We start from the raw sequence: 110,265 nt of genomic DNA, 5'->3' as shown, positions 1-110,265 counted from the left end.
AGTGGAAGACTCTCTTCTGAAATGGTCGCCAAAGCGGTCATGCATCAAATCCCCATTCTAGCTTCAAGAACGGCATCAACCTGTTTAGGTTTAATGATTGCAGAGAAATTTGGCTTAACACTGATTGGATTTGTGAGAGGCGATACGATGAATATTTACCGTCATCCTCAAAGAATTGTGGTGGAGGCGTAAGTATGTCTGAGATGGAAGTGTTGATTCAGCAGTATTTGAATGAAAAAGGCAAGCTTGATTGTGCGGATGCCTATAAGATTGCCTCAAAGTTAAAATGCCCTATCCGTGAAGTAGGCGATTGCGCTAAAGCGATGGACATACGCATTGATTCGTGTGACTTGGGTCAATTTGGTCGGGTTGAGGGTGGCTCGTTTGATGCGGAAGCACTGAGTCGTTTGAGTCCTTTTTTAGATGATAAAAATCGTATTACATGTAAAGATGCCAGAGCGCAAGCAGGAGGCATTGGACTTAAAAAAATCAGAGGGACACTCAAAGAAAAAAATATTGATGTGACTTATTGTAGTTTGGGGTGTTTTACTGAAAAAAAGCGTCCACGTTTGTATGTCAAAACGAAAACATGGATCGAAAATGCTGAGGGTGAACTGCTTTTTGGTAAAGGTAAAACCGAGATTTTAGAGCTCATTGAGCAAGAAGGTTCTATCTCTAAAGCCTCAGAAGTGATTGGGATGAATTATAAAAAAGCGTGGACGCACATTAAGATTTTGCAAAAAAATATTAACGATGTGATGGTTGAAACCAAGCAAGGTGGTGGTGAAGATGCGGGTACGAAACTGACACCTGTAGCACGTGAATACATGGAAAATTATCGAAAGCTTCAAGAAGATATTGAAAACTACGCCAATGAGCGTTTCAAAGAGTTGTTTTTAAAGCCCCGTAATAAAAAAGAGTTTAAAGAGTAGACTTTCTTCAAAACGTGTTTTGCAAGAAGTCAAAGCATCTAAGGTACGTTAACATTGTGACGAATAAAGTTCAGTGTTAACGTAGCCTTTATGTTGAGTTGCTATTTTGACGCTATTAAAATAGTGTACTATTTCTTTGTGAAACTAAACGGTGAATTTTATGAGGGTTTGAGTGTAAATATGCAAAAGTAACACATCTTATCAAAGGAGTTTGTATGAATAAAATTTTAGTATTGAGTGCGCTTGCGGCATCCTTGTTGTTAGCAAAAGAGCCTGTTGTAGTATTGCATGCGGGGAGCCTTTCGGTACCATTTGCGGAGATTGAAAAAGTATTTGAAACCAAATATCCGCAGTTTGATGTTCAACGAGAGCCAAGTGGCAGTGTGGCAGCAGCACGTAAAGTAACGGATTTAGGTCGTGCGGCAGATGTGATGGGAAGTGCGGATTATCAAGTGATTGATACGATGTTAATTCCTAATCATGCCAAATTCAATGCTCATTTTGCAACCAATGAGATGGTTTTAGCCTATACGGAAAAATCAAAATTTGCTAAAGAGATTAACAGCAATAACTGGGCTGATATTTTTTTACGTGAGGGCGTTACGGTGGGTCACTCCAATCCCAATTTAGATCCATGTGGGTATCGTTCTATGTTAGTTACCATGCTGGCAGAAAAGCACTATAAAAAAGAGGGGCTTTATGCGAAAATTTTTGGTTATGGTGACCATTATGAAATTGGCGAAGAAAATGCTAAAAAAGTGATTGTTCGCCCGAAAGAGACAGATTTATTAGGACTTTTAGAGTCTCATCAGTATGACTATCTTTATATTTACAAATCCGTAGCAGACCAACACAAACTCAAATATGTTTCATTGCCTGAAGAGATTAATCTCAAAAATGCAAAATTTGAAGATTTTTACAAATCAGTTTCGTTTAACATTGATGGTAAAAAACCAGGTGAAGTGGTCAAGCAAGTGGGTGCGCCAATGGTGTATGGTTTGAGTGTGTTTCAAAATGATAAATCCCCAGCTAACAAAGCAGGTGCGGTGGCGTTTGTCAACTTTGTGCTCTCCGCTGAAGGACAAGCGATTATGAAGAAAAATGGACAAGATGCGATGAACCCTCCTGTGATTACAGGCGATAGCTCTATTTTGGGAAGTAAATGAGTTTTCTCTCCCTTCAAGCCCTTACATGTGATGTAGGGGCTTTTCATCTTCATGATATTAGCTTTGATGTAGGCGAGGGTGAGTATTTTGTTATTTTAGGGCACTCTGGGGCGGGAAAGACGGTTATTTTAGAATCGATTGCAGGGTTACATGGTATCGGCGGGAAACTCCTGTTTAATGGAGTAGACATTACAAATATGGCTCCCGAAGAGCGCTTGGTTGGCTTTGTCTATCAAGATTTTGCACTTTTTCCAAATTTAAGCGTAAGAGAAAATATCCGTTTTGCAGGACGTTATAAGTTTATTGAAGATGCAGACTCTTTGTTTAACGATTTGGTGGATTTCTTAGGTTTAGAAAAATTGCTAGATAGACGTATTGATAATCTCTCAGGAGGTGAAAAGCAACGCATTGCGATTGCTCGTGCACTCTTTTCTCGTCCTAAAATTTTACTTTTAGATGAGCCTTTAAGTGCCATTGATCCTACTTTTCGGAATGCGATTATGAAATTTCTCAAAGAGATGCACAGACGTTATCATCTTACAACATTACATGTAACGCACAATTTTAGAGAAGCATCGTATTTAGCAGATCGCATTGCCATTGTGATGGATGGAAAGGTGCAACAAGTAGGATGCGCTAATGAGGTTCTCTCCCATCCAAGCTCTTTGAAAGTAGCGGAATTTTTAGGGTTTAAAAATATTTTTTCATCATTATTATTGGGTGAAGATTCTGCTCAGCTTTTTTCGATTGATCCCAATGCTATTTTAGTTTCTAAAGAAAGCAATCTAAAGTGTGATTATTGTTTTGAAGGAAAATTGGATGAATGTATGGGAATAGTCGATCATTTTAAACTCTTTGTTACGATAGGAAAAGAGCAATTTTTCGTCAAAGTGTTGAAACGTGAGCATGAAGGATGTTCCATCAATCGTGGTGAAATGATCTACATTGGATTTCATAAAAAGGATGTGTGCTATCTATGAAACGCTACTGGTTTACAACATTTTTAGTTTTTTTGGGCGCAATTATGTTGCTTTTTTTAACCCTTCCTTTATTTAAGATGATGATAGGCAATGATCCCGCTACGCTTCTTAAAACCCTCAAAGAAGCGGATGTCTCTTCTTCCATTTTGTTGACCATGAAAGTCTCTTTGTTTGCAACACTTTTTGCTTTGCTTACGGGGCTTCCTTTAGCTTATTTAATCGCAAGGCATGAATTTATAGGGCGCTCTTTTTTGGAAACTTTGGTTGATATTCCTATTATGATTCCTCATACGGCTGCAGGTATTGCGCTTTTAATTGCTTTTGGGCATGGCTCATTGGGGAGTTTTTTTGATCTGTTTGGCATCAAGTTTATTGGCACGGAAGCGGGCATTATGATAGCGATGATGTTCCTCTCTGCTACATTTTTGATAAATGGAGCGAAAGAGGGGTTTAAAAAAGTGGATGTCAAACTTGAAAAAGTAGCACGCACCCTAGGGGCTAGTCCTCTTAAAGTCTTTTTGGCTATCTCTTTACCCAATGCGAAAAAAGATATTGTCAATGGGTGTTTGATGATGTGGGGACGAGGTTTGGGTGAGTTTGGTGCGGTGGTGATTTTGGTCTATCATCCTATGACAGCGCCTGTGCTTATTTACGATAGATTTACCAGTTTTGGGCTTAGTTACTCCGCCCCTGTGGCAGCGGTGATGATTATTCTTTCTATTATGGTTTTTTTAACCGTGAGGTTTGTTAATAATAAATTGCGTTAATCATGTAGAAGAAGCTTTTACAAAAATCGTGCTAAAATAAAATCTTATTAAAGAAAAGGAGTTTTATATGTTTGTAAAATTAAATGATAGAGTGTATCTTAATGCTGAGCGTATTACACGTATTAAGATAGATGAGGTGCAAGATGGCATTCGTGTTCGTTTTTACGAAGGTCAAGTTCAAGTGGCGAAAAGTCATACCTTTGAGAGCGTTGATGCGGCTCAAAAGTGGATTGAAAAGACCATGAATCAAAAATAAGAGTGGTTTATATTCCACTCACTCGCGTTAAAAGGTCTAAGGCTTAGACAAACAGTATTTACTTACAAAAGGAAATTCATGAAAATTGATTGCAGTGGCTTGGCGTGTCCCGAGCCCGTATTACAAACCAAAAAAGCATTGGAAAGTTTACCCAATGATTCGATTTTAGAAGTCATCGTAGATAATATTGCCGCACGAGAAAATGTGGTACGTTTTGCCCAAAATGGCGGTTTTGAAACACGCTTAGAGGGTTTAGAAGAGGGTAAAACGCTTGTTTCTATCATCAAAGGTTTCGCATGTCAGATTGTTGCCACGAGTAAAGACGATGCCTTTTTAGATAAAACCTTGTTTTTGAAAAGTCATACCGTAGGTGAGGGTGAACTGGGTGAAAAGCTCGTCGTAGGCTTTTTAAAATCTGCACTTGAATTGCCTAAAATTCCTAAGCGTATTATTTGTGTGAACACCGCTGTGTATCTGACGTCTGCGGAAGAGAATTCGCCCATTATGGAGGTCTTAAAAGCGTTTGAGGCTAAAGGGGTTGAGATTTATTCTTGTGGGATTTGTTTAGAGTTTTACGGGGTGATGGATAAATTAAAGGTTGGAAAAATCGGCAATGCCTATGGCACCTTAGAGATGCTTTTGGGTGGAGAAGGAACGATATCATTATAAAACGCTTTCAAAGTAAAGCTTTTCAAACTATGATAAGTTTTCCCAAGCGGAAGGCTCACATGACTTCTTGAATATTTTATGTTTAAGAAGTTGAAATTAAGGTATACAATGAACAACGAAGCAAAATTGACCAAGTACGTCAAAGCTGCGGGTTGTGCTGCCAAGCTGGGTCCGGGAGACCTCACAGAAGCGATAGGTGGTTTAAACTGCACGCACGAGAAAGTATTGGTTGGAATGGATGAGAGTGATGATGCGAGTGTCTATTATTTGGATGAAGGAAGAGCCCTTGTTCAAACGGTAGATATTATTACCCCTGTGGTGGATGACCCTTTTGTTTACGGACAAATTGCGGCGGCCAATTCTTTAAGCGATGTCTTCGCCATGGGTGGGGAAGTGGCTACGGCGATGAACATCGTAGGATTTGATGGTTGCCACCAGCCACGAAGCGTGCTGAAAGAAATTCTTGCAGGCGGGCAGAGTAAGGTGAATGAGTGCGGTGGGGTGATTATTGGGGGGCATACGATAGAAGCACCTGAGATGACCTATGGCATGAGTGTCACGGGTTTTGTGCATCCTTTAAAAATTTACCGCAACAATACGCCTCGTGTGGGGGATGTGCTTATTTTAACGAAACCTTTAGGGATGGGTGTTTTAACTACGTCCATTAAAGCGGATATGCTTGAGAGTTCTGTGGTGGAAAAAGTAGCCTCTATTTTAGCCACACTCAATCATAAAGCTTCACGCATTATGCAAAAATACGATGTGAGTGCTTGTACGGACATTACAGGTTTTGGTCTGTTGGGACATGCGTATGAGATGAGTTTTCATCGAGTCAGCATTGGGTTTTGGCTTAAAGAGATTCCTATTCTTGAAGAGGCAAAGGCGATGGCAGACATGGGGATTATTCCAGCGGGTGCTTACAACAATAAAGCCTATGTGAGTATGTATGTGGATGCTAAAGTGCCCTATAAAGATGAAATTTTACTCTACGATGCGCAAACTTCAGGGGGACTTTTGATGGCAGTTTCACAAAAAGATGCGCCAAAACTGCTTCAAGAACTGCTTGATGAGGGGCTTAGTTACAGTGCGATTATTGCTGAGGTGTTTGAAAAAGAAGAGAAACCACTCTTTTACATGTAAGGATTTTTCCTTACATGTAAAGAGGGTTTTTAAAACGGTAAGAACTCTATTCTTGAATACAAACTTCACCTTTTTGCATGTGAATTAACGTTTGATAGAGTACCACTGCAATGACAGCGGTTGTGACACCTACCATTGTATACGAGAGATAGAGTAAGAAAAGATCTTTAGTATGAGCGTACATAACCATCGCACTAATTCCCATTGCTGCTAGAGGGAACACAAACGCCCACCATGAGATGAAAAATTTGATTTTGATAAAGTTTTTATACAAAAAGGCAATCAATAAGGTAAAAAAGAGTGCCAAATCAAACAATATATTAGCAAACAAATCAATTACCCCAAACATTTTCACATACGCTAAAAATCCTACCGCAGGAGGCGCAATCAAAATGAAAAGCGTTGGCATAAACTTATTCGCTAATTGATGGTGGAAAATGATACGGTTAAACAAAATTGCAAAAAGAATCACCCAGAAAAAAATTCCCACGCTAAAGAAGTAAAGCAATACGCCCTGTGGCGCAAAGCCAACACCACCAATAGGAACTAACACATTTCCAACAATGGGGATAAGCCATGCGGGATTGGAGTGAGCGAGTTCTTGATTGTTATTGATCCAATACGAAATGGTATGAAGGGTCAGATAAAAATGAAGCGCAACACCTGCATACCAAAAAAGGGCTGCGATACTCTCTTGTTGCTCTTTATAGACAATGGCTAACATAAGCATTGAAATAGAGACTGCGGCGAAAAAATTAATACGAACAGGATGCGTAAATTCCTTTTTGACCGCCTCTTTATAGGTAAAAAACTTCACCACATAAATAACACTAATCACCACAAAAACGATGGTGGAAAGTGCCATTAAACCTAAAGCAATCCACTCAGGAAAGCTAAGCGTACTAACCGCTTTTTGGTACATAATGGTCAAACCACTCAGTCCCATAACAATTGCATACATCATAATCGGGAAAAATTTAAGTCTATTTTTTTCGATCGTTTCGGATGCTTCCATAATAACTCCTTATTATAATTCTCATTTTTATTTATAATAATTAAAATGGAAGTTTATCTAAAAAGACTAAAATTTCTATTGATGGATAGATTCACGTTAAAAAGTTAAACACATTTTTATACTTTTCGTGTGAAAAGGAAAAAATGTGTTTAAAGTGACGTAAAAAGAGCTTTACATGTAAAGATTAGCAGGAGTGATGATTGAGGTGTTTAAAGAGGTAGCCTTGTACAAAATCAACGCCTAAATCACGGGCTAAAAGAAAGTCACCTTCCGTTTCTATTCCTTCTAGGATAGAGCGTTTTCCTTGTGCTTTGGCAAAAGCTAAAAAACCTTTTAGAATTTCTTGATAATCAGGACAATGTTTTATTTTTAAAAGCCATGTTTTGTCAAATTTTAAAAAGTCCGCTCGTCTGGTCAAATCAAAACAAAAGGGTTTATCATCGTTACCAATATCATCTTGCGCAATAGGAAAGCCCATCGTTTGAATTTCATTGAGGCAATGTGATAAAAAAGCCGTTTGCATATCGTCCGTATTTTCCGTAATCTCAATACAAATATCTTGAGCATTGCCGAAAAGTTGTTTCCAAAACGCAATGTGCTTGGGTTCACTAAAATTGTGCGGGTCGAGATTGAGAAAAAGCATGGCATTGTTGGGTCGGTGAAAGAGTTGCAAGGCTTTGAGTTCAGACTCTAGGTGAAAAAAAAGCTCAGGATTTTGATGCGCAACCATCAAGACAGGCATAGGTGGAATACGTCGTTCATTTAAAATAAAACGAGCCAACGCTTCATAGCCAAAAATAGTTCCTGAATGCATGGCGATAATGGGTTCATACTCCACCCAAAAGTGGCGCTCATGAATCATACGAACGACATCACATTCATTCAAAAGATTTTCATTGCAAAGCATAGGTGAAGACATTAGCGATAACCTTTACGTGTCCAAAAGGGTGTACAAACACCCTTGCTTAGACTATTTTTTATCAAGAATACATCCATGTGGATTGTACTTTTTGCACAGTTCACAAAAGACAGAACTCTCAGAGCGTTTTGCACAAATAAACTCAATCGCTTTACGCTTAGCTTCGTTTTTAAATTTATTCATGGCGTTATGATTCAAAAAATTGGTGAGCATAATCACCAACTGCACATCTTGAGGAATCTCTTTTTTAACCACAGAAGGGTTACGTGCATCCCAATGGGTCACTTTTTCAAAAGAGAAATCTTGTAAAACAGAGGTAATGGAATCTATCTTATCGCCACCGATAACGAGAACTGCTGACATTGTTTCTCCTTTTTGATAATTGTTATTGAAATAATACTCCAAGAAAGCTTAATTTTTATTAAATATGATATTTATTATCAAATTAAAAAAGGTGTCATAGGTTTTTACAAAAAGGAAGAAGATGGATCTTTAAATCATTAAGTTATTTTGTGCTTGCTGGTGTGTTGGAAATCGGAGGTGGTTATTTTATTTGGCTGTGTTTTAGAGAAGAAAAAGGATATGCGTGGTGTTGGGCGGAGCGATTGCGCTTGTGGGTGTAGGTATTATCATCTATGCTCCTCGTTAGGCGCAACTGAGTTGTATTTAGTATTCTTTTGATACAATGCTTGATATGACTACGAAAAAAGCATGCTAAATGGTACGGATTTTTTCACTTTTTTTTTATTGTGCTCTCAATCTTTATGCACATCCTCATACGTATATTGATGTTTATTTAAAGATTTCAGAAAATACATTAAAGATTCAGTGGTTGTTTGATGAAATGACATCACAAGGATTAATGAATGATTTTGATGTGAATCACGATGGCGTTTTTGATTCAAAAGAGACTTTACTTTTTAAAAAAGATGTTTTTAATCCTCTAAAAGAGTTCTCTTTTTTTACACATCTCTTAGTAGGAAAGAAAAAGATTATTCTTCATCCTAAAGAAATTCGCCTTTTTCGTCTTGAAAATACTTTTGTGATAGAATTCACTCTTGATTTACATCCCTATCAACATCAAAAAAAATCTATTGGTTTTTGGGATGAATCTTTTTTATGTGCTCTTTTCGTAGAACCTGAGCATATTCAATCATCATTACACTATACCTTAAAAGAAGTCGATAACGCTTATTATTCTGGGTACCTTTTGGAGTTGCCATGACCTTTTCTTCTGTTGCAATTTATTTTGCCGAAGCTAACCGCTATTTTAACGCTGAACTTTCCAACCATTTTCGAAGTATAGATGAGGGAAGTAGTAGCGCTGTTGCTCTTATTCTTGCGCTCTCTTTTGCGTATGGAGTGCTTCATGCCTTAGGACCAGGGCATGGCAAAGCTTTAGTTGCAGGGTATGTGTTGGCAAATCCTTCTAAAAAAATACATGTGTTTCAACTAGGCTTTTTGATTGCTATTGTGCATGCGCTGTCTGCGCTTTTGGTGACACTGGTGGCACATTATTTGATTCAGGTAAGTGCCATGAAGCTTTTTCGCAGTGTCAATCCTCCGCTGTTTCAAATTTCAGGGGCATTTATTGTTTTATTGAGCTTTTGGCTGTTGTATGAAGTGTGGCAATCACGAAAGATAAGCAAAGAGCGTGTTAAACCCCATAAAAGCCGTTTTGGCGTGGTGCTCTTAGCGGGTATTGTTCCGTGTCCTGGGGTGATTACGCTCTGCTTTTTTGCGATAACCTTAGGGCATATGGAAATAGGCATTATTGCGGCACTTTTTATGAGTCTTGGTATGGGGCTTAGCATCTCTTTGGCGGGGCTTTTGGTACACGCTTTTCAAAAATCACGTCTTGTTGTTACACAGCCTCGTTGGTTTTGGGTTTTACGTCTTTTAGGGGTGTTGTGTGTGATGGCCTTGGGTATTTTCTTTTTACTCAATCCCGTTTCATCACGGGCGTTTTAGTGCATGAAAAAGTTACTATTGTTGGGATGGTTTTGTGCTGTTTCGCTTTTTGCTCATCCGCATGTTTTTTTGGATACCTATGTGGATGTTTTGCCCGATAAAATTGATATTCGCTGGGTTTTTGATGAGATGAGCTCTTCCATGCTTATGGAGGATTATGATAAAAACAGAGATAAAAAACTCGATGCCAATGAAGTGGCATTTATGGAAAAAGACCATTTTAAAACATTGGAGCCTTACAGTTATTTTATGCATATTTTCAATGGAAAAGAGGAGTTGGATATTCATGTTGTTCATGACTTTAATGCGCTCTTTGAAAAGAAAAAACTGATTTATACCTTTAGTATTGAAAAACCTCATATGAAAAAATACGAACTGCGTTTTTATGACCCTGAGATGTTTGTCGCGTTAATTTTGAAGAAAAAATTTCTTACATGTAAAACGACAAAGTGTGCCGTGGAAGGGTATGATGCGGATTTTTACTATGCGTATAAAGTGGCGATTCAAGAGTAAAGATGAAAAGGCAGACGCCTTTTCATCGAGATTTTAGCACGTGCATTTACAAAAAAGCAGTCGCTCTTTTGCATTTTTGATTGCATCGCTTTGTTCAGGTTTTTTGACATCTTTTGACGTTTGACGCCCAGCAGTAGGGTTTGGCTTAGTGCAAACTATGTCACATGCACTCATGCGCTTGCTTTCAACTCAGTGTTTAATTGGGCGCACCATGAGGCGATACGCTCATCAGTGAGGTCACTTTGATTGTCCTCATCCAAAGCAAGTCCGACAAATTTTCCATCAATCACGGAAGCGGAGTGTTCATACGAGTAGCCTTGATCTTCCCACGCCCCAATCACGTTCGCTCCTTTTTCAAGGACCACATCATAAATCTGACGCATACCGCTCACATAATCACTTCCATAACTTTCTTGATCACCCATGCCAAAAAGGGCGATGGTTTTACCTTTTAAATCAGCTGATTTGAGGTGGCTCAAAAAACTATCCCAATCATCTTGCAAATCGCCATCGTACCATGTAGAGGTTCCTAAAATTAAAAAATCATACGCATTGAGTGCATCTGCGTTATTTAATTTACCCACATCATGACACTCGGCATTGAACGATTTTTGAATTTTTTGTGCCGCATCAGCGGTGTTTCCATTGGTACTTCCGTAAAAAATTCCTGTCTTCATAAATAAACTCCTTTTAAATTAGTAAATAACATACGGTACAAGTTTGAGTGTATATTCTAACCCCATCGCATCGAGTTTTGGGCTTCGAATCGGCACATGTCTTTTAAAATTGGCACTGCGAGGAAAGAGTAAATAGATATGCTTACACTCTCTAGAAGCCAACACCTCAATCGCACGCTCAATCTCCTGTGTTGCCTCAAAATCTACACGCTCTTCAATGCGTTTCCATGTGGGATAGAGATGTAAAGCATCTTCACATTCTTCACTTTGAATCACAATACGACACGACTCTTGTGTAATGGATTTGTCAGGATTTTGACGTTTGACCCGTGTAAAAACATGGTGGGTAAAAAGTTCATAACTGTTGATGGTAAAGCAAAGATCAGGATGGTGCGCAACCAATGCTAAATCTTCACGGTCAAATCGTCGGCTTATCTCTTGCAGGGTTGAATAGGACTCAGACATCGTTCACCTCTTTTAATTTATGAAATGATAACCATTTTCAAATAATAAGTCAAGATATTTTGTGTCGCTTTGGAGTAAAATAACATAATTTACAAAAAAGAGGTCGATGCAATGCCATTAGAATTATGGACATTTATGGTTGCTATTACGCTACTGACAATGAGTCCGGGGGCGGATACGATGATCGTGATTCGAAACACACTTCGAGGAGGTGCGAAAGATGGCTTGGTTTCAAGTTTAGGCATTTGTTCGGGGCTATTTGTACACGCAACGCTTTCAGCGGTGGGGATTTCAGCACTCCTTTTATACTCTGCAAACGCCTTTACAGCCCTGAAAATTGCAGGAGCGCTTTATCTTATCTGGCTAGGGATGGTTTCCCTTAAATCATTTTGGCATCATAGAAAAATGCAAGAAAGAGCTGTTGAAAAACGCTCCTTTTCCTTTTGGGTCTCTCTAAGAGAAGGGTTTTTATCGAATGTCTTAAATCCTAAAGCGGTTGTTTTTTACATGGCGTTTTTGCCACAATTTATCAACCATGAACACTCTGCCCTTGCGCAATCGCTCTTTTTGGCTTTACTTCATTTTATTGTGGGCAATCTTTGGCAGGCGATTTTGGTTTATACGATTGTCTCTGCCAATGGGTTTATCACCAAAAAAAGTGTGCGTCAAAGTCTCGATGCCCTCTCAGGTGTGGTGATGATAGCCTTGGGCATCCGACTTTTTTTGGAGAGACGCTAAGCGAGAATTTTACGAAGGGAGTTCTCCAAATCCCCATACGTAAATGTAAAACCTTTTTCAAGTAAGGCTTTGGGGTACGCCTCTTTGCTATCTAAAAGCACGGTTGCGCCTTCTCCAAAAAGTATTTTAATGATAAAAGAGGGCACAGGCAAAAAGGTGGGGCGACGCAACACTTTTCCGAGCATTTTGGTAAAGCGAAAATTGGTCAGTGGTTGAGGAGAGGTGGCGTTATAGACCCCCTCAAGTCCCTTCTCAAGCACAAAAGCGTAGATATTCACCAAATCATCAATGTCAATCCAGCTCATCACCATCGCCCCGTTGCCAATAATTCCGCCTAGACCTATTTTAAATGAGGGTAGCATCTTCTCGAGTGCACCACCGTCTCCCAAAACAACACCAAAACGTAAAATGGTCGTTTTTTGGGTGCATTTTCGAGCTTCACCTTCCCATGCAATCGCTAAATGCGCCAAAAAATCCTCGCCCAATTTTTCACTATTTTCATCGCAGGGGACACCACTTGGGTAAATACCCACGGCTGAAGTGGAGATAAAGTGTTTAACCTCACTTTGATTCATTGCCATAACGAGCTTTTTGGTGGTTTCAATGCGACTGCTCCAGAGCACTTTTTTATACGCCTCATCCCAACGTGCTGCAATGGGTGCACCTGCAAGATTAAACACCGCATCGACACTCTCTAGTTTTTGGGTGATGGCTTGTACATCGTCATTGCGCTCAATCACCACAACATCAGGAAATCTCTTTTTTAAGGCATTGGCAACAAATCCACTCGCACCGCTCATTGCTATTTTCATTCTCTATCCTTGTGGTATGCATTTTGAAAAATTGTACCACATTAATGGCTTCTAAGTCACCATGAAGTACAATCCTTCTTAACTTTACATGTAAGGATTTTTTCATGTCTTTGGATATTTGGCTCACCATGTTGGTTGCGTCTATCTTGATTAGTGTTTCCCCCGGAGCAGGAGCCGTGGTTTCGATGAATTATGGGTTGAAATATGGACTCAAGCGCTCTTATGCCGCTATTTTTGGTTTACAAGCGGGGCTTTTTGCGCAAACGTTTATTGTGGTTATTGGACTTGGCTCACTCATTATGAGCTCACTTTTACTTTTTAACATCATTAAGTGGATTGGCGTGGCGTATTTGGTTTTTTTAGGGGTAATGAAGTTTATTGAAAAGCCTCATTTGCCTGATGATGCGACGCAGATTAAAGCGTACAGTGCGTCAAAAGCGTTTATGCAAGCTACACTGGTTAATCTTACTAACATTAAAGCCACCGTGTTTTTAGTGGCGTTTATTCCCCAATTTCTCAATCCAAATGCCCCGCTCTTAGGGCAATTTGGCATTATTTGTGCGACACTTATCGCTGTGGATATTATTGTGATGACGGGGTATAGCTCACTCGCTTCCAAACTCAAACACGTCATTAAGTCCATTCGTGCCATTCGGATTCAAAACCAAATTACCGGAGCGTTTTTGCTTTTGGCTGCCTTTTTTATCTCAACCGCCAAACGTGCGTAAATAAAGCGCCTCGTCAAACCCGACCAAAAGCGTCTCATCTTCACACTCAATGATGGGACGCTTGAAGAGTAACTGCTCTTTTAAAAGCCACATTTTTTTCTCTTCATCGCTTATCTCTTTAGAGAGTCCTAGCGTTTTGAACTTCGTTCCTTTGGTGTTAAACAAAACCGACAGAGGTTGCTTTGCAAGCCACTCTTCCAGCTTCGCTTCGCTGATTTGCGTCGTTTTTAAATCAATAAATGTGTAAGGAATCACCTTAGCTTTTAAAAATGAGAGTGCCTTTTTCACACTGCCACAGGTAGTAATACCGTAAATTTTTACCATCAATCTTCCTTTTTTTGAGACTATTATAACACCTCTTGGTAAGGGTTACATGTAAGGTATAATACGAGAATGATTTGAAAAGAGGATGAAATGAAAATTTTAATTGTGGAAGATGATGAGGGCATTGCCTCTTTTTTAAAACAAGGCTTAGAAGAGGAGCTTTTTAGTGTTGAGCTGTGCGATAATGGAGAAGACGCCCTCTACCTTGCCCAAATGAATCCTTACGATATGATTATTTTGGACTTGATGATTAAAGGAGTGCAAGGTGACGTCGTGTGTCAAAAGCTTCGAGAACAAAAGCTTCATACGCCTATTATTGTGCTCAGTGCAAAAAGTACCATCAGCGATAAAGTGGGATTGCTCCATCTCGGTGCGGATGACTACCTTACCAAACCCTTTAGTTTTGAGGAGTTACTCGCACGCATTCATGTACAACTGCGCAAACAAAATGACAAAGAACCGCTTTTAAAAGTGGCTGATTTGGAGCTGAATCCTGTAACCAAAAGTGTGACACGCTCTAAAGAAGTCATAAGCCTTACTGCTAAAGAGTACATGCTTTTAGAGTATTTGATGCGCCATAAGGGAGCGATTATTGAAGAGAAGATGCTAGAAGAGCAACTTTTTTCCAGTGAGCAGAGCATTAATAGCAATATGGTGAGTGTTTACATGTACCGATTGCGCAGTAAAATCGATAAAAATTTTGAACTCAAACTGATTAAAACCCATCGAAATTTAGGATACACCCTCAATGAAAACGCTCTTTAAAAATTTAAAATTCCGCCTACTTCTAGCCCTTGGACTCATCTTGTTTGGTTTTTTTTATGCCTTTGGCTCAGGCGTTATTTATACCATGAAAAAATCGCAAGAGCGCTCCATTGAAGCCTCACTGACGGCGTATGCCAAAGATTTACAGCATGATTACATTGAAAGAAGGGAGAAGGGGCAAAAGATTGATTTTGAGGAGTTAAAAGAGGAGCTTGATGAAGTCAAAGAGGAGTTTGACATTCCTTTGCTCTACGCACAACTTTTAACCTATAAAATCGCCTCGCAAGAGCCAAATATTATTGCTAAGTCAGAAGATTTAAAAGGTGAGAGCTTAAAACTTAAGGATGATTTGATTCAAAAAATTTTAGAAGAGCCTGAGAAAATTTACTTTTCAGAAACGAAAAACTCACACCTCACTAAAAATAAAATTTACATCGGAACTCTCTTTCTAGGGACACATGAGAACCAAATGTTTCTGCTTCAATGTGCCATGCCTTATGATAAACGTACCCCTGAAATTGAAAAGATGAAAGAGGCGTTGTGGATTGGCTTATCTCTTCTGCTCTTCATTGTCCTTTTACTTGCCTCTTTTCTTATCTCTGTTTCACTAAGAAACGTTCAAAATGTCACCAATGCGGTTCGAAATATTAGCATTCAAGATAAACACATGAGCCTTCCCAAAAGTTATATTTCAAGAGAGATAGATGATTTGATTGAGACTTTTAACACGCTTTTATCAAACTTACAACACGCTTATACACAAGTGAAACAATTTGGGCAAAACGCCTCGCATGAGCTTAAAACGCCTTTGACCATTATGCAAGGGGAAATTGAGGTCGGACTTCGTAAAGAGCGAAGTGGGGAGGAGTATCAAGCGATTTTGAGAAAAATTAGCCATGAGCTCTCGCATTTGCATGAGGTGATTGAGAAAATTCTGTTTCTCTCTAGTAACACGAGAAATGAGCTGATGAAACATTTCTCAGATATCTATGTGGATGAGGTCTTAGTGGAGTGTGTCGAAGAGAAAAAAGCCTTTGCGCAAAAGCGAGGCATTACCCTCACGTTAGATGTGTTAGAGCCTTTTAGCCTTCAAAGCAATGCGGTGTTATTGAAGATGGTTTTTTCCAACCTCATTGACAATGCGATTAAGTATGCGTTTGAAAATTCTCATGTGCATATCGCTTTACATGTAAAGCGTTTTAGCATTGAAAATGAAGGTATAGAGATTGACACTAAAGAGTTAGCTCAGTTGTGTGAGCCTTTTTATAGGGGGCAAAAAAGTAAGGAGTATGCCAAAGGGAGTGGTCTTGGTTTGGCGATTGTGAAAAACATTTTAGACCTGCACCGTGCCACGCTTCATTTTTCAAAAGAGAACAAACGCACCATTGTAAGCGTTCAATTCTAATTCATTTCGCATTCATTTTCATCCTTTAGAATTCTTTTTATATCAATGATAAAAAGGATTCTACATTATGGGTGCCATACTTATTCACTTTAAAACCCAAAAAATTATTTTTTTATTAGCACTTGCGCTCAGTGCGCTTTTTAATATTACATTTTTTTCAAAGCTTTATGACTTTGCCCTTTTAGAGCAAAATTACATGATTGCTTTGAGTGCGCCTTTTGTGATGGTGCTTTTGTATATTTTTGCTTTAAATGTGCTCTTACTCCTAACCCACCGTATGAGCTTTCGTATAGGAGTAGCGCTTTTGGTGGTCATTAGCCTTTTAAGCAGTTATTTTATCGACTCATTTGGTACGGTCATTGATAAAGATATGCTTATCAATGTCCTTCAAACCGACACGGATGAAGCCTTAGGACTCGTAACGCCAAAGCTTTTACTCTATCTTGGATTAGCGCTTTTTTGTGCCTATTGGATGCTCTTTCGTGTGCGTATTCATTTTAGAGTCTATAAAGTGGAGTTTGTCCAAAAAGCGTTGGTTGCCTTGGTTAGTTTTGTGCTCATTGGTGGCGTTTATATGGCGGTGAGCAAATCGTACAGCTCTTTTTTTAGAAATCACAAAGAGCTCAAAATGTATCTTAATCCCTTTTTCCCGATTGCTTCCGCATCGAAATTGGCTTATGCAAGTTTAAAACCAAAACCCATCTTTCAAACCATCGCAGATGATGCAAAGAAACAGAGTGAGGCGAAAAAAAAGCTGGTTGTCTTTGTCGTGGGAGAGACGGCTCGGGCGAAAAACTTTTCATTGGGAGGCTATGAAAAACCAACCAACCCTTTGCTTGCGCAAAGAGAGGATGTGGTCTATCTCTCCAATATGAGCTCTTGTGGTACGGCAACGGCTATTTCACTGCCGTGCATGTTCTCAAAGTTTGAGCGCAAGGCGTGGGAGAGCGAGAAAGAGCAGTACGAAAACCTTGTGGATGTGTTGATGAAAACAGGGGTGAGGGTGATTTGGAGAGATAACAACTCAGGACAAGATAAAAATATCGCCAAACGTGTCAGTGATGCCCTCTACTATAAAGGGGTTCAATTTGATGAGGTTTTACTCAAAGATTTTCAAGAGAATGTGGATAAAACCTATGAAGATACCTTTATTGTCTTGCATCAAGAGGGAAGCCACGGACCTACCTACTTTCAGCGTTATCCAGAAGCGTTTAAAAAATTTACTCCAACCTGCGATACGCAAGATTTGGAAAAATGCACGCAAGAAGAGATTGTCAATACCTATGATAACACCATTTTATACACCGATTATGTGATTAACCAAGCGATTGCACTTTTAAAAAAGAATGAAGACAAATACGAAACAGCGCTGATTTACGCCTCAGATCACGGTGAATCGCTCGGCGAAAACGGCATTTATCTCCATGGGCTTCCTTACATGATAGCGCCCAGTGATCAAAAGCATGTCCCCGCTCTGTTTTATTTTAGCGACAAAAAGAAAGAAAAAGCGTTACATGTAAAAGCCAAAGAGGCGCTTTCGCATGACCATCTTTTTCACACCATTCTTGCTCTTTTTAAAATTCAAACGAGTGAGTATAAACCCAGCTTAGACCTGTTGCGTTAGCGTTACATGTAAAAAGAGTTAGGCATACGAGCGTGCTTCTTGCTCGACAAGACGCTCCATATGCACCGTTTGCCATATGCCGCCTTCATCAAGGGTGATGGCAAACCCCATAGCGCTCCAAAACAAAAAACCACCCGGCAAAAAGTAGTGAGTATGCAAGTAAAGCATCTCATACCCCCTCTCTTTGGCAAACGTTGTGGCAAGCTCAAAAAGGCGTACACCAATGCCACAGCGTCGATACGCTTCGTGAACGTAACAGCGACTCATCTCCGCCGTTTGCCTTGTGCGATAACGCCCTTGAATGCTCTCAATTCTATCGTCATAATCACTCAGCGCAATAACGCCTACGACCTCCTCTTTTTCATTGAGTGCGATAAAAATGGCACAGCACTCAGGACGACTCATCTCCACTTCAATGCGTTTTTTAAGCACTTCATAACGCTCTGGCATCATTTTATTACCATAATGAAACTCACACTGCTCCCAAATAAACGCATTGGCTTTGGCAAAAGTTTTTTGCGTCACTCTCTCATACGAAATGGTTTTTACATGTAACATGGATATTCCTGATTATGATATAGATATTTTTCTGTCATCTCGTGCGTCACGAATGCTATCTCCTAAAAAATTAAACGCTAAAACCACCACCAAAATTGCCACCCCTGAGGGGAGCATTTGCAAGGGGTAAACACTCATTACATTTTTGGCTTCACTGAGCATCATGCCCCATTCAGGCGTGGGCGCTTGCACGCCTAGTCCTAAAAAAGAGAGTGCGGAAATACTCATAATGACCCACCCCGCATCCAGCGTGGCTAACATCACGATGTCATCGAAAATGGAGGGTAAAATGTGCGTTTTTAAAATGCGAAGCGGAGCAACGCCTGTGGCTTTGGCAAAGGCAATGTAGTTTTGCTCACGATGCACCAACACAAACGAATAGACCATGCGGGTGTACCATGCCACTTTGGCGATGACATTGGCTAAGATAAGATTGCCCATGCCAGCTCCTAACATCCCTACAATCGCCAATATCATCAGCTCACTGGGAAAGGAGAGCATCACATCGCACCCACGAAGAATGGGCTCTTCGGCTTTGCGAAAAAATCCTGCCAAAATGCCTAAGATGACTCCCAAAATAAGTGTCATACTCATAGCAAACAGTGCTAAAAAAAGCGTGGTACGAATGCCAAAAAGAAGACGCGAGGCAATACACCGCCCCAAATGATCACTCCCCAGTGGAAATTCTCCACCCCATGGGGCAAATTTGAGAGCAAGGTTGGTTGCGATGGGATCATGCGGAGCAATCCATGGCGCAAAAATGCCTAAAAGAATCATCCCAACAATGACACCAAGTGAGGCAATCGCCAAAGGGTCACGCACCAATTTAGCATAAACTCCACTCACAACTCACCTCTTAAACGAGGGTCTATGAGCTTCACACTTACATCGGCGATGAGATTAAAGAGCAAAAACAAAAGCGCCATTAAAAAGACATAGCCTTGAATCATCGGATAATCACGGCTAAAAATCGCACTCACACACAGCCGTCCAACTCCTGGCAAAGCAAAAATAGTTTCAATAACCACCGTTCCTGCGATTAATTTTGGAATCGACATGCCAAGCGCAATTACAAAAGGGTGCAAGGCATTGATAATGCGATGTTTCATAATCTTCGCCTCACTCAGCCCCCTCACTCTTGCATAGAAGATGTAAGGGGCATGCTCATTTTGCAACATGCTACTTCGCATCAGTCGCATATAGGTCGCTACATAGCTTAAAAACAGAGTCAATGAGGGCAAAATAATGCCTGAGCGCTCCTCTAAGCCTGCGGTTGGGAAAAGATCTAAGGTGAGTGAAAAAAAGGCAATAAAGAGTAGTGCGAGCCAAAAGCTAGGAATGGCACCCGTAAAAAAAATGACGCTTCTGATGGCTCTATCTAAAAAACGATTGCGATATAAGGCGCACACTACACCCAAAAATGCACCCCAAACGAGTACCAAACCTAAGGTAATACCCGCTAAAAGAAGGGTGGTGGGAAGAGCGTGGGCTATTTCATGAAGTACGGGCGTTTTAGTAATGTAACTCACCCCAAAATCGCCCTTTAAAACACCTAAAAGCCATGAGAAATACCTTACATGTAAAGAAGCATTGAGTCCTAACTCTTCACGCATCTGCGCAATCGCTTCTGTGGTAGGGGTAATGTCATTGACCCGCAATGCCACCTCTGCTGGATCACTAGGACTGAGGGCGGAGAGGGTAAAACTCACCACCGAAATTCCTAAGAGCAAAGGAAGTATAAGCAAAAGGCGCTTGGCAATAAAACGACTCATCGCTTACTCGAAAAACATCTTTTCAAAAGGGATTTCATACTGAGAAGGATTAAAACTCACCCCTTTAAGTTTAGGTGTAAATACCGCTTTGGTGCGAGCATAACTCAGTGGCACATAGACGTTTGCATCGTGAATGTAAGTCAAAATCTCTGCGTACATTTTTGTGCGCTTTTCGTGTGATGGTTCAATCAAAATGGCTTGAATTTGCGCATCTAACCACGCTTTTTTCTCTAACCCTAACTGCGCTTGATAATCGCCATGCGCTGCCATACGCCATGAAGAGACGAACGATTGAGGATCGTAGGGTGTTCCCCATGAAAGAGCGTATTGTAAGTCAAAGTCACCGCTTTTTTGTCTGTCTAAAAAGGCTTGTTTCTCCTCTCCAATAATCTTAAGCTCCACGCCCACCTCTTTAAGATTGCTTTGAATGTACTCGCTAATGGCTTTTTCTTGTGCGTTGTTGGCATTAAAATAAAGACGCAAGGAGAGTATTTTTCCCTCTTTGCTTCGATATCCTAGCTTCTCATCCATCATCCAACCCGCTTCATCCAGCAAGGCTTTAGCTTTTTCAACATCGTAAAGTTTGCGAGAGAGCGGCACATCGCAATAGGGCGTTATTGGGGCAAAAAGCGTGTTGGCGCTATTTTCTGAGTGATTTAAAATGCCAGAGACGATCATCTCTTTATTGATAGCGTGTTGCAGAGCTTCTCTTAGCTTTGCTTCCCCCGTGATAGGCTGTTTGGTGTTGAGTAAAATGGCACGAGAGGCGGTGGGTTGGCTGAGCAAGGTCGTGTATTTTCCCTCTTTTTGAAGCACACTAAAGGCATTGAGGTCTATCATGTCGCCATCCGCTCCAAAAATAAGGTCGATTTCACCTTTTTGCAGTGCGAGTAACACACTTTGATGATCAGGCATCACTCGCCATTTAATCTGTTCCAGTTTTGCTTTTTCTCCCCAATAGTTTGGGTTTTTCTTAAAGAGTGCAAAAGCGTTTTTCTGATGCTCTGAAAGCACCCACGCACCTGTTCCTACATAACAACTTACCCCATTTTTGGTTGCACCCTCGATAAAGCACGATGGCGCAATGAAACGAAAGGGTCTTGTCATCGCAAGTTCGCTTAAAGTTGGATAGTAGGGATTTTTGAGGGTAAGTTTATAGGTAAAGTTATCGACGACTTCACTGCCTTCGATTTGATTGACCAACTCTAACCATGCGTGTCTTGCACGATTATCAATCACCGCATCGATGTTTTTCTTCACCACCGTCGCATCAAAAGGGCTACCATCACTAAATTTGACATCTTTGCGCAAATAAAAGGTGTAGCTTTTGCCATCACTACTGATCTCCCAACGTTCAGCCAACCACGGTTTAACCCCTTCAGGCGTGTTCATGACCAAAGATTCAAAGACCATGTTTTGAGCGGACATCTCTCCTCCGTACAAGTGCGGATTAATGTTACGAATATCTTTGGTACTGGCATATACCAACTCTGTTTTAGCCACCTTGACCTCTTTGGGTTTGCTTTCACATCCCGTCAAAAATGCCAAGATAAGGGCTGAGCATAGTAAGGCTCCTCTTTTTTTTCCTATCATCATTTACACTCCTTTGTCATAAAAGCCAATGTATTTTTATTACTAATAATTATTTAGTGTTACTTTAGCGGATAAATCTTTAAAAAGTGTTTTTATACATCATTGCCTCTTTATTAGACACGCTCTCATTGAAGGCTTGTGTATAATCATTTTATGATTTACAAAGGGGCATTGGATGGTAAAACAATTCATTGAAAAAGGTGTTATTACGATTGCTTTTCAGCCAATTATTTCGATTCGTAGCGCTAAAATGATGGGAGTAGAGGCACTCATGCGAGCAGTAGATGAAAATAATGAATCGCTCTCTCCTGTTTTTGTGTTTGAGCAGTCTCAAAAAGAGAATCTCTGCTTTATGCTTGATAAACATGTGCGTATGCAAGCGCTAAGAGCTTTCAAACCTCTTTTAGATGTCAATAAAGAGCTACTGCTTTTTTTAAACTTTGAATCTCATTTGCTTGATACGTCACTAAGCTTTCAAGATTTTGCTTTTTGCGCTCTTGCCAATGAAGTGGGTATTCCACCTTCTCGTGTTGTCATTGAGATTAAAGAGTATCAGATTGAAAATACCAAACGTCTCAAAGAGTTTTGTGACTTTTACAAGGAGAGAGGTTTTTTAATTGCGTTGGATGATTTTGGAGCTGGCAATGCCAATTTTGACCGTATTTCAACCGTACGCCCCCATATTGTCAAAATTGACCGTTCCCTTATTTTTAATGTGCATCAAAACTTTATTCATAAAGAGATTTTAAAATCCATCGCAAACATGTGTTTTAACATTGGGGCATTGGTTTTAGCGGAGGGCGTTGAAGAAGAAGAGGAAATTCTAACGGCGATGAAGTTGGACATAGACCTCTTTCAAGGGTTTTGGTTTTCAAGACCTAGCAGTGTAGTGTTTCGTAAAGAGGTATGCGATGAAAAGATAGCTTACATTGGAGAGAAACATACCCATAATGTCAAAGCATCTATGCAACATAAGAGCTTTTTAATACAAAGTGCTAAAGCCTATGCCCAGATGATTATTGATGCTTTAGTTCAAAATAGAGATTTAGATTTGCATGATTTTTTGAAAGAGTTTGACCCGATTGAGGCGATTTATTGTATTAATGCCGACTCAGGTATTCAAGAGGGCGCAACGTATATTAGTGCACATACTAACGACTTTTTTCAACCAGCACGGGATGGTGACAATCATGCTTTAAAAGAGTATTTTTACATTACCAAAGAATCAACGAGGGGTGATTATCTGAGTCAAAAGTACATCTCCCGCGCATCGGGTCGTATGTGTCGAACCTTTGCGCAGAAGTTTTTTATGGGAGATGAGGAGAAAATTTTGTGTTTAGACCTTAAAGTCTCCTCATTAACCTAAACGTTGGCTCAGTGTGTTTCGTGCTTATGGCACGGTGTGTGTTGATGCTCATGCCCCATAAGAGAATTTTCACCTTTGGTTTCGCAACATTTGAGTTTGGTTTTAAACAGAGGCTTTTTATCGTTATCAAGGGGCTCTTCTTCGTGATGGTGTCCTGTTGCCTCTTCGCCTAAAAGGTTCATGTAATTGCTGAGCGTTACTTCTAAAAGAGTGTTAGCTTTAAGATGCTTCATCGCCTCTTCAATGCTGATACGCTCCTCTCCTGCAAAGTAAATCTTAACACCTGCTTGTCTGAGGGCATGAAAAGGTTTTTCACCTAAATGGTTTGTAATCAGTGTTGTGACACCCATTTGTTCAAACCAGCGTGCCACTCTCATCCCACCTTCTTTACTATTGGCGTGAATGGTTACGGTACCAGCATCATCAATAAGAGCAAACCATTTTGCTTTACCAAAAAGAGGGGCTAGGATGCCATTTTGATTTTCTGTTTTAATCGGCATTGCGATCATTTTCTTCTCCTTAATTGGACATATGTTCAGAATTGTAGCACTTTAAATGAACATATGTCAATAATATTTAAAACCTTTTATGTTAGTATTGCTGCATTACATGTAAAAAAAGGATTGTTGTATGTCCCGTCAAAAATGCCATCGTGTCACCTCTTATCAGCCTTTAATCACCTGTTTTGACCCGAAGGGAACAAAACACGATGAGAGTATTTCTTTAATTCCTGAAGAGGTAGAAGCGCTTTATTTGATGGATTTATTGGATTTGTATCAAGAAGAGGCGGCGTTGAGGATGGAAGTTTCCCGTCCTACCTTTGCACGTATTATCAAATCCGCCCGTCAAAAAGTGGCACGAGCACTTTTAGGTGGATATGAGTTGCATTTGGGAACAAAACGAGAGCGTTATGTGGTGGCGTTTTGTAGCAATGAAACAACGCATTTTGAATCTCTGAATATCAAAGATACGTATGTATGTATCTTTAGCGTCGAAAATCATAGGATTGTTAAACGAGAAATTCTTCTAAATCCCGCACATGAAAAAGAGGCAAAACCCCCTCTAGTGTTAGCGCCACTTTTGCATGAGCATGGGGTAAACTTTTTTTTAACAAAAAGCCTCGGGCAAGGGCTCAAAAACGCTCTTAGTGCCAGAGGCATTCATGTGATTGAGAAAGATGTGATCAGTGAAGATGAGATACCAAAGCTTTTTTAAACATAAAGTAGAAGCGCTATGCCAAAAAGAATGCGATAAATGCCAAAGCTCACAAAGGTAAAGCGCTCTAAAAATTTTAAAAAGAGTTTAATCGTCGCATACGCCACTATAAATGAGACGACAAATCCCACCGCCAAAGCGGTAAAATTACCCTCCATAAGGAGTTCATTGTGGTGTTTGAGGATGTCATAGCCCGTGGTAGCGCACATCACAGGAAAGGCAAGTAAAAAGGAGAACTCAGCACTCGCTTTGCGTGTGAGTCCCACTAACATCGCTCCAATAATCGTCGAACCCGCTCTACTTGTTCCAGGAATCAGAGCAAAAATCTGAGCAATCCCAATCCAAAGGGCTTGCTTGTAACTCACCTTTTCCACATCATCCACAAAGTGCTCTTTGGGTTTGTAAAACTTTTCAACCGCTAAAAAGATGATGCCCCCAATGATAAACATCAGTGCTACGATTTCAACGCTAAACATTGCCTTGACTTGCTTGGCAAATAAAAATCCCACCGCACCTAGAGGTACAAACGCTACGGCAAGTTTCATCCAAAGATTGATTTTTTTAGGGGAAAATTTCTCTTTGTAGTTTAAAACCACAGCTAAAATCGCCGCAAACTGGATGATAATCTCATACGCTTTGATAAAATTATCTTGCTTTAGCCCCAACCAATCGCCCACAATAATCATATGCCCCGTCGAAGAAACAGGCAAAAACTCCGTAAACCCCTCAACAATTCCCATAATGACAGATTGAAAAATATCCACAAAACATCCTACATGTAAAAATAATGCGAGATTGTAACATAAGCGTCATGAGATTTTATATGAAACGCCTTTTATCTAAAAGTGTCTCTGCTTCTTTTACCAAAGGTAAGTGCACTTCAAAAACGGCACCTTCATCCTCATTAAAAGCACAAATTTCGCCCTCATTTTGAATTACAATTTGTTGAGCGATGTTGAGTCCAATCCCAATGCCAGAGCTCATTTTAGTACTTTCAAATGGCTCAAAAATATGAGGTAAAATTGCAGCATCAATGCCTCCACCATTATCACAAAAACGTACTATAACTTTTTCATGTTCTTGAAAAATTGTTACATGTAAAGAGCGTTTTTCAAAGGATTCAATCTTTATTAGTTCATCTAAAGCATTGTTTAAAATAATCACAAATACTTGCTCGATACGCTGTTTTTGAACGTTACATGTAACGTGGTATTCATCTTTTGAAAAGTTCAGATCAAAAATTTTTTCATTCAGATGAATGGTAACAATTTGCTTTGAACGATGGTAGCAAAGGGTAAGGGAAGCACAAAGAAGTTCGTACATATTTAGTATCTCTTTTTGCTCATGGCTTTTTTGTGATGCTTCTCTCATCGTTCCAATAATACTCTCAATACGTTCAATGCCCTCTTGAATCGATTGGCTATCTTTGAGCATGACATTTTTACGTGTACCATCAGGTACAATCGCCATAATATCATCGATGAGCATCTCAAAATTACCCTTGATATACGTCAAAGGCGTATTAATCTCATGGGTAATACCCGCTGCCATCCGTCCAATAGTACTAAATTTGGCATTACGTACCATCTCCTCTTGGTAGATGGCTTGGATTTTAAGGTTTTTATCCACCTCTTCTCGAATACGGTTTTGCAGATAAACTTCTTGTTTTTCCACCTCTGTGACATCAATGAAAACACCAACAAAGCCATCAAAGACAGCATTGCGCATCATACGTTTTTTTTGAATTTCTAATGTTACTTCTTGCTGAGTCAGTGGCGATATTGTATTTATTTTATAGGTTTGATGACTGACATTAAGCATCTCTTGATCTTTTTCATAGAGTCTGCTGGCAATTTCAAGAGGATAGAGATCAAAAACGGTTCTTCCAAGAATATCTTCTTTTTTCAAGCCAAAATAGGCACAAAAAGCACGACTGCATCCGATGTAACGTAAATAGCGATCTTTAATAAAGACAGGCACAGGAATAATATTTAAAATCGTTTCCATGTCACGTAACTGTTTTTGATATTTGAGATTGAGTTTTGCAATGGTATTACGAGACTTGATGCGTAAGGAGATATCGCGAACACTCCAAATGCTCAGCGCTTTTTCCTCATCCATAAATTTTTTACCAAAAAGTTCTGCCCAAAATGCCATGCCCTCTTTGGTGTACAAACGGTACTCTAAATTACTCACATGCTCAAAATCACCATCATTTAAATGTACGTGCCACCACTTTTCATATCGCTTTTGCGACGTAAAAAGGGTACTGATATGTAAACCTAAAACTTCTTCTTTGGTGTAACCAAAAAGGTGCGTAAACGTCTCATTGACATCGACAATGCATTGCTTTTCATCCAACACGATGTAGGCAAGATCAGAGTTATTAAAATAGAGTTGCGCTTTTTTGGCAAGGCGTTCTAGCGCTTTTTTTTCAGTAACAGCACACTCTAAAATACGCCTATTCTGGCTTTTAAGCAGTGTGATTTCTTGCTTAAGATCGTTAATTTTCGAGAGTAAATCTTTCATCCAAAAGACTACTGAACCAACGTATAAATCTTCTCTTCTAAGGCTTTCATCGAAGCAAATGGTTTCATAATGTAGTGGGTTGCCCCTTCTCGGTGCGATTTGAGTACTTTATCAAGCGTGGAGTATGCTGTCATCATAATGATTTTAAGTTTTGGTTCTTTTTCATGCAAACGCTTTAGCACATCCAAACCATTCATCTGTGGCATCATGATGTCTAAGAGTACCGCATCGTAGCTTTTATCAATGTGTGAGATGGCATTAAGAGGGTTACAAAACGTTGTCACCTCAAAACCAGTAGTACGGCTAAGATACTTTTCAATCATATCTAAAATCTCTTGCTCATCATCAATGATGGCTACTTTAATTCTCTTTTTCATCGCTTATGCCCTCACTTGATTGTCATAAAGATGCTCTTTGGCTTCAAGCATTAATAGTTTTGATTTCTCTTCAACCATTGCGTCTAGTGCTGCAGAAACATCGACACTAGCACTTTCAATCTCTCTTACCATTGCCTCTATCTCTGCTTTGGAGCAGATGGCTTTTTCGCCACCACACTCTTTGGCGAGACGATTTGCTACGTTATGTACGATGGCATGTGGATTTTCCAGTTTTCCAAATGAAGCCATTTTGCTAAACTCTTCTTTACCAATTCCCTGTTCGTACCAATGCCCCAAACGGCATTCATGATGCGTCACGGCTGTAAAGTCGGTGTGTTCGCCAAACAAAAGCGCATAAAGATCGTTTTTATAGATGACATGATCGACTTTTGCTAAGGATGCAAAAATTTTATCGCTTAGAAAGCTTACTTCATACATGGTTCTAGCGGCATTTTTCTCAAACGAGATGATTTTACCTTTAAGCACATCGGTTTGCTCTTTGGTATTTTTAGCAATAACGCTAACTTCTTCGGTGCTTTGCTCTGAATGAGAGGACTCTTGTTGCATCGTTTGAACCACCATGGCGATCTCTTTGGTCGCTTTTTGCGTGCGCTCAGCCAAGTTTCGCACCTCATCAGCAACGACTGCAAACCCACGTCCATGCTCTCCCGCACGCGCAGCTTCAATGGCAGCGTTGAGCGCTAAAAGATTAGTCTGATCGGCAATATCTTCGATGAGTTGTACCACCCCTGAAATCTCCTTGCTTCTGGCTAAAAGTGACTTTGAATTGCTCACGACATCAACCATAAGAAGGCTTAGTTTATCCATAGCCGTAGAAGCATTACTCACCAGTGTGAGTCCTTCACGTGACTCTTTAGAGGTTTGGGCTGATTCTGTTTTCATCATCTTAAGATCCCCCAAAATCTCCGAAAACGTTGTTTGAGAATCTTGAAGTGCGTCTGAAATAGACTTTTGATGCAAGCTTAAAATGTTACTGTCTTTGGCGTTACGTACATCAGTTTTGATAATGCTATAGGCAACAAGCTCAGGACTTAAGCGTTTTGAGCTTACAGAGCCTTGACACCCATCCATACTAATGGTCTCCATAGATTCCTTCAAAAGGGAAGCTAATTTAGCAGGCTCTTTAATCATTATTTTCGCAAGGTCGTTTTGCATGACAATTTTTTGAGCGCTATCCACCACCACAATCATCTCTTCTTGTGAAAATTGAGAGAGGTGAAGAAGACGCTCATTTTCTGCTTTCAATGTGACAACTTCATTGCGTAAAATGGCAAGCTCTTCGGGTTCTTTTTTACTAAAAAACATCAATACCCCTTTGTTAAAAAATTGTTTCTATTATAGGATAAAACACTAACGATAAGGTTACATTTTTTTGTTAAAAAAAATGGCATCTATGACACAAAGCGTGTCATAATTGTTTTTATAGGTAAAGGATTCATCATGCTTTTAGACTTCTAAAACTTAGAAGAAACCAGTATTTATAAACTTATCTCTAACACCATCACGCCTCGTCCCATCGCATGAGGTCGTGTGTAACCTAGCCTTGTTTAGCTATTTTATTCCCCTCTCATTCAAATCGCCACAGAACTTCCTTACACACACAGTGAGTTTAAAGCCTTTAAAATCGCATTGAAACGATGCTTACCAAAATACCCTCCCATGGTAGAATCAAGCCGATGTGCTCTTTTTTGCCGTTTCACTCAAACCATGCCTCTTGAAGGAAGCAAGCATACACCCTGATTATTGCGTGTTGAACATGATGAAGTCATTGATGAAGCGTTACATGTAACGCTTGACAATATAGGACGAGTAGGGAAAAAATTTTTGATAAACGGAGAAATTTCCTCCTAATTTGGTAAAAAACTTTTTACCTATTTTTAATCTTTACTAGTTTACAATACTCAAAATGCTGTTGGTCTAAGGCTTAGACATACATGAAGTAGCACTCTTCTTTTCTACTTAACTTCTTTACATGTAAACCTCACACAGCACATATTTTTCACAAAGGAAAACAATGGGCATAGAAGCACATAAAGATTTACTTTCGAGTATTGGTGTGGACGTAGAGCGTCACGCAAAGATGATGGGTATGGGTCTAGAAGCCTATAAGGCGCAGTTTTTAGGGCAACCTAATCGACCCAAAGCGATGGAGTATTTTGACTGGTTTATGAGTGAGATTCAAGGGCAGAGAATCGCTGAAATCAATCAACTTCGTGCGGAGAAAAAACCCGCTGTTGGAACGTTTTGTATCTTTGTACCTGAAGAGATTGTTGTGGGTGCTGGTGGGGCGTGTTATGGCTTATGCGGTGGCTCTAATGCGACCATTGCGGACGCTGAGACGGAACTGCCTCGTAACATTTGCCCGCTTATCAAATCCGCACACGGTTTTAAACTTCAACGCACCTGTGCTTACACCCAATCAAGTGACTTTATCTACGGTGAAACCACCTGTGAAGCGAAGAAAAAAGCGTGGGAAATCCTTGCCAAACACCATCCCGTGCATGTGATGAACATTCCACATATGAAGCGTGAGAAAGACCTTAAAATGTGGCAAGAAGAGATAGAAGAGTTTAAAGAGCATATTGAAGGGGTGATTGAGCAACCTTTAAGCCTTGAAGCGATGAAAGAGGGTGTGCGCAAAGTCAATGCTAAACGCTCCGCTCTTCAAAGATTGGACAAACTTCGTAGCTCAAACCCCGATATTATGCCGATTAGCGGGAAAGATTGTTTGTGGATTACGCAAGTGGGTTTTATGGACGACATCGAACGCTACACTGCAAAAATCAATGAACTCTGCGATGAGTTAGAAGAGCGTGTCAAAGAGGGTGTGAGTGTTTTTCCAAAAGATACGCCTCGTTTGATGGTTTTAGGCACGCCGTTTGCGCCACCAAACTGGAAACTTCACACGGCGGTGGAAAACACAGGAGGCTGTGTCATCAATGAAGAGAGCTGTATCGGACATCGTTACTTTAAAGACAATGTGGACATTGAGGGTGTGCAAAATGATGACGAACTTTATGCGCGTTTGATGGAGCGTTACTCGAAGATTGATTGTGCGTGTTTTACACCTAATACAGGACGTATTGATAAAATCGTACAGATGTACAAAGAAAGACAAGCCGATGGTGTCATCTACTACACGCTCTCTTTTTGTCACACGTATAATGTTGAATCCCACCTTGTTACCGAGGCGATGGCAAAAGAGGGAATTCCCTGTCTAGTCATTGAATCAGACTATTCACCTGAGGATGCAGGGCAGATTAAAACCCGTGTCGAGGCGTTTTTAGAGAGCATTAGCTTTAAGAAAAAAGCCCAAGCGTTTGCGAATAAATAATGTTTTGGGGTGTGGATATAGGCTCGACCTATACAAAAATCATCGGCATTGGCAGAGAACGGGAGATTGTGCATAGCGCAGTCATTCCAACGATTTTTAATCAAGATAAAATCGTGGGCGAATACTTAGAGGACAAAGAGGTCAAAATGCTCGTCGCCACGGGTTATGGGCGTTATATGTTAGAAGATTCGCACGGAGCGCCCGTGATAAGCGAAATCAAAGCCCACGCCAAAGGAGCTTACTTTTTTGAGCCCAGTGTCGCTACGGTGATTGATTTGGGTGGACAAGACAGTAAAGTCATCAAAATGGGAGAATTGGGTAGTTTTACCGACTTTCGCATGAACGACAAATGTGCGGCTGGGACAGGGAAATTCCTAGAAATCGCCGCCAATCGTTTGGGGCTAGAGATGGAAGTCTTTTCAAAAGCAGGGTTTGAGCACGATAAAGAACTCACAATATCGAGTATGTGCGCTGTGTTTGCGGAGTCTGAGGTTATCTCGCTTATCGCCAAAAAAGAGAGCCTAGCCAATATCTGCTATGGTGTACATGAATCCATCGCTTCACGTTTGGCTTCCATGGCTCGAAAATTTGTCATCAAAGAGAGTGAAACCATCGTTTTCACAGGTGGCGGTGCGCTCAATCCGTTTTTGCACTATATGTTAGAAAAAAAGCTAGAGCGAACCATTGTCATCCCCAAACACCCCCAACTCATGGGCGCAGTGGGTGCGGCACTTTCAGGGTTTGAAGTCTTTTAAGCGTGTGCTTAAAAGTACCAATAGACCTTTGCCCAAAGGGTATCTTGTACGAGTTTTGAGCCATACTCTGAAGTGCTTTTACCGCTGTTGTAACTGTAAGAGAGATCTAGGAGCATGTTGTTTTTAAAGCTATACGTTACCCCTAGGGTATTTTGCATGGAGCGGTCATCAAGATTGTACATATTTTTATAGTATACACTGCTGTATAAAATATCCAAAGGCTCTTTTTGAGAGAGTTGGTGCATCATGTAGCGATGGTCGTAAAAGGGCTCGGAGTGCTCTTGCTGTTCGCTTTGGTAAAAATACTCAGACGTAATGGTCAAATCAAACGTAGTGAGATATTTAAGTCCCAAAAGATAGGCATAGGAGTTCTCGCCTACGGTGGTGGCGAATTCCCCGTGAATTTCAAAATTGGTTTGAAGATTTTTTGAAAAATCAAATCCCATTTTATCGTTTTGGGTATCGCTGTGAAAATAGATAAGATCAATGTCGGTATCACAATATAAAAAATAGCTTTTAAGCCCTATGTTATTGGCTTCTTCATCGGAAAAATCTTCATTGATATGCGCATCATTTTTCATAAACAACAGATCAAAAGCGAGGTTTTTAAGATCACCCTCTAGGCTTTTGTTGTAACGATAATTTGCCATAACGTAGCCTTCACGTGAGTTTTCAGGCTCATTGGGGTCTTTTTTGCGATCAAAAAAAGCGATGGGATTGACAAAGTATCCCTTTCCCCATTTGGGGGCTTTTTTACCCACTTCCACACGATGGTTTTGATTAAAGGTGTATTGCATAAAAAGTTGTAAGAGCGTTGCTTCATCGCTCTTTTCTCCATCTACCCTAGAAGCATTGAGCATGGTCTCAGAGTCGAGTTTTACCGTATCGTTGAAGTAGGCAAATTTGATATTCCCCTCCCCAAAATAGGACTTCATGGAATCTTTATTTTTAGAAAAATACATCGGTGAGTCTTCATTGATGCCTTGAAATTTAGTGTCTCCCCTAAGATAGCCACTGAGCGTATAGGGTTTGACTTCAATGGCTTCCATATCAAAATCATAATCCCCCGCATAGCCTATCACACAGGCAAACATCATGACATGTAAGGCTTTCATTTACTCTCTTAATTCTTGAACTTTTCCAATGTTTTCTATCGTAAAGACTTCATTGGGGAATGTTCTTTCTTTCATTTTTCCATAGACCATGATGGATTTATACCCTTTATACAGAGGCGAGTCGGTTTCGATGACCGCAGGACGCACGATGCCTCCTCCAAAATCTTTCATATCCTTGTAGTAAAGTGTTTTAATCAACATATCGGTTGAGGTGTAGCAGATGATTTTGGTCGGTGTCAGCGTTTTTTGATCGACTTCCATCACCAGATGATCGTAAGCAACACTCTCATTTTTTGCTTTCAAGTCCAAAATAATCTGCCCATTTTCCTCTTTTTGCGCTTTGATATCATATTCCGCTGAAAAGTCCAGTTGCATGATGTCGCTGTTGTTAAAAACACCGCCTACCACGCTTTGCATCGAGGTAATACGAATGGGTTTTCCCACATCGGGGATAAAAAGCCACATATTATCATCCAAGCGCAACGTGCTTCTGCCTTTTTCGCTATCAGGTTGCAAAAAGAGTGATACCATTTTGTTCTTATCTTTTTTGATTTGATAGAGCAAAAACTCTTTTTTGCTTCCATCAGGCTCTATGTTGATAAGCTTTTTGTAGCTCTCCGCTGAATTTGGGGAGAGTTTTTTATCGACCTGCTCTAAAATACTCTGGGCACTCAAACAGGTCATACATGCGACGATAAAAAGGGCTATTTTTTTCATACGTTTCTCCTAATAGGTTCGTAAGGCTTCAACAGGATCAAGCCTTGAAGCTTTAATGGCAGGTGAGATTGAAGCGATGAGAGCGATGATGATGACAATAACACCGACACTAAGAATCTCTTGAATACCCAGCGTTGGGCTGAGGACTAAGCCACTTTGTTGTCCAAAACTGTACGTAATGGGAAAAAGTTTTAAAAGGGTTATGATGACATAGGAGATGATGCTCCCTAAAACGGCACCAAATAGACCCAACATCAAACCCTCACTTAAAAAGAGTTTGACAATGCTCAAAGGCGGTGTGCCAATGGCGGCAATCGTTCCAATCTCGCGAATCCGCTCAAACACACTCATAATCATGACGTTTAGTATGGAAATCAGCACGATGGAAATCAAAATAATCTGAATGGAAATATTCATAATATCAATCATCTTGATGATATTGTAAAAAGGAGAGAGTTGCTCCCACGTATGCACCTCAAAAAGAGGTTTTCCCTCTTTATTCTGTTTTGCCAAAATGGGTTGTAAGGATTTTTCCGCATCTTTGAGACCTTCAACATCTTTAAGACGTAAAACAATCTCACTCACCTCTGCTTCGTTCATACGCAGAGCTTTTTTGGCATCTTCGATATGAATGTAGCCGTCTCTGCCTCCTGGTCCCATGACTTGACCTAAAATGCCTGCGACTTTGAGATTGACTCCATTGACGGAGCCATTTTTATTATTCGCTACCAAAACGATGGTATCGCCTAGTTTGACATCCATTCCTTTAATCAGCAACTCAGGCACGATAATTTCACCTTGTTTTAATGCACCACTCAGGTCTGAGACTCTCTCTTTTAAGAGAGGAAGGGTTTTGAACTCTTTTTCAGGATAGATGGCATTGAGTCTGATGTTGGTGGTGGTGGTAAAATTGGAGAACATGGCACCAAATTTGATACGAAACGAATAACTCTCAATCAAAGGATTGTTTTTAATCTCCCCTTCAATCATCTCAACCATTTTGGCATTCATGTTTTTATCCAGTGGTAAGCTATCGACAGAGGCAACATACCCTTTTTTGTGAATCTGAATATGCCCCATCACCGAATCGGTAATTTGCCCGATGGTGTAGCTTTTAAAACTGCTTGAAAGTGCGGTGTAGATAAGAACAAAGACCACGCCTACGGTAATGAGTGAAGCCGTGAGCAGGGTTCGTCTAAAATTGCGCATGAGATTGCGGTAAGACATTTTGATAATATTGTTCATGGACGCATCCTTTTATCCTCTACGATTTCACCATCAATCAGCGTAATAAGTCTATCCACATTGGCGACAATTTTTTCATCATGGGTGGCGAACACAAAGGTAGTCTGGTATTTTCGTTGAATCTCTTTCATCAAATCAAGAATCATATGCGCAGTTTTACTGTCTAAATTAGCGGTAGGCTCATCGGCAAAGACCACTTTGGGTTGTCCCACTAAAGCTCTGGCAATGGCGACACGTTGCATCTGACCACCTGAGATTTTATCGGGGGTTTTATCTTTGTGCTCTACCATTCCCACCGCTTCAAGCAGGTGCATAATACGCTTTTGGCGTTCATGTTCAGGTAGATTTTGCACCATAATAAGCGGATACTCGATATTTTCATACACGCTTAGCACGGGAATAAGGTTAAAACTTTGAAAGATAAACCCAATGTTTTCTCCTCGAAAATGAGCTCTTTGGGTGCGACTCATCGTTGTGATAGCGGTGTCGTTAATCCAAATGTCTCCCTTTGTGGGCGTATCCAAACAGCCTAACATGTTCAGCACCGTACTTTTACCGCTTCCACTAGGTCCCACAAACGAGACAAACTCTCCACCTTTTATCTCCAAAGAGAGGTTTTTGATGACCTCTTGTGCCACCTCTCCTTGATGATAAACCTTTTGCAACCCAATCGCTTTTAGCATGGCATCCTCTTTTTACATGTAAAGATGGTAATTTTCATATTTTACTCTATTTTAGGCTTTTTAAAACCACATACGTTTGACGATGTTATTCTTCGTTTTAATGGCATACAAAATGACACCCGCAACGTGCATTACGATTAAGAAGAGAAATACTTTGGTTAAAAAACCATGCACAATGCCCACACCAAAATCTTTAAAACTACCGTAAAGTTCTTTTTAATGCCATGCAATCAAGTTCTATTTGGAGCAACAATGTGCTACCATTAGGCAATTTAAGACAGGTGCGAGTGAATGAAAAAGCGTGAAATTTCAAAAGAGAGCATCAGAAAAGTCGTTGCAATTTCCCAAAAAATAGAAGGCTACCGGCCAGCCCCAAAACCTCTGCAAGAAAAAGCTAAAGCGCTTATGGCAAAGTATCATGTCAAAATATCGGCTTGAAAGGAGCGTTTTTTATGTTTGATATGGCAATTATTTCTACTGCTGCAAGTAGCGTCAAAGGGGCAATGGAAATTGCAAAATTTTTGAAAGATAGTAGTGATTCTCTCGAAAAAGCAGAAGTCAAATTAAAACTTGCATACTTGATTGAATCGCTTGCTGATATAAAAACTAAAATGGCAGATATTAAAGAAGCCCTTCTTGAAAGTGAGCAAGAAAAGCAAGAACTTAAAAACGCATTAGAAATAAAAACGAAACTTCAATTTGAAATGCCTTATTATTGGGCAAACAAAGATGATGGAACAAAAGATGGTCCTTTTTGCCAGCTCTGCTACGATAAAGAAAAAAAACTTATTCGCCTACAAGATGAGAAGAATGGAGAATGGAGATGTTTATCTTGTAGAGTTTATTTTAGAGATAAAAATTATATTGAAACAATATTAGAAACAGAATACAATAGCGGATGGGATTAACCTTATACATGTAACCCAACTCCCTCAGCCAACTTTCCAAAAGTATCCTTTATAATACGCTAAATCGTACGATTAAGGATACGCTTATGATAGTTTCAGCCAACGACATTAAAACCAAAGGGGTCACACTCCTTGATAAACTCTTTGAAAAAGCCAGTGAAGTCATCATTAACGTGCGTGGAAAAAACAAATACGTTGTGATTGACATTGAGCGGTACAAAAATTTGCGTACGTTAGAACTTGACCGACTTTATGAAGAGACGATGCAAGAGATTAAGGAAGGGCGTTATAAAACACAAAGCGTGGAAGAGCATCTAAGCGAGCTACGCAATGCCTTATAACATTACCCGAACGGACGAATATTTTAAAAAATCGCTCAAATTTTTCAAAAAACACCCCGAAATGCACAGCAAATACGAAAAAACGCTGACACTTTTAAGTGCCAATCCACACCATCCCTTTTTGCGTTTGCATAAACTACAAGGCAATCTTAAAGCATTTTATTCCGTCTCTTTGGACTTACAGTACCGCATTATTTTAGATTTTATCATTGTTGAAAATGAAATTATTTTACTTGACATCGGTGCGCATGACGATGTCTACTAGAAACATTCACACCCTCATTCACACCGCACTAGTGGCGGAAGCAAAGCCGATTATTGGGCATTTTAAACTGAGATGTACAGCAAAGCAACCGTTCAATCTTTACGAAAACGAACACATCGCTCTCATCGTCTCAGGCATGGGAAGCCAAAATTCCAAAGAGGCGCTTTTGTATGCGCTGAGTCTCTATGAACCGCACGTTGCGATAAATATTGGCATTGCGGGGTGTGTCGATAGAAGCATTGCTAAAGGCACACTTTTTTGCACCACACAGGAGGGTTTGGGTATGCCTTTTGCGAGCTGTTCTTCACACCCAAAGGCGCTCGAAGATGCCTTACATGTAAAGACGACTTTGGTGGATATGGAAGCGGACATTTTCATCCAAACCCTTCCAAACCCTATCAAAACCTATGTGTTTAAAGTGGTCTCAGACCATTTGGAAGATACAATTCCTAGCAAAACAGACGTGGGAAATTGGGTCACTAAAAGCATTAAATTATGGGAGAAATATGTTAGATACGAACCTTGAACACTTTGAAAAAGCGTGCGAAAACACCCCCTTTCAAAGTTTACATGTAAATACACAAAGCTTTGTAAAAACCAAAGCCTTAGCGTATCATTTGAGCTTTTCGCAAATTCAGCAGTTCATCATCATGGCGGTTGATATGCAGATGTGGGATGAGAATATAGAAGCCTTTTGGGTGGATAAAGAGAGCAAAAAAGAGGCGTTTTTAGCCTTGCAACAAGCCTATGAGCGCTTAAAAAACACCCTCAAAACCTACCCCAAAACGCCCAACGATTTTAAAAAGGAGCGTTTTAACATCGAAGAGGTGGAAAAGGAGCATCTAGGGCTTGGCTCTTGTCCCGTGGCATCGCCTAAAACACGCTGTTGCAACCTGATGACTTTGGATGCTGTGGAGAGTTGTGGGTTTGACTGTTCGTACTGTTCCATTCAGAGTTTTTACAAAAACAACACCATCACATTTGATAAAAACTTTGCCCAAAAGTTGGAGCGTTTGGAGCTTGACCCTACTAAAACCTACCACATTGGCACGGGACAGTCATCGGATTCTTTAATGTGGGGGAATCGTGTGGGCGTTTTAGAAGCGCTTTTTAGCTTTGCACGAAAACATCCCAATGTCATTTTGGAGTTTAAAAGCAAGTCGGACAACATTAGCTATCTCTTAGAACATGAAGTGCCTAAAAATGTTCTTTGTACGTGGTCGCTTAACCCTCAGGTTATCATCGACAACGAGGAAAAACGCTCTTCAAGCCTAACAGAGCGTATCCAAAGTGCTAGAGCGCTGGCGGATAAAGGCGTATTGGTAGGCTTTCATTTTCATCCCATCGTCTTATTTGAAGGGTGGAAAGAGGCGTACACCGCCATTGTTAAAGAGCTACTTGAGCGCTTTACATGTAAAGAGGTTGCGCTTATCTCCATGGGCACGCTGACCTTCATTAAGCCTGTGTTGAAAAAGATACGACTGCGTGCGCAAAGCAGTAAAATTTTGCAAATGCCTTTAGTGGATGCGAGTGGCAAATACTCCTATCCCCTCAGCTTTAAAGAGGAGATGTTTAGCACACTTTACAAGGCTTTTGCACCGTGGCACACCGAGGTTTTTTTCTATCTTTGCATGGAAGATGAGAGTTTATGGCAAAAAGTCTTTGGGCATGAGTACGCCAACAACGAAGCCTTTGAAGAAGCGATGGCAAAGGCATATATGCAAAAAATTAGAGTTAAAATCAGAAAATGATACTATTAGCATTAAAATACAAAGGAATATCCACATGAAACCTCTAAAAGTTGTCTCATTTTTTTCAGGTTGTGGTGGACTTGATTTGGGCTTAGAGGGTGACTTTTGGGTTAAAGCGAAGAGTGTTAAAGACAAAACATGGATAAAAGAACGTCACAAAAATTTTGTTAAACTTGCACCAACAGCCTTTCAAACCGTTTTTGCTTGCGACATCAAACCCTCTGCAAAAAAAGCGTGGGAGTATTACTTTCAAAGGGATAATGTTTTTCATCTTGAAAGCATTGTTGAACTGGTAAAAAAGGCTAAAGAAGGTACGTTTACATTCCCTAACGCAGATGTGGTGACAGGAGGTTTTCCGTGTCAAGATTTTTCGGTTGCGGGGAAACGCAAGGGTTTTGACTCTCACAAAACACACAAAAACGCTTACCGTAACGCCATAGACACGCCTACCATCGAATCGCGTGGTATGCTTTACTTTTGGCTTAGAGAAGCCATCGCATTAATTAAACCTAAGATTTTTATCGCTGAGAACGTTAAAGGTTTAGTCAGCATGAAAGACGTTAAAGAGATTATGACGCAAGATTTTCGCACTATCGGCGAAGGCTACGTTGTTCTTGACCCAAACGTACTTCATGCGGGAAACTATGGCGTACCGCAAACAAGAGAGCGCATCATTTTTATAGGTGTGCGTAAAGATATTCTCTCAGAAGATTTACATGTAAAGCTTCAAAATGGCGAATTCAGTCTCTATCCTGAACCAACACACGACATCAAACATGACTTTGTAACCGTCAAAGACGCCCTATTTGATTTGTGTGAACCTGAGCAAAGTGAGGATTTAAGCCATCAAAAATACTCAAAAGCTAAATGGTTTGGTAAGCATTGCCAAGGGCAAACCGAAATCAATCCCAACAAACTAGCCCCAACCATTCGTGCGGAACATCATGGCAATATAGAGTTCAGGCGACTTTCAAAAGAGCATGGAGGTCTCATAGAAGAAGAGTACCATCTGCCTGAGCGTCGCTTATCGGTGCGTGAATGTGCCCGTCTGCAAACTTTTCCCGATGATTACGCTTTTGTGAGCGAAAAATTAGGGGCATCAGAGGCGTATAAACTTATCGGCAATGCTGTTCCTCCACTCTTAGCGTACCACATCGCTAAAAAATTAGAAGCATTTTTGGCATTGTGCGATGAGATGGAGACCAAAAAGAACACCAAAAAGGTTGCCTAATGGCAAGAGACCAAACGATATTTTCAGAACTTTCTGTAGCGTTAGCCCTAAATGAAGGCTCGTTAGAGGATATTATCAATGTAACTCCAAGTGCAAAAGAGCAATACCTTAAAGAGTATGAAAAACGAAGCCTTACCAAAATAGGTCAAACTCAAATTACAAATTTAGAGCATGTTGGAAAATCTATTCGAAAACATCTACTCTGCGATGGTGTTCATGCTTTGCGAATTGAATGGACAGGCAACGAAAAGACAAGTGCCATGTCCGCTGTTGCTAAAGATATTTATATCCAAAACCTTAACCTTAGACTCTCTATCAAAGAGAGTGCTGATGTATTTATTAACGCTTCCCCTGATAAAATATTTGAGCACATGCCCTTTGGAGAGTTTGCACACTCAAGCAGAGGCGTGGACTGGTTTTTATATGTTGCCCCCAAAGAGTTTAACGACTATTTTTTAGCATGTGGTGGCTTAGCGCAAACAGGATTTTCTCATGTTGAAGATTTTTACCAGCAAACAAAACGAAAAGAGAGAGATGCTTTTAGTGACCACGTCACGCTCTTACACAAAAAGAAAGATAAATCTGTTCTAAACACATACAAGCATTTATGCCAAAAAGTGAGCGTTGAGTCTTCTCGCATTTTCAATGAAAATCTAACACACTATTTGCAAAAAAACAAAAACAAATCCAACGCCCTGCAACCCATTTTTCACTATTTTTTTAGAATCAATGGTGTACGTTATATTCTCGCAGGAACCGATAAAAAGAAGCCTTTTGCTTTGTATATGAATCCCACAGACGTATGGAATAAATCGTATGAATTTATGGGCATTCATGCTATTGAACTTGATAAAGGGCAACCTGAGGTACTGCTTCTTTTTTCCTTTAAAAACAAGCACACCTTAGAGACATTTACGCTTGATTTAAAAGTAGAGATTCGCTGGTCGCATGGAAAATTTTGCGGTAACCCTGAGGGTAAAATCTACAAAAAATGGCAATACGCAACGCTACCATGGAGTGAAAATATTCCATTCGTTTGTGATAAGAATTAAAAGGTAAAATTTTTATGAAAACGGTTTTAATGAGTGGCGGAAGCAGTGGCATTGGCAAGGCGATAAAAAACATTCTTACATGTAACGAGTATGAAGTCTTTAATATCGGGCGAAACGAAGCGGAGATTGTGTGTGATTTGCGAGATACTGAAGCGCTTGAAAAAAAAGTCAAAGCGTGGCTAAAAAGTCATGAGGTCGATGTGCTTATTAACTGTGCGGGTGTGGGAGTGTTTGATCCGCACGAGACCATTAGCCCTTCCAAAATCAAAAACCTTATTGATATCAACCTCACTGCGCCTATTATTTTAAGTTCTTTGTGTTTGCGCTCCTTACAAAAACAAAGCGGTCATATCATCAACATTACTTCCATTGAAGCGACTCGTCACGCCAAATACTCAGCACTCTACACCGCCACCAAAAGCGGTCTTCGAGACTTTGGGCATTGTCTCTTTGAAGAGGTACGAAAAAGCGGTGTGAGAGTCACATCCATTAACCCAGATATGACCCAAACGCCTTTTTTTGACGCCCTTCATTTTAAACCCAGTGAGGATGAATCAACCCATCTGCTCCCTGAAACCATCGCTCAAAGCGTGTGGGATGTATTACATGTAAACGGGGTCATTACCGATTTAAGTATTCGCCCCCAAAAAGTGGGCATTGCCAAAAAATAAGTTTTACATGTAAAGATTATTTTGTACAAACTCCGCTTATAATAGAGCTATTCTATTTGCTCAAGGAGTCCAACCGTGTCAACTCGAATCGAACATGATTTAATCGGCGATAAAGAGATATCCAATGCGTGTTATTATGGTGTTCAAACCGCACGTGCGGCAGAGAATTTTCACATCACAGGGGTAACCATCTCCAAATTTCCCACTTTTATCGAGTCCATCGCTAAAGTTAAAAAAGCCGCCGCTTTGGCAAACTACGAGTTAGAGCTTCTTTCAGAAGCAAAGAAAAACGCCATTGTCGAGGCGTGCGACCAACTGATTGCAGGTAAATACCACGACCAATTCGTGGTCGATATGATTCAAGGAGGGGCTGGAACTTCGACCAACATGAACGCCAATGAAGTCATCGCCAACATTGGATTGGAGCTGATGGGACACCAAAAAGGTGAATACAAATACCTGCATCCCAACAACGATGTCAATCTTTCCCAATCAACCAATGACGCTTATCCCACCGCTCTTCGTGTCGCTTTGTATGAAAAACTAGGCGAACTGGGTGAGTCGATGAAAATCATTCAAAGCTCTTTTGCTCATAAATCAGCCCAGTTTAAAGACATCATCAAAATGGGCAGAACCCAACTGCAAGACGCGGTTCCGATGACCTTAGAGCAAGAGTTTCGAACCTACGCCGTGATGATTGGTGAGGACATTCAGCGTGTTCATGAGGCAAGGCAGTTGGTGCGAGAAATCAACATGGGAGCAACCGCCATTGGTACGGGCATTAACGCACATCCCAATTATGCCAAAACGGTGGAAGCCAAACTGCAAGAAGTAACCGGTCGTCCTTTTGTCACAGCGGGTGATTTGATTGAAGCGACCCAAGATACGGGTGCGTATGTACAAATTTCAGGTGTTTTAAAACGCGTGGCAACCAAAATGTCAAAGATTTGTAACGACTTAAGGCTTTTAAGCTCAGGCCCAAGAACGGGTTTTGGGGAGATTAATCTGCCTGCGATGCAACCAGGAAGCTCCATTATGCCCGGTAAAGTCAATCCTGTGATCCCTGAAGTGGTCAATCAAGTTTGCTTTCAAGTCATTGGAACTGACATTGCCGTAACCCTTGCGTGCGAGGGTGGACAGCTTCAACTTAATGTCTTTGAACCGCTCATTGCCTACAACCTTTTTAACTCCATCAATATGATGAAAAATGCTTTTGAGACCTTAGCGTACAGTTGCGTCGATGGCATTACTGCCAATCCTGAGCGATGTAAATCGCTGGTTTTAAACAGCATTGGCTTAGTGACCGCACTTAATCCTTTTATCGGCTATGAAAACTCTACGATAGTAGCCAAAGAAGCGCTAGAGAGTGGACGCTCGGTGTATGATATTGTCTTAGAAAAAGGCTTATTGGAAAAAGGCGAACTCGATGATATTATTCAACCCGAAAACATGATAAAACCACGCAATTTTGGGCTTTCTGAAAAGAGTAAATTTGTAAAGCTCTAAGCAAAGAGGGACTCTTCCCTCTTTACATGTAAAACATTTTTCCTTAAAATTTTATATATTTTAATTAATTCTCTTATTTCAAGCTTTTTTTAAAAAAAATTCCAAAAAGTCATTTTCAAATCCCTTTAGAGGTTTAAACTTCCACCACGTTTAACTTTTAAGGAGACAAAATGTCAACCAGAATGGAACATGATTTAATCGGTGATAAAGAGATATCAAATGAGTGTTATTATGGCGTTCAAACTGCACGTGCGGCTGAGAACTTTCATATTACAGGTATTAAACTTTCAAGCTTCCCAACATTTATTGTATCGTTAGCAAAAGTCAAAAAAGCAGCTGCTTTAGCAAACTATGATTTAGGTCTTCTTGCTGAAGCTAAAAAAAATGTGATTTGTGAAGCATGTGATGAAATCATTTCAGGCAAATACCATGACCAATTTGTTGTAGATATGTTTCAAGGTGGAGCAGGTACATCAACTAACATGAACGCAAACGAAGTTATCGCAAACATTGGTTTGGAAAAAATGGGTCACCAAAAAGGTGAATACAAATTTTTACACCCAAACAACGATGTTAACCTTTCTCAATCAACAAACGATGCTTACCCAACAGCGCTTCGTGTAGCACTTTATGAAAAATTAGGTGAACTAACTGAGTCTATGAAAATCATCAAAAGCTCATTTGCCAACAAAGCGGTTGAGTTTAAAGACATCATCAAAATGGGACGTACACAACTTCAAGATGCGGTTCCGATGACCCTAGAGCAAGAGTTTCGTACGTATGCGGTTATGATTGGTGAGGATATCCAACGTGTAACTGAAGCGCAACAGCTCGTTCGTGAGATGAACCTAGGTGCAACAGCGATTGGTACAGGTATCAACGCACATCCTAATTACTCAAAAACCGTTGAAGCAAAACTACAAGAAGTCACAGGTCGTCCGTTTGTCACCGCAGGTGATCTTGTTGAAGCAACACAAGATACAGGTGCTTATGTACAAATCTCTGGTGTTTTAAAAAGAGTCGCTACTAAAATGTCAAAAATTTGTAACGACCTTCGTCTATTAAGTTCAGGTCCTAGAACAGGTTTAGGCGAAATCAACCTTCCAGCAATGCAACCAGGTAGTTCAATTATGCCAGGTAAAGTCAATCCTGTTATCCCTGAGGTTGTGAACCAAGTATGTTTCCAAGTGATTGGTACAGACATCGCTGTGACATTGGCGTGCGAGGGTGGTCAGCTTCAACTTAACGTATTTGAACCCGTCATTGCCTATAACCTTTTTAGCTCTATCAACATGATGAAAAATGCGTTTGAGACCTTAGCGTACACATGTGTGGATGGCATTACGGCTAATCCTGAGCGTTGTAAAGCCATGGTACTTAATAGCATTGGACTTGTAACCGCTCTTAATCCATTTATTGGTTATGAGAACTCAACTTCAGTAGCTAAAGAAGCGTTAGAGACAGGCGGTTCTGTGTATGACATCGTTCTTGCTCGTGGTCTTTTGGCTAAAGATGAGCTTGATGACATCATCAAACCAGAAAATATGATTAAACCACGTACATACGATAAAAAATAAGTAGCCTTTTAGCCTTTTTCCGTGCCACAGAAGAAGCGGTTTTCTCACACCTCTTCCTTTTATCGCCCTTCTGTGGCACACCATAATTGCTCTAATGGCTTAAGGAGCTATTAGAGGAGTTTAAAACTTAGTATAAGGAGTTACCATGTTATGGTTAGAGGTCATTGTTGTTCTTGCTGCCATCTTTTTTGGAGCAAGACTCGGTAGCATTGCTATCGGTTATGCGGGAGGACTAGGTGTTTTAGTATTAGCACTTGGTATGGGTTTAAAGTTAGGTTCGATTCCTATTGATGTTATCTTGATTATTATGTCTGTTATCGCAGCGATTGCCGCAATGCAAGTGGCAGGTGGACTTGATTATATGGTCAGTATTGCTGAGAAAATTCTTCGCAAAAATCCTAAACAAATCACGTTTTTAGCCCCTGTTGTTACTTATGTTATGACATTTTTTGCTGGAACAGGTCATACAGCGTTTTCAACCCTGCCTGTTATTGCAGAAGTAGCAAAAGAGCAAGGTATTCGTCCATCACGTCCTTTAAGTATCGCGGTTGTTGCGTCTCAAATCGCCATCACTGCTTCTCCAATTTCAGCAGCGGTTGTCTTTTTAAGTGGTGCTTTAGAGAAACACGGTGTGGGTTATTTGGATTTACTTGCGGTATGTATTCCTTCATCTTTTCTTGCATGTATGTGTGCAGCGTTTGTTGCTAACTTTTTGGGCAAAGAGTTAAAAGATGATGAAATTTATCAAGAAAGATTGGCAAAAGGTTTGGTAAAAACCAGAGGCACTACACAACTTGAAGTAAAACCTGGTGCAAAACTTTCTGTTTTTATTTTCCTTTTAACTATTCTATCTGTTGTTATCTATGCAACCATGATTAGTGATAAAGTAGGTTTGATTAAAAACCCTGTGGTTGGTCGTGATGCTGCGATTATGCTTTTCATGTTGACAGGTGCAACGTTTATCACATTCTTTACAAAAATTGATTCTGCGCAAATTCTTAACTCTGGTACTTTTAAATCAGGTATGAGTGCATGTATCTGTGTTTTAGGTGTTGCGTGGTTAGGTGATACTTTTGTCGCAAATCACATTAGCGAAATCAAAGCGTTTGCGGGTGACTTGCTTAACGTTTATCCATGGATGTTAGCGGTCGTTCTTTTCTTTGCTAGTATGCTTCTTTACTCTCAAGCCGCAACCGCTAAAGCGTTGATGCCAAGTGCTTTATTGCTCGGTGTTTCACCTTTAACCATCGTTGCTTCGTTTGCAGCGGTCAGCGCATTGTTTGTTCTTCCAACGTATCCAACATTGATTGCAGCGGTAGAGATGGACGATACAGGCTCAACAAGAATTGGTAAATTTGTATTTAACCATCCATTCCTTATCCCTGGTGTTGTTGCCATTTCTCTTTCTGTCGCATTCGCATTTGTGATTGGTGGAATGATTTTATAACAATCATTAGGACATTTTTTATACAGCTTGAGAAAAAAACTTCTTGTAAAATTGCAAGAACATGATTTACGCCTTCTCATATCGGCTCTTTTTTAGAGCCGATGGCCTTTACATGTAAAACACATTTTCTAAAGGAGTCTTCGCATGAATTTACTACGTACATCTTTAATGGTCGCCCTTATTGGCGCTTCTTCGTTGATGGCAAAACCTACCATCGCTATTTTAGCCACAGGTGGTACTATCGCAGGAGCTGGAACGTCTGAACTTAAAAGTTCTTATTCTGCAGGTGCTGTGACAGTAGATAAATTACTCGCTGCTGTTCCTGCTATCAATGAGATGGCAACCGTTAAAGGTGAGCAGATTTCAAGCATTGGTTCACAAGAGATGACCAATCAAGTCTGGTTAAAACTCTCAAAAAGAGTCAATGAACTTTTAGCCAATCCAGATATTGATGGTGTCGTCATTACTCATGGTACGGATACCGTTGAGGAGACCTCTTACTTCCTTGATTTAACTGTAAAAAGTAAAAAACCTGTTGTTTTTGTTGCGGCTATGCGCTCAAGCACCTCTATGAGTGCGGATGGTCCGATGAACCTTTACAATGCGGTTAAAGTTGTCACAAACAAAGAGACAGCAGGAAAAGGTGTTGTGGTTGTGATGAACGATGAAATTCACAGTGCAAGAGAAGTGACCAAAGTGAACACCACTTCAGTCAATGCGTTTGCGTCACCTAACAGTGGTAAAATTGGTACGGTTTATTATGGTAATGTTGAATACTACATGCAACCAACCCGTAAACATACCCTTAACTCTGAATTTGATGTGAGTAAACTTGAAGATTTACCTCGTGTTGATATCGTGTATGGTCATCCAAATGACACCGATGTGATGGTAAAAGCAGCCGTGAGCGCAGGTGCTAAAGCGATTGTTCATGCAGGTATGGGTAATGGAAATCCTTTCCCTCTTACACAAGAAGCATTGGGTGAAGCCGTTAAAAAAGGTGTGGTTGTAGCTAGAAGTAGCCGTGTTGGTGGTGGTAGTACAACGCTTGAGGGCGAAGTAGACGATGCTAAATATGGCTTTATCGCAACCAATACTCTTAACCCACAAAAAGCACGTGTTCTTTTAATGTTAGGTTTAACCAAAACCAACGATAAAAAAGCACTACAAAAGATGTTTTTAGAGTATTAAAATGAAGTTCCATCGCTTTTGGCGGAGCGATGGAATCTTATTTTGATATGCTATAATTGGCGTTAAAAAAGGACAAAAAGAATGAAAAAGCTTCTCTTTTTTTTAACCCTTTTTGTTCTATGTTATGCTCATCCTCTGTGTGCAAAAGAGGATAAAAAAATCCTCATCATCAACTCCTATCATAAAGGCTTTCAGTGGAGTGATGACGTTTTAAAAGGGATGGAAGATGTTTTTTACGACCACCCTGAAATTACTATCAATATTTTATATATGGATTCAAAGCGGATTAACTCTAAGGAGTATTATGAAAAACTGCGAGAACTCTATAAACTTCAACTAAAAAATCAAAAACATGACCTGATTGTGGCTGTCGATAAATTTGCCTATGATTTTTTAATTGAGTATTATCATGAGCTTTTCACCGATGAGCCGATTTTATTTACAGGTTTAGAGCAATTTGATGTCAAGCAGATACATGCCAAAGGCTTAGATGACCGCATTTATGGAGTAATGGAAAAAAGAGCCATTGGCGAGACGATTCCTTTGATGGCGAAGATGATTCCTCATCTTAAAAAAATTACGATTATTAACGATGCCAGTGCCAATGGTGATGATAGTGAGCCCTTTATTCGTGAGGCGATGCAAGAGTTCCATGATCGGCTTGAAATCGAATACATCCGTGAATCGACTCTTGAAGAGCTTGAACATCGTTTTGCGACCCCTAAGAAAGAAGAAGCGATTTTTTACATTCGTTTTTACAATGACCGCTATGGCAATCTCTATAAAAATAATCAAATTGCAAATATGATTCACAAAAGCGCTTTGCCTGTTTTTATTACCGATACACTGTTTATTGGCAAAGGTGCATTTGGTGGTAAGTTAGTCCCTATTCAGCGTTTGGGTATGAAAACAGGAGAGATGATTGTAAATGTTTTAGAGAATAAAATTCACCCGTTACATGTAGAGACGTTTGATGAATATTGGTACCAGTTTGATCTTCAAAAAATTAAACAATTCGATATTTATCCTAATCCTACGGTGCCAGAGTTTGAGCTGATTAATGCGCCTGAAACTTTTTTTGATCGCCATCGTAAGCTCATCGATGCCGTTTTTCTTATCTCTCCGTTTCTGTTTTTTTTGATTTTAGGGCTTTTTCACAATATCTACATGCGTATTCGCTCTGAAAAAGAGTTGCGTGCGGTGGAACTTCAAAAAAACAAACACCAACAGTTTATCATTCAACAGTCTAAATTGGCGGAAATTGGGGAAGTTTTTTCTTCGATTGCCCATCAATGGAAAAATCCTTTAGTGGAGATTGCGACGATTGCACAAGATCACTTTTACAGTTGTCTGAATGAAAATGACGAAAAAAATAATCAATTTGTCCATGATATTATGGTTCAAGTACGCTACATGACAGATACGATTAATAGTTTTCAAGCGTTTATTATGCCCTCAACGACCAAAACGGTTTTTGATGTCAACGATGCTATTGAAACCATGCTAAAAATCATTAATCATACGATTAAGTACAATTATATTGATGTCAAGGTAGATATTAGTCATGCGACCAATCTTATGGTTTTAGGCTATAAAAACGAGTTTATGCAAACCCTTTTAAACATTGTCAATAACTCCAAAGATCAGATTATTCAGCAACGAGAAGAGAAGAAGATAAAACGAGGGATGATTGCTATTGTAGTGTATAATCATGCGCAAAAGGTCATTATTGAGATTTGCGATAACGCAGGAGGGATTCCAGAAGAGAAACTGCCACATCTCTTTGATGCTTATTTTACAACGAAAAAGCAAGGACATGGCATTGGGCTTTATATGAGTAAGCTCATTATTGAAGATAAAATGGGCGGAAAAATAAGCGCATCGAACAAAAATGATGGTGCGTGTTTTATTATTACACTAGGAAATGTAACATGAAAGTTTTAGTTCTTGAAGACAATGACCGTTTGGCAAAAGTGATTAAAAATGTTTTGGATAAAGAAGGGTACAACGTTGATCTCTTTTACGATGGCGAAAAGGCATTGGATGCACTGAATCGTGGTTATCACTGTTTTATCTTGGATATCAATGTTCCCTCGCTCGATGGACTCTCCATTTTGGAGACGATTCGTTTGTACCATAAAGAGATTCCTGTGATTATTATGAGTTCCAATCACGATTTGGAAAAGATACAGAGCTCTTATGAGATAGGGTGTGATGACTATCTGAAAAAGCCTTTTTTTATCTATGAGTTGGTTCAAAAAGTGAAAAAACTGTGTCATAAGCCTTCGCAAACGCTGGTATTGTGGACGGGGTATAGCTATGATTATGTCAATCACCGTCTTTTTGCTCCCGATAATGAGGAGATAAAACTAGCGAAAAAAGAGTCTCTCTTTTTAGATTTGTTCATTAAGGACAGACACCGTGTTGTTACCTTTAGTGAGCTAGAAGAGTATGTGTGGGAAGGCGAAGAGACCAGTATCTTAAATATGCGAGCTCTTGTAAAACGGTTGCGTAAAAAATTGCCTGAGGGTTCTATTGAAATGATTAAAGAGGTGGGGTATCGCTTAGGTGAGTTATGATGGGTCTTTGTAAGCGAGTTTGTTTCTATCTTTTTGATAAGAGCTGTAAAGTTTTTTAAACTCCTTAAAGACCTTCGCAGAGTAGGGATTATCTTTGATTTTGCCATTGTAAGCATTGATGGCATCTTTGTTATTTTTATGTTTAGCAAAACAAGTCGCCAAAATGTACGCACCCACTTGAATATTTACTTTGGGGTCAAAAAGGTCATATAAAGAGATGTTGGCTCTATCGAGCATGGGTTTGTGAATGGAGTTGATTTGCATAATGCCCATATCAAAACGAGGATAGTTACGGGTGTAGAGAAAATGTACGACGTGACTGGCTTCGTATCTGTTTTTACTTTTAATCGCAATGACTTGGGTGTGTCGTTTGCTCTCAATGCCTTTTTGTTTTAAAAATTGTTCTAACTCTCTCGCTTGTTTTTGCGTCATTTTATTGGCACTAAAAGCCACTACGTAACGGTCTAAATCACTCTCAACTTTTGCAATCGAATACAAAAGACTCGGTTCAATACCGTAAATTTGTCCTACTTTTACCCAAATATTTTCCCCATAATGCTTGGGGGCTGCCCACATGAACAAAGGTAAACAAAGTAACATAAAAAGACGAAGTACCATGTAAACCTCCTGCAATGAACTTCTTTTCATTATAAAGAATAGAAACTTTATTCTCACTAAAGCAAAGATAGGTTAAAATCATTTTCCTCTTGCGGGGGGTATGTGACTCTGGTGTGCACCACGGCCTTCAAAGCCGATTGGAGGGGCGGTTGACCGTCTCTTGGGAGGTTCGATTCCTCCACCCTCTCGCCAAACTTCTTTAAACTTTTTTCTTTAAGATTATTTTCTTAACTTTGCTTATCTCCGTTACAGTGTGATTTAAAACCCTTTACATGTAAAAATAATTCTCAAACAATTTGATAGCGAAGTAAGAAAAATGTTGAGACACTCAAACACTCAAATCTTTTTTGATGGTTTTTAGTGTATATGATATTATGTATTACCGTAAAAAATACCGCTAAAAATTCAAGGCTTTAGACATATAAAGCCTTTTGGGCCTATAACGTAACTATATAACTCACATTTCTCCCAGCCGTTCCCTCCATCTGTTTTATACACCCAAATTCTATCAATTCTGCAATATCCCTTGATGCTGTTGTCGAAGTAGTGCCTGTGATACTCATGTATTTTTTCTTACTCAAATTCCCTTTGAAATTCTCTATACCAATATCTAAAATAAAGTTCAGCACCTTAATTTGCCTAGCATTAAGTGGTTGTTCTCTATGTTTATCCCAAAACTTTGTTTTAAAAACAATGTGATTGAGCTTGCCTTTGGCATCAAGGAGTGCTTGATAGAGGGTATTTAAAAACCATTCACACCAGAGAGTAATATCTAAGGGGTTTTCATCTTTGTGAACATAACCCGTTGTATTTTCAAGAGCCGTATAGTAAGCTTTTTTATTCTCATTAATGGTACTTGACATGGAGTACAGCCGTGATATTTTGGAGTTTTCAATATTGGAGAGAACTAAATCGGTGATAGCTCGTGTAATCCTTCCATTGCCATCATCAAAAGGGTGAATGATAACAAACCAAAGATGAGCAATACACGCTTTAATAAGGCTCGGTTTTTCACGATTAAACCACTCTAAAAAACGTTGCATCTCTTGCTTTAGTCTATCACGAGGTGGGGCTTCATAATAGACAATTTCCCTTCCAATATGCCCACCTACAATTTGCATCGTCTCTTCACCTCTAAAAGAGGCAGTATGGATTTTACGTAAACCGCTGTACCCTTTAGGGAAAAGTGCGTTATGCCAGCCAAAGAGTCTCTCTAGGGTTAATGCTTTATCATAGTTGGTATTGGCATCAATGAGGATTGAAACTAAGTTATCCGTCGAATCAATAATCTTTTTATCATCACACTCTCTTAATCCAAATTTCTTAGCAATAGAGGCTTTAACACTATCACGATTGAGTATTTCTCCTTCAATCGCAGACGTGCTCAGTGTTTCATTGAGCAAAGCATCGCACTGTCGTTGAAGAATGGTATCTTGGCTCATGGTCTGTGTAAAAGCTAAGAGGTAGCCTTGTTCCATTGATATTTTTTGAAGTAAATGCTCTAGCTTTTCAAGTTGATAGGTAAAATTTGGATAATTTTCATATTGCCAAATCCATCGTTTCATAGTAGTTCTTCCAAAGTGGTTTGATTAGATGGTATAATCATACCATAAATAGTACGATAAATATTATGAAATTGACCAGCATGAAATTATGAATAAATTGGTTTACATAAGGTGACTTATGTGTCAGACGAAGTGGAAAAGGGTAATGGTACGCTCAAAGGTACATTATCGAAAGTAGTATAACACTCGCCATACTTTTGCAACAGCAATGTTAAGAAGTGGGCAAATGAGTGTATTAACCGTTGCTAAAGTGTTGGGACATTCAAATTCTAAAATGGTTTTAACAACTTATAGTGGTTTCATTGCATCTGAAGAATTAAGGATTGATAGAAGTATCAAACTTTATGGAACAAACTATGGAACAGTAGAAAAAACGGCTTAGAAAATGGTGGAGTGTAGGGGGATCGAACCCCTGACCTCAACGCTGCCAGTCACCTTTAAAGCCCTAAAATAGGGTATTTTGAAATAAAAAAGTACACAAATCGGCAACATTTAGGGTACAAAATAGGGTACAAAAATCATTCATTTTTTACTGTACAATGATAAAATAATGATAAAATATTATTATCATTATTCTTTATTTTATATATAATTTACTCATCTTTCGCACCTAAATCCCAGCAATTCTTGAGTTGCACTTCGTAGTGTAGCAATTATACTGGTAAAATCCTTATTGTTCTTTACAATCTCATCAATTTGTGCTATTTTGTCCATTATTTCAATAAACGCTTGCATAGCAATAGAAAGCGTGTAGAGTTCACACTCCAAATCTTTAAATAATCCACCAATGGTTTTTGGCTCATGGCTGATTCTATTGATGTAGCTGACAATATTGTAAGCAAAGAATGAAAGTGTCATTCTAGCAATCAGTGCTTCATAGATTCTATTTTCTTCTTGTCCAAACCCAAAGTATTCTCTGAGCTCTTTATAGCCTTGTTCTATATCCCATCGTCGTTTATAAATCTCAATAATCTCTTCATCATTGAGTTCTAAATCGGTGGAGACAATAGGGATGAGATTGTCGGTGGTTTTAATAAAAACAATTTTGAGTTTCCCTGCATTTTTATGTTCAACAACGGTTGAAAAATAGCTAAAGCGAATCTTCTTGCCATATGTTCCCACTTTGGCATTTTTAAGCTTTTTGTGTTTTTCATACATGGCATTCAGTGTTTTTTCTTTGTCATTAAAGTTCCAAATCTTAGTGTTGTTAGCAATTCTTGAAATGACCTTTAGACCCAAATCGTTCATCTCTTGGATAAAGGCTGGTTTAGAGTACCAACTGTCAACCAGCAAGTAATCAGCGTATATACCACTGTGTACAGCTCTTTTTACCATAGCCAATGCTATCTTAGACTTACCCTCCATAATCTCCATTCTTCGTTTGTAAGCGTTGCAACGGATATCGAGTTCTGTACTAAACTCTTCAACTTTAACGCGGGCATAGTTTCCCATGCTCATTGCAAAATCTATCATAAAATTTGAATAACCATCACTATAATTCAAAGAAACAACATTGATCCCTCTAATGGTTCGCTTCTCTTTATTGCTCCAAAGTCCATCACGACTCCCCTCTATATATTTACCTGTTTTACCCTCAACCGTATCATCCATAATAAAGACTTTTATTGACGAAGCATCTTGGACTTTATGCAAAAGCTTGATGATTTTTAAAGTGCTTAAAGAGAGAAGTTTTCTCCAGTTGTAGCTACTATTTTGCAAAAGTCTGTAGTAGGTGTCTTTTTTAAAACTCTCATTGCTTTGGTGCATAAACGAAGATATCTTTTTATTCATCACCAACATATAGACAAAGTGTAATACAACAAGATAGGGGGCTACGCCTTCTCTTTTCTTTACAAAGTTAGCACGGTGTAAAATACTCTTGATGTTTAAGAGTTGCAGTGTTTGATATATGGGGTTTTTAAGCGTTGTATTTATGGCCGATAGGATCTGTTCTTGAAGATTCATGGATGATATTCTTTATTTTTATTATAGCTAAAAGTGCCTAATATAGGGCTTTAACAGACTTTTTTCATTTGTCAATATTGTCAAGGGCGGAGTTAAAATGGGCAGTATAAAAAGCTGCTAAAAAGTAGTTTTTACAACCAAAAGCTTAAATGAGCAGATTAGTTCTGCTAAAGTCTTTTTTCAAATATATTGAAAGGAGACAGATGCTTAAAAAAGGTGATGTAAAAATGATTCATAAGATGCTCAAAGATGGTCTGAGTAAGAGTGCTATTGCACGTAAACTTGACATTAACAGAGATACCGTTGCGAAGTATGCGAAGCTGCCAGAGGGTTATATTCCTGTTATAAAAAGAGAACCTGTAGAGACAACGGTTGATCCGTATCTGCCCAATATAGCAAGAATGCTAGAAGAGGCACACGCATTAGGTATTTCTATCCCCAATACATCCATATATGATGAGATTCAGAAACTTGGTTATCGAGGAAGTCTTCGGTGGATGAAAGATATTATGCTTCGTTATGAGCTTCGTCAGAAAGTAAAAAACGAAGAACCACTTGTCAGATTTGAGACAAACAAGGCTCAACAGATGCAAGTGGATTGGGTTGAATTTCCCAAAGATAATTTATCTGCATTTGTTGCAACTATGGGATACTCTAGAGCATCTTATGTGGAATATGTGATGGATGAGAAAGTAGACACTCTCATAAAATGCCACATGAACGCCTTTAGTTATTTTGGTGGTGTGCCACATGAGGCACTCTATGATAATATGAAGACGGTTATTTCCAAACGCAATGCTTATGGATATGGTAAGCATAAATTCAATGAACAATTCCGCGACTTTGCCCAAAAACATTGTGGTATGGCTTTAAAAGTTTGTAAACCTTATCGTGCACAAACCAAGGGAAAAGTAGAGAGATTTAATCACTATTTCCGATACAGTTTTCACAATATGTTTAAAGTGAGACTTTCCCTGATGGGCTATAAGATGACATTAGAAAATGCCAATGCGGCAGTCATAGATTGGTTAGATTTTACAGCAAATGCGAGAATACATCAAACAACACTCCACAGACCGTTTGATCTGTTAGCAGAAGAGCAATTGCAGTTGCTTCCTCTGCCTAAGACTTATCATGGGATACACCCGCTCAAAGCCACCACTAAAAGTGTAACACAAGATAGCCAAACATCCAATAGAATAACTATTCACATTCCCACTCGTGATCTTCAAAGTTACGATCAATTTATACCTATGTTAGCGTATATAGTTTTACCTGCCTATACGCTAGGAGGTATATTATGGCATTAAATACACATATCGAAACGTTATGCAAAGAGCTTCAACTCTCAACCGTTAATGACGTTCATCATGAAATGGCTAATCGTGCCGCAAAAGAGGGTTGGAAATATGGTGAATATCTTTATGAGATACTCAAACTCGAAGCAAACAATAGAGCTGTACGCTCTCGTGCTACTTTGACAAAAATGGCAGGATTTCCAACCATTAAAACACTTGAACAGTTTGATTTTAATTTCACAGTTGGTGTAAATAGAAGACAAATTGAGGAGCTCTCAACATTAGAGTTTATCAAGCGAAATGAAAATATCATCCTTCTTGGACACTCTGGTGTTGGGAAAACCCATCTGGCTATTGCACTGGCGTATCAAGCTGTTCAAAAACGTATTAAAGCAAGATTTATCACAGTAGCTGATCTTATTTTGCAGATGAGTAACGCAAAAAAAGAGAAACGCTATGATTCATTTATACGTCAAGCCATTATGGCACCAGCGTTATTAGTCATTGATGAGATTGGCTATTTCCCAATGAGCAAAGAAGATGCTCATCATTTCTTTCAAGTGATCTCTAAACGCTATGAACGTGGTGCAACTATCGTTACATCCAATCTCGTCTTTAGTCAGTGGAGTGGCATCTTTGCCAATGATAAAGTGGTAACGACTGCCATTTTAGATAGATTATTACATCACTCCCATATTATCAATATTCTAGGAGATTCATTTCGTTTAAAAGAGAAAAAAGATGAGGGAATCGTAGATTCAGATTTGTATAAGTTTAAAGCTAAAAATTCGGTGAAAGGAGAAGAAATAACGCAAGGTGCTTAAGGTTACGTTTCGTAATTTTTTTACGAAAAAACTGCTGAATTTAACTCCGCCCTTGACAATGATACAAGCTTTACAAAAGAGCATAAGCTCTTAATTCGTAAAGGACTTATAAACTCTGTGCCTATTACCAAAGAGCTACTCATTCAAAACTTGGATGAAACAATCCTTGAATTACATGAGCCAATGAGTCCAACATCTAAAACATTTCATTATTCTAAAGATTTTATTCCTCTGGAGATTAAACAGTTTGATGGCACAAAACAGCATTTTAGATTACTTAGAAACGGTCAATTGATTAAACCCATTAATGTGCTTTCGGTTACAAGATTAGGTGACTTTGAACTGCTTCAGTATTTGGATGATATTACAGCAGATTTCAAGAAAGAGGATATTGATTTTAATACAACCAATAAACGGTACAAAGTGGCTTATGATGAAGCGGTTAGGCGTAAGTTGAAGCCTAAAATTCCTTTTTAGGGGGAATAAATGAATCAATTTTTAACTCAAAAAGAAGCGGCAGAATTTCTCAAAATCTCCGATGAAACGCTTAAACGGTATAAACAAAAAGGTGCATTGGTATGTGGTGTTCATTTCTTCAAACGTGAGGGTATAGTGCGATTCGATAGTGAGCAGTTAACAAGGTGGCTAAAAGGTGAAAATAGCATAAATGTTTCAAGTGCTGTTGACCGAATTTTAGCTAGTATTTAGATGCCGATTTGTGAGAAAGGTCACAAATGCATTTAAAATCACGAGACGGTAATTTATACGTTCGTTTTTTTGTTGAAGATAGAGAAATCGTTAGGTCTTTAAAGCTTGAAGATACTAAGAAAAATAGGACTTTAGCTAAAAAAGTGCTATTCCCTGAGCTTGCTAGAAAAATAGCAAGCGGGGAATATAAGAAAGTGCCTAAAACTGTAAGATATTACAGTCAAAAATATCTCGCTTTGCAAGAAAATATGAAAAGTTATCGTTATGTAGAATGTCGAGTTGAAGCTATAAATAAGGCTTTTGGAGATAAAACGATAGATAGCATTACGAAGCTAAATATCAAAGAATGGCTCAATAGTTTCAAGATCAAGAATATCTCAAAAAAGAACTACTTAGTAGCTCTCAAAGGGATATTTCAAGTCGCCTATGATGATGAAGTGATTGCTAAAAATATCGCATCAGAAGTTAGCATTGGACGATATGAACAAGTTGAAGCTGATCCATTTAGTGAGGAAGAGGTTAGTCGGCTTTTAGCGTATGCCAATGATGAATTTAAAAACTATCTAGGGATAGCATTTAACACTGGTATGCGAATTGGTGAAATTTTGGGATTAATGCTTCAAGATATTGATGAAGATAGTATCAGTATCAAACGAGCGGTTTCTCGAAATTCAAAAGAGCCTACAACACCAAAAACACAAAAGTCCATTAGGAAAATTCCTATATTGGATGCGTGTCGTCCTTACTTAGAAGATCAAATAAGACGTGCAAGAGAAAAAAGAACGATGTTTCTCTTTATGAGTGAGGTAACGGGTAAATTTTATCACGATGCCGATGCGCTTAAAAAGAAATGGTTAAGTGTGTTAAAACGCTCTAAGGTAAGACATCGAAAACTCTACAATACACGCCATACTTTTGCTACTGCTATGTTAAGAAGTGGAAAGGTAAGTGTTTTAACCGTTGCTAAAATGTTGGGTCATACGAACTCAAAAATGGTTTTAACGACTTATAGTGGATTTATCGAAGCAGAAGAATTAAAGATAGATCGAGGTATTGCACTTTTTTCAGAGGGTACAAAAGAGGGTACATTTAGGAAAATGGCTTAGGGAATGGTGGAGTGTAGGGGGATCGAACCCCTGACCTCAACGCTGCCAGCGTTGCGCTCTCCCAGCTGAGCTAACACCCCATTTGAAGAAAAGTATTTTACCAATCAAACCTTAAAAAATGGTTTTTATGCAACCAGTGGTTTCGTTTTTTCTGCTCGTATTGTCGTGTAAGCTTCTTGAATTTGATAAAACCTTTCCAAATGGCGTTTTCGCATTGTTTCGTTTTCATTTTGAAGGTGGTCAGGATGGTATTGTTTGATTAGATGAAGGTATTTTTTGCGAATAACGTGTAGGGTCTCTTCGTGATGGGCATTTAAAAGAGTGTAAAAATGACGCAGGGTATGAACATGTTTAATAGGTTTTGATGTTTGGTGTACGATTTTGATAGGTTTATCATATGAGAGAAGTAATTTTTCTAAAAATGAGGGATTTTGCGTTTGGGAGATATGGGCGCAAATGGTATAGACTCTGGTCAAGAAAGCTTTTCTTTTTTCAGATTCTAAAGGGTTATAGAGGTTAATAAGTGTTTGATTAATGCAAAAAGAACGGCTTAGTTTTTGCATCAAAAATGTTTTTACATGTAAAAAAAAGGGAGAGTTTTCGGCTATTTTAATGACAATACAATTAGATGTAAGGTGTAATTTCATCGTTTTCTCCTTTCCTGATAAAGCTTATAAAGCAAAAGTAATTCCTTGTTAACTGTTTTTAATATTTTTTGGGTTATATTTCCTATAATTGTGAAAAATAAAATAGCCTTAAGCTAAAGAGGAGTTGCCGTGAGTAAACGAGTTATTTTGGTGGATGATTCCAAAACAATTCTCGCAACAGCGCAGATGGCTCTTGAAGAGATGATTGGCAAAGGTGTGATTGAGTTTGCGACGTATTTAAATCCTGAGGAGCTTTTGGGCGCACTTTTAGAGGGCTCTGAAGAGTACGATTTGCTGATCAGCGATATTAATATGGCTCAGATGAGCGGTCTGGATTTGTCAGAACGCCTTAAATCTCACGAAAAATTTAAAAACCGCCCCATTTTGATTTTAACAACAGAGAGCTCTCCTGAGATGAAAGCGCGTGGTAAAGCCATTGGTGTGACAGGCTGGATGGTTAAACCCTTTAGCGATGAGAAACTGGTTAAAGCAATCAACATGGTATTGGGGTTATAAAGCGATGGAAACAGAAGTACAACGAAGCAAACAAGGCAAGAGTGTTAGTAACCGCTTTTTAACGTTTTACCTAGAAAACGAAATCTATGGTGTTCATATCTTTGATGTCAAAGAGATTATTGCCATGATGAAAACAACGCCTGTTCCTAAAACCCCAAAATTTATTCAAGGGGTGATGAATCTTCGAGGCAACATTATTCCCGTTGTGGATATGCGTCTTAAATTTGACATGCCTTCTATTCCTCCTCAAGCCTACACTGCCATAGTGATTATTCGATTGGGCGAAAAACAGATAGGTTTTATTGTCGATAAGGTGGAAGAGGTGATTAATGTGGATGATGAGCATTTAACACCACCTCCTGAATTTGGTGAACATATCGATACACGTTTTATTAAAAGTATGGCGCAATATAAACAAAAAGTAGTCATGATACTCGACCTTTTAGCCCTTTTTGGTGATGAAGAGTTGAGTATGGTGGAGAATCTTAGCAAAACAGCAAGTGATAAAGGATAGAAGATGGGCAGTTCAATGACGTTAGGTAAAAGAATTTCTATCGGATTTGGTATTTTGGTTTTTATTATGGTGGTTTTGGGTGGTATTGGTGTTGTGAATATGCGTAGTGCCTCCACGAATGCGACAAAACTTTCAGATGTGTATGCCCCAGAGGTTTCACTTGCAAGTCATATTTTTAAACTCGCCAACCAAATACGCTACGACATGCGAGGGTATGTTTACCGTGAAGATGAAGCCTCTTTGGTCAGTGTTAAGAAAAATTTTGTTGAACTTCAAAATGCTTTAGCACAAGCGGAAGCTTTAGGTAAAAAGTATCAGCTAAACGCATTACTTGAAAATCAAAAAATAGCAGTGAAAGGTTTGGCGGAGTATATGCGTTCGTCTGAGCGTCTTGAAAAAGCCTTTTTGAAGCGAAAATCACTTGATGATAAAATGGGAGAGAGTTCCGTAACTTTTTTAAAAAGTGCAGAGGCTTATCTAAGTGCGCATGAGAAAAAATTAAAACAAGAGATAGAAGAGAAAGCTCCTGCTGGAAAACTTCTTGAACGCAATGAAAAAATTAATCGTATGCATGATGTGATTGAGGTGATTACCTATTCACGAGTATATGGACAGCGTGCGCAAGTAAAGAGTGATGTTCTAATGCTTGAAGGGGCAATTCAAAAGTTTGATATGCTCTATAAAATTTTAGAACAGATGAAAACAGTAGCAACCGAGAAAGAAGAGTTAGCAGATCTTAAAACGATTGAAATGGCAGCTAAAAGCTATGAAGATTCGTTAAAAGGATTTGAGGTGATTATGCAAGAGGTTGCGAAAGAATCAGTCGTGCTCGTTAAGGTGGCGGTGGATGTTTTAGCAACAGCAGAAGCGGTTGCAGAGCTTGGGTTACGTGATGTGGATGAGATATCGAAAGAATCGACTGAGACATTGAGCATAGCCTCCAATACAATGATTATAGGTTTGATGATTGCGCTTGTGCTTAGTATTTTGATAGCAATTTATATTATTCGAAGCATTGTTAACATTGTGACCAATTCAGTCAGGTCTCTCTCCGAGGGAACGACACAGGTGGTCAGTGCGAGTGAGCAGATAAGCTCAGCGTCTGTCTCTTTGGCAGAAGGGGCTAGTTCACAAGCCAGTAGTGTGGAAGAGGTGAGTGCGACCATAGAGGAAGCAACGGCGAGCAATAACCAAAATGCCGATAACAGCCGAGAAGCAAATCTATTAGCGCAACACTCCAACGATGCTGCTCGACAGGGTAATCAGCAGATGGCTGATTTGATGGTAGCGATGGAAAAAATTACCGATTCGTCTCAAAAAATTGCGAAAATTATTAAAACGATTGATGAAATCGCTTTCCAAACGAACCTTTTAGCCCTCAATGCTGCTGTGGAAGCTGCAAGAGCTGGTGAGCATGGATTAGGGTTTGCCGTGGTGGCTGAAGAGGTAAAAAATCTAGCAGAGCGTAGTGCGAATGCCGCTAAAGAGATTACAGGGATTATTGAAGCGAGTATTGATCAAGTCAAAGTGGGTACTGAAGTTGCCAATCGTACCAAAGACTCTTTTGGTGAGATTTTAGCGAGCATTAAAAAAACCTCTGATTTGATTGGGGAGATTGCTATTTCTGCGAAGGAACAAGCAGAAGGTATGAATCAAATCGCCACAGCGATGGGTTCTGTGGATCAGATTACCCAACAAAATGCTTCTGCTTCTGAAGAGACGGCAGCAGCGGCTGAGGAGCTTAATGCACAAGCGATTTCTATGTTGGAGAGTGTCGCTGAAATCGCCGCACTGGCTGGATACGATATAGGAAAAGAACGTCCTGTGGTAAAAGCAAGTAAGGCTTCTAAGCAGGTTGCTAGTTTGAGCATGCCACCTAAGCGTTTGGGCATGAGTGCGAGTAAAAAGACAAAGGCGCCAACGTCTTCTTTGAAACAGAGTAACGAAGAAGTTTTTCCCTTGAATGAGGATGATTTAAAAGAGTTTTAGTCTTTTTTACATGTAAAACTTCTTTACATGTAAAAATAGTAAGAGCGTGATTGGTGTGCGAAAAGGGTACGTATGTATATAGATGGAGACGTATTAGAACTGGATATTGAGATGGATCTTGAAGAGGTGAAAAGCCTGAAAAATTTTGTTCAAGAGCGTTTAAATTATATCGAAGAGATTGTTGTGTTGCGTTCTAAAAATGGTGTGCCAACAACTTCTGCGCTTTTTGCATTTTTATTGTGGGTGAAGCATCAAAAACCCTCTTTGAAGATTGATGTGCTAGATGCGATGATGCTTGATCTTGAAGTCTTTGGGATGATGTATTGGATAGCCGATGAGTAAAGAGAAATTACGTCAGATTTTCATTGAAGAAGCCAATGAAATTATCGAAAAAATGGATATTGACATTGTTAATTATGAATCAGCGGCTAGTGACAAAGCACTTCTCAATGAAATTTTTCGTGGCGTTCATACCCTAAAGGGGAGTGCCAATGCGTTTAACTTTTCTAGGTTAGGTGAGTTTGTTCACCATTTTGAAGATATCTTGGATTTTTTTAGAAACTCAGAGGATATTCCAAACAGTTCGCATGTGGACCTTTTTTTAGAGAGTGTGAGTGTCATCAAAGAGACACTTGTGTGCGATGTGGAGGGGAGTGCTCAGTTACCAGAAGCGTATGGTTTGTGTTTAGAAAAAATCCAAATGCTCCTTTTAACGCTTCGTGAACCTGAAATGCCTTCTTCTTCAAGTAGCACAGATTTGACGTTGGAGTTTGACAATGAGCATTTCTTTCCTTCTAGTGCCTTGCCTGATGTCAAAACTTTTTTAGCCCAATGTCAAAGCAACGAAAAGCTTTATCGGATTACATTGACGTTAGAGAGTGATATTTATCTTCGAGGGTTTGACCATTTTCTCTTTTTCAAAAACCTTTTACATGTAGGAAAAATTGTTGCATCTTTTTGGAGTATTCCCAAAGGGCTTGAGGATGAAGCCTTTGATGTCGAACGCAATATTTTATCCAAAGTTACTCTTTGTCTCATCACGCAAGAGAGCCGTGAAGCGATAGAAGATGTTTTTGCCTTTTTAGAGCCTGAAGAGTTTCATATTGAGGAGGTTGTACCTTCTTTAAATGAACCTTCTACCCCTCTTGCCTCTCAAGTCCGTGAAGAAGCCGTTGTGGTGGATAAAGAGGAAGCAAAGCCTCTAAAAAGTGCGTTGGTAACGAAAAATTTTCTGAAGATTGATGCGCAAAAACTTGATGAGCTGTTTGATTCGATTGGTGAGCTTGTTATCGCTCAAAATTGTTTGGGAGAAAACAGTAAAATCAAGGCGATTCAAGATACGGAAGTGACAAAAACCATTGAAAATCTCTCTAAAATCACCCGTTTGATTCAAAACCGTGTGATGGGTTTGCGTATGATACCCATTCGTGATACATTTGAGAAGATGAAGCGGGTTGTTCGAGATTCGTCCAAAAAGGTCAATAAACCGATTCACCTCACTTTAGAAGGTGAAGAGACAGAAATCGATAAAACAATGGTGGAAGCGCTTTCTGATCCTTTGGTGCATATTATTCGTAATGCGATTGATCATGGGATTGAAGGTACTCAAGAAGAGCGTTTGCAAGCGGGTAAAAGTGAAGAGGGCAATGTCAGGTTGCGTGCGTATCATCGAGGAGGAAATATCATCATTGAGGTACGTGATGATGGTAGGGGTATTAACAAAAGTAAAGTGTACCAAAAAGCTTTAGAGAGAGGTCTTATCGAGCAAGATGAGGTTTTAAGTGAAAATCAAATTTATGGGTTGATTATGCAGCCTGGGTTCTCAACTGCCGATACGATTAGCGATATTTCGGGACGAGGCGTGGGGCTTGATGTTGTGAGAACGGCGATTGAGGCGGTACGTGGGAAAGTGGATATTAGCTCACAAGAGGGTGTGGGAACCACGTTTAGCATTGTTCTTCCTTTAACCTTGGCGATTATTGATGGGATGTTGGTTCGCTCAAATGAGAAAATTTTTATTATTCCAACGCTTTCGATTACGGAGTCGTTTCGCCCTTTAGAGCAGAATGTACATAGTGCACGAGGCAAAGAGGAGTTTGTTCAGTTGCGCTCAGAGCTTTTACCGATTGTACGGTTAAATCATGTTTTAGATATAGATGAAAATGCTCCGCCTCCTTGGGAATGCACACTGGTGTGCGTGGAAAATAGTCGAGGAAAATTTGCGCTTTTGGTGGATGAGTTGGTTGGTAGACAGCAAGTTGTGATTAAAACGCTTGGGGCATTTTTGGTCAAAACAGAGGGCATTAGTGGCGGTGCAGTCATGGGTAATGGCGAAATTGCGCTGATTTTAAATGTTGAAGAGTTGTACTAATGCAAAGGCTTGTTCTAAAGCGTAAGGAGTTTATGCTTTTGCAGGCCTTTATTTATGAGCATATCGGTATTTCGCTGGGTGATCATAAAATTTATTTGGTACAAGCAAGGCTTGCAAAACGGGTTAAAGCTTTAGGGCTAGAGAGTTTTGGAGCGTATTATGATTTCTTGGTTGCGGATCAAAGCGGGGTCGAGTTTGAGTACCTCTCTTCACTGATTTCGACCAATGTTACCTCTTTCTTTCGTGAAGCAAAGCAGTGGGAGTATTTAAAATCGTATTTGCCCACACTGTTGGAAAAAAAAGAGGGAAAACTACGTATTTGGTCGGCGGCATGTTCCTCAGGGGAAGAACCTTATAGCATTGCTATGTTTTTAAAAGAGTATCTACCCCGTGATAAAACATATGATATTAAAATTTTAGCCACAGATGTCTCTTCTAAAGTTCTCAAAATGGCCATGCGAGGAGTTTATACCTCTAAAGCGTGTGCAAATTTGGATACACACTACTTAAAGAGTTATTTTTCAGAACATCCACACGAATCCCAACGACTCTATCATGTCTCTCCTTCACTTAAGCAGATGATTGTATTTCGAGAATTTAATTTAGTCACGGGGGATTATCGCTTATTGGAGTCTGTTAGATTTGATATTATTTTTTGTCGTAATGTCATGATTTACTTTGATAAACCAACTCAAAATAGATTGGTTGAGAGATTTTATACCCTACTTGGGAAAGAAGGGTATCTGTTTATAGGCAGTTCGGAGGCATTGACAGATATGAAAAAGGGTTTTTATTCGAAAAGTGCTTCAATTTATCAAAAGGTGTAAAAGATGAAAGAATCAAGGCTCGATACACTCAGTGATGCAGATTTACTTGAAGAGGTCAAAAAGCGGTTTGAGCAGAAAAACCAGACCTTAGAAGAGATGGTATTTTTAACCAAAAAGCTCTATGACCTCAATGAAAAACTCAAAGAGCATGATTCGATTAAAGGGGAGTTTCTCTCTTTGATTAAAAATGTCTTCAACAATCCGCTAAGCTCCTTGCTCAATCTCTCCTCTATGATGCGTAAAAATAATGATTCGCCTAAGACACAAACCCTTAAAGGACTGATGGACGCAGAGTTGCATAAACTTGATTTTCAGTTAAACAATATTTTAACGGCAGCGGAGATTGAAGCAGGTGAGATAGCGCCTTATTGGAGTGAGATTGTGTTGTATGACTTGCTTCAAGAGGTGTGTGAAGGTTTTTCTTACGTGGTGGAAGAAAAAAATCTTTCATGGGAAATTGAATGTGCTCCATCGTTACGGATTGTGAGTGATGCTAAAAAGTTGCATACGATTCTTTCCAATCTTTTATCCAATGCGTGTGAATACTCTTTTCGAGGCAATAGCATTAAAATTGAGGTTGAAAACAAAGAGACGATGCTCTTTGTGCGTGTGGTTAATTGCGGTGATGTTATCGAAGCAACGCATAAGAAAGAAATTTTTAGTCGTTTTAAAAAGATAAGTAAACGCTCTAAAGCCCGTGAAGGCGTAGATGGTTTAGGGTTGGGACTGAGTGTGGTGAAGGCTTTAGTGGAATCATTGGACGGTGATATTGATTATGTTTCATCATCAAAAGCAACCATTTTTACACTTCATATTCCTTTGCAGGATATCTCAATGGCAGAATCGCTGATGAGTGAAAGCGCCAATGAGTTTATGTTTGATGATGTAGCCATGAAAGAGTTTTGATGTTAGCGCGCAAATTTATCCATGTTGGCGAGATTTTTGTGGGGATTAAACCCACAGAAATTGTCACCGTTTTGGGTTCATGCGTGAGTGTGTGTTTGTACGATAAGGTGGAAATGATTGGAGGAATGAACCACTATCTCTTACCCTTATGGAATGGTAATGGGTTAGAAAGCCCAAAATTTGGCAATGTTGCGATTCCAAAATTGATTGAAAACATGGAAAATATAGGGTGTTTACGCTCTAATATGGAAGCGAAAATTTTTGGTGGAGCTAATATTCATCGTGCCAACAGCGAAGGGCAAATGATAGGTCAAAAAAATGTTCTCATTGCAAAAGAGATTTTAAGGGCGTGGCATATTCCTATTAAAGCAGAAGATACAGGCGGGAATAATGGCAGACGCATTATGATGATTAGTGACGCTAATCGTATCATGCTCAAATATGTTCAAAATGAGATGATGAATGATTAGAGTGTTAATCGTGGATGATAGTGCGACAGCACGGCATGTTTTATATGAAATTTTAAGTTCAGATAAGCGCATCGAAGTGGTCGGACTTGCTGCGGATGCGTATATCGCTCGAGATATGGTCGTAGCGCTCTCTCCTGATGTGATTTGTTTGGATATTGAGATGCCTCGTATGGATGGATTGACATTTTTACAAAAATTGATGCATTATTACCCCACGCCTGTGGTGATTGTCTCTTCTTTGACACGCAGAAGTGCGCAGGTGACGTTGGATGCTTTTGAAGCGGGGGCTGTGGATTTTGTTCAAAAACCACATGCCTACTTGTTTGATTCTAAAGAGAGTATTCATGATGAACTGCTTGAAAAAGTGGTACAAGCCTCTTTGGCACGGGTACAAAAAAAAGTGTTTATTCAAGGGGTGCATCCAGCCATTACGCTTAAAGAGATTACGCAAAAAGTGATTGCGATTGGCTCAAGTACGGGTGGAACAGAGGCATTGCGGGTTGTTTTGAGTCAAATGCCTAAAGCCGCACCTGCGATGGTGGTTGTGCAACATATGCCTCAGGCGTTTGTACCTCCTTTTGCGAAACGCTTGAATGAGGTTTGTGAAATTGATGTTAAAGTAGCTACGCATGGGGAGTTTTTACAAAGGGGTGTCGCATACATCGCTCAAGGGGACAAGCATATGGTGCTTCGCCGATTAGGGGGGCGTTATTTGATTGAAATTGGAATGGGAAAACGCGTTAATGGGCATTGTCCTAGTGTTGATGTGTTATTTAATTCGGTTTCTAAGGTTGCTGGGAGAAATGCTTTTGGGGTTATATTGACGGGTATGGGAAATGATGGGGCAAGGGGTTTGTACAATATGCATCAAGCAGGGGCTAAAACTATCGCTCAATCTGAGGAGAGTTGTGTCGTCTTTGGAATGCCCAAAGAGGCGATTAAATTAGGGGGCGTGGATGAAGTTCAACCCCTTGAAGCAATCGCTAAGAGTGTGATTACACACTTAAATGAGGAGTAAAACGATGGAGCATTGTTTCTACCAATCTTGCAAGGTTTGCATTTTAATTATTGGTGAAATGGCGTATGATACGACCTTTGTAAATGAAGCACGCACCTTGTGTGATACGTTACATGTCACTGTTTTACCGCATGAAATTCCTCAGATGGTACGTGAAAAGAGAGTTGATTTGATTTTTGGTTCGCTCTCTGCTTCGAATGAAGCGTTGTATGTTCCCATGCTTCAAGAGGTGAAAAGAGCCTTTCCTTTGATTAAGATGTTGCTTTTTTTACAGAGTGAAGAGCTACGTTTATTGGATGATATTTTAGCCCTACGGTGTGATCGTTATTTGAGTATGAAAAAAGAGCGTTTAAATGCGCTCTTCCATCTTAAGGCGAGTATTGAAACATTTACCCATGATATTTATCTTGCGGAACGTCACTATTTTCAAACCTTGCTCGATTTTTCGATTGTTTCTCAAACGGATGTAGAGGGGAATATTACCTATGTCAATGATAATTTTCTAAAAGTGACGGGGTATAAGGCAGAGGAGTTATTGGGTAGAAATCATCGTATGATTAAACACGCCAATACCCCTTCTAGCGTTTTTGAGGAGATGTGGCAGACCATTACGCAGGGGAGAGTATGGCGAGGACAAATCGTCAATCGTAACAAAGATGGAAGTGATTTTTGGGCGGAGACGATGATTATCCCTTTTAAAGAGAAAGAGAGTCAAAAAATTTTGCAGTATCTTTCCATCCGTCATGACTTAACCCCATTTTTGGAAAAAGAGCGTCTCTCCAATGAAATTAAACAAAAAGCCTTAGAACAAGAGCATCTCTCAGAAGCCAAAGATGCTTTTTTAGTTCTTTTTACACATGAACTCAAAACGCCACTGAATGCCATTTTAAATTTTGCGCAGTATTTGCATAAGCATATGCCCAATATTGACGAAGTGCCTAGAGAAAAGCGGCTTTATTTGTTGGAACAAATCTATAAGAGTGCCTCATCGATGTTGGATAATGTCACCAATATTTTAGATTTGGGAAAATTGCGCCATGATAAATTGCACTACAATTTAACACTTTTCCATCCTAAAGAAGCTATTTTAGATGTGATTGAAAAACATAACGCACTTGCATTAGAGCATAAAAAGCGCATTGTGTTTAAACACGATGGACAGGATGCTTATTTAACCAGTGATGAATACCGTTTTAAGCAAATTCTTTCTAATATTCTCTCTAATGCGATTAAGTATGGAACGTCGATTGTTGAAATTTTTTTATTGGTGACCAAAGAGAGTATCGAAATTGTGATACAAGATGATGGCAAGGGCATTAAAGATAAAAAAGAGGTTTTTGAACTCTACAATAAAAGCTCCGCAGCACAAAGCAGTCGTGAAAAAAAAGGAACGGGCATTGGGCTTCATTTTGTTAAGCTTTTGTGTGAAGGGTTGAATTTCGAGTATGTGCTTGAGGATTCTCTAAGCTTGGGTGGTACGAGATTTACACTGCGTAAACGATTGAAGGAGTGGAAAAATGGTTAAGGTTTTAATTGTTGATGACAATGACAATAACAGACTCACACTCAACCTTCTCTTAGAAGAGGTTGAAGGCATCGAAGTGTATGAGGCGGAAGATGGACAAATCGCTGTTGAGATGTGCGCAAAGCAAAATTATGATTTGATTTTTATGGATATTATGATGCCCAATCTGGATGGATTTGAGGCAACAAAATTTATTAAGCAACTGCATAAAAAAAGCATGGTGATTGCTATTAGTGCGCTGGATGATGAGACTTCTAAAAATAAAATGCTCTCATTAGGTGCGGAGGATTATCTCACCAAACCGCTGCATGCGGAGCATTTTTTACAGCGCATTAGGCAGTATTTGCGCATTATCGCACTGCGCCATAAACCGATGCAAAAATTTCCTAAAGCCCTTAACCCTTTCAATACACATGTGTTTCGCCGTAGTACGACGTTTCATATTGAAGATGAGAGTGCATTGGCTGAATTTTGGGATTATTGGCTTAATAATGAAAAAAGCGTGATTGATTTGAGTGATTGTGTGCGATTGATGTATGGTTTTTCTCTTTGGCTGCTTAAACATGCGCAGGAGTGTGCGATTGTGGTGGAGGAGAATGAAGAAAAGTTGTATATGATGCTTTTACATGTAAAGCCACTTCGAAGCAATATTATTAAAAATATTCTTCTACGAAATTTTCCTAATGCCAAATATATTCTCTCTCATGAAATGTTGGCATTTCAGCTTGATAAGGTGATGAAAAAAAGCAATGGCTCCGTGGAAGTGAGTGATGAGGCAAAAGAAATTCTCTCTAAAACACATGATAATCTTTTAAGTGCCACAGAATATGTCAATAATACGGCGATTTCGTTTATGTCAAAAATTGATAGTTTAGAAGCATTGAATGATGAGACAGATAGAGCGATTTTGGATTTTGAAAAAGAGCCAAATAAACGTAATTTAATGATTATTTCTGAAAATTTTCAAGAGTATGCGGATATTTTGGCGGAACTCTTAGAGTTTGAGCATTTGGGTTTTGCGATTCAGACGTTGATTAACTTTTTAGATACGTTAACGGTGGAGCAGCTTGATAGTGAAAAAGCGAAACGACTCAGTGCTATGCTGTTAAATTTACTGCATGATTTAGCGTCGTGGAGAGAAAATGTTTTTATTACTCAAATTGCACGGGATGTGCACTATTTAGATTCTTCTTTACTCTCTTCGTGCATTCAAATCGAAGCCATTTTCGATGAGAAGAGTTTGGATTTAAGTCACGATGATGAGATAGAGTTTTTTTAAATTTTATGACCTAAGCCCTCTTGTTGAGTGGCTTAGGACTGAATGCGGTAGGTATCTCGTCCCTCATTTTTAGCCAAATAAAGCGCTAAATCTGCATTTTTAATAAGTTGGTTAAAGTCGCTTCCGTGTTTTGGAAAGATACTCACACCAATACTTGCGGTTACATGTAAATGATGATTTCGGATTTTAAGTGGTTGTCCAATGGTCTCCACGAGTTTTGCGGCAATGGTTTTAAGATTTTCTTCATTATCGACATTGTCAATTAAGATAATAAACTCATCACCCCCAAAGCGGGTTACGGTATCGCTTTTGCGGGTACATAAGAGCAGTGTCTTTGCGACATGGATTAAGATCATATCACCCACATCGTGTCCTAAAGTGTCGTTAATTTCTTTAAAATTATCCAAGTCCAAAAAGAGGATGCCAAACTTTTTATCGCTTTGCGCTCCCTCGTCGATAAGTTGTTGAAGCTTTTGATTGAGGACGGTACGATTAGCCAGTGAGGTTAAGTGGTCACAATGAGCTTGTTGGTAGATAATATCACGCTGTTTAATCAATTTATTCTTGGCTGTCTCAAGTTTTCTAATCGTTGCATTAGCCGTCTTGACCGCTTTTTCAAGCGCTTGACTCTCTTTATCGCAACGCATTTTTTCTTCCATCAAAGAGGTTTGGTCATAAATGAGAAGCGTAACGTGTCTAGCAGCGGTATCGTATGGCAAAATCGTAATATCTTGCTGCATAAATTCAAAAACAGATTTCGTGGTAATCGAATTTTTCATGGGAAGTAGATAGTGATTGGCATCGGCGGTAAAAAAAGAGGGACTTTTAAGCGTTAAAGCAGTTTTAATGTGACGTTTGAGTGATTTGAGACGATCTTCATCCAACTCAAAGAGGGATAAAAGGTTTTTTCCTATGGCGTGTTCAGGTGCAAAATTAGCATGAACGCCCACCCATTTGTTGACAAAATGGAGAGTTAAATCCTCATCAATAATTAAAATCCCCACATTCAAAGAGTGAATAATTTTTTCGCACTGTATCATTATTATAACTTATCAATCGTCTTTTTAAGATGCTCAAGCATTTGTTTGTTAAGCAAAATAAACATATGTCCTAGGATATTCTCTTTTTCAATATCCAAAGCCGTTTTAATCACAATGACATTATCATACCCCTCTACTTTGTCATATTCATCCATGCGAGCGATTTCACGTTTTTCGATGGAGGGCACTTTAAAAATGGTTTCTCCATCAATGATTTCACAAAATTTGCCAATGCACGCTGAGGTGATAATATTGGTTAATTCTAAAATTGACGCTTTAATGTCACTCTCATCACTGGAACTCTGCTTTAACAATAGATTTGAGAAGGCTTGAGCTGAATAGGTATTAAACACAAATAAGACTTCCCCGTTAAAAGAACCTAAAAAGCGTTGTTTTGTCAAATAAAAGTCATATTTTTCTTCTAGAATTTCTATAATTTTATCGTCAAGATTGAGAATATCAATACTGGAAATTTCAGGAATATGCAATTTTGCATGGTTGTCAAGCATGTCACCAATTAAAGAGGCAGAAAGCCCAAAAGAGACATTAATCAGCTCTTTAAGCACATCTTCTTGTTGTGGATTGAAATAGTGTGTCATCTTAAAATACCAACTTTAATAAGGTTGTTCGAAACTCTTCTGCATCGACAGGTTTTGAGAGAATAGCAGAAGCCCCAAGGCTGAGCACTTTCTCTTTTGTACTTTTTTGACGATCGGCTGAAATCATAATCACGAGGGCGTTAGGGTTGAGCTCTCGAATGCATTTTAGGGCTTCAAAGCCATCCATTCCAGGCATTGTAATATCTAAAAACACAAGATCAGGTTGGTGTTCTTTGTAAAGTGTGATGGCTTCTTCCCCATCGCATGCTTCAAAAATATGTGCGTTTTCAACAATTTTTTTTGGAATCATCTCAATAAGCCATTTGCGAGAAATATTAGAGTCATCCACGACTAAAAAAATCATCTTTTGGGAACTGCCCATCTCATAATCCTAATGTTTCAAATTTATAACATTTTAAAGCATACAAAAACTATCTTTAAATTTCTATATAAGATACGGTTTTGTCGCTTCTTTTCTTTCCAATGGAGATGATTTTACCATCTTAGTGTTAATAGCAAGGGTGTAAGTTTCTTTGGGTAATGCTTTGGTAAAACTGAGCACAATACGACAGGCTAAAGCTTCATCTTCTGGACTAGCGTTGGAAGAAAGCAGTGCACTAGGAGCACTCATCGCTTCCTTTACATGTAAAAGGTTAAATTTGGAATTTTCTAAAGTATCCAGAAAATTATTTTCCATTTCATTTCTTCCCACAACCAGTTTCGCTCCATCTGGTAAACGAAAATGACGTCCATTTTTGAGCACATCAATATCTTCTTTGCTAAACGAATCATAGGTTATAAAATCTCTTAAACGTGCGGTAAATGCGACATCCGTAAGCAAACAGCCACCTGCTGGAGAGGGGTAATCTTCCCAGCCTAAGGCTTGAGCGAGTTCAAGTTGTCTGTGGCGTCCTCGACCATTGAGGTCTAAAAGGCGATTTCTATCGACCCATCCTTCACGCTCAGGTTTTGTCTCTTTCATCACTTTGGCGCTCAGAGGGCGAAGGATGAGCTCTTCTTCCATATCGTTTGCAAGTTTTTTGACCAGTTGGAGGGCATCTTTGTTTTGACTCATAGGACGTTGAGCGATCACTTCTCCTGTGGCAATAAAAGAGGCACCATAGCGAGGTAAAAGTGATTTGGCAACGCTAAACATAAACCCGTGGCAATCAATGCAAGGATTGAACTGTTTCCCATAACCATATTTTGGACTAAAGAGGATTTTTTGAAGGTATTCATCTCGTACATCAATGACTTCAAGGCATGCCCCTGCGAGCTTAGCTCTGCGCTCAAGTGTTTCATAATGGTCATCTTTAATACCAAAACCTATGTTTACATGTAAGGCAATCACTTCAATGCCTTGCTGAACGAGAACATTGACAGCTAACATACTGTCAAGTCCACCACTAAAGAGTACTAATGCTTTCATATGGGACGAGTTCACCTTGTTTTAATTTCATCATTTTTTCTTGAATTTTTCGAATCAAAAACTGTTTTTTTTCATAACTGAGTTCACGAGCGGATCGGATTTCTTGAAATTTTTCGCTGTAATAGTGATATAAAAAAGAGATCATCGAAGCAATCAGCTCTTTTTCATCGTAAATCTTAATATCTTCCCACAGCTCAATACGTCTTAGCTTTGGGTGTTCACGCTGATTTTCAAGCAGGAGCATAAACTCCTCTTGGTGGGTTTTAAACATGCTACTATCAATCGTATCTAAAACGGTATCTATGAGCGAGGGTTCGCTTAAAATAGTTTTGATAATAGTGAGCTCTAACATATCTTCAAAGACACGCTCTTTTTTTTCTAAGCGTTTGGGTTTATGGGTTTGAATTTTGACCAAATTATGGTGCAAACCTAAGCGTTCAGAGAGCAATCCTGTATAACTCTCTTGTACGGCTTGAGGCAAGGTTTTGAGGTATGCCATCGCCTCTTCAAGGGCGTTTTGTTTGGAGAGAGGGTCTTTAAGGTTGTGTTTTTTAACCATGCGCTCTAGGGCAAATTCAACAAAGGGTTGTGGTTTGCGAAAAAGATGATTGAGTGCGTCAAGCAGTCCTTTTTGAACCATATCCGCAGGATCCATTCCTTGAGAAAAGAGTACCACACCGCCTCGTAGAGCGTGTTGGCTTAAAAGCATAGAAGCTTTTAAAGCGGCGTTAATGCCCGCTTCATCGCCATCATATGCCACAATCACTTCAGGATCGCCTCTGGAGATAAGTGGAAGATGTTCGTGTGTCAAAGCCGTTCCTAGGGTGGCTACGGCGTGGGTAAACCCTGCTTGATGGAGCATAATAACATCCAAATACCCCTCTGTGATAATCAGTGCTTTGCGTTTAAAAATCGTCTCTTTCGCCAATGGGTATCCATAAAGCAACTGCGATTTGTTGAAATGTTTGGTTTGGGGTGAGTTGACATATTTGGCAGGATGGTTAGAGAGGGTGCGTCCTCCAAATCCCACCAGTTTATTGCTTGGAGCATAGATAGGAAACGTCACCCGTTCAATAAAACGTGCGTAGGGTTGGTTGTTTTCACCGATTCCCGCCACACCATACTCTATCGCTTCACTCATCGTATAGGCGTGTTTACTTAAAAAATCCAGGGTTGAAAAAGAGGAAGGAGCGTAGCCTATTTCAAACTTTTCAATCATCGCTTCAGAGATACCTCGTTGCGATAAATAATTTTTTGCGCTTAAGTGCTTATCGAGTTCTTTCACGTAAAATGCATTGAGATTTTCCATCAATTTTCGATTCTCTTTTTGCGCGCCATTTTGCGTGGTATATGTGAGGGAAAAATTGACCATGTTGGCGAGTTTTTCAATGCTTTCGGGGTAGCTTAATTTTTCATATTCCATGACAAATTTGATGCTATCTCCCCCTGCGCCACAGGCAAAACAGTGATAGATTTGTTTGGAGGGACTCACCACAAGGCTTGGGCTAGTGTCGTTGTGAAAAGGGCAGACGCATTTGTAGTTTGCACCATTTTTTTTCAACTCCAAATAAGAGCCAATCACTTCGACAATATCAAGACGTTGTTTGAGGTTTTCTATGGATGTTTTATCTATCATAAGGGAAATTATAGCAAGTTTGGTATAATAAACCTCTTTGATGTTTTTGTGAAAGGTTTGGTGTGGATAATTTTTTTATAGAGTATCGTGATCCACTTTTTGGAGTGATTATTTTATTTGCGATTGTCTTTGTTATCTCTTTTTCAAACTATTGGTGGGGTATCTTCAAAAGCAAAGAAGATAAGCAAAGTATTGATAAATTTGTGAAAAAGTTTGAAATTGTTACCGACGAAAATGAGTATAAAAAACTGCTCGAAGATGCTTCTATTCCTCTTGAATCTTTAGCCTTACTAGCCCATGCTTACGCAAAAGGTGGGGATTATGAAAAAGCAATTAATATCTATTTGGTAACGCTTAAGCGGGTTAAGGGAAAAGATGAGAAGCAGTATCTTCTCTCAACGCTTGGAAAGATTTACTTTAAAGCGGGATTTTTGCACCGCAGTTCGGATGTTTTTTTAGAGTCTTTACGTCTGCACCCTCGCAATGAAGAGTCTTTAAAGTACTTAAGTGTGGTTTATGAGCAACTTCAAGAGTATGCTAAAGCGCAAGAGGTTTTAGAATCGCTTGAGGAGATGGGCGCAAAAGTACACCTTCAAAGTCTCTACCTTAAGGCGTTAGCGATTTTAAAAGAGAGTCATTTAAGTGATAAAGAGAAAAAAGAGCAACTCTTAGTTTTAGCCAAAGAAGAGCCTTTTTTAAAGCGTAAGCTGTTTGAATTTATGTGTGAAAATGGAATGGTGATTGAGCCTTCCTTTTTTGAGGATTTGCCCTTTGAAGAGATGCTGGATGTTGTATGGTATTTGGATGAAAGGGTTTATAATATTCTTACATGTAACAAAGATTTGGTAAGAGCTATTGCTATGGCAAAGGGGCTTATTCCGTATGAAAAAATGGAACAGATTCCTTTTGCTTTGGAGGTCTTAGGCGAGTTACAGCACGCTGGATATCAAGAAGCAACATTGGGATTTGAGTATATGTGTATGGAGTGTAAGCAGGTGTTTCCTATCCATTTTTACCGATGTCCGCATTGTCAAAGCATTCATACCGCTAAGATTCATCCCCTTTTAACTCAAGTTCAGCATGAAGAAAATCTCTCTTTTTTGTGATGGCTCATCCCTAGGTAATCCTGGGGCGGGAGGGTATTGTGCGATTTTGCGGTTTGGAGATGCTGAAAAAATCATTAGCGGTGGCATGGCAGATGCGACCAATAATCAGATGGAACTTTTAGCGGTGATTAAAGGTTTAGAAGCACTAAGAGAGCCATGTGATGTGACTTTGGTGAGTGATTCGAGTTATGTTGTACGAGGCATTAATGAGTGGTTAGTTGGTTGGGTGAAAAAAGGGTTTGTTAAAGTGAAAAACCCTGAGTTATGGCAAGCGTATTTGGAAGTTTCTAAAGGGCACAAGGTAAAAGGTGTGTGGGTGAGAGGGCATGATGGGCATGTTGAAAATGAGATGTGCGATAAAATTGCTAAAGAAGAAGCAATGAAAATTAAAGAGAAAGGATAGAAGGATGCAACAAAAATTAGAGGCGTTACAGAAGCGTTTGGGTTATCAGTTTAAAAACCAAAACCTGATAATCGAGGCACTCACGCATAAGAGTTCCAAACAGCCGTATAACAATGAGCGTTTGGAGTTTTTGGGAGATGCGGTGTTGGATTTGATTGTGGGAGAGTATTTGTATAAAGAGTTTTTAGGGGTAGCAGAGGGGGAACTCTCCAAACTTCGAGCCTCTTTGGTCAATGAGAAGAGCTTTGAAAAACTCGCTCGATTACTTCATTTGGGTGAGTCGATTTATATCTCTTTGGCAGAAGAGAATAATAATGGGCGTGAAAAACCCTCTTTGCTTTCCAATGCGTTTGAGGCGATTATTGGAGCGCTGTATTTAGAGGCGGGGCTAGAGAAAGCTCGAACGCTTGCTATTTCACTTTTAGAAGAGGCGTATCCTAAAATTGATATGGACGCTATTTTTAGAGACCATAAAACCACCCTTCAAGAGTTGACACAAGCCCATTTTGGGGTGACACCAGAGTATCGTTTGGTACGCTCTTTTGGACCTGACCATCAAAAAGAGTTTGAGATTGCTGTGAGTGTAAGAGGGAGTGATTTGTCTTTGGCCAGTGGCAAGAGTAAAAAAGAGGCACAACAAAAAGCTGCTCTGTTGGCATTAGAGATTTTGAAAAAAGAGATTCAATGAGCAATACATTTGGACGAAGGTTTTGTTTTACTACTTTTGGAGAGTCGCATGGAAGGGCGATTGGGTGTGTGGTCGATGGCGTACCTGCAGGACTTAGTATTGATGAGGTGTTTATTCAAAGTGAGCTAGACCGCAGAAAACCAGGGCAAAATAAATTTGCCACGGCTCGTAAAGAGGGCGATAAAGTCGAGATTTTAAGTGGGGTGTTTGAGGGAAAAAGCACAGGAACACCTATTGCGATGGTGATTTTCAATGAAAATCAAAAAAGTGGGGATTATGAAAACGTCAAAAATCTTTTTCGTCCAGGGCATGCGGATTTTACTTATTTTCACAAATACGGCATCAGGGATTATAGGGGTGGCGGACGCAGTAGTGCTAGAGAAACGGCAGCCCGTGTAGCCGCTGGGGCAGTTGCAAAACTGCTTTTAAATGCGTTACATGTAAAGGTACAAAGTGGCATTTGTGCGATTGGTGGTATTGAGGCGCAAAGTTATGATTTTGAACGTGTCAGCCACAGTGAAATTTACGCATTGGATGCGAGTGTTGAAGAGGCGCAAAAAGAGAAAATTTTAGAGGCGAAAAATGCGCATGATTCCATTGGCGGTGTGGCATTGGTGCAGATTGTGGGTGCACCTATTGGGCTAGGTGAGCCGATGTATTATAAGCTTGACGCACTTTTAGCGGATGCCATGATGGGCATTAATGGCGTCAAAGGCGTTGAGATTGGTGAGGGGTTTCATGCCTCAGGGCTCAAAGGTTCACAAAATAACGATGCCATCACTCAAAGTGGATTTGTAAGTAATCACAGTGGGGGCATTTTAGGCGGTATGAGCAATGGCGATGTCGTTACATGTAAAGTCTATTTTAAACCCACCCCTTCTATTTTTCTCTCTCAAGAGACGATTGATACAGAAGGTCACGCTTTAACATGCAACCTCAAAGGAAGGCATGATCCGTGTATTGCTGTTAGAGGCAGTGTGGTGGCTGAGTCGATGGCAGCTTTAGTAATAGCAGACTTATTACTTCTAAATCTTGGTACTTCGATGGAGCATTTAAAACAGATTTACATGTAACAAGAGATGGGCTACTTTTGTAGCCACATCTTTATGCCAGTAATGTAAGAATTTGGTAGGTTATAAACGCTAAAATCCACGCAGTCGCAAAGGTAAAAACCACCAAATATGCGGTATATTTGTGACTCTCTGCCTCTTTGGCAAAAACAACGGTTGCGGCAAGGCACGGTAAGTAAATCATCACAAAGACGATAAATGCCATGCCTGAGGCAAAACTGACATTTGACGCAATAATCTCTCTTAAAGAGCTATCTTCTTCTGTGACTTCATCGCCGATCGAATACAAAACACCCAGTGTTGAAACAATGACCTCTTTAGCCGCTAGTCCACTCAGTGTTGCCACGCTCATTTTCCAGTCAAAGCCTAATGGAGCGAAGAAAGGCTCAATCGTTTTGCCCATCATCCCTAAATAAGTATTCTCCATCAATTTTTCATTTTTTTCATTTTCAAGTGTTGCGATGGCTTCTTCACGTAAGGCAGAGATTTCGGTTGCATTTTGCTCTAAAGAATCTTCTAGCTCAGCGGTTTGAAGCGCTTCGATTTTTGCGGTGTAACTCTCTTCAAGCAAACTATTGTGTGGATAGGAGCTGATAAACCAGATGAGCATGGAAGCGACAAGAATGTAGGTGCCTGCTTTTTTAAGGTACATTAAGGATTTGGAATAGACGACAAACCAGAGTAGTTTTAAGCTTGGAAGGCGGTATTTTGGCATCTCCATCACAAAGGGTTCATCCTCACCTTTAAACACAGTCATACGAAGTACTTTAGCGGCAACAAGCCCTAAAAGTGCGCCTGAGATATAGATACCAAAGAGAACATTGCCTGCGACATCTTCTTCAAAGAATGCTCCAGCAAAAAGAACATACACAGGAAGGCGTGCGCCACAACTCATAAAACCAATGATAAACATGGTAAGAAGTCTGTCTTTTTTATTTTTAAGCGTTCGTGCTGCCATATAGGCTGGAACGGAACAGCCAAAACCTGTGACTAAAGGAATAAAACTTTTGCCGTGAAGCCCGAATTTATGGAAAAAACCATCGAGTAAAAACGCCGCACGTGCCATATACCCTGTCGTTTCTAAAAGGGCAATCCCTAAAAATAAAATCATAATGTTCGGCAAGAACATGACCACGCTTCCTACACCTGCGATGATGCCATCCACGATTAAGGATTGAAGCGCTTCGTTTTCAATGGTTGCACCAATCGTTTCACCCAACCAGCCAAAGCCCTCTTCAATCCAACCCATGGGAACTTCACCTAAGCTAAACGTGAGTTGAAAAAGTCCCCACATCAAAAAGATAAACAGAGGAAGTCCGAAAAGTTTGTGAATTAAAAGCGCATCAATCGCTTGGGTGAGGTTTTTGCTTTTGGGTGTTTTTAGGCTTAACACTTCTGCGCATAGACCCATTGCAAAGGCGTTATGTTGTCGGTTAATCACCTCTTCAATATCATCGCATCCACCATACATGTAAACATGCCCTAGCGCGTTGTTTAAAATGGGTTGAAGCTCAATATAGAGGGGTTGCTCATGCATTAAAGCGTAAATCTCTTTTTTTTGCCACAATAAACCAATGGCGATGTGACGGTTCGTTAATGTTTCATGGTGAAATCGTTTCTCCTCTAAAAAAGAGACGATTTTTTCAAGTTGCTCTTCCACTTCATCACTGTAAATGAGCTTTGGCTCCAGAAGAGGCTCTTTAAGGGTTTTTGTGAGTGTTTCTAGGAGTGCATCAATGTTGGATTTTGTTTTTGAAGAGACTTTAATACAGGGAACATTGAGGATTTTACTCATTTTTTCCGCATCAATCTCAATGCCATCTTTGATTGCTTCATCATCCATATTTAGAGCGATAATCATCTTTTTATGTTGTTCAAGCAGTTGGGTGCTCAAGAGGAGATTGCGCTCAAGGTTGGTTGAATCAACGACATTTAAAATAAGGTCGTACTCTCCTTTAAATAAAAAATCTTTGGTCACTTTTTCATCAGCGGAAAAATCTTCCAAAGAGTATAATCCTGGAAGGTCGATAAATTCGATAGCAAACTCTTCTTTGCTCAAATGGGCTGTTGCTTTTTCTACGGTGACACCTGCGAAGTTTCCGATTTTTAAATTTGAACCACTGATAGCATTGGCAAGGTGGCTTTTGCCAACATTGGGTTGTCCAACCAGTGCGATGACGACTTTTTTCACTGTTGTACCTCCACTTCAATCATCTTTGCCTCTTCAAGGCGAAGCGCAACAGAGCTAAAACCAAGTGCAATTTTGATGGTGTTTTTTTGAAGGCTTGTCTCAACGACTTCAATCGTTTTACCGACGCTAAATCCTAAAGAAAGCAGACGCTTTTTGAGGCTATTTTGTGCATTAATGGTGGTGATAAGCGCTTTTTGGTGTGTGCTTAGATGTGATAAGTCCATCCCTAAATTCCTTTTAAATGACGATTAAATTATCATGCTTTTGATAATTATTATTGGAATAATAGAGCAAAAAGCCTTTCGTTAAGCTTTGTTTTGATTGTAATTATCATCTTTTAAAAAAGAGTGGGTTGTGAAAGGGCTTTAAGTTTAAAGCTTTTACGATGAATGTCGCAATAGCCAAATTGTTGGATCATCTTTACATGTAAAGCGCTTCCATACCCTTTATGCTTCTCAAAAGCGTACTCTGGATAAGAGGGCGCAATGTCACACATGTAACGATCACGGCTCACTTTGGCTAAGATACTCGCTGCACTCACTTCTGCCACTTTCGCATCGGCTTTGACCATCGTTGAAATACCCGAAACACCAAAGGTACAGTTGCCATCCATTAAAATTTCATGCTCACAAAAGTGTGCTTTGATGGTTTCAATGGCGTATTTTAAACAGGCACTCAAGCCTTTGGTATCGACCATTTCATGGTCACAAAAGACGATTTTAAACTCCGCTGCATTTTGTAAGCGCTCAAATAAAATTTCACGTTGTTTTTCACTCAGCTGTTTTGAATCGGCTAAGCCTTTTACAGGTTCTTTTAAGACCGCACCCGCAACCACTAAAGGTCCTGCTAAACAACCTCTTCCTGCTTCATCAATGCCACATAACATTTCATTTTCCTTTTTACATGTAAAGATATTAGACTTCTTGCAAAACCTATTTTGCAAGAAGGAAAAGCACCAAGGGTGCGTGGGCATTCCACCGAGGAAAACTCAGCGTTAGCGTAGCCTTTTCACAGAAACTACGTTTTGAGCTTTGCTCTAAGGGCTACGTTAAGAATTCTGTAAGAACGCTATTAGAGTTGCAATGCCCATTCCCAGAAAGGGAAAATGGAAAAACTAAGACCTTCAATATCTTTAGCGCTTTCACTGCTTAACGTCACCACTTCAACTCGCTTTACATGTAAAGACCAAAAAGTAGGTAACAGTTTTTGTAAACGCATCTCAATCGCCTCTGTGGTCGCAAATCCAACACACAAAATCGCTAACGATTCTTCTGGAAGATAAAAATCAATCCCCTCTTCATAGAAGACTTTTTTATCCCGTTTGATGAGTTCTAAAAACACCATATTTTCAAAGCGTCTTAAAAAATCTTTTTTAAAGGTGAGGGCATCTTTAAACGTAAAATCAAGTAAAAAAACTTTTTTATTGGCATTAGGCTGGTTAAATTTTTCCACAAAAAAAAGGAGTTTTTCATCGACCAACTCTGAGGTAATGGCGTAGAGTTTATCTTTGGAAATTTTTGTAACACTTTTTAAATAGTTGTAGATTTGAAAAAGAGATACTTTCGTGCCTTGCAATTCACAAAAACGCTTATAGACCAAAAAACGGGTACTCTCTTTTAGGAGAATGTGAAGCAATTCTTGAATACTTTTTGCCTCAATGCTTTCACCATGCTGAATGTACTGTGGAAATGTACCATAGTTGGTGTAAAGATTGAAAAGATGTTCAATGTTAGAGTGTTTTTTATCGAAGGCTAAAAACTCTTCAAAATCCAAAGGATAGAGTGTGTCGTTATGAAAGCCCTCAAGCGTTTTACATGTAAAGGGTGTTGTTAGAATTATTTCAGGAACATAGGGCAATGTAAAGGAAAAATCAAAAGATTCAATGACCAAAAGTTGAAGCGAATTTTGACGTACAAATGTCTCTAAATAGTCGATAATTTCAGCCTTATCAATGCGTTCGTCTGCAAGGTCTATGTAGAGGTACTCTTTAGATTCATAGCGACTAAGATGGTCAAAAATAAGATGGGTTTTTCCACTTTTTCTAGGACCATGCAGAATGACTTTGGCATGCTCAAACGTGATTTTACGATCAATAAAAAAACTATTTTTGCAAGAAACTTCGTAGAGAAGTTGCAGGGTTTTCATCGTTTCGCTCCTTGATAAAAGTATTTTATATCTTTCCTTATTAAAAGGAAATAAAATAAGAAATCCAAGCTGAAAAACCCCTATATTTCTTGACTTTTGCTATCTATTGTAGTAAAATCACAGTCCTTTAATTAGGTCATCTTTCAAGGTGGCAAGTTCTTTACAGGGGTCCTAAATGGAAAAAATTAGACTTAAACTCAAGGCGTATGACCATAGAGTTTTAGACAGATCTGTTGCAGCTATCGTAGAAGCTGTCAAACGAACTGGAGCCGAAATCGTCGGACCAATTCCTATGCCTACAAAAATCAAGCGCTATACAGTGCTTCGATCACCGCACGTAAACAAAACTTCAAGAGAGCAATTTGAGATGAGAATCCATGCACGTATGATTGACATCGTGTCTGCGACGACGGATACAGTTGATTCACTTATGAAACTTGACCTCGCTCCTGAAGTCAATGTTGAAGTTAGAGCAATGGGTAAATAAGGGGTAATGATGGAATATATTATTGAAAAAATCGGCATGAGCCGAACAATTGCAGTACCAAGCGTTCCTGTTACGTTACTCAGAGTGTTAGAAGCAAAAGTATGTTCAGTGGATGAGAACAAACGTGCTTTAGTTTCTTATGTGAGTGGCAAAAAAATGAACAAAGCAATTGCAGGTCAGCAAAAAAAGTATAATCTTTCTGCTGCATTTAATCGTTTTGTTACATTGGATGTTACAAATACTGAAGTAGGCGATTTAAGCACTGCACCTTTGAGTGAAGCACAGAGATTAAAAGTTTCTTTGAACACAAAAGGTAGAGGTTTTACAGGTGTTATTAAACGTCACAACTTTCATGGTGGTCCTGGTGGACATGGTAGCCGTTTCCATAGAGCTCCTGGTTCAATTGGTAACTGTGAATGGCCAGGTCGTGTTCAAAAAGGCAAAAAAATGCCTGGTCACTATGGTAATACCCAAGTGACAGTACAAAATGAGATCGTTTCATTTGACGCAGAAAATGGCATTTTAGCTGTTAAGGGATCAGTTCCTGGCGCAAATGGATCATTAGGTAAAGCAAGGATTGTTAAATGAGTAGCGCAATCGTATTAAATGAAAAACTAGAAAATGTTGGTGCATTAGCTCTTCCAGCAAGTTTTGAAGAGATTCACTCACACAACTTATATCTTTATGTTAAATCATACCAAGCTGCGCTCCGCTCAAACACGGCTCACTCTAAAACAAAAGGTGAAGTCAGTGGTGGTGGTAAAAAACCATGGGCTCAAAAAGGTCGTGGTGGTGCTCGTGCTGGTAGTAGAAGAAGTCCTGTATGGGTTGGCGGTGGTGCTGCATTCGGTCCTAAAGCTAACAGAAATTATGATTTGAAAGTCAATAAAAAACAAAAAAGATTAGCGTTAGAGTTTGCTTTGAATGAAAAAGCGGCAAACAATGCACTTTTTGTTGTTGATTCTTTAAATATCGAATCAGGCAAAACAAAAGATGCAGCAAGCATAATTAAAACATTGGGTACAAGAGATGCATTAATCGTTAAAGAGTTGGTTGATGAAAAAACCATGTTAGCGTTTAGAAATATCCAAAATTGCTATCTTGTTGATGCAAGCGAATTAAATGCTTACTTAGCAACTGCTTTCTATGCAGTAATCATAGAAAAATCAGTGCTTGAAACAATCACAAAAGAGGGCTAAGAATGGCTGATATTACTGATATTAAAGCAATCCTTTATACTGAAAAGAGCTTGAGCCTTCAAGAGAATGGTACGGTCGTTATTCAAACATCTGTTAGAATGACAAAAAATGGCTTGAAAGAAGTATTAAAACAATATTTTGGTTTCACGCCTATTAAGATCAATTCTCTTAGAGTTATGGGAAAAGTTAAGAAGTTTAAAGGCATTGAAGGCAAACGTAATGATTTTAAAAAGTTTTATGTTCAGTTGCCTGAAGGCGCAAAACTTGAGAATGTGGAGGCGTAATCATGGCAATAAAATCATTTAAACCTTACACCCCGAGTCGTAGATTTTTAACCAGTCTTGATTCTAAAGATATTACTGCAAAAGCAAGTGTTCCTTCTTTGTTAGTAAAAATTGCTGCAACAGCAGGTAGAAATAATAATGGTAGAATCACTTCTCGTCATAAAGAAGCGGGTGCCAAAAAACTTTACAGAATTATTGATTTTAAACGTACAAAGTTTAACATCGAAGGTACTGTAGCAGCAATCGAATATGATCCAAACAGAAACTGTAGAATTGCACTTATCAACTATGTTGATGGCGACAAGAGATATATTCTTCAACCATCAGGTCTTCAAGTAGGCGATAAAGTACAATCAGCAGAAGGCGGACTGGATATTAAACCAGGTAACGCAATGAAGCTAAAAAACATTCCTGTAGGTACTATTTTACATAACCTTGAACTTAAACCTGGTAAGGGTGGTCAGATGGCACGTAGTGCTGGTGGTTACGCTCAACTTATGGGTAAAGAGACTCAATATGTTATGGTAAGACTCCCTAGTGGTGAAATGAGACAGATATTAGCTGAATGTATGGCAACTGTTGGCGTTGTTGGAAATGAAGATTGGGCAAACGTTGTCATTGGTAAAGCGGGTCGTAACAGACATCGTGGTATTAGACCTCAAACACGTGGTTCTGCAATGAACCCAGTGGATCACCCACACGGTGGTGGTGAGGGTAAAACTAACTCAGGACGTCATCCAGTAACTCCATGGGGACAACCAACCAAAGGTAGAAAAACTCGTAAGAAAAAAGCGAGCGACAAACTGATTATTTCTAGAAGAAAAGGAAAATAGATGGCTAGATCGCTAAAAAAAGGTCCTTTTGTTGACGCTCATTTGTTGAAAAAAACGCTCGAAGCAAAAGAGACAAAATCAAACAAGCCGATTAAGACATGGTCTCGTAGAAGTACAATTCTTCCTGATATGATCGGACTTACATTTAATGTTCATAATGGTAGAAACTTTGTACCTGTCTATGTAACAGAGAATCATATCGGCTATAAAATGGGTGAATTTGCACCAACTCGTACGTTCAAGGGTCATAAAGGCTCTGTTCAGAAAAAAATTGGTAAGTAGGTATAAGATGAGTAAAGCAGTATTAAAATTTATCCGTTTATCACCTACAAAAGCAAGGTTAGTTGCACGTGAAGTTCAAGGAATGAATGCAGAATTTGCTATGGCAAGTTTAGAATTTATGCCTAACAAAGCGGCAAAAATTATCTCTAAAGTGATCGCTTCTGCAGTTGCAAATGGCGGATTTGAGCCAAATGAAGTCGTTGTTGCTTCTTGCCGCGTTGATGCAGGTCCAGTGTTGAAGCGTTTTATGCCAAGAGCAAGAGGTAGTGCTGGTGGCATTAGAAAACCAACTTCTCATATCATTGTTGAAGTAGCAAAAGCTGCAAAGAAGGAAGACTAAGATGGGTCAAAAAGTAAATCCGATTGGTTTAAGACTTGGTATTAATAGAAACTGGGATTCAAGATGGTTCCCTGGTAAGCAAACATTAGCAACCAGCATTGGTGAAGATTATAAAATCAGAACATTTTTGAAAAAAGAACTTTACTATGCAGGCGTGAGTCAAATTTTAATTGAGCGTACAGCTAAGAAATTAAGAGTCACTGTTGTTGCTGCACGTCCTGGTATCATTATTGGTAAAAAAGGTTCTGACATTGAGAAATTAAGACTCAAACTTAGTAAGCTTATCAATAAAGATGTCAATGTTAATATTAAAGAAGAGAGACGTCCTCAATCTTCTGCTCAACTATGTGCAGAAAATGTTGCCATGCAATTAGAGCGTCGTGTTGCGTTTAGAAGAGCTATGAAAAAAGTGATTCAGGGTGCACAAAAATCAGGTGCTAAAGGTATTAAAATTTCTGTTGCTGGTCGTTTGGGTGGTGCAGAGATGGCAAGAACTGAATGGTATCTTGAAGGACGTGTTCCTCTTCATACACTTCGTGCAAAAATTGATTATGGTTTTGCTGAAGCACACACTACATACGGTGTTATTGGTGTTAAAGTGTGGATTTTTAAAGGTGAAGTTCTTGTAAAGGGGCTTGCTCCTGAGAAAGAAGAAGCATCTGAAAAAGAAAATACCAGAAAGCCTAGAGCACGTAAAGAGAGAGGTAAAAACTAATGTTAATGCCTAAAAGAACAAAATATAAAAAGCAGATGAAAGGCCGCAATCGCGGTGAAGCGCAAAGTGGTGCTTCTATCTCTTTTGGTGAAATTGGTCTAAAAGCGGTTGAGGCGGGTCGTATTGATTCACGCCAAATTGAAGCTGCAAGGATTGCATACACACGTCACGTTAAGCGTCAAGCAAAAACATGGATTCGTGTATTCCCAGATAAACCATTAACAGCAAAACCTCTTGAAACCAGAATGGGTAAAGGTAAAGGCTCTGTTGATAAATGGGTTATGAATATTAAACCTGGCAGAATTATTTTTGAAATGGCTGGTGTTCCTGAAGAGTTGGCACGTGAAGCGTTAACCCTTGCAATGCACAAATTGCCTTTCAAAACCAAGATTGTAACTCGAGAGAGCGAAAATGAAGTATATTGATTTAAATAGCAAAAGCGCATCAGAGCTTGCAGAATTGTTAAAAGAGAAAAAGGTTCTTTTGTTTACATTAAGACAAAAGTTAAAAACAATGCAACTTACTAATCCTAATGAGATTAAAGAAGTTAGAAGAGATATCGCACGTATTAATACGGCAATTTCTGCTCAAAACAAGTAGGGGTAACTAATGGCTTTAAAACGAGAGATTCAAGGCGTAGTTGTTCAAAAGACAGGTGACAAAACTATCACCGTTTTGGTAGAGAGACGTGTAATGCACCCACGATATCGCAAGTTCGTTAAACGTTTCAAAAAATACCTAGTCCATGACGAGAGCAACCAAGTAAAAATTGGCGATACGGTAAGTGCGATTGAGTGTAGACCACTTTCAAAAAGAAAGTCTTTCAGACTCAGTGCTATTGTTAAAGTAGGAGTTGAATAATGATTCAAAGTTTTACAAGATTAGCGGTAGCTGATAACAGTGGTGCTAAAGAAATTATGTGTATTAAAGTTCTAGGTGGTAGTAAGCGTCGTTATGCAACAGTAGGTGATGTTATTATCGCTTCTGTCAAAAAAGCATTGCCAAGTGGTAAAGTGAAAAAAGGACAGGTTGTTAAAGCGGTTATCGTTAGAACAAAAAAAGAGATTCAAAGAGAAAACGGCTCACTCATTCGTTTTGATGAGAATGCAGCGGTTATTCTTGATAATAAAAGAGAGCCAATTGGTACAAGGATTTTCGGACCAGTCGGTCGTGAAGTTCGTTATGCTAACTTTATGAAAATCGTATCTTTGGCGCCGGAGGTACTATAATGGCAACAAAGATGAAAATTAAAAAAGGCGATACGGTTAAAGTTATCGCGGGCGACGATAAAGGTAAAGAAGCTAAAGTGCTTCAAGTTATGCCAAAAACTTCACAAGTTGTCGTTGAGGGTTGCAAGGTAGCAAAAAAAGCCATTAAGCCAAGTGAGAGTAATCCTAAAGGTGGTTTTGCCAATGTTGAAAAACCAATTCATATCTCTAATGTGGCTAAAGTAGAGGGTAAATAATGAACAGATTGCAAGAGAAATTTAATGCTGAAGTTCAACCAGCATTGGTTAAAGAGTTTAATATTTCAAACCCTATGTTGGCTCCTAAGATTGAAAAAATTGTTATTAGCGTTGGAGCTGGTGAAGAAGGTAAAGATACGAAATTATTGCAAAATATCGTTGATACCATTTCTTTAATCGCTGGTCAAAAAGCGGTTGTTGCGAATGCTAAAAAATCCGTTGCGGGCTTTAAAGTACGTGCTGGATATCCAGTCGGTGTTAAAGTATCTCTTCGTAAAGAGAATATGTACGCATTTTTGGATAAACTCATTTCGGTTGCTCTTCCAAGAGTAAAAGATTTTAGAGGTCTTCCAAGAACTGGATTTGATGGAAGAGCAAACTATAACTTTGGTCTTAATGAGCAATTGATGTTTCCAGAAGTTGAATATGATAATATTATGAAAACTCACGGAATGAATATTACAGTCGTAACAACTGCTAGCAATGATAAAGAAGCATTTAGACTTCTTGAACTCATTGGTTTGCCGTTCGCAAAAGGTAAATAATATGGCTAAAAAATCAATGATTGCAAAGGCTGCAAGAAAGCCTAAGTTTCAAGTAAGAGCGTACACACGATGTCAAATTTGTGGACGTCCACACTCTGTTTACAGAGATTTTGGTATCTGCAGAATTTGTCTTCGTAAAATGGCAAATGAGGGTCTTATTCCAGGCCTCAAAAAAGCAAGCTGGTAAGGAAATAGACTATGATTAATGATCTAGTAGCAGATTCTTTAACGAGAATCAGAAATGCATCAATGAGAAAACTTGATGTAACGAAATTAATGCATTCAAAACTGGTAGAAGCGATTTTAGTTATTTTCCAAAACAAAGGTTATATCGAAAGTTTTAACGTTGTTGAAGAAGGTCCTAAGAAATTTATCAATGTTGTTTTGAAGTATGATGCAAGAGGCCAACAAGTTATTAATGAAGTAAAAAAAATCTCAAAGCCAGGACGTAGAGTCTATAAAGGCCGAGATGAGATTAAACGCTTCAAAAATGGTTATGGTACGATTGTTGTTAGTACATCAAAAGGTGTTCTTAGTAATGATGACGCACACAAAGCAGGTCTTGGTGGCGAAGTTATTTGTAGTATCTGGTAATTAGCTGTTCTTTTATGGTATTCGATATCCATTCTAAGATGTAAGCTTATCGTAGACAAGTAAAAGGAAAGAAAATGTCTCGTATTGGTAAAAAGCCTATAAAGATTCCAGCAGGTATTGAAGTATCTGTCGATGGTGATTTGGTGGCATTTAAAAAAGGGAGTGTCCAAAAAGTTTTGGACACTAAAGGCAATGTTGACGTAAATGTTCAAGAGGGTGAATTGGTTTTCGCTCCTAAAGGTGCTGATAGACAAAGTAGTGCTTTTTGGGGAACATACCGTGCACTTGGTCAAAATATTGTTACAGGTTTAACGGAAGGTTTTAAAAAGCAACTTGAAATTAACGGTGTAGGTTATAGAGCTGCTGTTAATGGTAAAGTTCTTGAGCTTCAACTCGGTTATTCTCATCCCATTAATTATGAATTTCCACAAGATATTCAAATTAGTGTAGAGAAAAACGTCATTACGATTGTAGGCGATGATAAGCAAGTCGTTGGTCAAATTGCTGCTGAAATTAGAAGTTTTAGGGCTCCTGAGCCATATAAAGGCAAGGGTATTAAGTATGTTGATGAAACTATTATCCGTAAAGCCGGAAAAACTTCCAAGAAGTAGAGGGTAGGAAATGAGAGCAAATATTTTAAAACGTAAACTTGCATTAAGAGTTAAGCGTAAAAGAAGAATCAGAGCAGATATTTCTGGTACAGAAGTAAGACCTAGAATTTCTCTTTTTAAATCTAATCGTTATCTTTATGCGCAAGCAATTGATGATGCTACAGGCGTTACTTTGGCAAGTGTGGATGGTAAAAAATTAGGATTTAATGCAAGTAAAGCTTCTGCAGCAGAAGTTGCAAAAGCGTTTGCAGAAACACTTAAGGCTAAAAATTTAACTCAAGTTGTCTACGATAGAAATGGTTATTTGTATCATGGCGTAGTTGCTGCTTTTGCAGATGGCCTTAGAGCAAACGGCATAGTGCTATAAGAAAAAGAAGAGGAAAACGATTCAATGGAAAAATATAACAGAGAAGAGTTTGAAGAAGTCATCGTCAATATTGGCCGCGTAACAAAAGTTGTTAAAGGTGGTAGACGTTTTAGATTTACAGCACTTGTCGTTGTTGGAAATAAAAAAGGTCTTGTTGGCTTTGGTTTTGGTAAAGCTAAAGAGGTTCCTGATGCGATTAGAAAAGCAGTTGATGATGCATTTAAAAACATTGTCAAAGTGAACATTAAAGGCTCAACCATTGCACATGATGTTGAAGTTAAATTTAATGCAAGTCGTATTATTTTAAAACCTGCGAGTGATGGTACTGGTGTTATTGCTGGTGGTGCAACACGTCCTGTTGTTGAACTTGCAGGTATTAAAGATATTTTGACAAAGTCATTGGGTTCAAACAACGCTTCTAATGTAGTAAGGGCAACGATTAAAGCTCTTAGTATGATTAAAAGCTAAGTGAAGAAAGGGATTCAAAATGGCATTAGATAATCTTACCCCAGCAGAAAATTCTACTAAAGAGATCAAACGCGTAGGTCGTGGTCAAGGTAGTGGTATGGGAAAAACTGCTAGCCGTGGTAATAACGGACAAAAATCTCGTACAGGCTATAAGCGTAAAAGAGGTTTCGAAGGTGGTCAACAACCCCTTCAAAGAAGATTACCAAAAGTTGGTTTTACTTCTAAAATCGTAAAGCCTTATGTGATCAATATTGATAAAATTACAGCTGTTGCAGAATTAGCTGAAATCACTGTTGATTCAATCAGAGAGGTTCATAAAATTTCCAACAGTATTGTCAAAATCAAATTGATTGGTGCAGGTGCGAAAGAACTTGCTTCAAAAATTAAAGATGAAAATGTTGTTTTTACTGGAATGAGTAAATGAATCAAGATCTCACGAGGAAGATTTTAGTTACATTGGGTTTTATATTTGCATACAGGATTTTGGCATATGTGCCAGTTCCTGGTGTTAATATAGAAGTAATTAAAGAGTTCTTCGACTCCAATAGCTCTAATGCTCTTGGTATGTTTAATATGTTCAGCGGTAATGCTGCTGAACGATTAAGCATTATCTCCTTAGGTATTATGCCTTATATCACCGCTTCAATTATTATGGAACTTCTTGCCGCAACATTTCCTGCACTTGGTAAAATGAAAAAAGAGCGTGATGGTATGGTTAAATACATGCAGATTATTCGTTATGCAACGATTGGTATTACTATCGTACAAGCGATTGGTGTTTCTGTAGGACTAGGGGGAATGACAGGTCGATCAGGTGAAAGTGCCATCATGCTTGACATGACAACATTCTCGGCTATTGCTGCTGCAAGTATGCTAACAGGTACAATGTTGCTTATGTGGATTGGTGAGCAAATTACACAACGTGGTATTGGTAATGGTATCAGTTTAATTATTTTCGCTGGAATTGTCTCAGGAATTCCTAGTGCAATTGGTGGAACTATTAACCTCGTCAATACAGGTGAATTAAACTTCCTCGTTGTTATTGGTATTTTGGTTGTTATTTTAGCAACGGTTGGGTCTATTATTTATGTGGAAATGGGTGAACGACGGGTTCCTATTTCGTATTCACGAAAAGTTGTTCTTCAAAATCAGCATAAACGTATTATGAACTATGTTCCTATTAAAATGAACTTAAGTGGTGTTATTCCTCCTATTTTTGCAAGTGCCATTTTAATGTTCCCATCAACCATTATGCAAGCGAGTACTAATCCTATTGTTCAAGCCATTCATGATTTTTTAAATCCTAACAGCTATATCTTCAATGTATTGACATTCTTATTTGTGATTTTCTTTGCTTACTTTTATGCATCGATTGTTTTTAATGCAAAAGATATCTCTGAAAATCTCAAAAAACAAGGTGGCTTTATTCCTGGTGTGAGACCAGGTGAAAGTACTGCTCTTTATCTCAATGAAGTTGCAGGACGCTTAACACTTTGGGGTTCAATTTATTTAGGATTGATTTCAACACTTCCTTGGGTTTTGGTTAAAGTAATGGGTGTACCATTTTATTTCGGTGGAACAGCTGTTTTGATCGTTGTTCAAGTAGCACTCGATACGATGCGCAAAATAGAAGCACAAATGTACATGAATAAATATGAAACATTGAGTGCTGTAGGGCTTTAAGATGGCAATTAACATTAAAAAGCCGCAAGAGATTGCAAAGCTTTCGGTTGCGAATAATATTGTTGCCAAAACGTTAGAGTATCTTACATGTAATATTCACCCAGGTCTTAGTTTAAAAGAACTCAATGCCATGGGTGAGTCTTACATTCAAAGTTTAGGAGCTCGACCTGCATTTAAAGGTCTTTATGGCTTCCCTGCGGGTGTATGTACTTCTGTGAACGAAGTCATTATTCACGGTATCCCAACAGAGTATAAACTTCAAGAGGGTGATATCGTGGGTCTTGATATTGGTACTGAAATTAATGGTTGGTATGGTGATGCTGCAGTGACTCTGGGTGTTGGTAAGATATCTCAAAGTGATGAAGCGTTGATTGCATGTGCTAAAGATGCTCTTTATTATGCCATTGATATCATCCATCCTGAGATGCGTTTTAAAGAATTAAGTCATGCTATTGAGCAGTTTATTCTCTCAAAAGGATATGTTCCTCTTAGAGGTTTTTGTGGTCATGGTATTGGGCGAAAACCCCATGAAGAACCAGAATTACCCAACTACTTAGAAGGTCATAATCCAAAGAGTGGTCCAAAAATCAAGAATGGTATGGTTTTTTGTATTGAACCAATGATTTGCCATAAGGAGGGGACTCCTAAAATTTTGGAAGATAAATGGTCAGTTGTATCAACGGATGGGTTAAGAGGAAGCCACTATGAGCATACAGTTGCAGTCATAGATGGTAAAGCAGAAATTTTGTCGCTATCTTGAAGATTTAGGAGGTAAAATGGCAAAAGATGATGTAATTGAAATTGATGGAAAAGTAATTGAAGCTCTTCCCAATGCTACATTTAAAGTTGAAGTTCAAAACAGTCATGTGATTTTATGTCACATTGCTGGAAAGATGAGAATGCATTATATTAAGATAATGCCTGGTGATACAGTAAAAGTTGAGTTAACTCCTTATAGCTTAGATAAAGGACGAATAACTTACAGATATAAGTAAATTATTAGCTTGAATTGTATATAATTAACGCCTTTTGTAAAGCTGTGTGAAGAATAATCGAAAAAGAACCACTGTTTTTTCGATTGTTGGTTTGAAAACATCATCAAACCTGTGACAGTTTAACTCAAAATTCCAGTGGAAAAAAAGTTCAGGAGTCACAATGAAAGTACGACCTTCTGTAAAGAAGATGTGCGATAAATGTAAAGTGATTAAACGAAAAAATATCGTTAGAGTCATTTGCGTAAATCCAAAACATAAACAGAGACAAGGATAATCATGGCAAGGATTGCAGGTGTAGACCTTCCAATGAAGAAAAGAGTAGAGTATGGTTTAACATACATCTATGGTATTGGTTTAACAAGTTCTAGAGCTATCTTAACAGCAACTGGAATTTCGTTTGATAAAAGAGTTCATGAACTAAGTGAAGACGATGTTGCAGCAATTCGTAAAGAGATTCAAGCAGGTTTTCAAGTAGAAGGTGATCTTCGTAAAAAAGTAGCTATGGACATTAAAGCATTAATGGACATGGGAAGTTACCGTGGACTTAGACATAGAAAAGGCTTGCCAGTTCGAGGTCAAAAAACAAAAACGAATGCGCGTACCAGAAAAGGTAAAAAACGCACCGTTGGCGCTAAAGCTAAATAACGAAGTCTCAAAGGGAAACAGATGGCAAAAAGAAAAGTAGTACGTAAAAAAGTTGTTAAGAAAAATATTGCAAAAGGTATCATTTATATCTCTGCAACATTTAATAACACTGTCGTAACTGTAACTGATGAGATGGGAAATGTTATTGCTTGGAGTAGCGCAGGAAGCCTTGGTTTTAAAGGCAGTAAAAAATCCACTCCATATGCTGCACAACAAGCAGTAGAGGATGCGCTCACAAAAGCAAAAGAACATGGTCTCAAAGAAGTCGGTATTAAAGTTCAAGGACCTGGTAGTGGTCGTGAAACAGCGGTAAAAAGTGCTGGTACAACAGAGGGTATTAAAGTCTCTTTCTTAAAAGACATTACCCCGTTGCCACATAATGGCTGTAGACCTCCAAAAAGAAGAAGAGTGTAATTTTAAGTTTTAGCTTAGAATACCTTATAAAAAACAGAATAAATTTTTTCGTTTATGCAATAGATTAGGAGAAAAAATGGCAAGATATAGAGGACCAGTCGAAAAGCTTGAAAGAAGACTTGGTGTCAGCTTAGCCCTTAAAGGTGAGCGCAGACTTGCTGGTAAAAGCGCACTAGACAAGCGACCGTATGCACCAGGTCAGCACGGACAAAGAAGAACAAAAATTAGTGAATATGGTCTCCAATTAAGAGAGAAACAAAAAGCTAAATTTATGTATGGAGTTTCTGAAAAACAATTCAGACGTATTTTTGATGAAGCAGCTCGTAGAGAAGGAAACACTGGTATTAACCTTGTTTTACTTATTGAGAGAAGACTTGATAACGTTGTGTATCGTATGGGATTTGCAACAACACGTCGTTTTGCTCGTCAATTAGTAACGCATGGACATATTTTAGTGAATGGGAATAAAGTAGATATTCCTTCTTATATTGTTCGTGCTGGTGACAAAGTAGAGGTTTGTGAAAAATCAAAAAACAATCCTCAAATTAAAAGAGCTCTTGAATTAACACAACAAACAGGTATCGCACCATGGGTTGATGTTGAAAGAGAAAAAGCAATGGGTATTTTTACACGAATCCCAGAGAGAGAAGAAGTAGTTATTCCGGTTGAAGAAAGATTAATCGTTGAGCTATACTCTAAATAATAAAGTAGGTAGCATATGAAAAAAATCAATACATCAGCTTACATGCCAACTGAAATTGAGGTCGAGAATATTTCAGCGAATAAGGTTCAAATTAGTGCGTATCCCTTTGAATCAGGTTTTGCTGTAACATTGGCACATCCTTTAAGAAGATTGCTTTTGGGCAGTACCATAGGATCGGCTCCAACGGCTGTAAAGATTGAAGGTGTAACTCATGAATTTGATAGCATGCGTGGTATGCTTGAAGATGTTGCTCTTTTTATCATTAATCTTAAAAATATTCGCTTCAAAATCAAAGGTGATGAGAAGCGAGTAGAAGTCAATTACTCTTTTTCTGGTCCAAAAGAAATTAAAGGAAGTGACCTTGCAAATTCTCATATTGAAATTGTAACGCCAGATACTTATTTGGCAACTATCAATGAAGATGCAGAATTCAATTTCTCTTTGATTATAGAAAAAGGTATTGGATACGTTCCAAGTGAAAATATTAGAGATCTACTTACAGATGATTATATTGCGCTAGATGCTTTCTTTACACCTGTCAAAAGAGCTGTATATGATATTGAAAATGTTTTGGTAGAAGACAATCCTAATTATGAAAAAATTGTATTTACAATTGAAACAGATGGATTGGTTTCTCCTATTGAGGCATTTAAAAATGCACTAGAAGCAATGTATGCTCAAATGTCAGTTTTTAATGGTATTTTAGACATTGCAGTAGCTCCGAAAAATGAGACTTCTCACGATAATGTTGAGCTAGGCAAATTATTACAAAGTGTTGAAGAGTTAAATCTGAGTGCACGTAGTTTTAACTGTTTAGATAGAGCAGAGGTTAAGTACATCGGTGAACTTGCTCTTATGAGTGAAACAGAGTTGAAAGACCTTAAAAATTTAGGCAAAAAATCATTAGAAGAGATCAGACAAGTTATGGAAGAGAGTGGATATCCTGTAGGATATAATTTCTCTGACGAGACAGCAAGTTTGCTCAAGAAAAAAATTGAAGATTTAAAATCTGAAGCCAATGAGGGTTAATTTATGAGACATAAGCACGGATATAGAAAGCTTGGCCGTACTTCATCACACAGAGCGGCGTTGTTGAAGAACTTGGCTATAGCTGTTATTAAATATGAAAAAATCGAGACAACACTTCCTAAAGCAAAAGAGCTTAGAGGATATGTTGAGAAATTGATTACAAAAGCTGGTGTTGGTGGCGATCATGCTCACAAAACTGTTTTTGCAGCACTTCAAGATAAAGAGTGTACAAAAAAACTTGTGAATGAGATTGCTCCTAAATACGTGGAAAGAAACGGTGGTTATACCCGTATCATTAAAACACGAATTCGAAAGGGTGATGCTGCGCCAATGGCGTTTTTAGAGCTCGTTTAATGCTATTTTTTTGGGGATGAAAAATCCCCAAAACTTCTTCAAAATTTAAGTTATTTTCCTCTTTTTTTCTTCAAAATTCCACACAAAAATTAAGTCGCTTTTAACGCAAACTATTGTTAAATTAGATACTTTGCTATAGGAGAATGTATGATACCATTTAGTGATGAAGAGTTACGTCCTGCCGTTGAAAAATCACTTGAAAAAATAAAACCAATGTTAGCTTTAGATGGTGGTGGATTGACGTTGCTAGGTATAAAAAAAGGTCGTGTTTTTGTACAATTACAAGGCGCTTGTCAAGGATGTCCCTCAAGTGGTCAAACTTTAAAATATGGTATAGAAAGACAATTACGAATTGATATTCATCCTGAATTAGAGGTTGTAAATCTATTGCCTGGAATGGAAGATGAGTTTGAAACTTTTGGAGAATAATGAAGACACATATCCAAAAAGGTATTGAAAAATTTTATGCAAAAAACTTCAAGGAAGCTCTGTTTGAATTTTCTCTAGCACTCAATGATGACCCCAAATCTTCAAAAGCACGTATAGGAGCTTTTTTATGTGACCTTGCCATGCAGCATGAAGAACAAGCACTTGCTCTGTTTGAATATTATCTCTTTAATGATGAAAAAGGAATGGAAAATTTAGAAAATCTTATTGAAGAGATGATAAGTTCCATTGAAAAACGTAGTGATAATATGAGGAAAACTTCAAAAAATGATTCGCTTGAATCACGTATTAATCTTGAAAATGGCATTAAATATGAAGATTTTCTTGCGTTAATTCAAACACGAGGAAGCTTTAAGGAAGCATTTGAAGATATTATGTTTTCAACAAAAGTCATTATTTCAAAAAAAGAGGATTTTGTTGATTTTTTGGCAAAGTTGATTGAAAATGGCTTTGTTGATATCTCCTTAAATTATCTTGAAACAGCGATTACGCTTTTCCCTAGCGATGAAGAGCTTTTATCCTTGATTAAAAAAATTGAAAAGTAACGGAGCTGTGAAGTGAAAATAGCATTTCAAAACGGTGAAAATCTTTTACATGTAAGTGATAATTCTTCAGAGTGTGATAAAGATACTTTTTTTCTTTTAACGGATCAAAATGCTAGGTATCAAGGCAATGCACAGGAGCAAGGATGTACGCATTTTATTTCGCCTACAGAGTGTTTAAGCCTTTTAGGAATTGATAAAAAGATTAAAATTATCGGTATTACAGGAACCAATGGTAAAACAACGACAGCTGCTGCTATCTACTCTCTTTTGCTTGATTTGGGTCAAAAGGTGGGTTTGCAGGGGACAAGAGGATGTTTTATTAATGAAAAACGTGTGGAGGATAAAAGTTTAACCACGCCTCCTATTTTACAAACGATTAAAAATCTAAAAATGGCAGTAGATGAGGGGTGTGAGTACTTTGTCATGGAGGTTAGCTCTCATGCGATTGTTCAAAATCGTATTGATGGGCTCTTTTTTGCGCTTAAAATTCTTACCAATGTCACACAAGATCATTTAGATTTTCATAAAACAATTGATGAGTATATCGCTGTGAAAAGTCGTTTTTTTGAAGATGAAAGTCTAAAGCTGATAAATAGTGATGAGCGCCATATTCGCTTTAATCGCATCAATGCTTTTACGTACGGTATTGAGCATCCTGCTACCTATAAAGTGCTTGCTTACTCTTTGAAAGAGGGGATTAGCGCAGCTATTGCCAAAAAAGAGAAGGTGTATGATTTTGAATCCTCTTTGCATGGTTTTTTCAACCTTTATAATCTTTTAGCAGCCATTAGCGCTGTGGATTTATTGCATGTTGCAGGAATGGAAGAGATTTGTGAAGCAGTTTCTCACTTTGGTGGTGTGGAGGGACGTATGCAAGTGGTTTCTCAAGATCCTTTGGTGATTGTTGATTTTGCACATACGCCTGATGGTATGGAAAAAGTACTAGAGAGTATGAAAGATAAAAATTGTATTGTCGTTTTTGGTGCGGGTGGAGATAGAGATCGAACAAAGCGTCCAAAAATGGGAGCTGTTGCAGAACGGTACGCAAAATGGATGATTGTAACGAGCGACAATCCTCGTTCTGAAAATCCCGATGCGATTATTGAAGAGATTGTAGCAGGAATCCAACGCACAGAATCTTTACATGTAAAGGTCGATCGCTATCAAGCTATTGAAGAAGCACTTGGTATGCAAAAGAAGAGTGATGTTGTTTTGATTTTGGGAAAAGGCGATGAGACGTATCAAGAAGTTGCTGGAGTGAAATATCCTTTTGACGATAGAAACGTTGTTCTCGAAATCCTTGCACGATTAGCTAAGCAAAAATAGGGTAAAATAAAAAAATTTCTTAAAGTCTAAAGAGGTAGAAGAGCGATGACGCTTGAGATGTTGTACAGTAAAATTCACAGGGCTACGGTGAGTGATGCGAATTTAAATTATGTAGGTTCTATCACGATTGATAAAGAGTTGATAGAGGCTTCTCATTTAAAAGTAGGTCAAAAAGTAGAAGTGGTCAATATTAATAACGGTGAGCGTTTTACAACGTATGTTATTGAGGGAAAAGCAGGGCAAAAAGATATTTGTCTCAATGGTGCGGCTGCTAGAAAAGCACATATTGGAGATAAAGTGATTATTATGGCGTATGCGCACTTGAGTGAAGAAGAGATTGAAACATTTAAGCCAACGGTTGTGTTAGTGGATGAGAAAAACGCGCTGGTGGAAGTGAGAGATTATATCTAATGTTTGAAAATTTTGATTTATCCAAAATGAGTGCGATGCTTGAAGAAGCACAAAAACAAGCTCAAAAAATGCAAGAAGATGCGGCAAGTAAAGAATTTACAGCAAAAAGCGGTGGAGGACTTGTTAAAGTCAGCATGAATGGTCATGGTGAAGTCATTGATATTGTCATTGATGATTCACTCTTAAGCGATAAAGAATCTTTGCAGATTCTTCTGATGAGTGCTATGAATGATGTTAGTAAAATGGTTGAAGAGAATAAAAAATTAGCGACAACTCAAATGCTCTCTCAGTTTGGAGGATTTGGCGCAACGTCATAAGGAGTTTTATGTGAAACGTATTAGTTTTTTATGGGTAATGGTCGTTTGCACTCTTTTTGCGGCAGAGGCTCCTGTAGTGGCAAATAAAGCAGAGTTTGTCTATCCTGATTTCTCACAATGTTATGAAAAAAATAAGGCTTCTATTGTTTATTTTGGAACGACAAGGGCGATTGCGGTAAGTGAAAAGTATGCCGTGGCTTATTCAAAAGAGAAACCCAATGTTCCTTTTGTAAAACATGACTATCTCTCACACCTTTATTTATTCGAATCTCCTAAACCGCTTATGCCTGTGAAATTAAAAACAACGCATGAATTAAAATTGGGTGAGTGGCTAGGAAGCATGACAGATAAATCGATTATTGCGGTGAATGCTTCTAAGATAGGAAAAAGTGCCAATGACTTCTTTGAATTTGGTGGTGCGGGTGAAGCTAATGCTGTTGTGGGTGGCTTGTGTTGCGAAATGTATGGGCTTGGAATTGGGGATAAATTTTTTATAGGAAGCGAGGTCTTGGAGCAGTTTGTTCAGGGCAAAACAGCTTCCTTCCCTGAACTAGGTGTACGCATCGTTGATGCTAATGAAAGTGTTCAGGTTGATTTTGTAGATCCAACTTTTAAAGAAGCTCGTTTAAAAGCAGGAGATAGAATTACACTTTTGAATGGTAAAAAAGTGAGCAATGTTCAAGAATTTGGTGAAGTTTTAAAAAGTTTTAAAGACTTAAGTAAGGTCAGTGCACAGGTTCAAAGAAATAGCGCATGGATTGAAGAGAATATTTTAGCACCTAAAGTTCAACCTAAAAAAGTAGCACCTCCCAAAGTTAAGAAGAGCGCTGTTCCTAAAAAAGAGAGTTATTTGCAAACGAAGGGCTTTAGTTTTGATAACGATTTGAGGATTACACAGATTAAGCCTGGTTCATTTGCTGAGAAAAGTGGGCTAAAAATAGGGGATCGTTTGATGCAGGTAGAAACAACCCCCATAAGCCGAGTTTCGCAAGCTGATGAGTCTTTGCGTAACGTAGGAAATCGTGAGATACATCTTCTTTTTGATCGTGATGATTTTCAATTTTTTGTTACGTTAAAACGTTAAAAGGGTTATCTTGAGTTCTAAAGCGATTGTTGAAAAATTTGAAGCTTTTTTAAAAAGAGAGCTTCCTGTGGTGGAGAGCTTTCATCCTCATTTTAATCAAGCTTTTGGTGAAATGCTTGATGTTGGGGGAAAACGTTTTCGCCCTTTATTACTTTTAAGTGTTGTGGAGGCAAGTGCTCCCTTACTGTTTGAAAATGCGTTACATGTAAGTTTGGGTTTAGAGATGATGCATACGTATTCATTGATTCATGATGATTTGCCATGTATGGATAACGCAGCTTTAAGGCGTGGTCATCCAACGTTACATGTAACGTACGATGAGACTACGGCTGTTTTAATAGGAGATGCATTAAATACGCATGCTTTTTATAGGATAGCCAATGCTCCTTTAAGTGCTGAAATCAAGGTACGCCTTGTTTCTATTTTAGCGGGTGATGCAGGTATCTATGGCATGGTTTTGGGTCAAGCGTTGGATTGTTTTTTCGAAGATAAACGTTTAGATGTAGAGCAACTCAGTTTTTTACATGTTCATAAAACAGCTAAACTCATTGCGGCTTCACTTTTGATGGGTGCGGTCATTTGTGAATTGGATAAAGCAACACAAGAGACAGTGTATGCTTTTGGTTTACGATTGGGGCTTTTGTTTCAAATTCAAGATGACATCATTGATGCAACACTGAGCGCTGAGGAAGCAGGAAAGCCGACTCAAAATGATGGGCATAAAAACTCCTTTGTGAATCTTTTAGGATTAGAGGGAGCTATCATGGAAAAAGAGAAACTTTTGCATGAGCTTGAAGAGGCGTTATGCAGACTTGAAAAGCCTTTAGCGCAGAGGCTTCAAATGATTATGCGTGATTATTTTAAAGTTTAATTGGGGATAGAGAATGGAAAATAAAAAGTTATTGAAAAAACAGGCAGACACGATACGATTTTTAGCAGCGGATATGGTGCAACGTGCCAATAGTGGACATCCAGGTGCTCCCATGGGACTTGCTGATATTGTGACTATTTTGGCTAGACATATTCACCATAATCCTAAAAATCCAAAATGGTTAAACCGTGATCGTCTGATTTTTAGTGGTGGACATGCTTCAGCCCTTGTGTATTCGTTTTTACATTTAAGCGGTTATGATTTAAGTATCGAGGATTTGCAAAATTTTAGGCAATTAGGCAGTAAAACACCAGGTCATCCAGAGTACGGTGATGTACCAGGGGTAGAAGTGACAACAGGGCCTTTGGGGCAAGGTATCTCTAATGCCGTTGGTTTTGCGATGGCTGCTAAGTATGCGGCACAGGTCTTAAATAAACCAGAAGCCAATATTATCTCTCACAAAGTCTATTGTTTATGTGGAGATGGCGATCTTCAAGAGGGCATGAGTTATGAGGCATGTTCGCTTGCAGGGCATTTAGGCTTAGATAATTTAGTGGTCATTTACGATAGCAATGCTATTACTATTGAAGGTGATACTTCTATTGCGTGGAGTGAGGATGTAAAACATCGTTTTGAGGCGCAAGGATGGGAAGTTTCTCGTATTGATGGGCATGATTTTGATGAAATTAATGCGGTCTTAGAGCAAGCAAAAGGGCAAACAAAACCTTATTTGATTATTGCAGATACCATCATTGCTAAAGGTGCGTGTGAGATGGAAGGAAGCCATCATGCACATGGAGCACCTCTTGGTTGTGAAGAGATTAAAAATGCAAAAATGAAAGCAGGTTTTGATCCAGAGCTTAGCTTTGTCGTTGATGAAGATGTTAAAGCACGTTTTAGCTGTGCTCTTGAAAAGGGAGACTTAGCTGAAGCGCAATGGAATGCGATGCTTAAAAACAACGCAACACAGGAACAAAAAGAGCTTCTTGAAGCCCTTTTAAACCCTGATTTTTCAAAGATTGAGTGGCCTTTATTTGAGAGTGATGTGGCAACTCGTGATAGCAATGGGAAAATTCTCAATGCGATTGCCAAAGCGATTCCTGGGTTTTTAGGAGGAAGTGCGGATTTAGGACCTTCCAATAAAAGTGAATTAACAGGCATGGGAGATTTTCCATTTGGACGTAATATCCATTTTGGTATTCGTGAACATGCTATGGGGGCGATTGTGAACTCGTTTGCTTTATATGGGCTTTTTATCCCTTATGGCGCAACCTTTTTTATCTTCAGTGATTATATGAAGCCTTCTGTTCGTCTCGCAGCGCTTATGAAACTGAAAAACTTTTACATCTGGACACACGATAGCATTGGTGTGGGTGAAGATGGTCCAACGCATCAGCCGATTGAACAACTCAGCCAATTTAGAGCACTTCCTAATTTTTATGTGTATCGTCCATGTGATGGTAGAGAAAATGTAAAAGCGTGGCAAAAAGCCCTTCGTATGCAAGCACCTGCTGCGTTTGTGTGCTCTCGTCAAAAACTTAAAGCGTTGAAAGATGAGAGAGTCTATGGGGATGTGGAAAATGGGGGTTATTTGCTCACGAAACGAGACCATGCACGTGTCACGTTGATGGCCAGTGGAAGTGAAGTCTATCTTGCGCTTCAAGTAGGTTGTCGTTTGGAAAAATTGGGGGTGGATGCCAACATTGTGAGTGTTCCTTGTTTTGATCTGTTTGTCGAGCAAAGCAAGGCGTATATTAGCACAGTGATTGATTCAAATACCAAAGTCATTGCCATTGAGGCCAGTGCGGGGAATGAGTGGTATCGTTATGCAGATGAAGTGATAGGTATGAAGCGTTTTGGTGCGAGTGCCCCTGCTGAGTTATTGTTTGAGAAGTTTGGTTTAACGCCTGAGCATGTGACTGAGAGTGTGTGTGGTTTTTTGAATATACCGTATGAAAATGCGGGTGTGAATTGTAAGCAGTAAACATGGAAAAAGTTATTATTTTTGATTTAGATGGCACACTTTTAGATACACTCGAAGATATTGCGATTAGTGCAAATTTTGCGCTGACACAATTAGGTTTTGAACCACAAGAGACTCAAAAGTATCGTTATTTTGTCGGAGAGGGCGTCTTTAAGCTTTTTGAGAATATTTTTGCCTCTCAACCTCAAAGTACAGAGACAATTCAAAAAGCGGTAACGTTGTTTGAATCACACTATGCGAAGCAGTTTAATCAAAATACGAAGTTGTATGAAGGGGTGAGCAAACTGCTGACCTTTCTTCAAACGCGCGGTTTTAAAATGGCCATTCTCTCCAATAAACCAGATAGTTTTACTAAAATGTGCGCGGTAAAATATTTACGTCAATGGCACTTTGAAAGGGTTTTTGGTATTCGAGAGGGTGTGCCACGAAAGCCTGATCCTAGCGCTGCTTTAGAGATTTGTGAATCTTTACATGTAAAGCCTGAAGTGTGTTATTATTTGGGTGACACGATGATTGATATGCAAACAGCCAATCGTGCTGGTATGATGGCTATTGGTGCGTTGTGGGGATTTAGAGATGAAGATGAGCTTTTAGCGCATGGGGCAAAACAGATTGCAAAAACACCCAGCGAGGTGATTAAACTCCTCGCTGAAGTGTGATGAATTAGGATTTAAACTTTCCTAATTCATTGTTAAGATTTTCTGTCATGGCATGAAGGTGCTCACTGGCTTGTGAGACGTTATCAATACTCGTGACATTCTCTTTTGAAATCACATTGATTTTCTCGATTTCTTCTACCATGCCTTTAATTTGTGTAGCTGTGTGAACAAAATTATTAACCGTTGCATGGGCATTTTCAATCGTTTTTTGAATCGTAGTATCGATGGCATTCATTCCATTTTGCAGTTCAATAGAGATGGACGCTAGTGTGTTGACTTCTGCTGCGTTATGCGAAATATCAGTATTTGCATCCATAATGGATTGAACTACCACATTAATGGTTGCATCAATTTCCACTAAACTTTTTTGCGTACGCTCTGCTAATTTTCTCACTTCATCAGCAACGACCGCAAAGCCCCTTCCATGTTCCCCCGCACGTGCCGCTTCAATCGCCGCATTCAGCGCCAAAAGATTCGTTTGATCCGCAATATCTCGGATGATATTTAAAATTTCTTTGACCTCATTTGCGTTGTGACTAACGGTGTTAAGGCGTTCCGCTAAACTTTGCTCTTTCACCGCTGTTTCTTGCATGGTGCGCTCTAAATGTTCGGCTTGGTTTTTGACTTGGTTAATGTCCTGCTGTGTTTGACGCAACGCTTCTTGTGATTGAGTGGCTTTGGTCACAGAGTTTTCAATAGCATGGGTAAGCGCAATACCACTCTCTTTTGTTTTGCTGACAATACGAGCTTCTGCGTCTACATTTCGTACGACTTCAGAAGCGGTACGGGAGAGTTCTTCAGAAATGGAAGCGTTTTCATTGCTGATCTCTTTTGATTTTTTGACAATTTCATGCAATTTTTCAATAAATCGATTGATGTTTCCAGAGACTTGACCAAATTCATCATGACTGCTTGCCTTTAGGCGTTGTCGTAAATCTCCTTCTGAGCTTGAAAGGTCTTTGACGACATTATTGAGTTGATCAAGGGGTTGAAGAAGCATCTTAATCAAGAAAATCATAATACCTACAGAAACCACCAGCATTAAAATTCCTATGAAAAAAAGTTCTTTGACTTGGGCATCTAAAAATGCATAAGCTCTCTCTTTTTCAAAGACAATTCCTGGTGTCCAATTTGTTTCTTCAGAGGCTTTATAGGCAAAAAGTTTATCACTGCCCAAATGGTACTCAATAATTCCCTCCGCATCCCCTTTAAGCTGTGAAGCTAAAACAGACTCTTTACCTAAACGTGCAGGATCTGGATGGGCAACAACAGTTTTTTTAGCATCCAAAAGCATGCCATAGCCACCGTTGAAGTTAATATCACTAACGGCTTTAACGATGTGTGTCAATTCAAAAGAGCTGGCAATCACACCAATAATTTTCCCATCTTTGACAATAGGCGCCATAACCGCAACCAAGTCAATAGGATCTGCTGTTCCTTTGTAAATATCTGTCATACCCGCTTTACCTGTTGTCTTACCCATAATATACCATGGACGTTTTCGTGGGTCAAAACCAGCTTTAGGTGTGGTATTGCTACCGTAAATCATAATGCCTGAGGATTCAATACCCACAAAGGTATCACGGCTTTCTGAGGCTTGGGTGGTCTCTTTTAGAATCGCTTTTATCTCAGCTTCGCTCATCGTCTCAATGTTGCTTAACATTCTTGCTGAGCTTGAAAGATTCTTTTTCTTACTGGCTACCCATAGATCAATATAATCTGTTAAAGACCGAGACGCCATTTTAAGTGTTGCCTCAACTTGTGTGATGCTGTTTTTCTTTGTATCGACATAACTGACAACGCCAAATGCCATAAGACTGATACAAATTAACAGAGAAATAATCAGCGTGACTTTTGTTTTGAAGTTCATCATCTCTTCCTTTTTATGATGGTTTATATGTTTTGTACTTTGACTTACATCTGCTTTAGTATAACAGAATCTTGAAGCAAAAAATGAGACTTTTAGAAGTTGTAACATTTATATGTTACAAATCAGTGATAAACTAAGTAAAAAGGGAAAAGAGTTAGCAAGCGAGGGTTCGCTTGCTAAGAGAAAGAGCGTTACATGTAAAGCTTTACGACTTAAACTTCCCTAATTCATTATTGAGGTTTTCAGTCATAACATGGAGATGCTCAGAGGCTTGTGAGACATTATCAATGCTTCCGACATTCTCTTTAGAGATGACATTGATTTTTTCTATCTCATCGACAATCTTTTTAATCTTAGATGCGGTATCAATAAAGTCATTAACGGTATGATGAGAATCATCAATGGTTTTATGAATAATGTTAGCTACACTGTTCATGCCATCTTGCAGTTCCACAGAGATAGAGGCTAAGGCATTGACCTCTTGTGCGTTAGCGGTAATATCCGTATTGGCATCCATAATGGATTGAACCACGACATTAATGGTCGCATCAATCTCCACTAAGCTTTTTTGGGTTCGCTCAGCGAGTTTTCGTACTTCATCTGCAACCACAGCAAAGCCACGTCCATGTTCTCCAGCCCTTGCTGCTTCAATGGCGGCATTAAGCGCTAACAAATTGGTTTGGTCTGCAATATCTCGAATGATATTTAAAACATCTTTGACCTCATTGGCATTATGACTCACGGTATTAAGGCGTTCGGCTAAATTTTGCTCTTTGGCTGCGGTGGCTTGCATGGTGTATTCTAGTTGTTCCACTTTGGTTTTAACATCACTGATATCTTTTTGGGTATCAGAGAGTGCTTTTTGAGAATCTTTGGCTTTAGAGACAGAGTTTTCTATACTTTTTACTAAAGAAATACCTTCTTCTTTCGTATGTTCAACAATACGAGATTCTGCATCCACATTGCGTACGACTTCTGAAGCAGTACGAGAAAGCTCTTCAGAGATAGAAGCGTTTTCATTACTGATAGTTTTTGATTTTTTGACAATCTCATGAAGTTTTTCAATAAACTTATTGATATTACGTGAGACTTGGGCAAATTCATCATTGGCTGTGGCACTTAAGCGTTGTCTTAAATCTCCCTCACTGCTGGAAAGCTCTTCTACCACACCATTAAGGTTATCGAGTGGTTTAAGTAGGGCTTTAATGAGCAGAATCATGATACCTATGGAGAGGATGAGCATGATGATGCCCACTAAGAGTTGTTCTTTGACTTGGGCGTTTAAGAAGGCGTAGGCAGTCGCTTTATCAAAGGTAATGCCTGGTTTCCAGCCACTCTCTTCGGAGACTTTAAAGGCGAAGATTTTGTTGCTGCCATTAAATGTATATTCAAGTAGCCCCTCTTTTTTGTTGGCAAACTCTTTATTTAATGCCTCTTTTATAGAAGACTCTTTGCCGAGTAATTCTTTATTAGGATGAGCTACAATCACATCTTTCGTATCCAGAAGCATTCCATAGCCACCATTAAAATTAATATCACCAATCACTTTAAAAAGCGAGGCTAACTCAATATCAATGGATACAACACCTACTAGCGCATTGTTACGATAAATGGGTGCCATAACGCTGACCAAATAAGCTTTAATAGAGGAGCCCATATAGGCATCCGTAATAGCAGGTTTACCGACACTTTTGGCTTGTATATACCAACCTCGAGCACGAGGATCGTATCCCTCAGCAGGTTTTTTGCCACTGTCATAAATCATTCTACCATCTTCGTATCCTACAAAGGATTGCACAGCTCCTAAAGATTTTGTTAACTCCTTCAATCGCTCTTTCAGTTCAACGTCATCCATGCTTGGATTTGCGGCAAGGCTTCGTGCGACACTTTCAACGGCACTCTTTTTTGATGAAATCCATAAATCAATATAATCAGTCAGTGAGCGTGATGCCATTTGCAGGCTTTGTTCTATTTGCACGACACTGTTCTTTTTGGTATCGATGTAACTAAAAAATCCAAAAATACTTAAACTAAGTGCCATAAGTACAGCTATGGTTAAGGTGATTTTTGTCTTAAAATGCATGGATGACTCCTTTAGAATGTTAGACTTCTTTCATAATTTATTGAAATTATTAATTTAATTTTAGAACTTCAAAAAGACTTAAAAAAGACTTTTAACTCTTTTTACATGTAAAGAAGTATAACCTAAAAAGATTGCGAATGAATGACAGACGTTTGAGCCTGTTTTTGAGGGCTTAATGCCTAAAGAAACAACAAGCATAGTTTTGTTACAATCACCTCTAAAACTACATTTCGAGGATCTGCATTATGTTACTTTTGACACCTGGCCCAACTCCCGTTCCTGAATCTGTTCGTGTGGCAATGAGCACACCCACTATCCATCATAGAACGCCTGAATTTGAGGCGATTTTTGGAAAAGCACGTGCGTATTTGAAAACTCTTTTTGATATGGAAGAGGTGGTGATGTTGGCTTCTAGCGGAACAGGAGCGATGGAAGCGTGTGTGCTTCATTTATGTCACAGCAAAGCCGTTGTGGTCAATTCGGGTAAATTTGGTGAGCGTTTTGGCAAGATTTGTGCGGCATACAACAAACCTTTTGTTGAAATTAAAAATGAGTGGGATACACCTGTTAGCGTGGATGCGATTGTTGAGTTGGTGAAAAATGATACGAGCATTGATGCGGTTTGTATGCAAGTGTGTGAGAGTGCGGGTGGTCTTCGACATCCTGTGGAAGCTGTTGCTAAAGCAGTTAAAGCGGTACGACCTACGATTATGGTGATTGCTGATGGTATTACAGCGGTCGGTGTGGAAAAAGTCGATACGACATACATTGATGCGCTCATTTCAGGAAGTCAAAAAGCCTTAATGCTTCCACCTGGTCTTGCTTTCATTGGTTTAAATGCAGAGGCATTAGCAATGATTGAAGCGGGAAATGGGGCAGGGTACTATTTTAATCTCAAAACAGAGCTCAAAAATCAACGTAAAAATACGACAGCATGGACAGCGGCTACGACATTGGTGATTGGTTTGGTTGCGATGTGCGAGTTGATTGATGCGAAGGGTGGCTTAGAAAAACTCTATGCAGATACTCACAAAAGGGCAATGGCAACCAACAAAGCCCTAGAATCGCTAGGTCTTCGTATCTATCCTAAAGTACCTGCTTACGCTATGAGTGCAGTTTTACATGAGGATGCGAGTAAGATTCGTAAACTTTTGAAAACCAAATATGGCGTGAATATGGCAGGAGGGCAAGACCATATTAAAGAGACGCTTTTTAGAATCAATCATATGGGGCTTGTAGAAGTGTATGAAACAGCGTGGACACTCAATGCGGTTGAGATGGCACTTTCAGAGCTGGGTATTCGTTCATTTGATGGAACGGCAAATCGCGTTTTTACGCAAGAATTTTACCGAGGCTAATGCATGATTTATGAGCACGAAATACCCACAGGAAGCAAACTTTATTTTGGCGAGAGTGCTAAATTAAAGCGGACATTGGAGAGGGTTGCAAGTGATTTGCTGTATGAAGCAGGATTTCAAGAGATTGTCACGCCATTTTTTTCCTATCATCAACATCAAAGCATTGATGAAAAGGAGTTGTTGCGTTTTTCTGATGAGCAAAACCACATTGTTTCATTACGTGCTGATAGTACCATGGATGCAGTGCGTTTGGTCACCAAACGAGTGGGAAGAAGTACGAAACATTCCAAATGGTTTTATATTCAGCCTGTATTTCGCTACCCCAGTCATGAAGTTCACCAAATCGGTGCGGAGCTGATTGGGGAAGAAAATTTGCGTTTGAGTTTGGCGACAACGTTTTCTCTTTTTGCAAAATTTGAGCTGAAACCACTTTTACATGTAAGCAATATTCAGATTCCAAAAATCATTGCGCAGATGTTAGCACTTGATTTGAGTGTCTTTGAAAAAGGGCAATTACAAAAATTGTTGGCGTTTAATATTCCATGGCTGACAAAATTAACGTGTTTACAAAGCCTTGAAGAGTTAGAAGCAGTGATAGATGAAGTGCCTCTGGAGCTTAAAGGAGAGCTAGAAAAGCTTAAAACACTTTCTGCAGAAATTTCGTATGATAATTTTGTATTTTCTCCACTGTATTATGTGAAGATGCGTTATTACAATGCGTTGTTCTTTCGGTTTATTGATAAAAATTTTACCGTAGGCGTGGGTGGAAGTTATGATTGTGAGGGAATCGCTTCAAGCGGTTTTGGGCTTTATACTGATAATTTAATTGAAATATTAATGAAAAGAGATGGGCAATAAATGAAAGCAGATATGATCGTAGGCATCCAGTGGGGCGATGAGGGTAAAGGAAAAATTGTTGATTTGATGGCGCAAGAGTACGATGTGGTGTGTCGTTACCAAGGCGGTCATAATGCGGGGCATACCATTTGGGTAGATGGGGTTCGTTATGCTTTACATTTAATTCCCTCAGGCATTCTCAATCCTAAAGCGATTAATGTGATTGGCAATGGTGTGGTGGTCTCTCCTGAGGCACTCATTAAAGAGATGGAACAATTTGAAAACTTAGCAGGGCGTTTGTTTGTCAGTGATAAAGCACATATGATTTTAAATCATCACATT

General features: G+C 39.1%; 133 protein-coding genes, 2 tRNA genes and 2 pseudogenes (2 of these 137 cut by a window edge). 99 read left to right on the top strand and 38 right to left on the bottom strand.

Annotated elements, in window-relative coordinates; all coding sequences use genetic code 11:
- The 8 genes from fdhD to selD all read left to right on the top strand — a co-directional run.
- Positions 1-192, top strand: partial view of a formate dehydrogenase accessory sulfurtransferase FdhD gene (gene fdhD / locus SDEL_RS10395; protein WP_012857817.1) — the end only. 597 nt of this gene lie to the left of the window's left edge; only the last 192 of its 789 coding nucleotides appear in the window; the start codon falls outside the window, past its left edge; it ends in the stop codon at positions 190-192.
- A 2-nt stretch (positions 193-194) separates the two neighbouring features.
- On the top strand, positions 195-932 hold the full coding sequence (locus SDEL_RS10390) for a winged helix-turn-helix domain-containing protein (protein ID WP_012857816.1): 738 nt from the start codon (positions 195-197) through the stop codon (positions 930-932).
- 215 nt (positions 933-1,147) lie between these two features.
- On the top strand, positions 1,148-2,098 hold the full coding sequence (gene wtpA, locus SDEL_RS10385; RefSeq protein WP_012857815.1) for a tungstate ABC transporter substrate-binding protein WtpA: 951 nt from the start codon (positions 1,148-1,150) through the stop codon (positions 2,096-2,098).
- The gene (locus tag SDEL_RS10380) at positions 2,095-3,078 is read left to right on the top strand and encodes an ABC transporter ATP-binding protein (RefSeq protein ID WP_012857814.1); all 984 of its coding nucleotides are present in this window, start codon (positions 2,095-2,097) and stop codon (positions 3,076-3,078) included. The genes wtpA and SDEL_RS10380 overlap by 4 nt, the downstream gene beginning before the upstream one ends.
- Positions 3,075-3,845, top strand: a complete 771-nt coding sequence (locus SDEL_RS10375) for an ABC transporter permease (RefSeq protein WP_012857813.1) — start codon at positions 3,075-3,077, stop codon at positions 3,843-3,845. Before SDEL_RS10380 ends, SDEL_RS10375 begins: the two co-directional genes overlap by 4 nt.
- A gap of 67 nt (positions 3,846-3,912) precedes the next feature.
- Complete coding sequence (locus SDEL_RS10370) at positions 3,913-4,101, top strand: hypothetical protein (protein ID WP_012857812.1); 189 nt, start codon at positions 3,913-3,915, stop codon at positions 4,099-4,101.
- 78 nt (positions 4,102-4,179) lie between these two features.
- On the top strand, positions 4,180-4,770 hold the full coding sequence (yedF, locus tag SDEL_RS10365) for a sulfurtransferase-like selenium metabolism protein YedF (RefSeq protein ID WP_012857811.1): 591 nt from the start codon (positions 4,180-4,182) through the stop codon (positions 4,768-4,770).
- 108 nt (positions 4,771-4,878) lie between these two features.
- Positions 4,879-5,910 (top strand): selenide, water dikinase SelD, encoded by a 1,032-nt coding sequence (gene selD, locus SDEL_RS10360; protein ID WP_012857810.1) that lies wholly within the window; start codon positions 4,879-4,881, stop codon positions 5,908-5,910.
- 46 nt (positions 5,911-5,956) lie between these two features.
- Here the strand turns inward: selD and SDEL_RS10355 are convergent, their stop codons facing one another.
- From SDEL_RS10355 to SDEL_RS10345, 3 genes are all read right to left on the bottom strand, one after another.
- Positions 5,957-6,925, bottom strand: coding sequence for an SLAC1 anion channel family protein (locus SDEL_RS10355; RefSeq protein WP_012857809.1), 969 nt, complete (start codon positions 6,923-6,925; stop codon positions 5,957-5,959).
- Between the two features lie 184 nt (positions 6,926-7,109).
- Positions 7,110-7,844, bottom strand: a complete 735-nt coding sequence (locus SDEL_RS10350; RefSeq protein ID WP_012857808.1) for an EAL domain-containing protein — start codon at positions 7,842-7,844, stop codon at positions 7,110-7,112.
- Positions 7,845-7,895: 51 nt separating this feature from the next.
- On the bottom strand, positions 7,896-8,207 hold the full coding sequence (locus SDEL_RS10345) for a DUF2325 domain-containing protein (protein WP_012857807.1): 312 nt from the start codon (positions 8,205-8,207) through the stop codon (positions 7,896-7,898).
- A gap of 125 nt (positions 8,208-8,332) precedes the next feature.
- On the opposite strand from SDEL_RS10345, the gene SDEL_RS12430 reads away from it, so the two are divergent.
- The 4 genes from SDEL_RS12430 (at position 8,333) to SDEL_RS10330 (ending at position 10,328) form a co-directional block, all read left to right on the top strand.
- Positions 8,333-8,467, top strand: coding sequence for a YnfA family protein (locus tag SDEL_RS12430; protein ID WP_083762482.1), 135 nt, complete (start codon positions 8,333-8,335; stop codon positions 8,465-8,467).
- A gap of 95 nt (positions 8,468-8,562) precedes the next feature.
- Complete coding sequence (locus SDEL_RS10340) at positions 8,563-9,069, top strand: DUF1007 family protein (RefSeq protein WP_012857806.1); 507 nt, start codon at positions 8,563-8,565, stop codon at positions 9,067-9,069.
- Positions 9,066-9,815, top strand: coding sequence for a nickel/cobalt transporter (locus tag SDEL_RS10335; protein WP_012857805.1), 750 nt, complete (start codon positions 9,066-9,068; stop codon positions 9,813-9,815). The genes SDEL_RS10340 and SDEL_RS10335 overlap by 4 nt, the downstream gene beginning before the upstream one ends.
- A gap of 3 nt (positions 9,816-9,818) precedes the next feature.
- The gene (locus SDEL_RS10330; RefSeq protein ID WP_012857804.1) at positions 9,819-10,328 is read left to right on the top strand and encodes a DUF1007 family protein; all 510 of its coding nucleotides are present in this window, start codon (positions 9,819-9,821) and stop codon (positions 10,326-10,328) included.
- 170 nt (positions 10,329-10,498) lie between these two features.
- Here SDEL_RS10330 and SDEL_RS10325 read toward each other — a convergent pair whose 3' ends face one another.
- Both SDEL_RS10325 and SDEL_RS10320 read right to left on the bottom strand, forming a co-directional pair.
- Positions 10,499-11,005 carry a flavodoxin gene (locus tag SDEL_RS10325; protein ID WP_012857803.1) on the bottom strand — a complete coding sequence of 169 codons (507 nt, stop codon included), beginning with the start codon at positions 11,003-11,005 and terminating at the stop codon, positions 10,499-10,501.
- Between the two features lie 18 nt (positions 11,006-11,023).
- The gene (locus tag SDEL_RS10320; protein ID WP_012857802.1) at positions 11,024-11,470 is read right to left on the bottom strand and encodes a hypothetical protein; all 447 of its coding nucleotides are present in this window, start codon (positions 11,468-11,470) and stop codon (positions 11,024-11,026) included.
- 111 nt (positions 11,471-11,581) lie between these two features.
- Here SDEL_RS10320 and SDEL_RS10315 point away from each other — a divergent pair, with 111 nt between their 5' ends.
- Entirely contained in the window at positions 11,582-12,208 is a 627-nt protein-coding gene (locus tag SDEL_RS10315) for a LysE family translocator (RefSeq protein WP_012857801.1), read from the top strand.
- Here SDEL_RS10315 and SDEL_RS10310 read toward each other — a convergent pair.
- Positions 12,205-13,020, bottom strand: coding sequence for a TIGR01777 family oxidoreductase (locus SDEL_RS10310; protein ID WP_012857800.1), 816 nt, complete (start codon positions 13,018-13,020; stop codon positions 12,205-12,207). The genes SDEL_RS10315 and SDEL_RS10310 overlap by 4 nt on opposite strands.
- Before the next feature lie 104 nt (positions 13,021-13,124).
- Here SDEL_RS10310 and SDEL_RS10305 point away from each other — a divergent pair, with 104 nt between their 5' ends.
- Positions 13,125-13,748 (top strand): LysE family transporter, encoded by a 624-nt coding sequence (locus SDEL_RS10305; protein WP_012857799.1) that lies wholly within the window; start codon positions 13,125-13,127, stop codon positions 13,746-13,748.
- Here SDEL_RS10305 and SDEL_RS10300 read toward each other — a convergent pair.
- Positions 13,728-14,072 (bottom strand): arsenate reductase family protein, encoded by a 345-nt coding sequence (locus SDEL_RS10300; RefSeq protein ID WP_012857798.1) that lies wholly within the window; start codon positions 14,070-14,072, stop codon positions 13,728-13,730. The two genes, SDEL_RS10305 and SDEL_RS10300, sit on opposite strands and share 21 nt — an antisense overlap.
- Positions 14,073-14,162: 90 nt before the next feature.
- On the opposite strand from SDEL_RS10300, the gene SDEL_RS10295 reads away from it, so the two are divergent.
- From SDEL_RS10295 to SDEL_RS10285, 3 genes are all read left to right on the top strand, one after another.
- Complete coding sequence (locus SDEL_RS10295) at positions 14,163-14,837, top strand: response regulator transcription factor (protein ID WP_012857797.1); 675 nt, start codon at positions 14,163-14,165, stop codon at positions 14,835-14,837.
- Positions 14,821-16,242 carry a sensor histidine kinase gene (locus tag SDEL_RS10290; RefSeq protein ID WP_012857796.1) on the top strand — a complete coding sequence of 474 codons (1,422 nt, stop codon included), beginning with the start codon at positions 14,821-14,823 and terminating at the stop codon, positions 16,240-16,242. Before SDEL_RS10295 ends, SDEL_RS10290 begins: the two co-directional genes overlap by 17 nt.
- Before the next feature lie 67 nt (positions 16,243-16,309).
- On the top strand, positions 16,310-17,866 hold the full coding sequence (locus SDEL_RS10285; protein ID WP_012857795.1) for a phosphoethanolamine transferase: 1,557 nt from the start codon (positions 16,310-16,312) through the stop codon (positions 17,864-17,866).
- An 18-nt stretch (positions 17,867-17,884) separates the two neighbouring features.
- Here the strand turns inward: SDEL_RS10285 and SDEL_RS10280 are convergent, their stop codons facing one another.
- The 4 genes from SDEL_RS10280 to nikA are packed head-to-tail and all read right to left on the bottom strand — an operon-like array spanning position 17,885 to position 21,792.
- The gene (locus SDEL_RS10280) at positions 17,885-18,424 is read right to left on the bottom strand and encodes a GNAT family N-acetyltransferase (RefSeq protein WP_012857794.1); all 540 of its coding nucleotides are present in this window, start codon (positions 18,422-18,424) and stop codon (positions 17,885-17,887) included.
- Between the two features lie 12 nt (positions 18,425-18,436).
- On the bottom strand, positions 18,437-19,270 hold the full coding sequence (gene opp1C, locus SDEL_RS10275) for a nickel/cobalt ABC transporter permease (protein WP_012857793.1): 834 nt from the start codon (positions 19,268-19,270) through the stop codon (positions 18,437-18,439).
- Positions 19,267-20,196, bottom strand: a complete 930-nt coding sequence (gene opp1B, locus SDEL_RS10270) for a nickel/cobalt ABC transporter permease (protein WP_012857792.1) — start codon at positions 20,194-20,196, stop codon at positions 19,267-19,269. Before opp1B ends, opp1C begins: the two co-directional genes overlap by 4 nt.
- Positions 20,197-20,199: 3 nt before the next feature.
- Positions 20,200-21,792 (bottom strand): nickel ABC transporter substrate-binding protein, encoded by a 1,593-nt coding sequence (nikA, locus tag SDEL_RS10265; protein ID WP_012857791.1) that lies wholly within the window; start codon positions 21,790-21,792, stop codon positions 20,200-20,202.
- A gap of 172 nt (positions 21,793-21,964) precedes the next feature.
- On the opposite strand from nikA, the gene SDEL_RS10260 reads away from it, so the two are divergent.
- A complete protein-coding gene (locus SDEL_RS10260) occupies positions 21,965-23,155 on the top strand; it encodes an EAL domain-containing protein (RefSeq protein WP_012857790.1) in 1,191 nt (396 codons plus the stop codon).
- 8 nt (positions 23,156-23,163) lie between these two features.
- Here the strand turns inward: SDEL_RS10260 and SDEL_RS10255 are convergent, their stop codons facing one another.
- Positions 23,164-23,664: a NifB/NifX family molybdenum-iron cluster-binding protein gene (locus SDEL_RS10255; RefSeq protein WP_012857789.1), complete on the bottom strand. Its 501-nt coding sequence runs from the start codon at positions 23,662-23,664 to the stop codon at positions 23,164-23,166.
- Positions 23,665-23,785: 121 nt separating this feature from the next.
- Here SDEL_RS10255 and SDEL_RS10250 point away from each other — a divergent pair, with 121 nt between their 5' ends.
- The gene (locus SDEL_RS10250) at positions 23,786-24,370 is read left to right on the top strand and encodes a DUF134 domain-containing protein (protein ID WP_012857788.1); all 585 of its coding nucleotides are present in this window, start codon (positions 23,786-23,788) and stop codon (positions 24,368-24,370) included.
- On the opposite strand, the gene SDEL_RS10245 is transcribed toward SDEL_RS10250, so the two are convergent.
- From SDEL_RS10245 to SDEL_RS12325, 5 genes and pseudogenes are all read right to left on the bottom strand, one after another.
- Positions 24,367-25,134 carry an undecaprenyl-diphosphate phosphatase gene (locus tag SDEL_RS10245; protein WP_012857787.1) on the bottom strand — a complete coding sequence of 256 codons (768 nt, stop codon included), beginning with the start codon at positions 25,132-25,134 and terminating at the stop codon, positions 24,367-24,369. The genes SDEL_RS10250 and SDEL_RS10245 overlap by 4 nt on opposite strands.
- A gap of 55 nt (positions 25,135-25,189) precedes the next feature.
- Complete coding sequence (locus SDEL_RS10240) at positions 25,190-26,899, bottom strand: PAS domain-containing sensor histidine kinase (RefSeq protein WP_012857786.1); 1,710 nt, start codon at positions 26,897-26,899, stop codon at positions 25,190-25,192.
- Positions 26,900-26,907: 8 nt separating this feature from the next.
- The gene (locus SDEL_RS10235) at positions 26,908-27,276 is read right to left on the bottom strand and encodes a response regulator (protein WP_012857785.1); all 369 of its coding nucleotides are present in this window, start codon (positions 27,274-27,276) and stop codon (positions 26,908-26,910) included.
- A gap of 3 nt (positions 27,277-27,279) precedes the next feature.
- Entirely contained in the window at positions 27,280-27,714 is a 435-nt protein-coding gene (locus SDEL_RS12330) for a CZB domain-containing protein (protein ID WP_245391395.1), read from the bottom strand.
- A pseudogene (locus tag SDEL_RS12325) lies at positions 27,706-28,104 on the bottom strand (methyl-accepting chemotaxis protein); the annotation flags it as partial. The gene SDEL_RS12330 and the pseudogene SDEL_RS12325, both read right to left, overlap by 9 nt.
- A 1,207-nt stretch (positions 28,105-29,311) precedes the next feature.
- On the opposite strand from SDEL_RS12325, the gene SDEL_RS10225 reads away from it, so the two are divergent.
- Complete coding sequence (locus SDEL_RS10225; RefSeq protein ID WP_012857783.1) at positions 29,312-30,631, top strand: double-cubane-cluster-containing anaerobic reductase; 1,320 nt, start codon at positions 29,312-29,314, stop codon at positions 30,629-30,631.
- Positions 30,632-30,642: 11 nt separating this feature from the next.
- Positions 30,643-31,386, top strand: a complete 744-nt coding sequence (locus SDEL_RS10220; RefSeq protein ID WP_245391385.1) for an acyl-CoA dehydratase activase — start codon at positions 30,643-30,645, stop codon at positions 31,384-31,386.
- Positions 31,387-31,394: 8 nt separating this feature from the next.
- On the opposite strand, the gene SDEL_RS10215 is transcribed toward SDEL_RS10220, so the two are convergent.
- From SDEL_RS10215 to SDEL_RS12400, 5 genes are read right to left on the bottom strand one after another with little or no spacing between them, the layout of a single operon-like run.
- Positions 31,395-32,501, bottom strand: a complete 1,107-nt coding sequence (locus SDEL_RS10215; protein ID WP_012857781.1) for a hypothetical protein — start codon at positions 32,499-32,501, stop codon at positions 31,395-31,397.
- Positions 32,502-33,218 carry an outer membrane lipoprotein-sorting protein gene (locus SDEL_RS10210; protein ID WP_012857780.1) on the bottom strand — a complete coding sequence of 239 codons (717 nt, stop codon included), beginning with the start codon at positions 33,216-33,218 and terminating at the stop codon, positions 32,502-32,504.
- Between the two features lie 9 nt (positions 33,219-33,227).
- Entirely contained in the window at positions 33,228-34,463 is a 1,236-nt protein-coding gene (locus SDEL_RS10205) for an ABC transporter permease (protein WP_012857779.1), read from the bottom strand.
- Entirely contained in the window at positions 34,460-35,146 is a 687-nt protein-coding gene (locus tag SDEL_RS10200; RefSeq protein ID WP_012857778.1) for an ABC transporter ATP-binding protein, read from the bottom strand. The genes SDEL_RS10205 and SDEL_RS10200 overlap by 4 nt, the downstream gene beginning before the upstream one ends.
- A 60-nt stretch (positions 35,147-35,206) precedes the next feature.
- On the bottom strand, positions 35,207-35,329 hold the full coding sequence (locus SDEL_RS12400) for a hypothetical protein (RefSeq protein ID WP_280938026.1): 123 nt from the start codon (positions 35,327-35,329) through the stop codon (positions 35,207-35,209).
- Between the two features lie 108 nt (positions 35,330-35,437).
- Between SDEL_RS12400 and SDEL_RS12170 the strand changes: the two genes are divergently transcribed.
- The 15 genes from SDEL_RS12170 to SDEL_RS10130 all read left to right on the top strand — a co-directional run bounded on the left by SDEL_RS12170 (position 35,438) and on the right by SDEL_RS10130 (position 49,665).
- A complete protein-coding gene (locus SDEL_RS12170) occupies positions 35,438-35,584 on the top strand; it encodes a hypothetical protein (RefSeq protein WP_012857777.1) in 147 nt (48 codons plus the stop codon).
- Positions 35,585-35,598: 14 nt separating this feature from the next.
- The gene (locus SDEL_RS10195; RefSeq protein WP_012857776.1) at positions 35,599-36,054 is read left to right on the top strand and encodes a hypothetical protein; all 456 of its coding nucleotides are present in this window, start codon (positions 35,599-35,601) and stop codon (positions 36,052-36,054) included.
- An 86-nt stretch (positions 36,055-36,140) separates the two neighbouring features.
- Positions 36,141-36,395 carry a type II toxin-antitoxin system prevent-host-death family antitoxin gene (locus tag SDEL_RS10190; RefSeq protein ID WP_012857775.1) on the top strand — a complete coding sequence of 85 codons (255 nt, stop codon included), beginning with the start codon at positions 36,141-36,143 and terminating at the stop codon, positions 36,393-36,395.
- Entirely contained in the window at positions 36,385-36,660 is a 276-nt protein-coding gene (locus tag SDEL_RS10185) for a type II toxin-antitoxin system RelE/ParE family toxin (RefSeq protein WP_012857774.1), read from the top strand. Before SDEL_RS10190 ends, SDEL_RS10185 begins: the two co-directional genes overlap by 11 nt.
- Positions 36,650-37,186 carry a phosphorylase family protein gene (locus SDEL_RS10180; protein WP_012857773.1) on the top strand — a complete coding sequence of 179 codons (537 nt, stop codon included), beginning with the start codon at positions 36,650-36,652 and terminating at the stop codon, positions 37,184-37,186. The genes SDEL_RS10185 and SDEL_RS10180 overlap by 11 nt, the downstream gene beginning before the upstream one ends.
- On the top strand, positions 37,167-38,411 hold the full coding sequence (locus tag SDEL_RS10175) for an SPL family radical SAM protein (RefSeq protein WP_012857772.1): 1,245 nt from the start codon (positions 37,167-37,169) through the stop codon (positions 38,409-38,411). Before SDEL_RS10180 ends, SDEL_RS10175 begins: the two co-directional genes overlap by 20 nt.
- 34 nt (positions 38,412-38,445) lie before the next feature.
- A complete protein-coding gene (locus SDEL_RS10170; protein ID WP_012857771.1) occupies positions 38,446-39,642 on the top strand; it encodes a DNA cytosine methyltransferase in 1,197 nt (398 codons plus the stop codon).
- Positions 39,642-40,694, top strand: coding sequence for a hypothetical protein (locus tag SDEL_RS10165; RefSeq protein WP_012857770.1), 1,053 nt, complete (start codon positions 39,642-39,644; stop codon positions 40,692-40,694). The genes SDEL_RS10170 and SDEL_RS10165 overlap by 1 nt, the downstream gene beginning before the upstream one ends.
- Before the next feature lie 14 nt (positions 40,695-40,708).
- Complete coding sequence (locus tag SDEL_RS10160; protein WP_012857769.1) at positions 40,709-41,365, top strand: SDR family oxidoreductase; 657 nt, start codon at positions 40,709-40,711, stop codon at positions 41,363-41,365.
- A gap of 75 nt (positions 41,366-41,440) precedes the next feature.
- Positions 41,441-42,871: an aspartate ammonia-lyase gene (gene aspA, locus SDEL_RS10155; RefSeq protein ID WP_012857768.1), complete on the top strand. Its 1,431-nt coding sequence runs from the start codon at positions 41,441-41,443 to the stop codon at positions 42,869-42,871.
- Between the two features lie 170 nt (positions 42,872-43,041).
- On the top strand, positions 43,042-44,448 hold the full coding sequence (gene aspA, locus SDEL_RS10150; RefSeq protein ID WP_012857767.1) for an aspartate ammonia-lyase: 1,407 nt from the start codon (positions 43,042-43,044) through the stop codon (positions 44,446-44,448).
- A 145-nt stretch (positions 44,449-44,593) separates the two neighbouring features.
- The gene (locus SDEL_RS10145) at positions 44,594-45,895 is read left to right on the top strand and encodes an anaerobic C4-dicarboxylate transporter (RefSeq protein ID WP_012857766.1); all 1,302 of its coding nucleotides are present in this window, start codon (positions 44,594-44,596) and stop codon (positions 45,893-45,895) included.
- Positions 45,896-46,063: 168 nt separating this feature from the next.
- Entirely contained in the window at positions 46,064-47,086 is a 1,023-nt protein-coding gene (locus tag SDEL_RS10140) for a type II asparaginase (RefSeq protein ID WP_425352960.1), read from the top strand.
- 81 nt (positions 47,087-47,167) lie between these two features.
- A complete protein-coding gene (locus SDEL_RS10135; RefSeq protein ID WP_012857764.1) occupies positions 47,168-49,021 on the top strand; it encodes a sensor histidine kinase in 1,854 nt (617 codons plus the stop codon).
- A complete protein-coding gene (locus tag SDEL_RS10130; protein ID WP_012857763.1) occupies positions 49,018-49,665 on the top strand; it encodes a response regulator transcription factor in 648 nt (215 codons plus the stop codon). Before SDEL_RS10135 ends, SDEL_RS10130 begins: the two co-directional genes overlap by 4 nt.
- Here the strand turns inward: SDEL_RS10130 and SDEL_RS10125 are convergent.
- On the bottom strand, positions 49,660-50,283 hold the full coding sequence (locus SDEL_RS10125) for a lytic transglycosylase domain-containing protein (protein ID WP_012857762.1): 624 nt from the start codon (positions 50,281-50,283) through the stop codon (positions 49,660-49,662). The genes SDEL_RS10130 and SDEL_RS10125 overlap by 6 nt on opposite strands.
- Positions 50,284-50,376: 93 nt before the next feature.
- Here SDEL_RS10125 and SDEL_RS11915 point away from each other — a divergent pair.
- Positions 50,377-50,475: transfer RNA gene (locus tag SDEL_RS11915), tRNA-Sec, on the top strand.
- Positions 50,476-50,720: 245 nt separating this feature from the next.
- On the opposite strand, the gene SDEL_RS10120 is transcribed toward SDEL_RS11915, so the two are convergent.
- A complete protein-coding gene (locus tag SDEL_RS10120; protein ID WP_012857761.1) occupies positions 50,721-51,848 on the bottom strand; it encodes a Fic family protein in 1,128 nt (375 codons plus the stop codon).
- A gap of 226 nt (positions 51,849-52,074) precedes the next feature.
- Between SDEL_RS10120 and SDEL_RS11860 the strand changes: the two genes are divergently transcribed.
- Entirely contained in the window at positions 52,075-52,230 is a 156-nt protein-coding gene (locus SDEL_RS11860; protein WP_245391384.1) for a hypothetical protein, read from the top strand.
- 215 nt (positions 52,231-52,445) lie between these two features.
- On the opposite strand, the gene SDEL_RS10115 is transcribed toward SDEL_RS11860, so the two are convergent.
- Complete coding sequence (locus SDEL_RS10115) at positions 52,446-53,813, bottom strand: IS4 family transposase (protein ID WP_012856485.1); 1,368 nt, start codon at positions 53,811-53,813, stop codon at positions 52,446-52,448.
- A 203-nt stretch (positions 53,814-54,016) separates the two neighbouring features.
- Here SDEL_RS10115 and istA point away from each other — a divergent pair, with 203 nt between their 5' ends.
- The 5 genes from istA to SDEL_RS10090 all read left to right on the top strand — a co-directional run bounded on the left by istA (position 54,017) and on the right by SDEL_RS10090 (position 57,749).
- Positions 54,017-55,123, top strand: coding sequence for an IS21 family transposase (gene istA / locus SDEL_RS10110; protein WP_012856716.1), 1,107 nt, complete (start codon positions 54,017-54,019; stop codon positions 55,121-55,123).
- On the top strand, positions 55,114-55,935 hold the full coding sequence (gene istB, locus SDEL_RS10105; RefSeq protein ID WP_012856717.1) for an IS21-like element helper ATPase IstB: 822 nt from the start codon (positions 55,114-55,116) through the stop codon (positions 55,933-55,935). The genes istA and istB overlap by 10 nt, the downstream gene beginning before the upstream one ends.
- Before the next feature lie 117 nt (positions 55,936-56,052).
- Complete coding sequence (locus SDEL_RS10100; protein ID WP_012857760.1) at positions 56,053-56,412, top strand: hypothetical protein; 360 nt, start codon at positions 56,053-56,055, stop codon at positions 56,410-56,412.
- Positions 56,413-56,421: 9 nt separating this feature from the next.
- On the top strand, positions 56,422-56,643 hold the full coding sequence (locus SDEL_RS10095) for a helix-turn-helix domain-containing protein (RefSeq protein ID WP_012857759.1): 222 nt from the start codon (positions 56,422-56,424) through the stop codon (positions 56,641-56,643).
- A 26-nt stretch (positions 56,644-56,669) separates the two neighbouring features.
- A complete protein-coding gene (locus SDEL_RS10090; RefSeq protein WP_012857758.1) occupies positions 56,670-57,749 on the top strand; it encodes a tyrosine-type recombinase/integrase in 1,080 nt (359 codons plus the stop codon).
- Positions 57,750-57,753: 4 nt separating this feature from the next.
- On the opposite strand, the gene SDEL_RS10085 is transcribed toward SDEL_RS10090, so the two are convergent.
- Both SDEL_RS10085 and SDEL_RS10080 read right to left on the bottom strand, forming a co-directional pair.
- Positions 57,754-57,829, bottom strand: a tRNA-Ala gene (locus SDEL_RS10085).
- Positions 57,830-57,874: 45 nt separating this feature from the next.
- On the bottom strand, positions 57,875-58,396 hold the full coding sequence (locus SDEL_RS10080; protein WP_012857757.1) for a J domain-containing protein: 522 nt from the start codon (positions 58,394-58,396) through the stop codon (positions 57,875-57,877).
- Positions 58,397-58,525: 129 nt separating this feature from the next.
- Here SDEL_RS10080 and SDEL_RS10075 point away from each other — a divergent pair, with 129 nt between their 5' ends.
- From SDEL_RS10075 to SDEL_RS10025, 11 genes are all read left to right on the top strand, one after another.
- Positions 58,526-58,912, top strand: a complete 387-nt coding sequence (locus SDEL_RS10075; RefSeq protein ID WP_012857756.1) for a response regulator — start codon at positions 58,526-58,528, stop codon at positions 58,910-58,912.
- Positions 58,913-58,916: 4 nt separating this feature from the next.
- Positions 58,917-59,426 (top strand): chemotaxis protein CheW, encoded by a 510-nt coding sequence (locus SDEL_RS10070; protein WP_012857755.1) that lies wholly within the window; start codon positions 58,917-58,919, stop codon positions 59,424-59,426.
- Between the two features lie 3 nt (positions 59,427-59,429).
- Positions 59,430-61,415, top strand: coding sequence for a HAMP domain-containing methyl-accepting chemotaxis protein (locus SDEL_RS10065; RefSeq protein ID WP_012857754.1), 1,986 nt, complete (start codon positions 59,430-59,432; stop codon positions 61,413-61,415).
- 72 nt (positions 61,416-61,487) lie between these two features.
- Positions 61,488-61,757, top strand: a complete 270-nt coding sequence (locus SDEL_RS10060; protein WP_012857753.1) for a hypothetical protein — start codon at positions 61,488-61,490, stop codon at positions 61,755-61,757.
- Positions 61,750-63,786: a chemotaxis protein CheA gene (locus SDEL_RS10055; protein WP_012857752.1), complete on the top strand. Its 2,037-nt coding sequence runs from the start codon at positions 61,750-61,752 to the stop codon at positions 63,784-63,786. Before SDEL_RS10060 ends, SDEL_RS10055 begins: the two co-directional genes overlap by 8 nt.
- 32 nt (positions 63,787-63,818) lie before the next feature.
- Complete coding sequence (locus SDEL_RS10050; protein ID WP_245391383.1) at positions 63,819-64,613, top strand: CheR family methyltransferase; 795 nt, start codon at positions 63,819-63,821, stop codon at positions 64,611-64,613.
- A 3-nt stretch (positions 64,614-64,616) separates the two neighbouring features.
- Entirely contained in the window at positions 64,617-65,519 is a 903-nt protein-coding gene (locus SDEL_RS10045) for a sensor histidine kinase (protein WP_012857750.1), read from the top strand.
- A complete protein-coding gene (locus tag SDEL_RS10040; RefSeq protein ID WP_012857749.1) occupies positions 65,519-65,989 on the top strand; it encodes a chemotaxis protein CheD in 471 nt (156 codons plus the stop codon). Before SDEL_RS10045 ends, SDEL_RS10040 begins: the two co-directional genes overlap by 1 nt.
- Positions 65,982-67,007, top strand: coding sequence for a protein-glutamate methylesterase/protein-glutamine glutaminase (locus tag SDEL_RS10035; protein ID WP_012857748.1), 1,026 nt, complete (start codon positions 65,982-65,984; stop codon positions 67,005-67,007). The genes SDEL_RS10040 and SDEL_RS10035 overlap by 8 nt, the downstream gene beginning before the upstream one ends.
- Before the next feature lie 4 nt (positions 67,008-67,011).
- Positions 67,012-68,532 (top strand): PAS domain-containing sensor histidine kinase, encoded by a 1,521-nt coding sequence (locus tag SDEL_RS10030; RefSeq protein ID WP_012857747.1) that lies wholly within the window; start codon positions 67,012-67,014, stop codon positions 68,530-68,532.
- Positions 68,525-69,811: a response regulator transcription factor gene (locus SDEL_RS10025; protein ID WP_012857746.1), complete on the top strand. Its 1,287-nt coding sequence runs from the start codon at positions 68,525-68,527 to the stop codon at positions 69,809-69,811. The genes SDEL_RS10030 and SDEL_RS10025 overlap by 8 nt, the downstream gene beginning before the upstream one ends.
- A gap of 32 nt (positions 69,812-69,843) precedes the next feature.
- Here the strand turns inward: SDEL_RS10025 and SDEL_RS10020 are convergent, their stop codons facing one another.
- From SDEL_RS10020 to dnaG, 5 genes are all read right to left on the bottom strand, one after another.
- The gene (locus SDEL_RS10020) at positions 69,844-70,851 is read right to left on the bottom strand and encodes a diguanylate cyclase domain-containing protein (protein WP_012857745.1); all 1,008 of its coding nucleotides are present in this window, start codon (positions 70,849-70,851) and stop codon (positions 69,844-69,846) included.
- A 2-nt stretch (positions 70,852-70,853) separates the two neighbouring features.
- Positions 70,854-71,450, bottom strand: coding sequence for a chemotaxis protein CheC (locus SDEL_RS10015; RefSeq protein ID WP_012857744.1), 597 nt, complete (start codon positions 71,448-71,450; stop codon positions 70,854-70,856).
- 1 nt (position 71,451) lies between these two features.
- Positions 71,452-71,832 (bottom strand): response regulator, encoded by a 381-nt coding sequence (locus SDEL_RS10010; protein WP_012857743.1) that lies wholly within the window; start codon positions 71,830-71,832, stop codon positions 71,452-71,454.
- Between the two features lie 63 nt (positions 71,833-71,895).
- Positions 71,896-72,879, bottom strand: a complete 984-nt coding sequence (locus SDEL_RS10005) for an argininosuccinate synthase domain-containing protein (protein ID WP_012857742.1) — start codon at positions 72,877-72,879, stop codon at positions 71,896-71,898.
- Positions 72,857-74,515 (bottom strand): DNA primase, encoded by a 1,659-nt coding sequence (gene dnaG, locus SDEL_RS10000; protein ID WP_012857741.1) that lies wholly within the window; start codon positions 74,513-74,515, stop codon positions 72,857-72,859. The genes SDEL_RS10005 and dnaG overlap by 23 nt, the downstream gene beginning before the upstream one ends.
- A gap of 62 nt (positions 74,516-74,577) precedes the next feature.
- On the opposite strand from dnaG, the gene SDEL_RS09995 reads away from it, so the two are divergent.
- Genes SDEL_RS09995 through aroC form a run of 4 tightly spaced genes read left to right on the top strand, consistent with a single transcriptional unit; the run spans position 74,578 to position 77,785 of the window.
- Positions 74,578-75,621 (top strand): tetratricopeptide repeat protein, encoded by a 1,044-nt coding sequence (locus SDEL_RS09995; RefSeq protein WP_012857740.1) that lies wholly within the window; start codon positions 74,578-74,580, stop codon positions 75,619-75,621.
- Positions 75,596-76,024 (top strand): ribonuclease HI, encoded by a 429-nt coding sequence (gene rnhA, locus SDEL_RS09990; protein ID WP_012857739.1) that lies wholly within the window; start codon positions 75,596-75,598, stop codon positions 76,022-76,024. The genes SDEL_RS09995 and rnhA overlap by 26 nt, the downstream gene beginning before the upstream one ends.
- A gap of 4 nt (positions 76,025-76,028) precedes the next feature.
- Positions 76,029-76,712, top strand: coding sequence for a ribonuclease III (rnc, locus tag SDEL_RS09985; protein ID WP_012857738.1), 684 nt, complete (start codon positions 76,029-76,031; stop codon positions 76,710-76,712).
- A complete protein-coding gene (gene aroC, locus SDEL_RS09980) occupies positions 76,709-77,785 on the top strand; it encodes a chorismate synthase (RefSeq protein WP_012857737.1) in 1,077 nt (358 codons plus the stop codon). Before rnc ends, aroC begins: the two co-directional genes overlap by 4 nt.
- A 31-nt stretch (positions 77,786-77,816) precedes the next feature.
- Here aroC and feoB read toward each other — a convergent pair whose 3' ends face one another.
- The 4 genes from feoB to SDEL_RS09960 form a co-directional block, all read right to left on the bottom strand.
- Positions 77,817-79,973: a ferrous iron transport protein B gene (gene feoB / locus SDEL_RS09975; protein WP_012857736.1), complete on the bottom strand. Its 2,157-nt coding sequence runs from the start codon at positions 79,971-79,973 to the stop codon at positions 77,817-77,819.
- Positions 79,970-80,197, bottom strand: coding sequence for a FeoA family protein (locus SDEL_RS09970; protein WP_012857735.1), 228 nt, complete (start codon positions 80,195-80,197; stop codon positions 79,970-79,972). The genes feoB and SDEL_RS09970 overlap by 4 nt, the downstream gene beginning before the upstream one ends.
- A gap of 113 nt (positions 80,198-80,310) precedes the next feature.
- Positions 80,311-80,859 (bottom strand): ribonuclease HII, encoded by a 549-nt coding sequence (locus SDEL_RS09965; RefSeq protein ID WP_012857734.1) that lies wholly within the window; start codon positions 80,857-80,859, stop codon positions 80,311-80,313.
- A gap of 185 nt (positions 80,860-81,044) precedes the next feature.
- On the bottom strand, positions 81,045-82,118 hold the full coding sequence (locus tag SDEL_RS09960) for an AAA family ATPase (RefSeq protein ID WP_012857733.1): 1,074 nt from the start codon (positions 82,116-82,118) through the stop codon (positions 81,045-81,047).
- 175 nt (positions 82,119-82,293) lie between these two features.
- Between SDEL_RS09960 and rpsJ the strand changes: the two genes are divergently transcribed.
- From rpsJ to SDEL_RS09770, 38 genes and pseudogenes are all read left to right on the top strand, one after another.
- On the top strand, positions 82,294-82,605 hold the full coding sequence (rpsJ, locus tag SDEL_RS09955) for a 30S ribosomal protein S10 (RefSeq protein WP_012857732.1): 312 nt from the start codon (positions 82,294-82,296) through the stop codon (positions 82,603-82,605).
- Between the two features lie 9 nt (positions 82,606-82,614).
- A complete protein-coding gene (gene rplC / locus SDEL_RS09950) occupies positions 82,615-83,193 on the top strand; it encodes a 50S ribosomal protein L3 (protein WP_012857731.1) in 579 nt (192 codons plus the stop codon).
- Positions 83,190-83,804, top strand: coding sequence for a 50S ribosomal protein L4 (gene rplD, locus SDEL_RS09945; RefSeq protein WP_012857730.1), 615 nt, complete (start codon positions 83,190-83,192; stop codon positions 83,802-83,804). Before rplC ends, rplD begins: the two co-directional genes overlap by 4 nt.
- 2 nt (positions 83,805-83,806) lie before the next feature.
- A complete protein-coding gene (locus SDEL_RS09940; protein ID WP_012857729.1) occupies positions 83,807-84,088 on the top strand; it encodes a 50S ribosomal protein L23 in 282 nt (93 codons plus the stop codon).
- Between the two features lie 2 nt (positions 84,089-84,090).
- Positions 84,091-84,921 (top strand): 50S ribosomal protein L2, encoded by an 831-nt coding sequence (rplB, locus tag SDEL_RS09935; protein WP_012857728.1) that lies wholly within the window; start codon positions 84,091-84,093, stop codon positions 84,919-84,921.
- Positions 84,922-85,203: a 30S ribosomal protein S19 gene (rpsS, locus tag SDEL_RS09930; RefSeq protein ID WP_012857727.1), complete on the top strand. Its 282-nt coding sequence runs from the start codon at positions 84,922-84,924 to the stop codon at positions 85,201-85,203.
- A gap of 7 nt (positions 85,204-85,210) precedes the next feature.
- Positions 85,211-85,540, top strand: a pseudogene (gene rplV / locus SDEL_RS09925) (50S ribosomal protein L22); the annotation flags it as partial.
- 4 nt (positions 85,541-85,544) lie between these two features.
- Positions 85,545-86,258 carry a 30S ribosomal protein S3 gene (rpsC, locus tag SDEL_RS09920; RefSeq protein ID WP_012857725.1) on the top strand — a complete coding sequence of 238 codons (714 nt, stop codon included), beginning with the start codon at positions 85,545-85,547 and terminating at the stop codon, positions 86,256-86,258.
- A complete protein-coding gene (gene rplP / locus SDEL_RS09915; protein ID WP_012857724.1) occupies positions 86,258-86,683 on the top strand; it encodes a 50S ribosomal protein L16 in 426 nt (141 codons plus the stop codon). The genes rpsC and rplP overlap by 1 nt, the downstream gene beginning before the upstream one ends.
- Positions 86,670-86,858 (top strand): 50S ribosomal protein L29, encoded by a 189-nt coding sequence (rpmC, locus tag SDEL_RS09910; protein ID WP_012857723.1) that lies wholly within the window; start codon positions 86,670-86,672, stop codon positions 86,856-86,858. Before rplP ends, rpmC begins: the two co-directional genes overlap by 14 nt.
- 9 nt (positions 86,859-86,867) lie before the next feature.
- A complete protein-coding gene (rpsQ, locus tag SDEL_RS09905) occupies positions 86,868-87,119 on the top strand; it encodes a 30S ribosomal protein S17 (protein ID WP_012857722.1) in 252 nt (83 codons plus the stop codon).
- Positions 87,119-87,487: a 50S ribosomal protein L14 gene (gene rplN, locus SDEL_RS09900; protein ID WP_012857721.1), complete on the top strand. Its 369-nt coding sequence runs from the start codon at positions 87,119-87,121 to the stop codon at positions 87,485-87,487. Before rpsQ ends, rplN begins: the two co-directional genes overlap by 1 nt.
- Positions 87,487-87,723, top strand: a complete 237-nt coding sequence (gene rplX, locus SDEL_RS09895) for a 50S ribosomal protein L24 (protein ID WP_012857720.1) — start codon at positions 87,487-87,489, stop codon at positions 87,721-87,723. The genes rplN and rplX overlap by 1 nt, the downstream gene beginning before the upstream one ends.
- Complete coding sequence (gene rplE / locus SDEL_RS09890; RefSeq protein WP_012857719.1) at positions 87,723-88,268, top strand: 50S ribosomal protein L5; 546 nt, start codon at positions 87,723-87,725, stop codon at positions 88,266-88,268. The genes rplX and rplE overlap by 1 nt, the downstream gene beginning before the upstream one ends.
- Position 88,269: 1 nt before the next feature.
- Complete coding sequence (locus SDEL_RS09885) at positions 88,270-88,455, top strand: type Z 30S ribosomal protein S14 (RefSeq protein ID WP_012857718.1); 186 nt, start codon at positions 88,270-88,272, stop codon at positions 88,453-88,455.
- Between the two features lie 11 nt (positions 88,456-88,466).
- A complete protein-coding gene (rpsH, locus tag SDEL_RS09880) occupies positions 88,467-88,862 on the top strand; it encodes a 30S ribosomal protein S8 (protein ID WP_012857717.1) in 396 nt (131 codons plus the stop codon).
- A gap of 74 nt (positions 88,863-88,936) precedes the next feature.
- Positions 88,937-89,473, top strand: coding sequence for a 50S ribosomal protein L6 (gene rplF / locus SDEL_RS09875; RefSeq protein WP_012857716.1), 537 nt, complete (start codon positions 88,937-88,939; stop codon positions 89,471-89,473).
- Positions 89,474-89,483: 10 nt separating this feature from the next.
- Complete coding sequence (rplR, locus tag SDEL_RS09870) at positions 89,484-89,840, top strand: 50S ribosomal protein L18 (protein ID WP_012857715.1); 357 nt, start codon at positions 89,484-89,486, stop codon at positions 89,838-89,840.
- 24 nt (positions 89,841-89,864) lie between these two features.
- Positions 89,865-90,308: a 30S ribosomal protein S5 gene (rpsE, locus tag SDEL_RS09865; protein ID WP_012857714.1), complete on the top strand. Its 444-nt coding sequence runs from the start codon at positions 89,865-89,867 to the stop codon at positions 90,306-90,308.
- A gap of 19 nt (positions 90,309-90,327) precedes the next feature.
- Complete coding sequence (gene rplO, locus SDEL_RS09860) at positions 90,328-90,732, top strand: 50S ribosomal protein L15 (RefSeq protein ID WP_012857713.1); 405 nt, start codon at positions 90,328-90,330, stop codon at positions 90,730-90,732.
- Positions 90,729-91,991, top strand: coding sequence for a preprotein translocase subunit SecY (gene secY, locus SDEL_RS09855; RefSeq protein ID WP_012857712.1), 1,263 nt, complete (start codon positions 90,729-90,731; stop codon positions 91,989-91,991). The genes rplO and secY overlap by 4 nt, the downstream gene beginning before the upstream one ends.
- Before the next feature lies 1 nt (position 91,992).
- Positions 91,993-92,751, top strand: a complete 759-nt coding sequence (map, locus tag SDEL_RS09850) for a type I methionyl aminopeptidase (RefSeq protein WP_012857711.1) — start codon at positions 91,993-91,995, stop codon at positions 92,749-92,751.
- A 16-nt stretch (positions 92,752-92,767) separates the two neighbouring features.
- Complete coding sequence (infA, locus tag SDEL_RS09845) at positions 92,768-92,986, top strand: translation initiation factor IF-1 (RefSeq protein WP_012857710.1); 219 nt, start codon at positions 92,768-92,770, stop codon at positions 92,984-92,986.
- A 160-nt stretch (positions 92,987-93,146) separates the two neighbouring features.
- Positions 93,147-93,260 carry a 50S ribosomal protein L36 gene (gene rpmJ, locus SDEL_RS09840; RefSeq protein WP_012857709.1) on the top strand — a complete coding sequence of 38 codons (114 nt, stop codon included), beginning with the start codon at positions 93,147-93,149 and terminating at the stop codon, positions 93,258-93,260.
- A 2-nt stretch (positions 93,261-93,262) separates the two neighbouring features.
- The gene (gene rpsM / locus SDEL_RS09835) at positions 93,263-93,631 is read left to right on the top strand and encodes a 30S ribosomal protein S13 (RefSeq protein WP_012857708.1); all 369 of its coding nucleotides are present in this window, start codon (positions 93,263-93,265) and stop codon (positions 93,629-93,631) included.
- Between the two features lie 21 nt (positions 93,632-93,652).
- Positions 93,653-94,045: a 30S ribosomal protein S11 gene (gene rpsK, locus SDEL_RS09830; protein ID WP_012857707.1), complete on the top strand. Its 393-nt coding sequence runs from the start codon at positions 93,653-93,655 to the stop codon at positions 94,043-94,045.
- Between the two features lie 76 nt (positions 94,046-94,121).
- A complete protein-coding gene (gene rpsD / locus SDEL_RS09825; RefSeq protein ID WP_012857706.1) occupies positions 94,122-94,748 on the top strand; it encodes a 30S ribosomal protein S4 in 627 nt (208 codons plus the stop codon).
- A 15-nt stretch (positions 94,749-94,763) separates the two neighbouring features.
- A complete protein-coding gene (locus tag SDEL_RS09820; protein ID WP_012857705.1) occupies positions 94,764-95,777 on the top strand; it encodes a DNA-directed RNA polymerase subunit alpha in 1,014 nt (337 codons plus the stop codon).
- 3 nt (positions 95,778-95,780) lie between these two features.
- The gene (rplQ, locus tag SDEL_RS09815; protein ID WP_012857704.1) at positions 95,781-96,131 is read left to right on the top strand and encodes a 50S ribosomal protein L17; all 351 of its coding nucleotides are present in this window, start codon (positions 95,781-95,783) and stop codon (positions 96,129-96,131) included.
- 147 nt (positions 96,132-96,278) lie between these two features.
- Positions 96,279-96,560: a NifU family protein gene (locus SDEL_RS09810; protein ID WP_012857703.1), complete on the top strand. Its 282-nt coding sequence runs from the start codon at positions 96,279-96,281 to the stop codon at positions 96,558-96,560.
- Entirely contained in the window at positions 96,560-97,123 is a 564-nt protein-coding gene (locus SDEL_RS09805) for a hypothetical protein (protein ID WP_012857702.1), read from the top strand. Before SDEL_RS09810 ends, SDEL_RS09805 begins: the two co-directional genes overlap by 1 nt.
- Positions 97,124-97,135: 12 nt before the next feature.
- Positions 97,136-98,449, top strand: coding sequence for a UDP-N-acetylmuramoyl-L-alanyl-D-glutamate--2,6-diaminopimelate ligase (locus SDEL_RS09800; RefSeq protein WP_012857701.1), 1,314 nt, complete (start codon positions 97,136-97,138; stop codon positions 98,447-98,449).
- Positions 98,450-98,494: 45 nt separating this feature from the next.
- Positions 98,495-98,860 carry an aspartate 1-decarboxylase gene (gene panD, locus SDEL_RS09795; protein ID WP_012857700.1) on the top strand — a complete coding sequence of 122 codons (366 nt, stop codon included), beginning with the start codon at positions 98,495-98,497 and terminating at the stop codon, positions 98,858-98,860.
- Positions 98,860-99,177, top strand: coding sequence for a YbaB/EbfC family nucleoid-associated protein (locus SDEL_RS09790; protein WP_012857699.1), 318 nt, complete (start codon positions 98,860-98,862; stop codon positions 99,175-99,177). Before panD ends, SDEL_RS09790 begins: the two co-directional genes overlap by 1 nt.
- Positions 99,178-99,187: 10 nt before the next feature.
- Positions 99,188-100,261, top strand: a complete 1,074-nt coding sequence (locus tag SDEL_RS09785; protein ID WP_012857698.1) for a DUF7488 domain-containing protein — start codon at positions 99,188-99,190, stop codon at positions 100,259-100,261.
- A gap of 25 nt (positions 100,262-100,286) precedes the next feature.
- Complete coding sequence (locus SDEL_RS09780) at positions 100,287-101,132, top strand: polyprenyl synthetase family protein (protein WP_425352959.1); 846 nt, start codon at positions 100,287-100,289, stop codon at positions 101,130-101,132.
- A gap of 13 nt (positions 101,133-101,145) precedes the next feature.
- Positions 101,146-103,116 carry a transketolase gene (tkt, locus tag SDEL_RS09775; RefSeq protein ID WP_012857696.1) on the top strand — a complete coding sequence of 657 codons (1,971 nt, stop codon included), beginning with the start codon at positions 101,146-101,148 and terminating at the stop codon, positions 103,114-103,116.
- 2 nt (positions 103,117-103,118) lie between these two features.
- Positions 103,119-103,775 carry an HAD family hydrolase gene (locus tag SDEL_RS09770; protein ID WP_012857695.1) on the top strand — a complete coding sequence of 219 codons (657 nt, stop codon included), beginning with the start codon at positions 103,119-103,121 and terminating at the stop codon, positions 103,773-103,775.
- Positions 103,776-103,779: 4 nt separating this feature from the next.
- Here the strand turns inward: SDEL_RS09770 and SDEL_RS09765 are convergent, their stop codons facing one another.
- Together SDEL_RS09765 and SDEL_RS09760 are read right to left on the bottom strand one after the other, a co-directional pair.
- Positions 103,780-105,645 (bottom strand): methyl-accepting chemotaxis protein, encoded by a 1,866-nt coding sequence (locus SDEL_RS09765; RefSeq protein WP_012857694.1) that lies wholly within the window; start codon positions 105,643-105,645, stop codon positions 103,780-103,782.
- Between the two features lie 205 nt (positions 105,646-105,850).
- A complete protein-coding gene (locus tag SDEL_RS09760) occupies positions 105,851-107,728 on the bottom strand; it encodes a methyl-accepting chemotaxis protein (RefSeq protein WP_012857693.1) in 1,878 nt (625 codons plus the stop codon).
- A gap of 245 nt (positions 107,729-107,973) precedes the next feature.
- Between SDEL_RS09760 and SDEL_RS09755 the strand changes: the two genes are divergently transcribed.
- The 3 genes in view from SDEL_RS09755 to SDEL_RS09745 are tightly spaced (at most 3 nt apart) and all read left to right on the top strand, a layout consistent with a single transcriptional unit that may run on beyond the window.
- The gene (locus tag SDEL_RS09755) at positions 107,974-109,086 is read left to right on the top strand and encodes a pyridoxal-phosphate-dependent aminotransferase family protein (RefSeq protein ID WP_012857692.1); all 1,113 of its coding nucleotides are present in this window, start codon (positions 107,974-107,976) and stop codon (positions 109,084-109,086) included.
- 3 nt (positions 109,087-109,089) lie between these two features.
- Complete coding sequence (locus tag SDEL_RS09750; RefSeq protein WP_012857691.1) at positions 109,090-109,944, top strand: ATP phosphoribosyltransferase regulatory subunit; 855 nt, start codon at positions 109,090-109,092, stop codon at positions 109,942-109,944.
- Positions 109,945-110,265, top strand: partial view of an adenylosuccinate synthase gene (locus SDEL_RS09745; RefSeq protein ID WP_012857690.1) — the start only. Its footprint extends 927 nt past the window's final position; 321 of the gene's 1,248 nt are visible here — the first part of the coding sequence; it begins with the start codon at positions 109,945-109,947; its stop codon lies beyond the right edge, outside the window.

Source organism: Sulfurospirillum deleyianum DSM 6946 (assembly GCF_000024885.1).
Taxonomy (GTDB): Bacteria; Campylobacterota; Campylobacteria; order Campylobacterales; family Sulfurospirillaceae; genus Sulfurospirillum; species Sulfurospirillum deleyianum.
This window is presented reverse-complemented; position numbering and strand designations above follow the sequence as displayed.

What these genes read in the sequence shown, in the direction of transcription:
- SDEL_RS10390 (WP_012857816.1), top strand. Translation starts at nt 195, where the DNA reads ATGTCTGAGATGGAAGTGTTGATTCAGCAGTATTTGAATGAAAAAGGC.
- wtpA (WP_012857815.1), top strand. Translation starts at nt 1,148, where the DNA reads ATGAATAAAATTTTAGTATTGAGTGCGCTTGCGGCATCCTTGTTGTTA.
- SDEL_RS10380 (WP_012857814.1), top strand. Translation starts at nt 2,095, where the DNA reads ATGAGTTTTCTCTCCCTTCAAGCCCTTACATGTGATGTAGGGGCTTTT.
- SDEL_RS10375 (WP_012857813.1), top strand. Translation starts at nt 3,075, where the DNA reads ATGAAACGCTACTGGTTTACAACATTTTTAGTTTTTTTGGGCGCAATT.
- SDEL_RS10370 (WP_012857812.1), top strand. Translation starts at nt 3,913, where the DNA reads ATGTTTGTAAAATTAAATGATAGAGTGTATCTTAATGCTGAGCGTATT.
- yedF (WP_012857811.1), top strand. Translation starts at nt 4,180, where the DNA reads ATGAAAATTGATTGCAGTGGCTTGGCGTGTCCCGAGCCCGTATTACAA.
- selD (WP_012857810.1), top strand. Translation starts at nt 4,879, where the DNA reads ATGAACAACGAAGCAAAATTGACCAAGTACGTCAAAGCTGCGGGTTGT.
- SDEL_RS10355 (WP_012857809.1), bottom strand. Translation starts at nt 6,925, where the DNA reads ATGGAAGCATCCGAAACGATCGAAAAAAATAGACTTAAATTTTTCCCG.
- SDEL_RS10350 (WP_012857808.1), bottom strand. Translation starts at nt 7,844, where the DNA reads ATGTCTTCACCTATGCTTTGCAATGAAAATCTTTTGAATGAATGTGAT.
- SDEL_RS10345 (WP_012857807.1), bottom strand. Translation starts at nt 8,207, where the DNA reads ATGTCAGCAGTTCTCGTTATCGGTGGCGATAAGATAGATTCCATTACC.
- SDEL_RS10340 (WP_012857806.1), top strand. Translation starts at nt 8,563, where the DNA reads ATGGTACGGATTTTTTCACTTTTTTTTTATTGTGCTCTCAATCTTTAT.
- SDEL_RS10335 (WP_012857805.1), top strand. Translation starts at nt 9,066, where the DNA reads ATGACCTTTTCTTCTGTTGCAATTTATTTTGCCGAAGCTAACCGCTAT.
- SDEL_RS10330 (WP_012857804.1), top strand. Translation starts at nt 9,819, where the DNA reads ATGAAAAAGTTACTATTGTTGGGATGGTTTTGTGCTGTTTCGCTTTTT.
- SDEL_RS10325 (WP_012857803.1), bottom strand. Translation starts at nt 11,005, where the DNA reads ATGAAGACAGGAATTTTTTACGGAAGTACCAATGGAAACACCGCTGAT.
- SDEL_RS10320 (WP_012857802.1), bottom strand. Translation starts at nt 11,470, where the DNA reads ATGTCTGAGTCCTATTCAACCCTGCAAGAGATAAGCCGACGATTTGAC.
- SDEL_RS10315 (WP_012857801.1), top strand. Translation starts at nt 11,582, where the DNA reads ATGCCATTAGAATTATGGACATTTATGGTTGCTATTACGCTACTGACA.
- SDEL_RS10310 (WP_012857800.1), bottom strand. Translation starts at nt 13,020, where the DNA reads ATGAAAATAGCAATGAGCGGTGCGAGTGGATTTGTTGCCAATGCCTTA.
- SDEL_RS10305 (WP_012857799.1), top strand. Translation starts at nt 13,125, where the DNA reads ATGTCTTTGGATATTTGGCTCACCATGTTGGTTGCGTCTATCTTGATT.
- SDEL_RS10300 (WP_012857798.1), bottom strand. Translation starts at nt 14,072, where the DNA reads ATGGTAAAAATTTACGGTATTACTACCTGTGGCAGTGTGAAAAAGGCA.
- SDEL_RS10295 (WP_012857797.1), top strand. Translation starts at nt 14,163, where the DNA reads ATGAAAATTTTAATTGTGGAAGATGATGAGGGCATTGCCTCTTTTTTA.
- SDEL_RS10290 (WP_012857796.1), top strand. Translation starts at nt 14,821, where the DNA reads ATGAAAACGCTCTTTAAAAATTTAAAATTCCGCCTACTTCTAGCCCTT.
- SDEL_RS10285 (WP_012857795.1), top strand. Translation starts at nt 16,310, where the DNA reads ATGGGTGCCATACTTATTCACTTTAAAACCCAAAAAATTATTTTTTTA.
- SDEL_RS10280 (WP_012857794.1), bottom strand. Translation starts at nt 18,424, where the DNA reads ATGTTACATGTAAAAACCATTTCGTATGAGAGAGTGACGCAAAAAACT.
- opp1B (WP_012857792.1), bottom strand. Translation starts at nt 20,196, where the DNA reads ATGAGTCGTTTTATTGCCAAGCGCCTTTTGCTTATACTTCCTTTGCTC.
- nikA (WP_012857791.1), bottom strand. Translation starts at nt 21,792, where the DNA reads ATGATGATAGGAAAAAAAAGAGGAGCCTTACTATGCTCAGCCCTTATC.
- SDEL_RS10260 (WP_012857790.1), top strand. Translation starts at nt 21,965, where the DNA reads ATGGTAAAACAATTCATTGAAAAAGGTGTTATTACGATTGCTTTTCAG.
- SDEL_RS10255 (WP_012857789.1), bottom strand. Translation starts at nt 23,664, where the DNA reads ATGATCGCAATGCCGATTAAAACAGAAAATCAAAATGGCATCCTAGCC.
- SDEL_RS10250 (WP_012857788.1), top strand. Translation starts at nt 23,786, where the DNA reads ATGTCCCGTCAAAAATGCCATCGTGTCACCTCTTATCAGCCTTTAATC.
- SDEL_RS10240 (WP_012857786.1), bottom strand. Translation starts at nt 26,899, where the DNA reads ATGAAAGATTTACTCTCGAAAATTAACGATCTTAAGCAAGAAATCACA.
- SDEL_RS10235 (WP_012857785.1), bottom strand. Translation starts at nt 27,276, where the DNA reads ATGAAAAAGAGAATTAAAGTAGCCATCATTGATGATGAGCAAGAGATT.
- SDEL_RS12330 (WP_245391395.1), bottom strand. Translation starts at nt 27,714, where the DNA reads ATGTATGAAGTAAGCTTTCTAAGCGATAAAATTTTTGCATCCTTAGCA.
- SDEL_RS10225 (WP_012857783.1), top strand. Translation starts at nt 29,312, where the DNA reads ATGGGCATAGAAGCACATAAAGATTTACTTTCGAGTATTGGTGTGGAC.
- SDEL_RS10215 (WP_012857781.1), bottom strand. Translation starts at nt 32,501, where the DNA reads ATGAAAGCCTTACATGTCATGATGTTTGCCTGTGTGATAGGCTATGCG.
- SDEL_RS10210 (WP_012857780.1), bottom strand. Translation starts at nt 33,218, where the DNA reads ATGAAAAAAATAGCCCTTTTTATCGTCGCATGTATGACCTGTTTGAGT.
- SDEL_RS10205 (WP_012857779.1), bottom strand. Translation starts at nt 34,463, where the DNA reads ATGAACAATATTATCAAAATGTCTTACCGCAATCTCATGCGCAATTTT.
- SDEL_RS10200 (WP_012857778.1), bottom strand. Translation starts at nt 35,146, where the DNA reads ATGCTAAAAGCGATTGGGTTGCAAAAGGTTTATCATCAAGGAGAGGTG.
- SDEL_RS12170 (WP_012857777.1), top strand. Translation starts at nt 35,438, where the DNA reads ATGAAAAAGCGTGAAATTTCAAAAGAGAGCATCAGAAAAGTCGTTGCA.
- SDEL_RS10195 (WP_012857776.1), top strand. Translation starts at nt 35,599, where the DNA reads ATGTTTGATATGGCAATTATTTCTACTGCTGCAAGTAGCGTCAAAGGG.
- SDEL_RS10190 (WP_012857775.1), top strand. Translation starts at nt 36,141, where the DNA reads ATGATAGTTTCAGCCAACGACATTAAAACCAAAGGGGTCACACTCCTT.
- SDEL_RS10185 (WP_012857774.1), top strand. Translation starts at nt 36,385, where the DNA reads ATGCCTTATAACATTACCCGAACGGACGAATATTTTAAAAAATCGCTC.
- SDEL_RS10180 (WP_012857773.1), top strand. Translation starts at nt 36,650, where the DNA reads ATGTCTACTAGAAACATTCACACCCTCATTCACACCGCACTAGTGGCG.
- SDEL_RS10175 (WP_012857772.1), top strand. Translation starts at nt 37,167, where the DNA reads ATGTTAGATACGAACCTTGAACACTTTGAAAAAGCGTGCGAAAACACC.
- SDEL_RS10170 (WP_012857771.1), top strand. Translation starts at nt 38,446, where the DNA reads ATGAAACCTCTAAAAGTTGTCTCATTTTTTTCAGGTTGTGGTGGACTT.
- SDEL_RS10165 (WP_012857770.1), top strand. Translation starts at nt 39,642, where the DNA reads ATGGCAAGAGACCAAACGATATTTTCAGAACTTTCTGTAGCGTTAGCC.
- SDEL_RS10160 (WP_012857769.1), top strand. Translation starts at nt 40,709, where the DNA reads ATGAAAACGGTTTTAATGAGTGGCGGAAGCAGTGGCATTGGCAAGGCG.
- aspA (WP_012857767.1), top strand. Translation starts at nt 43,042, where the DNA reads ATGTCAACCAGAATGGAACATGATTTAATCGGTGATAAAGAGATATCA.
- SDEL_RS10145 (WP_012857766.1), top strand. Translation starts at nt 44,594, where the DNA reads ATGTTATGGTTAGAGGTCATTGTTGTTCTTGCTGCCATCTTTTTTGGA.
- SDEL_RS10140 (WP_425352960.1), top strand. Translation starts at nt 46,064, where the DNA reads ATGGTCGCCCTTATTGGCGCTTCTTCGTTGATGGCAAAACCTACCATC.
- SDEL_RS10135 (WP_012857764.1), top strand. Translation starts at nt 47,168, where the DNA reads ATGAAAAAGCTTCTCTTTTTTTTAACCCTTTTTGTTCTATGTTATGCT.
- SDEL_RS10130 (WP_012857763.1), top strand. Translation starts at nt 49,018, where the DNA reads ATGAAAGTTTTAGTTCTTGAAGACAATGACCGTTTGGCAAAAGTGATT.
- SDEL_RS10125 (WP_012857762.1), bottom strand. Translation starts at nt 50,283, where the DNA reads ATGGTACTTCGTCTTTTTATGTTACTTTGTTTACCTTTGTTCATGTGG.
- SDEL_RS10120 (WP_012857761.1), bottom strand. Translation starts at nt 51,848, where the DNA reads ATGAAACGATGGATTTGGCAATATGAAAATTATCCAAATTTTACCTAT.
- SDEL_RS11860 (WP_245391384.1), top strand. Translation starts at nt 52,075, where the DNA reads ATGAGTGTATTAACCGTTGCTAAAGTGTTGGGACATTCAAATTCTAAA.
- SDEL_RS10115 (WP_012856485.1), bottom strand. Translation starts at nt 53,813, where the DNA reads ATGAATCTTCAAGAACAGATCCTATCGGCCATAAATACAACGCTTAAA.
- istA (WP_012856716.1), top strand. Translation starts at nt 54,017, where the DNA reads ATGCTTAAAAAAGGTGATGTAAAAATGATTCATAAGATGCTCAAAGAT.
- istB (WP_012856717.1), top strand. Translation starts at nt 55,114, where the DNA reads ATGGCATTAAATACACATATCGAAACGTTATGCAAAGAGCTTCAACTC.
- SDEL_RS10095 (WP_012857759.1), top strand. Translation starts at nt 56,422, where the DNA reads ATGAATCAATTTTTAACTCAAAAAGAAGCGGCAGAATTTCTCAAAATC.
- SDEL_RS10090 (WP_012857758.1), top strand. Translation starts at nt 56,670, where the DNA reads ATGCATTTAAAATCACGAGACGGTAATTTATACGTTCGTTTTTTTGTT.
- SDEL_RS10080 (WP_012857757.1), bottom strand. Translation starts at nt 58,396, where the DNA reads ATGAAATTACACCTTACATCTAATTGTATTGTCATTAAAATAGCCGAA.
- SDEL_RS10070 (WP_012857755.1), top strand. Translation starts at nt 58,917, where the DNA reads ATGGAAACAGAAGTACAACGAAGCAAACAAGGCAAGAGTGTTAGTAAC.
- SDEL_RS10065 (WP_012857754.1), top strand. Translation starts at nt 59,430, where the DNA reads ATGGGCAGTTCAATGACGTTAGGTAAAAGAATTTCTATCGGATTTGGT.
- SDEL_RS10060 (WP_012857753.1), top strand. Translation starts at nt 61,488, where the DNA reads ATGTATATAGATGGAGACGTATTAGAACTGGATATTGAGATGGATCTT.
- SDEL_RS10055 (WP_012857752.1), top strand. Translation starts at nt 61,750, where the DNA reads ATGAGTAAAGAGAAATTACGTCAGATTTTCATTGAAGAAGCCAATGAA.
- SDEL_RS10050 (WP_245391383.1), top strand. Translation starts at nt 63,819, where the DNA reads ATGCTTTTGCAGGCCTTTATTTATGAGCATATCGGTATTTCGCTGGGT.
- SDEL_RS10045 (WP_012857750.1), top strand. Translation starts at nt 64,617, where the DNA reads ATGAAAGAATCAAGGCTCGATACACTCAGTGATGCAGATTTACTTGAA.
- SDEL_RS10040 (WP_012857749.1), top strand. Translation starts at nt 65,519, where the DNA reads ATGTTAGCGCGCAAATTTATCCATGTTGGCGAGATTTTTGTGGGGATT.
- SDEL_RS10035 (WP_012857748.1), top strand. Translation starts at nt 65,982, where the DNA reads ATGATTAGAGTGTTAATCGTGGATGATAGTGCGACAGCACGGCATGTT.
- SDEL_RS10030 (WP_012857747.1), top strand. Translation starts at nt 67,012, where the DNA reads ATGGAGCATTGTTTCTACCAATCTTGCAAGGTTTGCATTTTAATTATT.
- SDEL_RS10025 (WP_012857746.1), top strand. Translation starts at nt 68,525, where the DNA reads ATGGTTAAGGTTTTAATTGTTGATGACAATGACAATAACAGACTCACA.
- SDEL_RS10020 (WP_012857745.1), bottom strand. Translation starts at nt 70,851, where the DNA reads ATGATACAGTGCGAAAAAATTATTCACTCTTTGAATGTGGGGATTTTA.
- SDEL_RS10015 (WP_012857744.1), bottom strand. Translation starts at nt 71,450, where the DNA reads ATGACACACTATTTCAATCCACAACAAGAAGATGTGCTTAAAGAGCTG.
- SDEL_RS10010 (WP_012857743.1), bottom strand. Translation starts at nt 71,832, where the DNA reads ATGGGCAGTTCCCAAAAGATGATTTTTTTAGTCGTGGATGACTCTAAT.
- SDEL_RS10005 (WP_012857742.1), bottom strand. Translation starts at nt 72,879, where the DNA reads ATGAAAGCATTAGTACTCTTTAGTGGTGGACTTGACAGTATGTTAGCT.
- dnaG (WP_012857741.1), bottom strand. Translation starts at nt 74,515, where the DNA reads ATGATAGATAAAACATCCATAGAAAACCTCAAACAACGTCTTGATATT.
- rnhA (WP_012857739.1), top strand. Translation starts at nt 75,596, where the DNA reads ATGAAGAAAATCTCTCTTTTTTGTGATGGCTCATCCCTAGGTAATCCT.
- rnc (WP_012857738.1), top strand. Translation starts at nt 76,029, where the DNA reads ATGCAACAAAAATTAGAGGCGTTACAGAAGCGTTTGGGTTATCAGTTT.
- aroC (WP_012857737.1), top strand. Translation starts at nt 76,709, where the DNA reads ATGAGCAATACATTTGGACGAAGGTTTTGTTTTACTACTTTTGGAGAG.
- SDEL_RS09970 (WP_012857735.1), bottom strand. Translation starts at nt 80,197, where the DNA reads ATGGACTTATCACATCTAAGCACACACCAAAAAGCGCTTATCACCACC.
- SDEL_RS09965 (WP_012857734.1), bottom strand. Translation starts at nt 80,859, where the DNA reads ATGTTATGTGGCATTGATGAAGCAGGAAGAGGTTGTTTAGCAGGACCT.
- SDEL_RS09960 (WP_012857733.1), bottom strand. Translation starts at nt 82,118, where the DNA reads ATGAAAACCCTGCAACTTCTCTACGAAGTTTCTTGCAAAAATAGTTTT.
- rpsJ (WP_012857732.1), top strand. Translation starts at nt 82,294, where the DNA reads ATGGAAAAAATTAGACTTAAACTCAAGGCGTATGACCATAGAGTTTTA.
- rplC (WP_012857731.1), top strand. Translation starts at nt 82,615, where the DNA reads ATGGAATATATTATTGAAAAAATCGGCATGAGCCGAACAATTGCAGTA.
- rplD (WP_012857730.1), top strand. Translation starts at nt 83,190, where the DNA reads ATGAGTAGCGCAATCGTATTAAATGAAAAACTAGAAAATGTTGGTGCA.
- SDEL_RS09940 (WP_012857729.1), top strand. Translation starts at nt 83,807, where the DNA reads ATGGCTGATATTACTGATATTAAAGCAATCCTTTATACTGAAAAGAGC.
- rplB (WP_012857728.1), top strand. Translation starts at nt 84,091, where the DNA reads ATGGCAATAAAATCATTTAAACCTTACACCCCGAGTCGTAGATTTTTA.
- rpsS (WP_012857727.1), top strand. Translation starts at nt 84,922, where the DNA reads ATGGCTAGATCGCTAAAAAAAGGTCCTTTTGTTGACGCTCATTTGTTG.
- rpsC (WP_012857725.1), top strand. Translation starts at nt 85,545, where the DNA reads ATGGGTCAAAAAGTAAATCCGATTGGTTTAAGACTTGGTATTAATAGA.
- rplP (WP_012857724.1), top strand. Translation starts at nt 86,258, where the DNA reads ATGTTAATGCCTAAAAGAACAAAATATAAAAAGCAGATGAAAGGCCGC.
- rpmC (WP_012857723.1), top strand. Translation starts at nt 86,670, where the DNA reads ATGAAGTATATTGATTTAAATAGCAAAAGCGCATCAGAGCTTGCAGAA.
- rpsQ (WP_012857722.1), top strand. Translation starts at nt 86,868, where the DNA reads ATGGCTTTAAAACGAGAGATTCAAGGCGTAGTTGTTCAAAAGACAGGT.
- rplN (WP_012857721.1), top strand. Translation starts at nt 87,119, where the DNA reads ATGATTCAAAGTTTTACAAGATTAGCGGTAGCTGATAACAGTGGTGCT.
- rplX (WP_012857720.1), top strand. Translation starts at nt 87,487, where the DNA reads ATGGCAACAAAGATGAAAATTAAAAAAGGCGATACGGTTAAAGTTATC.
- rplE (WP_012857719.1), top strand. Translation starts at nt 87,723, where the DNA reads ATGAACAGATTGCAAGAGAAATTTAATGCTGAAGTTCAACCAGCATTG.
- SDEL_RS09885 (WP_012857718.1), top strand. Translation starts at nt 88,270, where the DNA reads ATGGCTAAAAAATCAATGATTGCAAAGGCTGCAAGAAAGCCTAAGTTT.
- rpsH (WP_012857717.1), top strand. Translation starts at nt 88,467, where the DNA reads ATGATTAATGATCTAGTAGCAGATTCTTTAACGAGAATCAGAAATGCA.
- rplF (WP_012857716.1), top strand. Translation starts at nt 88,937, where the DNA reads ATGTCTCGTATTGGTAAAAAGCCTATAAAGATTCCAGCAGGTATTGAA.
- rplR (WP_012857715.1), top strand. Translation starts at nt 89,484, where the DNA reads ATGAGAGCAAATATTTTAAAACGTAAACTTGCATTAAGAGTTAAGCGT.
- rpsE (WP_012857714.1), top strand. Translation starts at nt 89,865, where the DNA reads ATGGAAAAATATAACAGAGAAGAGTTTGAAGAAGTCATCGTCAATATT.
- rplO (WP_012857713.1), top strand. Translation starts at nt 90,328, where the DNA reads ATGGCATTAGATAATCTTACCCCAGCAGAAAATTCTACTAAAGAGATC.
- secY (WP_012857712.1), top strand. Translation starts at nt 90,729, where the DNA reads ATGAATCAAGATCTCACGAGGAAGATTTTAGTTACATTGGGTTTTATA.
- map (WP_012857711.1), top strand. Translation starts at nt 91,993, where the DNA reads ATGGCAATTAACATTAAAAAGCCGCAAGAGATTGCAAAGCTTTCGGTT.
- infA (WP_012857710.1), top strand. Translation starts at nt 92,768, where the DNA reads ATGGCAAAAGATGATGTAATTGAAATTGATGGAAAAGTAATTGAAGCT.
- rpmJ (WP_012857709.1), top strand. Translation starts at nt 93,147, where the DNA reads ATGAAAGTACGACCTTCTGTAAAGAAGATGTGCGATAAATGTAAAGTG.
- rpsM (WP_012857708.1), top strand. Translation starts at nt 93,263, where the DNA reads ATGGCAAGGATTGCAGGTGTAGACCTTCCAATGAAGAAAAGAGTAGAG.
- rpsK (WP_012857707.1), top strand. Translation starts at nt 93,653, where the DNA reads ATGGCAAAAAGAAAAGTAGTACGTAAAAAAGTTGTTAAGAAAAATATT.
- rpsD (WP_012857706.1), top strand. Translation starts at nt 94,122, where the DNA reads ATGGCAAGATATAGAGGACCAGTCGAAAAGCTTGAAAGAAGACTTGGT.
- SDEL_RS09820 (WP_012857705.1), top strand. Translation starts at nt 94,764, where the DNA reads ATGAAAAAAATCAATACATCAGCTTACATGCCAACTGAAATTGAGGTC.
- rplQ (WP_012857704.1), top strand. Translation starts at nt 95,781, where the DNA reads ATGAGACATAAGCACGGATATAGAAAGCTTGGCCGTACTTCATCACAC.
- SDEL_RS09810 (WP_012857703.1), top strand. Translation starts at nt 96,279, where the DNA reads ATGATACCATTTAGTGATGAAGAGTTACGTCCTGCCGTTGAAAAATCA.
- SDEL_RS09805 (WP_012857702.1), top strand. Translation starts at nt 96,560, where the DNA reads ATGAAGACACATATCCAAAAAGGTATTGAAAAATTTTATGCAAAAAAC.
- panD (WP_012857700.1), top strand. Translation starts at nt 98,495, where the DNA reads ATGACGCTTGAGATGTTGTACAGTAAAATTCACAGGGCTACGGTGAGT.
- SDEL_RS09790 (WP_012857699.1), top strand. Translation starts at nt 98,860, where the DNA reads ATGTTTGAAAATTTTGATTTATCCAAAATGAGTGCGATGCTTGAAGAA.
- tkt (WP_012857696.1), top strand. Translation starts at nt 101,146, where the DNA reads ATGGAAAATAAAAAGTTATTGAAAAAACAGGCAGACACGATACGATTT.
- SDEL_RS09770 (WP_012857695.1), top strand. Translation starts at nt 103,119, where the DNA reads ATGGAAAAAGTTATTATTTTTGATTTAGATGGCACACTTTTAGATACA.
- SDEL_RS09765 (WP_012857694.1), bottom strand. Translation starts at nt 105,645, where the DNA reads ATGAACTTCAAAACAAAAGTCACGCTGATTATTTCTCTGTTAATTTGT.
- SDEL_RS09760 (WP_012857693.1), bottom strand. Translation starts at nt 107,728, where the DNA reads ATGCATTTTAAGACAAAAATCACCTTAACCATAGCTGTACTTATGGCA.
- SDEL_RS09755 (WP_012857692.1), top strand. Translation starts at nt 107,974, where the DNA reads ATGTTACTTTTGACACCTGGCCCAACTCCCGTTCCTGAATCTGTTCGT.
- SDEL_RS09750 (WP_012857691.1), top strand. Translation starts at nt 109,090, where the DNA reads ATGATTTATGAGCACGAAATACCCACAGGAAGCAAACTTTATTTTGGC.